Origin of the sequence: Citrobacter sp. C1 (assembly GCF_014596895.2) — a bacterium.
In the GTDB taxonomy this organism is placed as follows: Bacteria; Pseudomonadota; Gammaproteobacteria; order Enterobacterales; family Enterobacteriaceae; genus Citrobacter; species Citrobacter gillenii.
The window spans coordinates 3,099,685-3,215,027 of record NZ_CP115035.1; the positions used below are offsets into that span (position 1 = coordinate 3,099,685).

Consider the following 115,343-nt stretch of genomic DNA (forward strand, 5'->3'; position numbering starts at 1 on the left):
TATTACGGAAAGCATCTGGCCATCCCTCAATGTGCCCGCCGGGAAAACGTGCCCGTGCCGCCACCTCCGGGTTCATCAGCGAAGGATCGTCGGACAACAGCTGATTGGCCTTGTGGCGATGCCCAAGCCAAAGCTGCTGCGGTATTTCCTGATCCCAAGCTAATGAACTCAGGCTGCCGTTCACCTCGAGACTAAGACGGTTTTTGCGCCCGGCTGAAACTTGCGAAACGCTAAAGCTGCCTTTGCTGCCATCATCGAAGCGGAACAGCACAAAGCCCATATCTTCCGTGGTCACGTCGCGGGATTCGTACTGCATTTCTTCTTGCTGCGCCCCAAAGGTTGCCGACGTATTCAGGCTGGCTTTACGCGTGGGCCAGACGATCGACAAATCGGCCATCACTTCGACGATTTTCCGGCCGGTGACGAACTGAATGGTGTCGCACCAGTGCGAGCCGATATCCGCCACGGCGCGGGAAGCGCCTCCTTTTCCGGCATCAACGCGCCAGTTGTAATCAGTCTCTTCCAGCATCCAGTCCTGCAGATAGCTACCCTGCGCCGAGAACAACCGGCCCAGTTGCTGGTAACGCATCATGCTGGCGGCCTGCTGTACCATGGCGAACTGGCGATAAACAAAGCTGACGCCATGAACCACCCCCGCTTTTTCGGCAAGTTCGACCAGCTCACGGGCTTCCTCCATCGTCATGCACAGCGGCTTCTCAGAAAAGACATGCTTGCCGGCGCGCAGGATCTGCCGGTTAATTTCTGCGTGCAGATGGTTTGGCGTACAGTTGTGCACTGCATCCAACCCTCCATGTTGTAAAAATGCCGCGACGTCGCTGTATGCGTGAGGCACGTTGAGCTCAGCAGCGCGCGTTTCTGCTGCCGTCTGAGTGGAATCACAAATCGCAACGACCTGAATATTGCCAAGGCGACGCAAGGCTTCAATATGCGCCGGACCAATAAATCCGGTGCCAATAATGCCGACATTGATCATCTAAGCACCCCTGTCCAGACCAAGCTGCGCGCGTACGCTGGCGTGGTCGCCGTCCTGAGCGGCAAAGTCATCAAACGCACGATCGGCCACCGGAATAATGTGACGCTGGATAAATTCGGCCCCTTCGCGCGCGCCTGTTTCGCTGTCTTTTAAGCAGCATTCCCACTCCAGTACTGCCCAGCCGCCGTAATCGTACTGTGCCAGCTTGCTGAAAATACCTTTGAAATCGATCTGACCATCGCCCGGTGACCGGAAACGTCCGGCGCGATCAAGCCAGCGCTGATAACCGCCATACACTCCGCTGCGACCGTTTGGCAGATATTCCGCGTCCTTGACGTGGAAGGCCTTGATTCGTGAGTGGTAGATATCAATAAACTGCAGATAATCAATGTGCTGCAGATGCAGATGGCTGGGATCAAACAGGATATTGCAGCGCGGATGATTATTCACCCGCGCCAGAAAACGTTCAAAAGTCACGCCATCATGCAGGTCTTCGCCCGGATGAATTTCGTAGCAGACATCCACGCCGTGACTATCGAATTCATCCAGCACCGGCTGCCAGCGGCGCGCCAGTTCCTTAAACGCTTCCTCCAGTAGCGCAGGATTATGCGGCGGCCACGGATAGAGATACGGCCAGGCCAGTGAACCTGAGAATGTGGCATGGGCACTGAGCCCCAGCTTCGCCGAAGCCGCGGCGGCCAGCTTTACGGTGTTAATCGCCCAGGCGGTGCGTTTTGCATTGTCACCACGCACCTGTGCCGGGGCAAAGCTGTCAAATGCCAGGTCGTGCGCCGGATGCACCGCGATCAGCTGGCCTTCAAGATGGGTGGACAGTTCACTCACCACCAGACCGTAGCTGGCCAGCACCCCTGTCACCTCATCGCAATAGGTCTGGCTGGTTGCAGCGCGTTCAAGGTCGAAAATCGACGGGTGGTTACAGGGTATCTGCAGCGCCTTATAGCCCAGCGCGGATGCCCATTGTGCCAGCCCGTCCAGCGTATTAAAGGGCGTCTGTTGCCCGATAAACTGCGACAGAAAAATCCCGGGTCCTTTTAACGTTTTCACGTTTACCTCCAGTTAATTAAGCCGCTTCATCCCGATATTTAAAGGTGAAGAGGAAAAGTAAAGCGATCGCCGCCGCCGCAACGGCGGGGATCCACCAGAAAATTGCCCAGTTCTGCGCGGTGCCGTGGCCGGCAACCAGGCTGTTGTAAAGCACACCTGAGATTTGCGAGCCCAGCAGCATGCCAATGCCATAGGTGAACATCACGATCATGCTCTGCGCCTGGCCTTTCACCTTGTCGCCGGCAATGCGATCGGTATAGATAAAGCCCACGACAAAGAAGAAGTCATAGCAGACGCCGTGCAGCAAAATGCCGAGGTAGATCAGCGCGCGGCCTTCGTCACCCATACCCAACGCAAACAGCGCGTAACGGATAAACCAGGCGCACATTCCGGCCAGCAGCATGTATTTGACGCCGAGGCGTCGGAACAGCAGCGGGATCACCAGCATGAAGAAGATTTCGGACATCTGGCCAAACGACATCACGGTGCTGACGTTCTCTACGCCCGCGTCCACCAGCCATGAGGCCGTATAGGCGTAATAAGTGCCAAGCGGAATTGAAATCAGCGTGGCGCACAGCGAGAAGATAAAGAAGTGGCGGATTTTCAGCAGCGCGAAGGCATCGGCGCAGAACAGATCGCGTAGCTGAAATGGCAGACCTTTAGCCGGCGCCGGTGTATGCGGCAGCGTCAGGCTGTAAATAGCCAGCGCCACTGAGCAGACTGCCGCCAGAGAGAAGATGGTGGTGCTGGACGAAATGCCGGTGACGCCAATAAAGATGCCCGCCACTATCCAGCCGATGGTGCCGAACACCCGCACCACCGGGAAACTTTTGTCACTCCTGGCCAGGCTGTGAAACGCGATGTTGTTCGACAGCGCCAGCGTGGGCATAAAGCACAGCGTGTAACCGAACAGCAGTGCAATCAGCAGTGCGCCGTTCTCCGCCACCAGTGCAGCGGGAACAAACCACAGGATCACCGCACCCAGCATGTTCATCACCGCCATCACTTTTTGTGAAGGAAAGAAACGATCGACCAGCATTCCCAGCACGAAAGGAGACAGAATCGACGCGATGGGCCCCGCTGAAAACGCATCACCGATCAGCAGCGACATATTGTGCTGAGTCATCACCAGCCCGAGCGTGACCGACCAACTGCCCCAGATAAAGAACTGCATAAACATCATCAGCGACAGCCGGGGAACCAAAAGCCGATGCTGCGGAATGACGACGTCAAAACGTTGTGAAGTAGGCATAGGTAAACTTTCTCCAAGAAAGTAATCGATTACATTTCATCAAAACAAAATGTAATCGATTACAAAAAAACTAAATTTTAGATGGATCACATTTTTGAAGATCCATTTCAGTGCGGTTTCCGCCAAATCTGTTCAAACGGTGCTTGAAAGAGGGATAAGGATCGACTTCTCACGCCCGGGAACACCTACGGATAACGCTACGGTCGAGTCCTTCAACGGCAGGTTGCGGCAGGAATGCCTGAACGAGAACTGGTTCATGTCTCTGGAGGATGCACGGTGCAAAATCGAGGCCTAGCGCATACACTATAACCAGAGTCGTCCCCATTCTGCACTGGGCTGGATGACGCCGTCCGAATTTGCCAAAAAATCTGCCGGTTGCCAGAATATGCAGCCAGAATATGCAGCCAGAATGAAGCCGGTTATTCCTGATTATGAATGGATCATATACGGGTCAGGATCCGACATTACTAACTGAGCGTTGTATCTAATCCTGGGAGCAGGTCAATTAAATGATGTGAAAATAATTGTGGAATTATAATTAATTTTTGGACTAGCCGTTACCTCACAAACGGAAGAACATAATCAAAATACTCTAATCGAGCAGTCCGAAAAACTTTCCAGTACCTGGCATTAGCAGGTTCATCACGCTTGTTAGTATGAGTTAAAATAAGGCGTTTCTTTGCTCGCGAAACACCGACAAAAAACGCGCAGCGATTTTCTTCTTCTTTACCAAAGAAAGTCTCATTTTCTACAGCCATGATGACAACCGAATCAAACTCTAATCCTTTGCTTTTGTGAATGGTCAAAATGCGTACAGCCTGGTCATCAGTAAATCGTTTGAGTGCTAGCGGTAAATCAGATTCGATTTCCAGTAAATCTTTGATACGTGCTCTGGTATCGCGAATAACCTGTTTTAAACGCTCATGGGACTCATAATCTGACGATAATGCAACAAGCGTCTGGAAACCTACATGCTTTAAGAAAGCGCGGCCAAATTTCCACCATTCAGAAAAGGGAGTGTCCGTTTTTTTTGCATCAGACACCTCATTTCGATGCTTTCTTATCAGTTGATCAAGATCTTTTCGTGCGCTGGTCTGAACTTCTTCATCAGCAAAGGGAACCAGCTGATTCATCAGGCGAATCCATGCTTTAGGTTCACGCTGTCCATATAGACAAGACAGGTAATCAACGATTAGACGAGCCACGGGCTCGACCGTGATATCCTGCATTTGCTGCTCATTGCGGTAGGGAATTCCGCGTTGCTCTAGCTCTCTGAAGAGGTGGTCAGCATACAAATCTGGTTGCTTTGAAACTAGGACTGCAATTTCAGCCGGAGGTAGTTTCTCGGTGTTTATCCAGCCATTAATGAGGTCAGCCAGATAAATAGCTTCTGTTTGACTATCTGCAAATCCCCATGCAAAAACCTCCCCTTCGTCACCCTCAATTTGCTCATCAGGCATTACGGAGTCAGGATCTAACTTACGAATAATTTCGTTCTGAACACGCAGCAATGTTGGTTTTGAGCGAAAATTACGATACATGGTGAGCGGTACCGCATTAAAATCATTAATGAAAGACTTGAAAATACCGTCCAGAGCACCTGCCCAGCCCATAATTTTCTGCTTTGTGTCACCGACTGCAGTCAGCCGAATTTTGGTCCCCCGGAAAGCGAGTTTTACAAGGTCATATTGTATATTTGTGCAGTCCTGAAATTCATCAAGGAAAATATCACTATAAGTTTGCCGGATTGCATTTCGGGCTTTTTTTGAGGTTTGCAATATCTTAATAGCATAAGGAACCATATCGCCGTATTCTATTTCGTGACGAGATGGCTTGTTTTTTTTGTCTACAACGGCGTAACCAGCATCTATGGCATATTTTCCCGTGAGTATCGGTCTGAAGCGATCAATGATCCGCTTAGCAAATCCGTGGAAGGTGTAGCTGTCAAAGCGTGAAGCCAGACCCCGTCCACATCTACGTTCAACGCGCTCTTTGAGGTTTCTGCTGGCATCAACCTTAAATGAGATCGCCAGAATTTTTTTGGGGTATCTGCACGTTCCAGTTCGCAAAAGGAAGTCAGCACGCTGTGCAAGCATTTCCGTCTTACCAGCGCCTGGTCCGGCAGTTAATGCCAGGCAACGTTTGCGCGCTTTTGCTGCTCGTTTCGCATTAGGTTCCAGCGTCAATCCATCCGCGGGTTGCCATTCTTCTACAGTAATCATTCTGGCAGTTCCGTGAGTTTGGCAATACCCGCATCAGCCAGCCTGTCCAGTGAATCCGGCATGCTTTTAAGCAGATCTGAATCACTCAGGTGAGTTAACGCCTCAATATGAGCTGCGGGTTTACTGCCAAGCTTGAAGCGTTTGTGGTAGGTATTAAAAAGCGCTAATTCATCATCCCTGTACTGAGATGGATCGTAATGACTTTTTCCAAGAACAGCTTTTATAATTGCATTGTCGGGCTTCTCTTCCTCAACGTTATAGGCTTTTGGATAAGCAAGTAACATTGAAAAGTCTAAATCCATCGGGTAGGAGAAAAACACGCCGCGCTTTTCAAGCATGCCGAGATAATTTTCGAAGTCCCGAATTTTCTCCTCTTCATCATTCCATCTTGGAATTCCGTAGCGTTCAGGGAGTTTTTTACGCGGTTGATGTATGGACAACTGATCGTTTACGTACTTAATTCGGCCCCACCCTGCCCCATGACGGGCAACATCAAGATCAAGCAGTGTAAAATAGGGGATTTTTAATGCTGAAAGCAGACGCCAGAAATGGTTTACATGCCGCCCTCCCAATGGCGCAATCGTGATAGCGGACTCATCAACGGGTGCCCCCTTGGCCTGAAGCAAGCGTGGCAACACAATCTCTTCGCTATCACCTTCGCCAAGCACGACCAGCCGTGAAAAATAGATCTCCGGAAACGCCTGGACAGCTTCCCTCACAAACTTATGTGCCTCATCAGTTTCATCAGGCAATTTAATACAAGTGACCAGCGTCTCTCGTGACTCATTCAGTCGAAGATAACGTATTAACTCAGGTGCTACCCGGCGCAGCATTGTGGGCGCATGCGTCGCAATGAGAGCTTGCGCATCCAGGTTTTTTGTCATGACATTTAGGGAGCTAACAATGCGGCCCAAGTAATGTGGAGAAAGGCTGTTTTCTGGCTCCTCAAGGGCTACCAGAGTGAAGACTGGTGGACGTAATTTATCGGGATCAAACGATAAATCTTCTTCTGCAAGAACAGCCCTGCCAATAGCCTGAGACGATAAGACAAGAGAAAGGTAAAGCATGGACTTTTGGCCATCGCTCAGCCTTGAAAAATCGACAAATGAGCCGTCGTGACCTGGGGTAAATGAAACAGACAGATGCCTTAACAGCGATTCAATTTCTGATGCGACAAAAGTAATTTTAGGGTCAGCAAAAAATTTACCTTTATGCAGCGTTGCCCATGTTGCCTTTAAACTCTCACTTAAAGCATTCACCGAGGGGTTTGCCGCAAGGCTGTCACTTATTTTATCGGTCAGCCCTTTAATCGTTTCGCGCTCAGCATCCCAGCGAACAGCGCGAAGTAAACGCCCTAGTAATGCATTCGCACCGTAAGTAATATGGTCAGCGGGATCGCGTCTGGCAGGCAGATAGTGTACCTGGATATGATTACGTTCAGCGCGTGGAACCTGAGCGACATTCAGAGGCAAGTCATCTCCATCAACGTCCAGGACATATACCAAAGCGTCTTCAATATCTCCATCCAGCCCTATAGTCGCATTAAGGCGAAAACGCACGCGCGGAACCCCATCCGGCTCGTCCAGTCGCATATGACTAAAGTGAGGAGCTACGGTGCTGTTGTCCTCGTCATCTTCCAATTCGGGAAATAGAAAATTAGCCTCTATCCACAGCTGGCGCTCAAGCGGAACCTCCTCCTCATCAAAGGGAACGTGGAAATCTGAACGCTGGATCCGCCTTAACGCAGGGTCGAATGCAAAAAGTCGACACAAAGCCTGAAGCACTGCGGTTTTACCTGAACCATTAGGGCCAATGATATATGTTATATCTTCAAGGCTCAGTTCGGTTGATTCTTGTCCAAACGACTGAAAACCAGATAAACGAATCGTTTCAAGCTTCATGCGCCTCCCTACACAGATTAATTAAATTTATAAATCAATTATTTAATCTACTTACCCTCTAACAGCAACATTCTGTTAAACTCAGACAGAAATATGATAATTACAGAAATTTCTTATTCCTTATGCTTAATAAATTTTAATACCAGTTTTAATGAAAACATTAAAGTCATTTTTGTTAATCCAGTCATTAGGTAATCTCGCTCCCCGACAGCAGAGCTGACACTCGGGTTAGGGCAGAACGCAAATAGGCCGAAGCCGGGGGAACTGAGTGCTAAAATTAAGCAAAGCGACTCTTGCATAAGGTCGCCCGGGTGACAGATTTCTGCACGGCTTAAGGCCGGGAAACGAAGCAGTATGCAGAGATTTCAACCATGTAAAGCCCCGGATCGCGTCAGTGTTTTGGTTCAGTCCTTAGTAGCCACTTAATTCGCTACCAGGAAGTTAGCTGCATGCGAGTTATTTACCAGCAGACGCAAGCCACTAGCCACTAGCCCCGAAATGTCGGCTCTGGGTGGTCCAGCATCGCTTACCGACTTTACGGTTAGTGGAATCGGACTGACGACTCGAAAGTTCAGGGAATCTAGGGTGGCAGAGAAAAAAGGATGTGTAACCGAGTCCCTTCTACCAAGTTCAGGTGACCTGCTCCCTATGACTCAAGACACCTTGATGTAAGTATGCATTCCGAACTTCCGCTTCTAGCTCGTTGCCGTCTATCAGGTTAAATCGTGTTCTAACAGAGAACACTGCCAGATCAAGTCTGCTCTAATGCTTCTAAAAGGAATGAGCGGGCTCTTTGCCGCCCACCCCGCAGTCTGCGAATTTTCCTGACACTGTATGCCAGGAAAATTCGCAGTGGAATTATACACCCTAACACCACTGCTACTCCTCTCACCGCTATGTAAGGTTAAAGCCACATTTCTTTGCGGCTTCTTGCCCCTGCCCTCAGGCTTTATCCATTAAATAACTATGCGCTTTTGAGGCGGCGCTGACCGCTTTGAAAACATAGCGCTTGTCGTTTTTTAGCGCCTGGAGCCATGAGGCAATATAGTTTTCATGCTGCACCTCTCCGACAATCCCCAAATCCGCCATCAGAAAAGCACTTCCCAGCTCCGCCACTAATTCCTCCTCCGCATAATCTGCACTGCCGAATTTCCCTTTCATTTCACGGTTAAGGCGTTTTTTACCACCGCTCCAGTGAACCAGCTCATGCAGGCCGGTAGCATAGAAATTAGCTGCATCAGAAAACAGATGGCGCTCTGGTAGCCATACTTCATCAGTTGAGGGTTGGAAAAAGGCGTTTTGTCCTTTCTCAATGATGTTTGCGCCGCTTTTTCGGATAAGATTTTCAGCCTCCGGCAACGGGTCAAAGGTTGCATCCGGGCTGATGGTTTCAGTTGTCAGCGGAAGACCATCAATTTGCTGAACGTTAAACACGGTGAAGGTTTTCAGCATTGGTATCTGGACAATTTCGCCGTCTTCGCTTTCCTTCTCTAAGGTTGCATAGAAAATGGCTGTCGTGCCGTGCTCCCCTTTGCGCACTTGCCCGCCTTCCGCTTGCGCCTGTTTATAGGTCATCCAGCGTGAATCGTTGAATCCTTGCTCTGACGCACTGCCCCACAACAACATGATATTCATCCCACTGTAAGCAGTACCTGTCGCGTAATTTGTAGGTAATCCTGACATACCAGGTACGCGCTGCCACGGGCATGACCACGGCTTAACTCCTGCTTCAAGTGCAGAAATGATGTTGTCAGTGACAGTCTGATAAATATCGGTTTTGGTTTTGGAAAACTTCGTTTTTGAGGAGCCTGACTGCTCCAGCGGGGATACGCTGGTCGCCGATGCGGTGCTAGGGGCGCTAGTCTGGGTATGAAGGGAAATAGTCATGGTTTTTCTCCATCAGTGGTGTGATTTTCGTCTTCGTATCGCCTGACGGTTCGCTTTCCCGGCATCGTTCCAGCCAGCAAGGGCGCAGCATGCGTGCCATTTACCCTTGCGGGACGGGTTGTGTTGGGAAACGATTAACCGGAAACAGATACGGGGAACGAAAAGCACGCAGGAGAAAAAATCAGTCCTTCATAAACGGATGTAGCGCCCCCTTGCTTCGCTGAGGTGAAAAGGGTTGAGTGCTGATGTTTAGAACTCGAATTTAGCTGTGTCAGTTCAGACATCAGTTGGCTGTAATCGAGGTAATACACGCCAAGTCTGACATTCTTATTTAGCGGAGGCGGACGTCAGAGATTACTGGCTAGGCATAAAGCTCCCCCAAAGGCTATGCCTCTTGAAGAATAGTGAGATCTGCCCAGAAAACAGATAGGTTTGCCTGTAAGTGCAAAGGTCTTGTTCGATCTGCATCTATTTAGCTAATGGCTTTATGGATAAAATCAAATGGGCTAAATTTGGTCATGTTTTGGTTTTAACCCTCGCAATATAGAAGTATTATTTTAAGATTAATCTACTTCCCCTCCTTTCCCTCGCCATTCTTTCGGCGTATGCGAAAAATCATGTTTAAGGTTATTGCCCATGGAGTTATGGATATTTATAGCGGCGATTTACGTAATTTACTTATTGTTTTTCAAGAAGAAAAAGAATAAATCCGCAGGATCTTATGCCTCCAAAACCGTGAAAGCGCCACCTAAAGAATGGCTTGCTGATATCAAGAAAAAAGAGGCTGTTGTGAGAAACGATGACAGTGAAGATGATGTTCTGGCGAGCTTTACGTTGAGCGGCGATCGGAGTGTCGATTACAGAGCAGCAACGATTCAACGTCGGAGCCCTTCAAAAACGACGGGGACTTTGGCTCGATGGGTGCTACCTGGTGAGGTGACCATTGTAGGTGGTGTGGAGATCACCGGTGGTTACTTCTATTTAGGTCAGCGGATGAAGCCCACCGGGCAGAGCTTAAGCGAGTATTATGATGATGGCACTGAGGCATCATTAATTGACGACACGCTCAACATTTACCCAAAACATTATCTTTACGAAGATACTTCATTGGGATATTGGCCCAGTTATTCCTCGCTTTCACCTGATGCGCGCGGTGCGTATCTCAGTTGGCTGTCCAGCGACAGGCGTGACGCGTCATGCTCAGTAGGTTACGTTTTTATCTATCTGTATGGCCTAGAGAGAAAAGCACTGGTTGACAGCCGGGATGGTAATACACCTGACGCTGAGTTCCGCAATCTGTTTAATGAAGTCTGCCGGTTAAGATCGGTATTCATTGAGAATCGCTCCTTCCGGAATTACTCGTCCCAGTTACTTGAAGCAATGTCTATTCTGCGCCCGGACATTGGTCTGGTCGCAGATCTTGGCCAAGGTTCGAGTTTCAGCAATCTTATGCTGTTTAAGTTAGCTTTAGCAAAGGCTGTGGACGCTGGAGTTCCTGTATCAGCCGATCTGGCGCTGAGGTGGATAATAAATCATACAGAGTATGCGTTGCGAACTCCCGCCCGCCGCTGCGCGAATGAATTTGCTGCGCTTTTCAAACGGCGCTATACCCTCAAATACGGTGAGGGGATGGTTGTCAAACCTAATAAAACACGACTACGATTGGATTACACACCAGCAAGCCCCAGTCTGCGCGGCTTTCGTCTTCCTGTTCCAGACTTGCCTGATCCTAGTGCATTGAAGGGCCCAGTCCAGAAAATCATGACACTTGCAGAGATCTGTACAGATGAACTGGATGCTTACAGCCGCTACCTTGGCAGAAAAGGTACGTCAGAAAATGACACTGCTGCAATTATGTTGCTGCCAGTGGAAATCATTAACGAAAGCGCTGGAAAAGTTTTAAATACATTCAAACGCTGGGCTGATGAAGTGATCGCGAGTCGCAAGGGGTTAACCACCGCTGCTGACTTCTGGGTACACATGGGAGCCAATTGCCCGGCAAAAATTAATAAAAAAGAGGCCGACCTGATGCAAGCCTTTGCCCTGAAAATGGGCTATTGCCTGGCACCGGATCCGTTTTACCACCATGTGAAAGCAGAAGCTGACGGCGCGCTGGTTTTATTTGCCGCTAGTGAGGGTGCGCGCTTCTCACCATCTCCGGCATTTCTCTCAGCGGTAATGACACTAAGACTTGGGTCAATGGTAGCCTTAACCGACAATAGCCTTGATCAGGCCGAGCAGAAAGTGCTGGAAAATGCGATCGACCATAATTCTGGCTTTAACGAAAATGAAAAACGCTCCTTACATGCGTATTTAACGTGGCAGCTTCATACCCCGGCCAATATGACGGGAATGAAAAATAGAATAGCGCCGCTGAGTACGATGGAAAAATTAGCAGTAGGTAAGGTTATCGTCGGAGTAGCCTGCTCTGATGGGAGAATTGAGCCTGCCGAAATTAAACAGTTGGAAAAGATTTATTTGAGCCTGGGACTGGATCCATCAACTATTTCCGGCAACATCCATCAGCATTCGACGACAGAGGTAATCCCGCAATCGTCCGCATCAGCAAGTCTTGGGGCCACTGAATTCACGCTGGACGCCAACGTACTGGCCCACCATGAATCGGCTACAAACGATGTTCGTAAATTACTTAGCGCAATTTTTACCGAGGACGAGCCGGAATTTCGTGAGAGCGCTCCCGTAACCGGGGCGCAAGAGGGTGGCCTTGACAGTGCACATAAACAACTCTACCACAGCCTTCTGGAGAAGAAGCAATGGCCCCGGAAAGAGGCGACAGAACTTTGCGAAAATCTTAATTTGATGCTCAGCGGTGCGCTTGAGGTTATCAATGACTGGTCCTATGCAGTGGTTGATGCACCAGTAATGGACGATGCCGATGATGAGATCTGGGTAGACCTGGAAATTGCCAAAGAACTAGAGGGATAGTTGATGTCTGTGACACGCATAAGAGTTAAAGAACGGGATGCTATTATCCAATCACTGAAGTCTGGTGTAACGCCAAGAATAGGCATTCAGCACATCCAGGTGGGCCGGATGAATGAGATAACGGCCCTCCACAAGGATATTGAGCGGATAGCGGACGGCGGCGCAAGCTTCAGACTTATCATCGGTGAATACGGATCGGGCAAAACGTTCTTTCTGAGCGTGGTACGTTCTATTGCACTTGAAAAAAGGCTGGTAACAGTCAGTGCAGACCTTTCCCCCGACAGGCGCATTCACTCATCGGGAGGTCAGGCGCGCAATCTCTACTCAGAGCTTATGAAAAACATGTCCACCCGCAACAAACCTGATGGTAATGCGTTACTCAGTGTTGTGGAGCGGTTCGTCACGGAGGCGAGGAAGGAGGCTGATGCGGATGGCGCTCCAGTCTCGTCGGTTATTCACCAACGCCTGGCTGCTCTGTCAGACTTGGTGGGGGGATATGACTTTGCTAAAGTCATCGATGCCTTCTGGCGCGGACATGAACAGGATAACGAGACGTTAAAATCCAATGCCATTCGCTGGCTGCGGGGCGAATACACCACAAAAACCGATGCCCGCAACGATCTCGACGTCCGGACGATTATCTCAGATGCCTCGTTCTACGATTCACTGAAGCTGGTAAGCCTGTTTGTCCGTCAGGCAGGCTATGCCGGATTACTGGTCAACCTCGACGAGATGGTAAACCTTTATAAGCTGAACAACACTCAGGCGAGGACGGCGAACTATGAACAGATCCTGCGGATCCTGAATGACTGTCTGCAGGGTTCTGCAGAGAATATTGGTTTTGTTCTTGGAGGCACGCCAGAATTCCTGTTTGATCCGCGTAAAGGGCTTTACAGTTATGAGGCGCTGCAATCACGTCTGGCGGAAAATCGGTTCGCTCAGAAGGCAGGTGTGATTGACTACTCGTCACCCACGCTACATCTTGCCAGTCTCACCCCAGAGGAATTGTATATTTTACTGAAAAATCTTCGCCATGTTTATGCAGGCGGAGAGCCAGAGAAGTATCTGGTATCGGATGATGCACTTACCGGTTTTCTGCATCACTGCAGTAAAACCATAGGGGATGCTTACTTCCGTACCCCCCGAAATACCATCAAAGGTTTCCTGGACATGCTGGCCGTGCTTGAACAAAACAGCTCGATAAACTGGCAGACGCTAATCTCGGGTGTGGCAATTGAAGATGACAGGCCCAGCGATATGGATGACGACATTGCACAGGATGAAGATGATGATGACGGCCTGGCCAACTTCAAATTATGAGCAGCGCTTACGATAGTCTCGATCCCCGCGTTCGTAGGTGGGTTTATAAGCAGGGCTGGTCTGCATTAAGGCCCCTGCAAGAGAGCGCTATCCCGGCAGTTTTAGCCCGTGACCGGGACGTGCTAATTAGTGCAAGCACTGCAGCGGGTAAAACAGAGGCTTTCTTTCTGCCTGCCTGTTCAGCAATTGCAGGTATCACTAACGGGTTTGGTATTGTTTATATCAGCCCACTTAAGGCGCTGATTAACGACCAGTACCGTCGTCTTGAGAGCCTGGGCGAGGCGTTGGATATGCCGGTGACGCCCTGGCACGGTGATGTACCACAAAGCAAAAAGAAGAAAATCCGCACTAACCCGTCTGGCATCTTGCTTATTACACCGGAATCACTTGAGTCTTTGCTCATAAACTCATCTGGCTGGCTCAAACAGGCGTTCTCGCCAGTGGCCTACATTGTTATTGATGAGTTTCACGCTTTTATTGGTTCTGAACGCGGCATGCAACTACTCTCGCTGCTCAACAGAATTGATCATGTGCTGGGACGTCATGCGAATCCGGTTCCCCGCGTTGCATTGAGCGCTACGTTAGGAGAACTGGATAAGGTGCCTGAACTGTTGCGTCCGGATAAGCGATTGTCCTGCGAAACTGTGACAGACAATAATAGCTCGTCCACACTGCAGGTGCAGGTCAAAGGCTATCTCGAGCCAGTGACTAAAAAGGGAGAAGAACCTCAACGCTCAGCAGAAGAACAGGTCTGCGCTGACATCTTCAGACTCTGCCGTGGCGACTCCCATTTAGTCTTTGCAAACAGTCGAAAGCGCACTGAAAGCATTGCGGCGACGCTGAGCGACATGTGTGAGGAAAATGTTGTTCCAAATGAATTCTTTCCCCATCACGGATCCTTGTCCAGGGAATTACGCGAGACGCTTGAAGCCCGTCTACAGCAGGGGAATTTGCCCACAACAGCAATCTGTACTATGACGCTTGAGCTGGGTATTGATATAGGTAAGGTGCAGTCAGTTATACAGGTCACTCCTCCGCATTCCGTCTCCAGCTTGCGTCAGCGTATGGGCCGGTCAGGGCGACGCGATTCTCCATCAGTTCTGAGAATGCTGATCTCTGAACAAGAACTTACCGCAACCAGCAGCATTGTAGATCACTTGCGGCTGCAGCTTGTCCAGTCGATGGCGATGATCAGATTGATGATCTCTAAGCGATGGTTCGAACCGGCAGATACTCGCCAGATGCACTACTCCACACTGCTGCACCAGATTCTTGCGATCACCGCGCAATGGGGCGGAGTTCGAGCCGATCAACTTTGGACGCAATTATGTCAGACCGGTCCGTTCCGAAACATTGACGTAAATGATTTCAAAAATCTGCTTAAGCATATGGGGGCAAACAGCCTCCTCACACAACTTGCTAGTGGAGAAATGGTTATCGGGGCTGAGGGGGAGAAACTGACTAACCATTATACATTTTACGCGGTGTTCAATACTCCAGAAGAGTTCCGCATTGTCACAGGAAACCGCACCCTTGGCACAGTGCCTGTGGACTCCCCTCTTCTACCTGACCAGCATATAATCTTCGGTGGACGACGCTGGAAAGTGATAGAGCTCGAGGTGGAAAAAAAAGTTATCTATGTTGAGGCGACCAAAGGCGGCCAGCCTCCACAGTTTAGTGGTGGGGGTATGTCTGTACATGATGTTGTTCGCCAGGAGATGCTCGCTATCTACAAGGAACATGATTACCGCATAGCCATAGGTAGTAAGAGAGTCGATTATGCAGATGCCACCGCCAAAAGCCTTTTTGCAGAAGGGTGTAACAACTTTAACCGTTACAATCTGCAAAACTCCCATTTTATTTCCGACGGCCAGCGTAGTTACGTTCTCCCCTGGATGGGGGATAAAGTCGTTAATACGATAGCGGCCTTGCTCATGCGTAGCAGCTTCATAGCTAGTTCATTTGCCGGTGTTATAGAGATAGAACATGCAAGTTTATCCTCGATCCAATATGCGCTAAAAGAAATGCAGTTGTCGGGCTTGCCTTCAGCGTCTGAGCTCGCTGCAGATGTTCCAGAAAAATATCTGGATAAATATGACGATTATTTGCCGGAGTCCCTACTTACGAAAGGGTATGGAGCGAAGGCGTATGACATAGAAGGCACGCAGATCTGGCTACAGAACAATATGCTGTAATCTATTTTCATAATAAGGGCATAAAGAAATTATTTACACCCTAAATTATTCGCAGACTTTTTTTATTTGCCTGTGGATTTGCTAGGTTTTAGCTCCGGCGTATTACCGGGAGCACTCAACTGGTAGAAGGTCAAAACCTGTCTTTGGTATGCGTGAACAACATAATTTTGCGTCATTAGCACTTTTTTAAGAAGTGGTATCGCTCTAAGACATTGTTGTGATGGTAATGATAAATAAATTAGCCAATGGCAGGTTGAAAGGTTAATATTACTAATAACGTATCTTTAGGCTAACTACAAACTTAATGACTTTATAGCAGGTGCATAGTTAAATGTAATTTATTTTAAGTTGTTATGTAGAACTGCTATAGCTGATATAAAAGGAGAGTAAAGTTGCTAGAGTTTATCGTCTTAAATAAAAAATTAATCAGCTCAATGAAAAGTAAAAACACTGTTTACTTAACATTTTCTACTTGGAATGATTATTCTTATCGAACTCTATTTAATATGGATTACATGGATTCCAATGGTAAATTGCATGAGATTGGTCAGATTAAAATAGGATTCCGAAAACAAATTGTGGACATTCCAACTTTAGATAAAATGCAGAAAAAATTTGTAAAACTCGAACAAGACTTTTTTAGTCTTGCGGAAAGCCCCGAGTTTTACGAGAAACTTTACTCCATTGATAAAGAATTGTGCAAGGTAATATTAAAAAAATTAAACTGTGTCGTCCTGAGTAAAAAGGCTATGCAGATTGCAAAAAATGAGGATGTATTTAAAACATCCTTACTAAGGGATGTTAATATAAATACCATTCATGGCCAGTTTTTAAGGATTATAAATGGAGAGAGACTGCTTACCGAATTTGATTTTCAATTCGTTAGGAAAAATCATTTATTCTCCGATTTGAATATTGAGTTTAATGTCGAGCCCTATTCCTTGCCACCGAGTAATATACACGCAATTATCGGTAGAAATGGTCTTGGTAAGACTACTCTACTAAATGAGATGGTCGATTCTATTGTAGGAAAGGAAAAACCCAAAAATGCTTATTTCGAAGAGGCTTATGCAGGAAGGATAACAGATGGCTATTTTAGCACTGTTATTTCTGTATCTTTCAGTGCGTTTGATCCCTTTACGCCATTCAGTGAGCAAAGTGACCCCCTCCTTGGTACATGTTATTATTACATTGGCCTAAAAAAAAGTGATAGTTTTAAAGATGAGATTGGCAATCTTGAGGACATACGTAACCTCAGAAAGAAGTGTGCTACATCAGTTTACAACTGCTGTTCTGATGATTCAAAAAGAGATGCGTGGATAACTGCCATAAACAACTTAGAGTCCGATACGAATTTTCGAGATCTAAATTTAAAGGACATAGCCAATTTATCCGGTAATATATTAGTAAATGACTGCATAAATCGGATGGAAAAAATGAGTTCCGGTCATGCTATTGTTTTCATGATAATCAGTAGCCTTGTCGAGAAAGTGCAAGATAAAACATTGGTTTTATTCGATGAACCGGAAAGTCATTTGCACCCGCCACTTCTGTCAGCTTTTATACGCGCATTAAGTAATCTACTATCCAGAAGAAATGGAATCGCAATCATAGCAACTCATTCACCGGTTGTGGTACAAGAAGTTCCCAAAAACTGCTGTTGGGTCTTGACGCGTTTTGGGGATGAAATGATATATGATAGACCTTCAATAGAAACATTTGCTGAAAACGTTGGCACTTTAACTAAAGAGGTATTTAAATTAGAGATGGAGCAATCCGGCTTTCACAAACTTCTCAAAGAGCAAGTTGATGATGGGCTTTCTTTCGAAGATGTTATAATAAAATTCAAAAGAAAGATTGGCTTTGAAGGGCAGGCAATATTGATGAGCATGATTATGCTCAGGGACAAGACAGTCAACATCAAAAGTTCTGATGGAGGCGAAGATGAATAGAATTGCATACCCAAATATAAAATGTGCTGATGTTTTTAGTACATGCTTGCTGTCGGTAAGTAATAATAATCAAGATTATATAAACAGATTGCAAAACATTGCGAACACTGTATCTAGAGAATGGGTACTGTTTGATGCTCGCTGCGCTCCTAAAAACTTTCATTTACTTACGCCTTGTTCTGCCAGAAGACCTGAACAAATAATTGCAGAAAACGTCACAAAAAAAGATCTAAAGGATCTTTATACTCTTCACATGTTGAAGACAGATAGTGCGTCGAGGAAAGTTTACGATAAATTAAGAGCATGTTCGAAGGGACTTTGTCCATTGTGCGGAATACACGGTGTAGACTCACTAGATCATTATTTACCTAAAGCGCGCTATCCACTTTTATCTGTTAATCCAAAAAATCTTATACCTGCTTGTATGCACTGTAATGGGTCTAAGTCAGAAAGTATATGTGAAGTTGCCTCAGACCAAACACTTTACCCTTACAATGATGACCAAAAATTTTATCAAACAGATTGGATCTCTGCTAGTATAACAGCAAATTATGGTATTCTAACTTTCGATTTTCATGCCGATCCTCCTCAAGGATGGATGAAAGTTGAACGTGATCGTGTAACAAATCATTTTATAAAATTTGAACTGCGCCAGAAATACGTACTTAATGCAGCACAGTTTGTGTCAACAATAACTTCAGATATTAGAAGGTTACTGTTAAATGGTAATCATTTGACGGTGCAAGACCACTACGCAGATTTAGCCAGAAAACAAAAAAACAATTCTACCCTAAGAGTTGTTTATAATGCTATTGCTAAAGATGCAAATATTTGCGGCGGAAGATTTTAGTTCTAAAGTGCATTTTTAATTATGAAAACCATCAGCATGATGGCTGGTGGTTTTTCAATTTCAATATGGTGATATTTTTGTCAAACGTTATTAATTCCTCATAGCCATGATATTTAGTGCCATCATTATTTGGCTGTAATACATGAATAATTCTTTCATATTCTAGACCCAATTCGCTTTCAAGACTTTTCTTTATTCTCTTTACCCTGTCATAATCTGGTAAAGCATAACATTATCCTGATATGCTCCCCATAACCAACATGGTACGATGTTAACCACTTCCGCTTCTGGCACCGAGCCGGCTGCTGCAGCTGTGCTGGTAGGCTATGAGCCAAGAACGGACGCTCATAACATCCGTTAATGTTCGCGTTCAGAATAATGGGGGGCCAGTCCAGTAAAAAAGAAAAACTGCCTAGATATATAAGGGAAATTCATAACGAAAATTTAGAAAGTTATTTTCAAAAGAATTGATCTCCCGTTTATGAAATTGCTGGAGATTAGCTGGCACTTGGAATTAGTGCAGAACGCTCGTCAACCTCTGCATACTCGCCCGCAAACCATTCGTAATGTACTTTTGCAATAATTGAAGTTGGAGGTTCTTTGTTTTCAATAATAATAACTTGTATAGTTTCCGGTAATTGGGCCAATGAATTCCAGAATCCAGTTTCGACACCCGCAGATATTGGTTCGTCTGAGCCTGATACTTTTGCTGCCCCTTTCTTCTTATAGCTGGTTAACGGTGAGTCTATTACGACCAACCCGGGGTGCGGCCGTCCATTGTTAACACAGTACTTTAATAATCCAATGATAAAGGCCGAATAGAGAATCGCGCGGACTCCCTTGCCGTGTGACTGACGAGGCTGACCGTCAACGATGATATCGTACTCTTTCTCATCGAAGGCAACTCGAGGTTTAGAGCCCCATTTCCAGTCGGTTAAAACTGCTTCAACTTCAGTGCAAAGGCCAGTTAGTGATAGAGAAGAAAGCCCTTCCCATTCCAATTTTGGTTGGTTGTCTTGGGTAAGCGATTTTTGGATACCTAATTTGAGCTTATGTAATTCGCCCCATCTTTGAAAATCAATAATCTCGGCGTCTCTTTCGGATCGGTACTCAAGCAGTTTTTCGAGGCGCTCTAGTCTGCGAGCAAGCAGAGGTGTTAAGTTACGAGTGAGATCTCTCCGTAGATTCGCAAGCAAGTTCTGAGCATTGTCCTTCTCTTGCTCTAGTTCTTCTTTTCTTTGAACGAGATTAGCAATTGCTTTTTGGAGATCCACCAAGTACGCATGGATCTTTGCAGCTTCCGCTGTTGCAGAACGCCGAATTTTATCGCTATTCAACAGCGTCTGCGTTTTTTCGCTGTGATAATGTTCGAGAGTTATATTTTGCCCACAGAGAGAGCAAGGAACCTCTTGGAGTGATTCAAAGTAATGAGCTCCCTCCGCAAGAAAGTCTAACCGCTTCAGATCGGAGTGGTATCGCTCTCCGAGCAAGCTATATCTTATTTGGATTTCAGCGACACCCAGTAACTGAGATTCAGCTTTTAGACTCAGTGCTGTTGTTTCCTGTATTTCCTCGTGTAAGCGGGAAATATCGGTTGTTGCTTTTTTTACCTCTTCAGATAATGTTGCGATCACATCATCAAGCTCATTATCATATTCATGATCGAGCGGAGGAGTATCCGACCTGGCCCCAAAGCGTTCTTCAAGCGGTTGAATCATCTCTTGCACAATCTCAAACTTTGCTTGCAGCCGCGCTCTTACAATTTCAGTTTTTTCTTCAGCAACAATTCCATCATCATCTATGCCGGTGAGAATATACGAGAACATACGTTTTCGAGCAGTATCATCGTAACCGGAGCGACCAGTTACTGGCGAGAATTCATCGATGATGGATACTTCATCAATCAGAAATAGCGGGGCAAGCGTACGGATGGAGAGGCGTTGCGTTGCGCCACGTGCATTCTTACGCAGCTTAGCCTCCTTAATTCCTGCGAAAGGGAAAAGTATAGATGTAACATCAGGCCCTACGCTCTTGCCTTTGCGAACAGGTGCTATCGACTCTCCTTTTCCATCAATGCTGTGAATTGGAACATAATGAGCAGCTAGCTTTCCGCCATCCAGTGCACGAGTTAGCGTTAGCACCTTATTTTTGGAATTTTCTAACTCAACGAAAAGGTGTGTATAAGCAGCCGCCTCTTTAGGCTTTTTTTTAAGTTTTTCGGCACCAAGAATATAATCTAAACAGCTAATAAGGTAACTCTTTCCGGTATCAGACTCCCCCGCCAGAATGTTCGCGCCCTTATCGAAGTCCACATAAGCATCTTGAATGCCATTTCCACGTAGAAGTATTTTTCTTATCCGGAACATTTTCACAAATCCAATAAGTCTATTGCAGTCAATCGATCGAATTCAGAGCCCCATCGACCTACATTTTGTGTCATAAATGAAGCAAGTTCTTCATTTGAAAAGTGACAAAACTGTTTCGTTACCCACGTGGCACGTTCTGCAAGTTCACTTGCATAAGAAGACTCGAGGAGCTGCACAAATCTTCCAGTCAACTCGGAAGCCTGATATAGAATCCCATCAGGGGAAAAAAACACCTCGATCAATTCCCTCGATAACATGAGATTAAGCCCTGCTTGAATTGAACCACGTTTCACAAGTAGCTCAGCTCCCCTATGAGGAACAGCCGGATGAAGACTCTTCGGCCCATTTTGCACATCGCTGGTATGTACAAGAAGGTAGTCATAAGAAACTATTCTTTGTAGGTCCATAGCCATGTTACCAGCTGCGTTTAATATGAATAACACACGGAACCCATACTCCAGAGGGGAGTTGAAAGGTCTATCTTCGAAGTGTCTCTTTATTTCTAGTGTTTCAATCATGGTTTGCACCAATCAATCACCTTATTGTTGGCTAATTGATGGCACATCCCTTCACGGTCCTTACTTGTGACGTGAGCGGCAAGCGGATGTGCACCAAGCTGTAAAGTTTGAGCTGCCTTTACGGTACTTTTCAAACGGACCGATGGTGTCCCTTCGTTATCTGTGTATGTGTAGTACAACCCATTATTGAACTCATCCAGTAAGGTATTAAAGAATGTTTGATTAGCCATCTGATCTCTAGCAAGTTCCTTCAATCCTTCCGCACAATAAAAGGTAATCCGAGAACGTTCGAAAAGTTTTACGTGACTAATACTCTTTTCAAAATCAGCGAAGGTCCGAACTGGATTTGCTATATCATGGCTAATGACGGCGTACAATTGCTCAATATATGCGGTCTCTATAGGGTCAACTGCTGATGGCGGAGCCTCGGGCGGATCACGTTCAATTAGAGGTGCTCCAAAGACCGTGAGATGAAATGAGGTCTTTCTATGTTCTTCGAGTAATTCATGTGGTTGCTTTGCACGGAAAATGCTGAAATCAAATTTTTTAATATAGCTTTGGAGTTCTATTGTCAGGGGGATTTCATATTTTGATGTAATCGTTTTGGCATAAGACCTCCATCCTGAAAGAATCGCCTGCTTGAGTTTTCCTGGGTCGTCGAGAAGGTCTTGAAATGGCGACGTGACACCTTTGTGTGTAACAAAGTAGTATTCTTCAGGTACTGTGTAGTCACTAATAAAAGTATAATAAATGACTTTTGCAATTTCGACACCAGCCTTTGGAAGGCCTAAATTAGCATCATAATGTTTACATTGGTACAGGTGCCATCGCCGCGGTGAAATATTTGTTGGGTCAAGCCAAACAATTATGTCCCGTCCCTTATCCCCAGCACCACCACGCTGCTGAATTTCATTTACATATTGCTGCCTTGCAAGGTAATCAGATGCCCATTCGAGAGTGAAACGTTCAAATTCAGCGGCACTAAATTGCGACAGACGAACAAGAGGCGCGATAGGTAGTCCTACACCTAATCCAAGCAGCCGAGCATTAGCGCCTGGCCATGGTGTCGGTGCAGACAATCCGCTAAATGTAGTGCGAAGACCCTGTTTTATTTCCTCTGTCACTACACTCTCCATGCCGAAGTGATACATCAAGGTTTTTTTTAGTCAAGTTCATTTCAAAAAATTACCACACTGGTAAATGAATAGTAAGTACCTATCTCCTATTTTAGTAATGTCCGCTTCACGCCCTGAGCAGACAATCAGACTTCTTTGGACACAGTTCTCTTAGGATAGGATCTTGAATGTTCACTCTAGCTACGCTCACCCTTACAGGAAACACAATAGTAACGATCACCACATGTAGCGGAACGCTCAAACCAGCTTTATTTAACCCGCAACTATTGGTGGTCATTTTGGTGGTCTTGACAGCTTCGCAATTCAAGTTTAGCCTATTTATTAGCCATTTACTGGCAAAGGCGATCCCAGTCAGAGGAGCCAAATTCTTGTTTTCGTGCAGCTTCATTAATACCTGTATGGTTTTAATACAACAGCTTAGCGTGAAAACTTCTCCTGATGCATTTTGATTTTATCCTCCGCATCGGGAAAAATTGGTGGTCAAATCTGGGGTCCGGTTCGTTCTATTATGGAGTGACCCCATATGTCTCTTACCGACACCAAAATCCGCAATCTCAAACCATCTGATAAACCCTTTAAGATTTCTGACTCTCACGATCTGTATCTTCTGATTAAACCGGGCCGACTCACGTCACTGGTATCTCAAGTATCGTAGTGACGGCAAAGTGAAAAGAGAAAAAGCAGTGCGAAGAGATCCATGCGGCGATTGTGATCAGTGCTCACAATCGCCGGACCGCTTTTCGGCAGTCTCTCACGAGATTTAACAAGCAGACCCAGCCACCGCCACAGCCAGACAGCTCTATTCGAAAATGAAACGTTACCAGAAACGTTTTCTGAGTGCGGTTTCAATCTCGATATCAACGCAGTAGAACTGCAAAATCACCCACACGGCATCGACCAACGCCTCGGTCAACGCCGGATAATCATCATTAATGATGGTGTTGATTTGCTCGACGGATTCATCAAGATATTCCTGAATAATCTCTTCAAATTCCTCTTTGGTCGCTTGATTGCGAAAAAAGCTGAAGGTATCCAGTTTTTCAATTAACAGATCGAGTTGTTCTTCAATACCGTTTAACTGCGCAGGCGTGACGTCAGGATCACGGGCGATCAGTGTAAAAAAGCTCTGCACTTTGGCTTTAAGTTCGATAATCGTCGGAAGATGAAGTTTATCCGATGCCGCACTGCTGGCCTCAGGTCCGGTTTTTGTTACGAACGGCTGTGGTTCTCCTGCCCCGACGCCAGCTTTAACTTCGGTATGGGGTAAGGCTGGCTCGACTACTTCGCTTTCTTCTTCAGTTGGGAGTGACGTAACCTCTTGCGCCGTTTCGCCGTTGATATGTTGGCGTAGACGACGGTGGAAATAGCTCTCCGGCTCTGCAAAGACAAGCGCGTGTTCACGTTGTGCCTGGCTATACGGCACCATCTGGAGAAGTGCTTCAAATATCTCTTTATGATCCAATTCGATTGCCGCCACGAGTGGACTGTTACCACGGCAATTCTTTACGGCCAGGTCAGCACCATACTGCTGTAATAACTTCAGGATCCGCACAGCCGTGGATTCAAAACGGGGAAATTCATTTGAGACACCGCCGGTGACGGCGCACAGGGCCGGAGTGAAACCCTCACCATTCTTCACATGCGGGTTTGCCCCTTGCTCCAGGAGCAGTTCGACACAGGATTGAGCACCGTAGTAACAGGCGCACATCAATGGTGTAATTCGTTCATCGACTGAAAACTCTTCGAGTTTTGCGCCATGTTGTAACAGCAACTGAACGGTTTGACGCCGTATTGGGCCGGTTATTGCGTCTATAGAGTAGGTAGAAATCGCTTTATGTAATATCGGCGAGTTATCGAAACCACAATGGGTATGAATATCGCCCCCTTGGTTAATCAGCCATTCAAGGAGTTGACTGCGGCAAGAAATAGCAGCGGCTGAGACAAAGTTAGTATCGTAAATATTGGTCAGGTTTAAATCGAGTCCCTTAGGTAGCAAATACTCCATCACCTGAATGATCGTTTCTTGATCTTCTTTCCATGAACCACGCTGGGTGATAGTCAGTAAGGTCGGTTCTTCCACAGCACCAAATTTCTTATTGATATCGAGACCATACTGTAAAAAGAGATCGAGAAACTGGGGTAAAAACGTTCTGTTTTTTACCATGGGGAAGACCAGTAATCGTAAATTTGACCAAATCAACATCTCATAGGATTCACCTGTATTGACAAATTCACTATTGGGGTCAGCGCCATATTTAAGTAACAGCTCAAGAGCCTGATAGATGTAGTCACGTTGATCGGGGTCAGTATATTTGTCATTGTCCAGGTACTGGCTGATCAACGGTGCCTGGTAAGATTCTGGTGGCGTCATCTTATAGATGCGATTGATATCGACGGTCACCTTAAGCAGTTTCTCGACAATTCTCAAATCAAACTTAGATTTCAGTGCCGCATAGACCAGACTTTTGGCGCGTGAATCGGCTTTCAGTTGTGGCAAATTGTCGAGTAAATATTCGCAGAAGTCCTGTGCGTTGGCATAAACGCACAATTCCAACAAATTGGCGTCATCCCAAAAACTGCTATCATTGGCCATAATGTAGCGTTCTTTTTTAAAGTCAGGAAACCGTTTCACCAACGGCGCAAAGGTTTCAAGCCCCCAAAACTCACTCGCAAAAATAATATTTTCGATCAGCGCAGACGCTTCGATATCCAGCGCAATATCTTTATTTATGATATGTATAAAAAGGTCTTTACTTCTTTCAGAATATAATATCTCCAGCGGAAGATTAAATTCACCATTGGTCCAAAAACTCACAGGCTTATTGATATCTAAATGAGCGTCAAGCAGAAGGTCAATCATATCTCTGCGTTGATAATCCTGGTAGGTATACTGTGGCTCGGGGTGATAAAGGTAATTAAGCCAACAATTATTGTAGCGATTTTGATAATAAAGATCGGCACCTAAAGTGAGGTAAAACCTCACCAACGCCGTATTATTAAACTCAATAGCTGAATGAAAGGCGCTAAAACCATTGCACTCAATTTTCGCCCCTTTATCGAATAAGTATTGTACCAGGGAGATATCTGACTCGGGACTGCGTGAGAGAGGAACCAGAACGTTACAAGGGGAAATATCGGGATCAATAAAATTGATATCCCCTCCATTAGCAAGGTACGTTTCAATTTTTTGTATTTTTTTAGAGGTGGATAGTTTGCTGTCTAAGCAAATTTGCCGTAGCGTGAGTTTACTATCCTTAAAAATCCAGTTCAGCATAAAATTCCTTATCAGGGGCTAATAATCGCAGACGTTCACACACTTTAGTCAATCGTAATTCAGGTCAATCTCGTTGAATTTATTGTCGCGATTCTGAATAACGCGCATCAACCAACGCCATTAACAACGGTCCCGCCTTTTCCAGTTCTTTTAATCCATCCTTAATCCAGACCCCTTTCCCACGCCAGGCCAACCGCGCAGCATGATCAAACTGGTCATAGTCCACCGGATACACCAGCGCCGGAATATTCTTTTGCAAGCAATGCCACATTATTCCTGCACCACCATGGTGAATGACCGCATCATAGTGCGTTAGCCAGTCATCGTAGTTCACCCAGGATACACGGTAGACATTGTCCTGCCGCTGCGATTCCGCTGCACAATGATGCCCATCAGTGAAATGAAAAACCCACTCGGGCAACGTACTTGCCAGCGCGATAACGGCTTGCATTACCGCATCTTTATGCCAGTCCAGATGTGTACCGAGCGTCACCAGCACATGGCGTTTATTTACTTCAAAGGGCGGTGCAACGCCTTGCGATGGCGGCGTGTAGAGTAAAACTAACCGCAGCGGGCCAGCGACGCGGGAATTCGAATGTTTCTTCGCTTAGTGCCAGTATACGCAGCGGCGAGTAAGCACTTTCGCTGCCATCCTGCCGGTACAGGCGCGTGATACCGGTCTGGCGAATAACGTCGCGAAATAGCCAGAACACGGCCAGTTTGAACAGTCGCACCTTTTTACGCTGGAGCGCGTGCCACCCATGCTGAATCGCGTTCTGCGCGGGCATTAATCCGCCGCAATACGCAGGAGCGCCATCGGAGGTTTCCAGCACACAGGGTGACGGCAGACTACTCCACCAGGGGATATCCAACCTGCGACAAACTTCGCCGACAATGGGCAGTGTAAAGTCCGCTATCGCCAGATCCGGCGTACCTTCGCGCAGCCACAGATGTTCCAGTTCATCGGCAAAATTTTTCAATAACCCCACCACGTGGCGAAACTGCCGATACAGCCGCAGCGGATGGGAGCCAACCGCATATTTCGGATTCACCACCTCCAACAGCGGCGTATCGTAATCACCATGCAAAGACAGCCCCATCAGCCCCGCCGCCGCAACAGAAGTAGCCACGCCGTGCGTGCTAATAATCCGCACCTGATAGCGTTCAGACAGCGCCCGCCCCATCTCCAGCACCGGATGTAAATGACCGGAAAACGGCGGTGCCAGCAAATCAATGCGGGTGACACCCGTGGGGATCAGATCAAATAAACGCTGCATCTACGCCCCCTGTTTGCCTGTATCAGCAATAAACCGCCGACACAGCGCCGCCAGTTGCGGCTGTTCAAGATAATTCATATGGCTGCAGGCAATGCGTTGGTCTGCCTGGCGAAACCAGCAACGAGAAATCCAGTCCTGATCGCCTTGTACCAGCAAGTGATGGCAGTCCGGTCGGCGGCCCGCCACCGGTCCAAAAGCAAAAACACTGACGCGCGCCAACCACTCTGGCAGTAAGTGCAGTTGGTTAAACAGTTCCAGTCCGCAACTGCCGGAAAGCAACAACGTATGGCTTGCTGACGCCAGCATCTCCAGCGCCTGTTGTCGGTAGCGCAGGGCAAAGCTGACGTGCTGCGCGCCAAGGTATTCCCGCGCATTGTTGACACTGGCGCGCAGCAGGCCGGTTGCCAGCCATGGCACGGACTGTACGGTCCACGGAAAATTCACATCCACGTGCTGATGGTGGCCGACGACCTGCTGTATAAACGTTGCCTGTGCGGGACTGAGCGAGCAGTTATCCGCACGGCTACGGCCAGTAATAAAGGCAATCTGCAAATCCGGCTTTATCATAGCGACGTAAACCAATCATTGCTGAAAATACGATACCGCCGCGAGCGCCAGTAAATAGTGCGATTCACCAGCGCATTCAGCAAATGGAAAGGCTGAAGTAACTCAGAGAGCAACGACAATAATGGATGCGAGGGGATCTCCACCGCGACCGCACGCTGAACGTAACGCAGCGCCAGATGGTGTATTGCTAATACCCCCAGAAGCAGAGCCGTTTGGGTCGCCCCACCAAAGGCCAGAATCACCAGTGCCCACAGCAACAAAGGGTGTAGCCCCTGCAACAGAAAAATAGCCAGATTGATTGCCGCACTTTTTTCATGCATCAGTAGCGTGGCAAATAGGAACCAGCGATGCATTTGGCGGAAATAGCGTTTAGCATCGGCAACGCTGGTCTGCACGCGCACCGCCGCAGCAGACTGCACAATACGCACGCCATGGCGAGTTAACAGTTTCGCCATCGCCAGATCGTCCGTCAGATGACGTAACACCGGCGCAAAACCACCAACACTCGCCAGCGTTTTACCGTGAATGGCGTAACACATACCGTTCAGCGTCAGTGGCGGCGAAAACGGTAACAGCGGCAAATAGGTCAGGGCTGAGTTGTCGTTAACAAACTGCGCCAGCAAACGGGAAGGCAGGTTATCCGCCGCACGATACCAGGGAAGCGCTGTCACCAGCGTGCTCTCCGTCAGAGCATCCAGCATGTTGCACAATGACTCCGCGCTCAATACTGCATCATCGTCCAGCACCAGAATCACATCACGCGTTACCTGCACCCTCGCCTGTTCCAGCTTAAACAGCTTGGGATTAACGCCCTCTGGCGCCTGAGGAAAGGAGAGAACAGTAATATGCTGCTGGGGATAGCGTACTTGCAAACGCTGCGTGACCCGCGCAGCTTCCGCATCGTCATCGCCATCGCCATCGTCAATCAGCCAAAGAAATGCCGCACCACGCAACTGCCCCACCGTCGAGGCCAGTACACTTTCCAGTGCAGGCTCGCCGCTGAGGATGGGCTGCATGACCATGACCGTATGCAGATCGCCGCCACGCGGCAAACGCAACACCCCACCACCGCGCTGCAGTTGCTGCAATATGCGTGGAACGATGGTGTTATCGTGCGGACCAAACAAACCACGAGGGCGCAGTAGCACAAAGGTAGTGGCGGGGAAACGGGTGACGGCACCGCTAATTTCCTGCTCCGCCTGAAATTTGCTGTTGGCGTAATGGCTGGAAAAAGCGCGCGCACGGTAGCTTTCCGGCAGAACGTAATGATGCTGAAAATCAAAGTAGACCGCAGGGGTCGAAATATGGATAAAGCGCGGTATCTGGGCATGTCCGGCGGCCTGCGCCAACACGCGGGTTGCCAGCACATTGGCGAGGAAAAATTCCGCCTGTTTGCCCCAGGGCGAGGATTCGGCGGCGCAGTGCCACACCGCGTGACAGCCAGTCATTAACCGAATACAGTCATTTTGACGGGCTTGCGTCAGATCCAGCGGGATAAAATGCGCACCGACCTGCGCCAGTTGTAGCGCCTGTGCCGCCAGTCCCGCCTGGCTGTCGTGCAAAGAGGCGTGATAACGATGAACAATACCACAACGTTTTTCCACATAACCCACCGCTTTGCCGAATCTGCTATCCAGTTCGGCAGAGGTGACGCACGTTGACGGTAAGGCAATTCCTGTCGCGATAATCTTGCACTTTGTGACAGACGAGTCAGAGTGTGTTTTTTCCATAAAACCAACTGTTGTCTTATTCCATAGAACATTATTACTTAATCAATTCCAAATTACCCGGGCTGATTTTACTGACTCAAGCGCGGAAGAACCGGAGCGTACACGTAGTACGTGAGGATTCTGAGCACTGCCCAGGTTCGAAATGGCAAGCAAAATAGTCCTAATGGAATAGGCTCTAAGCAGGCTTTTTGCTTTATATCTGATAATCAATCATTACTTCATCATCTGGCTCCATCGCTTGTCGCTTGATCTCCTCCACGGATAACCCTGCATTGCATAACTCGATGAATCGCCAAACGTAATTACGTTGTAATTGACCGCGTTTCAAGCCAAGCCAGACAGTGTTGGCATCGAATAAATGCCGGGTATCAAGACGGGTGAGCGTCCCCTCTTCCTGTTCACCGCTGGATTGCTCCGCCACCAGCCCAATGCCCAGTCCCAGCGCCACATAGGTCTTGATCACATCAGAGTCCTGCGCGCTGAGGATAATATCTGGCAGTAATCCTTTGCGGGCAAATGCCTCATCAATACGTGAACGCCCAGTGATGCCCTGGCGGTAAGTAATAAGCGGCCAGCGAGCAATGGCCTCCAGCGTCAGCGGGGACGTCAGGACTAGCGGATGATCGTGAGGTACGAGCAGGCTGTGATGCCAACGAAACCATGGAAAAGCCACCAATAGGGGATCGCTGCTTAACCGCTCGCTGGCAATACCGATATCTGCCCCACCATTTTGCAATAGTGCGTCGATTTCCTGCGGCGTGCCCTGAATTAACTCCAGGCGAACTTCAGGGAAGAGTTCGCGAAACGCTTTAATCACCGCAGGCAGGCTATAACGTGCCTGCGTATGGGTAGTGGCAATCGTCAGCACTCCGGAAGTGTCATTGGTAAACAGATCGGCAAGTCGGCGAACATTGCTGGCTTCATTGAGAATACGTTCAGCGATAACCAGCAGGGCTTTACCCGGTTCGGTCATACCAAGTAGGCGTTTACCACGGCGGATAAATATTTCGATACCCAGTTCATCTTCAAGCTCGCGAATATGGCGGCTTACCCCCGATTGCGAGGTATAAAGGATATTCGCGACCTCCGTCAGGTTGTAATCCTGACGTGCCGCTTCACGGATGATTTTAAGTTGCTGGAAATTCACTCTACACTCCGGATACATCAGACATTACGCTATTGTTAAAGTCTGATGACCGGCATAACAAATAATAAAAACCTGCATCTTATTCCTGCACGGAATAAGGTTTAACTCACTAACTGCAGTTCACGGTTTTCCAGTGCCGGGCTACCGACAAGCGACAACAGGATCTCTTTCACCGCCTGAGCCTGAGGCGATAAACTCCCCCTGGCCGACACGTTCAACGATAACGGCAAACTCATCGATGGGGTGGTAATACGCGCCATCCAGCCATTTGCCGCATTGCAGAGTGAACGAGCAGCGGACTCCGGTAAAACAGTCACCCCCATGCCACTGGCAATCGCTGCGGTTAAGGTGGAAATAGACTCAATTTCCCCAATCACTTTGGCCGTTAAACGGCGTAATGAAAATGCTTCATCTACACGTAAACGCACCGCGCTGTAATCCCGGGGAAGAAACAGATTCATCTGGGCTACAGCGGCTAAATCAACACTTTGCCCTGGACAATCTCGTGTGCCGACAAGGAAAAGATCCTCTTTTAGCAATGGCTGGCTAGTAATACCTGCGATCGGAGAACGTTCGTAGAGTACGGCCATGTCGAGCTGACCACTGAGCAACTTTTCGTTTAGCGCCGCTCCACTGTTCTCATGCAGGTAGATCAACACCTCTGGCAGTTCGGCGCGCACGGTCTGTAATAACGGCATGGTGATAGATGACGCTGCCGTCCCGGGGGCAAGGCCAATAGACACCTGGCCGCTCAAGGTCTGTCCGATATTACTGACGGCAAGCTGCGCCTGCTCGCACTGCCGCAAAATCGTGCGGGCGTGGGTATAAAGCACCTTTCCAGCGTCAGTCGGTGTCACTCCGCGCTTAGTACGAATCAGCAACTGTTGATCCAGTTCGCCTTCCAGCGTAGCAACCTGTTGGCTCAACGCGGGTTGCGCAATATGCAACACTTCCGCTGCCTGGGTCAGGCTACCAATATCGACGATTTTTACGAAATATTTCAGCCGTCTGAAGTTCATTTTGCCTCCTGTCGGAATACCAGAACCCGTGCTGGCAGTCATGTTCATCAGGTTTGCAAAATGCTTGCCAGTTTCGAGTGAGTACGGGCCACAGCGCTCAGTGCCCGTAAAACAAGGCCTGGAGGTCAATGATAAATATTCTTTACCCTGGCAGCCGTCTTTTCCTCTGCCCCACCACATGCTGTGGCGCACCAGAATAGGGCAACAATCTAAAAAGCGGGAAAGATCGCCGCTTTGTTGATTTTGTCAGCAAACAAACTCGCAATTGCATTTACCCCTTTGACAACACCCGCGCCCCTCGCTAATATGCGCCTCGTTCACACGATTCCTCTGTAGTTCAGTCGGTAGAACGGCGGACTGTTAATCCGTATGTCACTGGTTCGAGTCCAGTCAGAGGAGCCAAATTCTTGTTTTCATGCCGCTTTGCGAATCTCTATGTGATTCAGATTCAATAAGTTAGCGTGAAAAGTCTTCCCGATGCATTTTCAGTTTTCCCTCCGCATCGGGAGAATTTGGTGGTCAGATTTGGGGTCAAGTTGGTTCGATGACGGAGTGACCCCCAAATGTCTCTTAACGACTCAAAAATCCGCAACTTAAAACCATCCGCTAAACCCTTCAAAGTTTCCGATTCTCACGGTCTGTACCTGCTGGTTAATCCAGGCGGTTCACGTCTCTGGTATCTCAAATATCGTATCAATAAAAAAGAATCCCGCCTCGGCTTAGGTGCCTATCCTGATGTCTCTCTGGCTGATGCTCGTCAACAGCGTGACGGTATCCGTAAGCTACTGGTGCAGAATATCAACCCAGCACAACAACGCTCCGCTGAAAGAGCCACTGCGTTGCCAGAAGAAACCTTCAAGTCTGTTGCACTGAGCTGGCATAAAAGCAACAGAGCATGGTCTGAGAATCATGCCGTCCGTCTGCTCGCCAGCATGAATAACCATATTTTTCCGATCATTGGGCATCTACCTGTCTCTGAACTAAAACCACGTCATTTTATCGACCTGCTGAAAGGGATTGAGAAAAAAGGTTTGCTGGAAGTGGCGGCACGAACCCGACAGCATATGTGCAACATCATGCGTCATGCCGTGCATCAGGAGTTGGTTGAACACAATCCGGCAGCAAATCTGGACGGCATTATCGCCCCTCCCGTTAAACGTCACTACCCTGCCCTTCCACTCGAACGACTACCGGAACTGTTGATCCGCATTGAGGACTACAAGCAAGGACGAGAATTAACCCGACTGGCAGTATCACTCACCCTGCACCTGTTCATCCGTTCCAGCGAGCTGCGTTTCGCCCGCTGGTCTGAGATCGATTTCAGAAACAAGATATGGACCATTCCAGCCACACGCGAAGCTATCCCCGGTGTCCGCTATTCCGGGCGTGGGGCGAAAATGCACACTCCACATATCGTTCCCCTCTCCCGTCAGTCCATCACTATTCTGAAACAGATACGGGACATATCCGGGCATCAGGAACTGATATTTCCCGGTGATCATGATCCGTATAAGCCGATGTGCGAAAACACCGTCAACAAGGCGCTGCGGCTGATGGGTTACGACACAAAAGATGAAATCTGCGGCCACGGATTCCGGGCAATGGCCTGTAGCGCGCTGATGGAATCTGGCCTGTGGTCACAGGATGCCGTTGAGCGTCAAATGAGCCATCAGGAGCGCAATAGCGTCCGAGCCGCTTACATCCATAGAGCGGAATATCTCGATGCTCGAAAGGCGATGATGCAATGGTGGTCGGATTATCTGGTTGCTTGTCGAGCGATGTATGTGCCGCCATATATTTGGAAAAAACAGGAGAAAAATAAAAAATAGTTAAACTGTTTCCCAATACTTGGTATCCAGAAAACCGAGTGGTATGAATTGCCAGATTCATCAGGATTATTGCCTGAAATGATTATTCATCCTCCAAAGTGGACATACTAGAGAATGACGAATGCTAAACTGCATAAAACTGGTCTACATCAGAGAACAATCGTGATTAATCATGAAGAACTACAGTTTTCAGCGAGTGCACCGTTGAGTACTCTGGCTCAGGTTATTGGGAGGATTGCTCAAACAGACGGCGATCACATCACCGCTATCCCGGCACTCACACTTCATCGCCGCAAGGCACGTACTGAGCCGTTACATTGTATTTACGGGCTGGGAATAGGCGTCGTCGCCCAAGGTAGTAAACAAGTCACATTAGGGGAAGAAGTCGTCGAATACGGCCCTGGAAAATCCATGCTAACGACTATCGACTTACCCGTCGTTGCACACGTTACGCAGGCCAGTCGGCGGGAACCGTTTCTCGGTTTGATGCTCACGATGGATGTTCGCTCAATTATACAGATTGCCTCTGAAATGGAATTGCCGAAACCGGAAAAAGGCCGCATTTGCCAGCCCATTACTATAGAAAAGCTAGACACTACATTGGTTGACACACTAATCCGACTGGTGAAACTGTTGGATGAGCCTGCCTTAGTACATCGATTGGCTCCGCTGATTCAGCAAGAAATTATTATTCGCTTGCTAACTGGCCCGCATAATGCGCAATTACGTCACTTGGTTGCTACTGGCTCCCCTGGTCATCAAATAGCGAGGTCTGTGGCGTGGCTTAAGCAAAACTTCACGCACCCGTTACGTATGGAGGACTTGGCCTCTAATGCCTATATGAGCCCATCCACCTTCCGGCAACATTTCCGTGCCATCACTGGTATGAGTCCGTTGCAGTACCAAAAACAGCTGCGCCTCCAGCAAGCACGCCAATTAATGCTCAACCAAAATTTCGATGCGGCCCGTGCAGGTGCACTTGTTGGATATGAGAGCGCATCACAATTTAATCGCGAGTACAGCCGTCTGTTTGGGGCTCCGCCGCAACGCGACATTAAACGTATGCGAATAAGTTGATTGGATTAACTCTCTCTTTAACTCTTCTGGCAGTTCAACTAATGAACCGCCAGAAGAGTTAAAGAAAAAGCTTTCCTTAGAAAAATCATGCAACGCTAGTTCAATTCAATTGTTATCGAGCACGCAGGATAAAACCAAAACATCCACACGAATCCAGGATGAGTTAAGCAATGTGGCTGCCAAACCAATCCGATATAAGCTGCGAATTACGACCGAAGTCGTTATATTCCTCGAAAAATTGGTCTGTGCCCTCAATCTAGAAGAGCTTTTTGCCCTTGGACGATAAGGTGTCGTAGACTTCCTACTCGTTGGACGGTTTCTTCAGAAAATCACGACGAACTTGAGCAACAACCATCAGAATAGTTACGGATTTTTCGTAATCCATTGGCGATTATGGCAGTAGCATGTTTGGCTGCTCCACCCTGTTGACCATCCATCCCACTACAGACCTTGGCAGATTCATTGGTGAGTTTGGCATAGTTGTTAATCGAGGATGCTGCGTATGTGGTGGAATCTGCGCAGCAATTCAGTACGGAGAAGCCAGGTTCGACCAGCATACTATGATGACCAAAAGGCTCGACTTCGGGAATCAGCGGCTTTGACGCAGTTTGAACATCTTTCAGGCGAGTAATGTCGAGCTTGATAGCCAGCAGATTATAATAGTTGCCAAGGGCCACCATCATTATTACCGCATCGCGGCCAGTGGCGATGCGGCTGACGATATCAACACCGAGCCCACAGCCCCTGCGCCGGTGATAAGCCAGACTTTCTATCTGTCATTTTTTGATCATCACTTAATGAAACGCCGTGGCTAAGACTGGAACGATGCTTTCAACCAACGGAATGATCTATTGCGAGGCCTGGAGCTTGAACCATCCAGGCGTTGCTTCGATCACAGCTAATAGTTTCTCAGGTACCACCATCTGCGAGATTTTTGACGGGTTCAGCGTAGTGACGATTCTCCCTTCAAGATTATTCTGCGCGAGTTCTACCCAATCTGGATTCATCACCAGCGACTGCCCGATAGCCACAAGATGTAGGCCAAGGTCAAGGGCCTCAACAGCCTGAGAAGGGTGCCGGATCTGTCCAGCGGCAATTACAGGCACTCGTCCGTCAACATGGTCGAGGAGCCAGACTGCCGTCGTCTTTTCCCCCGTGCTGTCAACAGGTACAGCTGCAAGTACGCTCGCCAATGAGACGTGAAGATAGTCAATGCTGCTGTCGATAAGTCGATCAATGAGAACGCAACTGTCATCGATACGCAGTCCACCTTCTCCTGACTCGTCGGGCGAAATGCGAAAGCCAAGGAGGAACGGCCTGTTAGCATGAGCTTCGATTACACGCCGTACTTCCTGTACAACCGCCAAGGGGAAGCGCATGCGGTTCTCCAGCGAACCACCCCACTCATCTGTCCGCTGATTGAACTTAGGCGAGAAGAAATTCTGGATCAGAAATCCATGTGCCCCATGCAATTCGATACCATCAAATCCTGCCTCTATCGCGCGACGTGTCGCATCACCAAACGCCCGAATGACATATTGGATTTCATCATGTGAGAGCGCTCGCGGTGTAAGCGCAGGCACACCGAAAGGTCCAGCATCGGTGCTCACCGCGCTGGCGGCGATAACATCACCGCCAGGCACCAACGCCGGTAGCGCTTTGCTCCCAGCATGAAACAATTGCAGCACCGCCGGGGCACCGCCACTTTTCGCCGCCTCCGCTAATCGGCGCAAGCTGGGAATGAATCGATCGTCGTAAGAGGCAAATTCATCGGTAAAACCGATACCGTTTGCCAGGACATGCGTACACCCAGTGATCACGAGACCAACACCGTTTACGCGTCGGCGATAGTAGGCAATCTCATCTTCGGATATCGTACCGTCCGCATTTCCGGCCCAGGTCGTCATAGGAGCCATAACTACGCGATTACGCACGACAATTTTGTTGGCGAAAGCGAGCGGCTCAAACATCTTTCGAAATAATGGGTTCATCTGAATACCTGTTGCTAACTGGTTGATCCAACGGCTGGGATTGATTCTTGACATGCCTACTAATGTGCGGCAAATCAAGTATTCCAAGATTTATAGCTATCTACCCATTTCATGGGTCAATATCTCACGGACGCTAATGTGAATAAGGTTTTTTATGTTTTGAGTATGTATGGATCCACAGGAATTGTATTGCCAGAACTACTGTAATAATTGCCTTATTTGACAACTAATCGTCGATAACGCACAAAGTAATACTGGGGCAATCTAGCCATATCTACGTGTTACAAAAACCACATATTGACGACAGGAGAAACTAGTCGCAACAAAACGGCCGTGTGATATAAAAGACTCACTGCCAACGGCCATAACCACTGAAAAATTCAGGGATCGAGCAATCGAGGATAATTACTCATTTGTACACTGATTTCCTGCAACAGCTCCTCGCGACTCTTTTGCCAATAAATACGACCGCGAAGTAAGAATATATGCCGGATAAAATGCCCACCATGAGCCACGACCCGCTCTTCGAATGCATCGGTTTCAGTTTGCTTGAACCTACTGTTACCCGTAGTGATAAGCACTACTTCTTTACCAGAGAAATCTGTCTGTTCCACATATGACCAAAGTGGCGTCGCCGGGCGGAACATCCATGTCGGTGAAATGAGAAAGATGCGGCGCACTCTGTGTAGGTCAATAGGCTCTACTACAATGCGTGGAAGCACTTTGTTGTTCGCATCCGAAATGGCCTTTTGCTGGCCGACCAAATCAAGGGCGTAGTCTGACTCTATCTTTGCAATAGGGGCATTAAACATGCGAGCCACCTCACGAGCAACGGCCTCAGAATGACCAGACCTTGAATAGTAGACGACAGCAACTTTTTGATTAGGCTCACCCACTGGCTCAAAGACAGGACTAGGAACATAGGTTCGATCCTTCAGTGTCATAACGCTAAAAGCTGCAATCCCAATGACTGCACCGGCAATGACCATGAGTGAGGCCCCAATCAATATGTTTTTTTTCCAGTTCACCTTGCCTACCTTCGATTTCAGCCATACCTCACGATTAACCTGACGGGACACCTAATAGAAAAACGCGTGTGGCAGACCTCTCAGCCAGTTTCGACATTTAGGTACTAGTCCCGAGAACACCGAATCACTACCTTGCCGAAATGCGATCCATTGCCAAGATGGGCAAACGCCGCTTTCGCGTCCTCGAAGTCAAATACGCGGTCGATGACCGGTTTGATGCCCGCCATATCTATAGACCGCACAACCTCTTGTAGCGCCTGGCGGCTTCCGACCGCTATGTGCCGTAACGTCGCACCGCTCATAAAGAGATCGAAAAAATCGATACCAACACCCTCTGGGCTCACGAAGCCAATAAGCGCGATTTCGCCACCCGGCCTAACCGCTTTCAGACTTTGTGCTATTGTGCCAGGCCCGCCAACTTCTACGACTCGATCAACCCCCAGCCCATTGGTCAACGCACGTACTCGCTCCCCCCACTGCGGTTCATCTTTGTAATTCACGACGTCATCCGCGCCGAGCGCTTGCAGCCGTAGCGCCTTTTCCTCACTGGAGGTCGTGGCAATAACGAAGGCACCGACCGCTTTAGCCAGCAAAAGAGCAAAGATGGAAACACCACCGGTCCCCTGAACGAGTACAGTGTCACCAGAACGAATGAGGGTACCCCCGCTAAGCGCACTCCATGCTGTCAATGCTGCGCAAGGCAGAGTGGACGCGTCTTCGTACGAAATACTGTCTGGTATACGGACGAGTGACTCCTGACTGACAACTTTATATTCAACCAGCCAACCATCAATCGCGCTGCCATAGTTGTACTGAAGAAGGTTGCCAGGCATCCCCCCCGCGTACCAACGTGGATGAAAGGTTCCCATGACCCTGTCACCCATCTCAAATTCATCAACTCCTGGTCCTATCGCCACCACTTCACCCGCTCCATCGCTTCCGGGTATTAACCCTTTCAAATGGGGGGCTGGGTACTGGTCGCGTAGCATCGCGATATCCCGAAAGTTCAGAGAAACGGCATAAACACGGATTAAGACCTCACCTTGCTTTGGCCTGGGGACGTCTTCTTCCCGCATATGCAAATCGTCGATACTGGTAAAATCATCAAGGCGATAAACTTTCATAATATTCTTGAGTCCTTATTCTTGAAATTACCCCACCTCAGCGTTCTTCGAGAGGGTGTCATTTGCTTTCGTCAACGACGCGCATCTGCATTTCATTCATCCGACCACCGTGCACATGGAACCTTGACATCGCACTGTCAATTTCCCGCAAGTCTGCTGGCGTCAATTGCACATTGACTGATGCCAGGTTCTCTTCAAGGTGGTTAAGCCTGCGAGTACCCGGAATTGGGACAATCCATGGTTTCTGTGCCAACAACCATGCGAGGGAAATTTGCGCAGGTGTAGCACCTTTCTCTGCTGCGAATTCTTTGAGGAAATTAATAATTGGCGCATTGGCCGCCAGGTTCTCAGCTGTGAAGCGATCGAATCCTGAACGAAGATCGGTTTTGGGGTCGAGCCGGGTATTTGCATTCATGGTGCCGGGAAGATAGCCCATACCCAGTGGCCCCCAACACACGAAGCCAATACCGAGTTGTTCGCATGTATCAAGTACCCCGTTCCGTTCGACGCTTCGTTCCATCAACGAGTATTCAGTTTGGATAGCTGTTACGGGTTGAACGGCGTGCGCTCTACGGATCGTAGTTGGACTTGCTTCCGAGAGGCCAAAGTGTAGAACCTTTCCTTCTTTGATCAAATCCTGGATCGCACCAGCCACATCTTCTATAGGGACTGTGGGATCAACCCGATGTTGGTAATAGAGGTCAATGCGGTCAGTCCGCAGTCTCTTGAGAGAACCTTCAACCACTTTCTTAATGTGTGCTGGTCGACTATTAAGTGCACCACCTGCATCCATGTCGAAGCCAAACTTGGTGGCGATCACGACTTGGTTACGAATAGGAGCAAGAGCCTCACCCACCAACTCTTCGTTGGTATAGGGGCCATAAACCTCAGCCGTATCGAAGAAAGTGACGCCTTTTTCGTGCGCAGTCCGGAGTACCTGAATGCCCTGGTTTCTATCTGCTGGTGGGCCGTAATTGGCACTGATGCTCATGCACCCAGAACCCAACGCCGAGACTTCCAGCTTTCCGAGCATGCGTTTCTGTAAAATCTGCCCTCTGTTTACTGAACCACTCACACCTTGTGTACCATTCGCCGATGAAGCCCATGAACGCGATCCAACAATCAATCCAGCCCCAACAATGGCGGTGTTGATCAACAAGTCGCGACGACTGAAACCTCGGTCCTTTGGAGAGTTTGATTCAACTGTTTTTTTGTGCTTTTCCATATCTAGCCCTTTTGGTAGACGGGTGCCATGGAATCAACGATCGGTAGCTACTGCTCTTTTGCCCAGCCAGATCGGTTTCCGAGAGGTGTAAATTCAACTCAAACAATTAACCCAGTCCAAACTATATGGCGCATATCCATCTTTAGTGTTATCCATTTTGTCGTTTTTATTGCCTATTTCAATTTATTTAAAGCGTACCTACTTTTTACATTAGCCAATAAAAAAAGTAGAAACAGAGGATGTCTGAATGTAATGCGTGTAATTAAAATTCAACAATGGGCTGTAGAGACAAGGTGGTTCATGGTTAGATTCAATGCACTAATCGTCTAAGATTAGCCCCTGGGGGGGGTAATACTGCTTCGCAAGATCAACAAGTTAAATATCTGGCGAAAGAGGCGATGACAATTACTGCCATTCAAAACATGGCTATAGTTAACTCAAAACAATAAATTCACCATCTTACATTATTCCAACACTGCAATATCGTGTCTTTTTATTTTAAATGCTCTCTGTCACTGACACCTGTTCCACAGCAATAAATATATCAATAACAGCATCAAAATCAGCAGAGGACATCATTGTAAAAAAGGAGATGTATCATGTCATATGATTCCACCACTTCATACTCAAAAAATCTAAACCCAGATTGGATAACCATCAAAGAAGCCATTGGGCTTATTAACAGCCTAAGTGGACGAAAACTGAAAGAAGGTGATATTTATCGACTTGCTTTGCAAGGAAAATTACGCCTTTCATTCTATTTTCAATCACCAGTATTTTTAAGAAAAATCAAGGCAACCAACCATAAACTAAAGTTAGTACCATTAGAAAGTGCATTCATTTCAAGATTATGCATGCTTGACAAAAATGCTTTCCTCAGCGGGAACTATCTACGTTTCAGCACAGAGGGAGAATTCATTTACTCTTTACATAGCGTCATTGATACAAATTTGCTGGGATATGAATTTATTCTTATACAACATCTACTTGCCCGATCTCTAAAAATACCACCACCAGTTACGGGGGCAAGTAATAATAATTATGGTATTACTGTTTCATTATTAGGAGAAACGTTTCAAGTTTTTGAAAAAATGACATGGCAGGAAAGAATAAAAAAACAAGTGAAACGACTTCCAGATGAGATATCAGACCATTACGAAAAAATGATTTTACATAACCAGGAAGATCAATACCATAAAGACTACTTCCCTATCTTTGAACTCCCGAGAGATGCCTGCTTTGTCATCAGACAAGCTGAAGTCAATACAATAATTAATATTCCAGTTGAAAGCAAATCCCCCCAACCCTCTTCAACACGGATATCCACACCATTATCCAGACTTTTCTGGTTAGCATGCAAAAATAATGAATCGATTCGTCCTTTGATTGATAAACCGTACAAATTGTTATCTATTTTTGAACAATGGGCATCGGCTGAAGGTATTACTGACAGATTCAGTGGTGAGACACTGAAAACAGCCCTTGAACGAGGTTCCCCCACTCATTCATCTTCGTCAGAATTAAAATGATATTCGACTATTGCACCTGAACCCGTATTAAGAATACTTAAACCCTTAATACGGGCTCATCAACTTTACCCTCTACCTTTCCCCGTGCTTTGCTGTTCTTTCCGGAAATGTTTCATTTTTGTATTGGAGTTAGTTATGACATCACATCAGTTATTACGCCTAAAACAAGTGGAAGTAAAAACCGGACTGAAACGCTCACAAATCTATCTATATATGAAAGACGGCACTTTTCCCCGATCAATAAAAATTGGTCCAGCTAGTGTGGCATGGCTCGAATCTGAGGTTGATGAATGGATTAACCTTAAATTAGCCAACCGTTTGTTGCGTTGAAGGGGAACAAAATAATGATCCCATCATTGAATTACGCCATATTAATAGATGCCCTTCATGCTCTAAAAGAAGGAAATTTCCGACACTGTGAAACACTCGGGTTCACGTTCGATGAAATGAATAATCTTAACCAACTGTCCCTTGACGAGTTGTTTATCATCAGTCGAGAATCAGCACATTTTATGACAATTACTGTCCATCATGACGCATTGAGCCTATTACTGGCGAGATCCCGTGGGGAGGTTCTGCATCAGCAGCAAATAAACCGCGCGATCCAGTTGGGCGGGTCGATTGCACTTATGAACATATATTTTGGTCTCACATCGAATGAAGTCAGCCTGCGCCGCCGTTTGCTTAATATATCCGTCCCTTTTGGCCGAACACCCGACCCGGATGAAGAGACGGATGCCGGGATCTGGCGACAATGGCAAAAATACCGAGTGGATAGGCTTGAATCATCTGATGCGCTGGAAGCGATGATGCTAGTCACCGAAAAATTGTCTGCTCAGCCCAATAGCCCCTCGCTTACTGTCGTCTGGAACCGTATCACACTTCATGAACGTAAAGCATCAGACAAGGAGACGTCGCATGCCAGATGAAATCGATCGCGATCAGGAATTTAATGAGCAACGTCTGGAAGAGATGATTGAACAGAACCGTTTCAAACCGGCTGCCACATCGTCACTGTTCCATTGTCGTTTCTGCGGTAAATCTATTCCTGAAGTACGGCGTCAGACACTACCTGGCGTGACAACCTGTATAGAATGCCAGACCATCCTTGAACGCCTAAGGAGTTAAAAATAATTAGTAGGGCGTGTGGGGAAATAATTATCCCTACACGTCTTTATATTTCTTTGTAAAGAAATTGCTTCCCAGTAAAAACCTTTCTTTATTTTCTCTCTCGGCGTCATTTTTATTTTTCTATTCATATTCCTTTCCTGAAATTGCACCCTGAACACACCAGTATTTGATGGTCCACCTGATGGGCGTTTATTCGTCCAAGGCGAGTAGTGCTCTTTAACAATGTGTTTCGGGCTGTCACGCAACCATAATTCAGGGTGCCGCTGAATGTTCTCGCTCACCCGTTAAAACCGGAATGCAGAATCGGGATGTGACCCGTTTATTTCATTCGTTGTCGTTCTGATGAGAGGATAATTCATGAGAAAACCCATCTACCACGTATTTGTTACCCAGGAAGGTCCGCCCGATCCGCAGGGCGAAAAAAACACCTACTGGACCAGGGTTGGCGTGGCATTTGCCCATAACGGCAAGCCCGGCCTGAATATTGTCCTGACACCCGGTATTGCAGTTTCCGGCAAACTGGTCCTGCTTGAGCCACGGGAGGATAGCAATCTGCCACAGAGTACGGAGCCCGACGAAACGGCGCTTTAACCCTTCTTTATTACTCCTTACTCCGCAGCGTGCCGGGTCAAGTGACTGTGCACGTTGCCTTCAATTCCGAGGCCATCATGCTTTCCACCACTGCCTTTCTGGCGGCGGCCATGCAGTGTGCCGCCAGCATTCATCCGTCCACTGCACTCGACGTGGCACGGGTGGAATCCGATTTTAACCCTTATGCCATCGCCGAAATTATCCCGAAGGCCACTCGCGCCCTCGGAGATAACAATGTTATCTCCCATCAGCCCGCCAGCCGGGACAAAGCTGAGCATATTATTCGCCGCCTTATGGCACAGGGACGCCGTTACTCTGTGGGACTGATGCAAATCACCAGCACCAATTTCCATCATTACGGCGTGACGGCCTCTGACCTGCTTGATCCCTGCACCAATTTGTCTGTTTTTGAACGCATTATCAGCGACTGCTACCAACGTGGCGGTTCTCTTAAAAGAGCGTTGAGCTGCTATTACTCCGGCAATTTCCGCACCGGACAAGAGCCTGAAGCGGCTTTTTCAGGGACCAGCTATCTGCAGCGGGTGGGTTATGTTTCGGCATCCCCCCGTTATGCCGTACCGGGCACCCGCGCGGATAAATCCACAACGCCGACTCCCCTCGAAGCCATCCCTGTTGATAAACCATCCCCTCCCCGTCTGATCTGGCCGGGGACCGTCGTCCGGGGCGTCCCCGCAAAACTCCGTCAGGAGAAAATCACCATCGCACAGACCTCAACGCCATCAGTGCGCCGGAGCCTCTCTCAATCAGCCCGTGAGGAACAAAAATAATGTCACGTTTCCGTAAGCTAAAGGTGGCTGTCAGCCTTCTATCTGCATGCTTGCTGACAGTTTTTTCTGCCCCCCCGGCGTTTGCCGATGGTTTCACTCGTGCAAATACCGTGATGGAAAAAGTCTCCACCGGCCTTCATGGTCTGGCGGCCATCACTATCACTGTGGCCGTGATCTGGGTGGGTTACAAGACGCTCTGGAAAGGCGAAAGCCTGTCCCAGTGTGCCTACATCATTATTGGCGGGATCCTGATTGGTGGAGGCAGTGAGATCGGCGCACTGCTGATGAGCTGAGAGGTCATTTATGGCAAAGCTGCTCAAAGCAATGAAACGCCCGGCGGCACTGTGGGGGGTGCCGATGGTGCCCCTGCTGGGTGTCACCGGTATCACCATCATCGTCGCTGTCTGGACTTCCGTCGCTTTCCTTGCCCTGCTCCCGGTTGAATTTCTGGTGATGAAATCCGTCACCCGGAATGAACCCATGCGGTTCAGCCTGATTGCCGTATGGCTCAGGGCAAGAGGAAAACCGGCAGCAAACCGGCTGTTTGGCGCAACAGTATTTATGCCCGTTGAGCATGATGCTGTTGATATCACGGAGTTTCTCAACGCCATGAAACTGAATCAGTGTGCCACGCTCAGGAAGTACATTCCGTATTCATCGCATATTCATCAGCATGTTGTTCGCTCACCACACAGTGATCTCTACTGCACCTGGGAACTGACGGGGACCCCGTTCGATTGCGAATCAGACGAAACCCTCAGTATTGACCGCAACCAGTTGCACGGACTCATCCGCTCATTCGAGGGGATGCCGGTCACCTTTTATATCCATAACGTGCGGGAGCCATTTACTGATTCGCTGCATAAGGCATCCGGCAACCCTTACGCCGATGAAATCAGCCGTCTGTATTATGCCTCGCTGGCGGCGGACCCATTTCGCCGTAACCGCCTATTCCTGACCGTCTGTTACCGTCCGTTTGTCAGCCTGGAAAAAGCCGGGCGCAGACGCATGAATGACGGCAAGAAACTGAAAGAGCTTGACTCTGCACTGCGGGAAATGCTGGAAATCAAAGGCTCGCTCGATACCGCACTGTCACGCTACGCCTCACGTCCTCTTGGCACTTTCACCGAAGGTCACGCGGTATTCTCCTCCCAGTTATCCTTTTATGAGTACCTGTTGACGCACCAGTGGCGCAGGGTACGCGTCACCCGCGCTCCGGCCTATTCGATGATGGGGTCGGCGGCGCTGTTCTTTTCTGGCGAGTCCGGGCAGATAAACCACGCCAGCGGTACACAATATTTCCGGGGGCTGGAGGTGAAGGAGTTCCCGGAGGAGACCGCGACAGGGATGATGGACTCGCTGCTGTACGCCCCCTGCGATTATATAATCACCCAGTCGTACACCTGCATGTCACGTGAAGAAGCCCGCAAGGCCATCAAACGTACCCGACGCCTGTTAATGAGTTCGGATGATGATGCGGTGTCACAGCGACTGGATCTGGATGTGGCGCTCGACCTGCTGACCTCGGGGAAAATCGCCTATGGAAAACACCATTTATCCATCATGGTGTTTTCCCGCTCGCTGGACAGCCTGGTGGCCGATACCAGTGAAATCAGCAATGCCCTGAACAACCTCGGCATTACACCGGTTCCCGCCGCGCTCTCTCTTTCAGCTGCGTATATGGCACAACTGCCCGGTAATTATCACCTGCGACCCCGCAAGGGCGAGCTGAGCAGCCAGAACTTTGTTGAGCTGGTCGCGCTGCACAATTTCTATCCCGGCAAGCGCGATAACGCGCCCTGGGGGGATGCGATGGCCTTACTGCGCACCCCGTCAGGGGATGGCTACTATCTGAACCTGCATAACACGCTGGCGGACAAGGACGAGTTCAACGAGAAGAACCCGGCCAGTACCTGCATTCTCGGCACCAACGGTTCGGGTAAAACCATGCTGATGACTTTCCTTGAAAACATGCAGCAGAAATACGGCTGTATGGACAGTTTTTCTCCCGATGCGAAAACCAAACGACTGACCACTGTTTATCTGGACAAGGATCGGGGCGCGGAAATGAATATCCGGGCGCTGGGAGGCCGTTACTATCGCATCACGCATGGCGACCCCACGGGTTGGAACCCGTTTTCACTGTTACCCACCAAACGCAATATCAGTTTCATCAGTCAGTTGATGAAACTGCTGTGTACGCGTAACGGCGCGACCATCACGCCCCGTGATGAACGCCGCCTGAATGACGCCGTCCAGGCGGTGATGAGTAATGAGCCACAGTACCGCATCCATGGGATCACCCGTTTACTGGAGAATCTGCCGGAGCCTGCCACCCGGGAGGCACAGGAGAACGGCCTGAGTATTCGCCTGTCGCAGTGGGCACAGGGCGGCGAGTTTGGCTGGGTGTTTGATAACGCATCGGATACCTTCGATATCAGCCACTGCGATAACTTTGGCATTGACGGCACGGAGTTTCTGGATGATGCCAATGTCTGTGCGCCGATCTCCTTTTACCTGCTGTATCGCATCACCACGCTGCTCGACGGACGACGACTGGTTATCTTCATGGATGAGTTCTGGAAATGGCTACGGGATCCGATCTTTAAGGATTTCGCCTATAACCGACTGAAAACCATCCGTAAGCTCAACGGGATGCTGGTTGTGGGCACCCAGTCCCCGGCGGAGATCATCAGGGATGAGATTGCGCCCGCCGTGATTGAGCAGTGCGGCACGCAGATCCTGGCAGCCAACCCCAGTGCCGACCGGGCCCACTATGTTGACGGGATGAAGTTTGAACCGGAAGTGTTCGATGTGGTGAAAAATCTGGATCCGCAGGCCCGCCAGTATGTGGTCGTCAAAAATCAGTTCAGGCGTGGCGACACAAAACGTTTTGCTGCACGCGTGACACTCGACCTCTCCGGTGTCGGCAGATACACCCGAGTGATGAGCGGCAGCGCCGACAACCTCGAAATCTTTGATTCCCTGTACCGTGAAGGGATGGAGCCCCATGACTGGCTGGAACCCTACCTGGCTCAGGCACTCTGATAACCCTAAGGAGATCCATGATGAAAAGGCGTTTTCATGCCCTTATTTTCGCGTGCGTCATTGTCAGCCCGCTGGCGCACGCTGGTATTCCTGTCCTTGTTGATGCTGACCCACTGCGTGAGCTCGAATGGCTAAAAGAAGCGCAGCGCTGGATGCAGACCGCGCAACATTATCAGAGCCAGATCCAGGCGTATAAAAATCAGTTAGCGACGGCCACCGGCGTCCGGGATATTGCAGATTTTGTAGATCAGGCGAAGAGTCTGAAATCAGATCTGGAAAAACTGCGCAAGCCGGGTCAGACACTCAATGATCTGCTACTTTCCGGCGGCACCTCAGGACAGTTCGATGCGCTGTACGCGAAGTACCGGGTTTTTGATACCTGCAATGCCGAACAGTCAGGACGCTATGCTGATACCTGCAAACAGCTGGTCATTAATAAGGCGATCCAGCTTGAGCAGACTGACGAGATCCAGGATCAGGTCAGCCAGACACTGGGCGAGATTAACGGCCTCTCGAACCGTATCGCACTGTCCAAAGACTCAAAGGAGTCTCAGGACCTTGCCAACAGTATTCAGCTAAAATCAGTGATGCTGAACACGCTCACTAGCCAGTGGGAAATGAGCGTGAAGGCAGCAGAAAAGCGCGAAAAAGTCCTGGAGGATGTGCGTATTAAACAGTGGAATCAGCAACAGTTAACTGCGCCAACCCCTGATTTAAACGGCTAAAGGAGTCTCACATGCGTTTATTAACCTTTTCTTTCCTGTCCTTATTACTCATCATCAGTGGTTGCAAAGAAGAAGCCAAAACCACTCAGTGGTACAAAGATCATCCCGATGAGCTAAAAGCAGTGTATGAAAAATGCCAGAAAACCGGCGATGCCTCAGATAACTGTAAAAACGCCAATGAAGCCCATTATCAAATTCAGCAGTTAAATGCCCCCACTCCCGACCTGAACTCATAGTGAGGTTAATATGCCCGGTGGTGTATTTATCGGTGTTGAAAAACACCTGATAGGAGGAGTTACTGACGCCACAAAGGGACTGATGATGTCATACTCCTCCATGATGGTGGGGCTGGCGGCAACGTCAGCCACGCTCTATATCATGTGGCGTGGATACCAGACCCTGGCAGGTAAGTTGTCCACACCAATGGAGGATGTCACGTGGGACATCATGAGAATGGCAATCATCCTGTCCTTTGTGGCAAATGTCAGCGGTTATCTTGATGGGGTCATTGATGCCATTAATGGCCTGAAGGAGGGATTTTCCGGCAGCGATAATATCTGGCAGTTACTGGATAGCTTATGGGGTAAAGCGAAGGTATTGGGTAAAACGTTACACGACATGGATAACTCAACCTATGTAAAAGATGAGGGTATGACGGCTCAATTTTATGTCTGGCTCGGCATATTCGTTTTAATGATTATCACCGCCTTTATTTCAATGATCGCGGAAGTCATGGTTTTACTGCTGAGTATTACAGCTCCCGTATTTATCTTTTGTCTGCTGTATGGCTTTTTACGCCCCATGTTTAACAACTGGCTGCAAAATGTGTTCGCCGCCATCTTAACGGTTCTGTTTTCTGCGTTGTCGCTGCGCATTGTCGTCAATTATTTAAACTCGCGGTTAGAAATTGCAACACAACTGTCTGCACAATCCAACATTGTGGAGCTAGGCGCACAGGTCTGCCTGGCCGGTGTCTGCGCAGCAATACTGGTCTACCTCTCCGCAAAACTGGCCAGCGCGCTGGCCGGGGCCAGTGCAACCGTATCCATGCAGGGGCTGGCAGCGGTGGGTATCGGCGCGGCGGCGTTTGGTGCCGGGAAGCTGGCAGCAGGAGCCGGGAAGCAGACTTCCCGTACCCTTCAGGACAACATCCAGGGCTGGAGGGATGCCAGTACGGGTAAAGCCGGTAGCGGTCCGGGATACAGCGCAGCTCAGGCGCGTAAGAACGCGATTGAACAGATGATCGCCCGCAACGAAGCCCGGAGACTGGCGCGTTCAAGAGAAACGGCCGTTCAGAAATTCCATCGTTAAACCTGTCATCCCTGCTGAAATACTCCCGTTAATCCCTCCGACGAAAACATAACCCTGTTTTCATCTCACTAAGGAAACACCCCATGAAACGCTTGATTGCGCTGGTTTTGCTGTGCGCGCTTTTCGGCTGCACGCAGTCTTCCCATCCCCCAGCTTTTGGTGGTCAGGGCATCCCGGTGAACACCCCTAAGATAATTACGGAGTTAAACAGTCATGAGTGAACAGACCCTGATTGCGGATTCCCGCACCTTTGAACAGCAGATGATTGAGCGGGACAAACGTGCCACAAAAGCCGGGCTTATGGTGGGCGGCGCGGGCCTGCTCATCGCCGTACTAGCGCTTATCGCGGTGGTACTGATGTTGCCGCTGAAACAGACGGTCGTGGAACTGTACACCGTGGATAATCATACCGGACGGGTGGAGCACGTCACCCGTGTGTCGGAAACCAGTCTGACGGCGGAGGCGGCTTATCAGAAGGCGATGACGTCCAGTTACGTCAGGCTGCGTGAACGGTACGTTTACCCTTCCCTGCAGGACGATTACGCCACGGTACAGGTTTATAACAGTCCTCAGGTCAACGATGACTATCTGGCGCTGTATGCCGGAAAAAACGCCCCGGACAAGGTGTACCAGAATGGGACAAATACCGTACGGATAGACATTCTGTCAAACCAGATCACCTCAGGCACGGATCCCGATAAAGTTGCCACCCTCCGTTACAAAAAGACCATTCGCCGCCTCGCAGACAACAGCACCCGCACCGAATACTGGGATGCCCGCCTGACATTTCACTCCGACCCCGGCAGAGAAATGAGCGATACGGAACGGGAGGTTAACCCGTTCGGTTTTATCGTGACCAGCTGGCAGGCAGACCGTGAAATTCGGGGAGGTGAATAATGAAAAGCATCATTCTTATCCCGCTGGCGCTGATGATGTGTGGCACGGCATGGTGCGCAGCCATCCCGCAGGCCAGCCGCTATGATGCCCGCATTCAGCAGGTTGTCTATAACCCGCTGAACGTTACCGTCGTCAATACCCGTCCCGGTTTCATGACCACACTGGTCTTTGACAGCGACGAGGCGGTTATCAGCGCCAGACCCGGTTTTGAGGAAGCGTGGGAAGCCACACCGGACGCTAACCGGGTCAACGTCCGCCCGGTGGCGCTCGTTCAGGGCGCGCCCGGCGCGGACGGTAATACCACGCAGGTGGTTATCCCACCCAGCAGCCGCGACTGGCATACCAACCTGCTGGTCGTCACCACCCGTCGGCTGTACAACGTCGAGCTGAACGTCATCGATGATAAGTCACCGCAGCAGCCCGCTTTCCAGGTGAGTTACCGCTATCCGGGCGATGACAGGGAGAAGGCCAGCCGTGAGACAGCGGTCAGAGCGCTGGAACGGGAGCAAAAACAGCAGCAGACTGACATTCAGCAGGCCCTGAATGCCGCGCAGACGCCACGCAACTGGGACTACCTCAAATATCCGGGGCGCGACAGCACCCGTATCGTGCCGGATTTCGCGTATGACGATGGTCGCTTTACGTTCGTGGGCTTCTCCCCGGCCAAATCTATTCCCTCCGTGACAAAAGCGCTGAACGGCCAGGAGCATGTGGTTAACAGCAGTATCCGCAGAAAAGGCAACTTCACCGTACTGGTTATTCAGGAGGTCACGCCCCGTCTGGTCCTGCGTTCGGGTAACGCCGTGGTCGGCCTGGAAAATCGCGGTTTCGGCAGAGTCCAGACCGCTGATGGTGCCACGGTTTCCCCGCAGGTTGAGCGGGTGGAAAAGCCCGCAACCCACTGACAACTGAGGAGTCATGCAGATGAACGATGAACACCCACATCCGGTGCCTGATGGTGCAGAGCCTTCTCCTTCGCAACAGGATGACGATATTGCCGCTCTGGAGCGCGAAGCCCGTGCAAGGCGGGAAGCGACGCTTCTCACCGCGCAGGACGATGAAGAGAACGACCCGCTACAACCCGCCGTCAATAAACTGAAAAAGCGCAGGCGCGGGAAAGCCACTGCGTTTCTGGCGATCGCCGCCGTTGCGCTGATTGCGCTGGCATGGACGGGCAACTGGGTATATCGCAATCTACTCTGGCAACCCGGTGAAGAGAAGCGGCAGGATGCTACGCCACAGCCTAACCGCAGCGATTACCGACAGCGTACCGATCTGGGTACGCAAGATACCGGAGTCGAATCATCTGAACCGGCTGAAAACACCCCGCGCATGACGAGAGCCCCGGAGCCTGAGATGCCACCTCAACTTGATAAAGCCCATTTTCTGGTTCGGCGTGATGGTTCAGCCGCTGCGGCTCAAAACCCGGTCCGGACTAGGCAGCAGGAGATGACGCTGGCAACCTCTGACGGGCAACCGTCAGAAACGTCATCCACTGCTCGGCAAAACACCATCGCGCCACAACCGGAACTATCTCCTGCAGCGGTCCGGCGAATTCCTTACAACCCGGACCTGTACGTCCCGGAAAATACCGCTATTCCCTGTTCGCTGGATTATCGCTTTGTCTCGGACCGGGCAGGGAAAATCCGCTGCACGATCGCCGAAGATATCTGGAGTGCCAGCGGTAATACCAAACTGATTGAAAAAGGAACCACGGCTTCAGGCGTTTATCAGACTGGTGCAGAGACAGGAATGACGCAAGGACAGGGACGCGCCTTTCTCATCATCACAAAACTGCGTACCCGCCAGCCCCCTTATCTTGATATTCCGCTAATCGACACTCGCGCAGCTGGGGAGCTCGGCGAGGCTGGCGTTGACGGTTGGATCGACACGCATTTCAGGGAGCGATTCGGCGGCGCATTACTGGTCGGTATGATCCCTGATATTGGGGCATGGGCATCCAACAGCGCCGGTCAGAAAGATCGTAATACGGACTATACCGAAAACAGTCGTCAGGCGATGGCAGATATGGCGCGAACCACGCTGGAAAACAGCATCAATATCCCGCCGACCCTCTACAAAAATCAGAGCGAGATCATCAACCTGATCACCGGACAGGATATTGATTTCTCCGGCATCTATACGTTGAGGATGAAGAGTGAATAACCGAAAGTTTCTGTTTGGCGTCACCGCGACAGACGTCATCGTAAGGGACGATTACAACAATGTCGTAGTCAACGACGTAATGTCACACCTTAGCGGAATCAGGAGAATAGTCATGACATGTTATCGTGCCGGGGGCGCATTGACAGAGCTCATCATTGACTTTGGGGAAAGACAAACGTTCTGCCTCACCATCGGTGAAGGTCCTCTGGATATACCGCCTTTTACCTCGGACGATATCCGGTTGACACATAAGCAGATATCGCTGCCTGACGTCACCGATACTATCATTCTTGTGACGACATTAGCCCGCTATGCCGGACTATCACCATCCTTCTCCGTTGATGGAGAATCATCTTCCTTGCTGGAGTTCAGCTCATAGTAAATCGCCAGTTGACGCAGCTTTGATATTTCAAGATTGATAACGGATTTTCCTGCGCTGTTTTCCCGTTCAGAAACAACCGGATTGAGAAGAAATACACGGAAATATCTGACGTTCTCTGTATCCAAAATTTCATCGATATAATGACCAAACCGGCCTTTTGCCATCAGATCTTTACTGACATACAAGCGAACAGGTTTACCCTCATGTTTATCAAAGAAATTAATAAGAAAACCCCGCCCATACCGATGCATCAGGGTCCCACCGCCATAGATGACGCCCGCGTACGGGTTAGCCAATCCCTTCTGGATATGCGTTATATATTCATGAAGATAGACCTGACTGTGATGCATGATCCTGAGTCTCAACGCCCTGAACTCATCCTGAGGCAGCGATTCTTTCGCTTCCTGCCATGTGTCGATAAGACGCTGAAGCTGGTTAGTTCGCGTATAGCGGCTCCAGCGGGGCTCTTCACCTGTACCGGGCTTATCATCATCCCCGTCAGGTTTTTTTACATGTGCAGGAGTAGCAAGCTTTGCGGGATCGGCTGGCTCGCCATCAGGCTCATCAATTGAAGGATCAAAGCAGTTGATATAGTCCGTCAGCTTTTGCTTTGCTTTTCTTTCCGTGAAATCAGCGTCTGATTCGTCCGGACGTCTGTCCTGATCGGCATCTTCGGTGAACGCGACCCATTCACATCCGAACTTGTGAGGATGGGGTGAACGGAAGTGTGCGGCTTTGAATTTTTCACCATCTTCAGCTTTGACGTGATAGTTAACGCCACTGATGGTGACATTACAGTTACGATCGCTACAGGAAAAAGTGAACCGCTTTCTTTCTTCCGGCTTTCTGGAAAAAAATTCCGTTCGCGCTTCATCAATGGACAAGCAGCGCCCCAGTTCATGGCAATAAGCGAACAGTACCTTCGTCTTCGACATGCTCCCTCCACACATTTATCCGATTCAAGGATATCACATGACAAACATCTCTCTCGACCGCTATAAGCAGCGATTTTTTGGCGATTTTCTGGCGCTTACCGGACTGACTGAGATCGCCGTTAATCGTCCGGGTGAGCTTTTCACCAAAATTAACGGCATTTGGGAACAGCACTCCGTTCCGCTGGATTATGAGGGCTGCTACAACTTTGCCAGATGCCTGGCGAAGCATCACGGCGACAATATCGAAGATATCAAGCCGGGGCTGTCAGCCACGCTGGAATCCGGCGAACGTTGTCAGGTTATTGTGCCCCCGGCCTGCGAACGTAACACGGTGTCCATCACCCTGCGTAAACCCTCACAGGTGCAAATTCCGCATCAGGACTATATTGCCGCCGGGTTTTATAACAGAGTGATGGGCACGGAAAAAACGCAGACGCACGATCAGGAATTACTGGCCTTATATGACGCAAAAGACATTCCGCGCTTTATGGAGAAATGTGTGGAATACGGCAAAACCATTGCGGTGGCCGGGGAAACCAGTACCGGTAAAACCACCTATATGAAGATGCTGATTAGTTATATCCCCCACCATCTGCGCATTACGACCATTGAAGACAATCCGGAAATCACCCTATTTATCCATAAAAACTACGTCCACCTTTTTTATCCGTCGGAATCGGCAGATGAAAAGGGGTCAATTGTGACGCCCGCCAGCCTGCTGCGCTGGAATTACCGTATGAATCCCGACCGCATACTATTAACCGAAGTGCGTGGCGGTGAGGCCTGGGATTTTCTCAAGATAACCGGCTCAGGCCATGAAGGCAGTATGACCTCTATCCATGCCGGTTCAGCAATGGAAGCGGTAGACGGGTTTATTACCCGCTGTTATGAAAACCCGCAATGCGCCCGACTCCCTTACACCTTTATGTTACGCAAGGTACTGGACAGTCTGGACGTTATCGTGAGTATCGACCTGGACGGTAATGTGCGCCGGATGAATGATATTTATTTCCGGCCACTCCACCGCAGCGCCTTTTTTGAGGAGATGAAAGCATGATGAAGGTTATCACTATGCTGCTATTTTCGCTGGTACTTTCCGGCTGTTCTTCACCCCCGCCACCGATGCCTGTTGAATGGGATAAACCGGGCCAGTCAGTCAATACCGGTTTACCGCAATGGCGAAACAACCCGGTTATCATTCCTTCTCCGGTGGTTAAAGATAAATGGTTATTATCCATTCACGCACGGAATTTTAATGAGACACGCTGGACGCCCGCCGTATTTTACGCGGTCGCCCACTCTGGGCGTATTTTTGTTGCTGCACCATCAGGCGCAGAATTCTTTACTGCAAAAAACTGGTTGCGTCGGTATGGCGCAAAAGGCGTTATTGAATATCAGCCTGTATATAACTGTCTGACATGCAGAGACACCCGCATTTATTTCTCGCATTTAATCTTCCCCCTCACATCCTGAAATTCACCTCACCGTAAGGACGTCATCATGAAATATTCCGCTATTGCGGCAGCAGTGCTGTGCATTGCTGCCGGGACGCCTGTTTATTCTTTCGCTGCTGACCCGTGCGAAGTGGTGCTTTGTATGTACGGTAAAGCAACCGGAAACAATGGAGGAAGTGAATGTCGTTCAGCGGAACGTGCTTTCTTTAATATCGTCAAAAAGAATAAACACGGTTTTTTACCCAATCACACGCTCAATGCCAGAAAAGCTTTCCTGGGGGAATGCGCCAGTGCTGACCCGAAGGCGGTGAATAAAATCCTGTCCAGGTTTGGCAGCGTCAGAAGCTAATACAACATTGTCATTATCTTAGTATGTTTCCCTGCATGGAGAAAAAAAGATGGATAAAGAAGACCTGTTTATTTCCAACATTCACTCAACGCATCACGACAGAATATCTGTCACATGTATCTATGATACTCTGTCAAAAAGAGCACATCAGGGACACGCGGTATAGCCCAGTTGCCTGGTTACGCTCAGAAATGCCTAAAGATAATCTATTTAATTGTCCTCTCATGACATCAGGAGTACTTTGACCCTGATGAATTTTATGTCTGGTGATTATATCAACCACATCAACCTGAAAATTCAGCCAAATGGGATAGAGGGAAGTGGAGCGTTGCATCACGACGAAATTCATCGAGCAAATATTCAACTGTAACTTTGACTCGAGGGGCTATTAATACCCGGTGTGGATATTGAATGACCATCTCATAGCTGCCAGGATCATGTTGGTCAGACAATACGGTCTTCAACAATCCCGCCTTTAAATAGCTGAGAGCATGATGCACTCCAACCTGCGCAATTCCAAGGTTAAGTAGTGCTGCCTGAACCTGTGCTTCTGGTGCGGAAATAGTTAATACAGCTGATTCAGTCTCCAGTGTGATCAGACTGCCATCAAATGCTTTGAAACCCCATGGTGAGACCCTTCCACCAAGAAAACGTCTGGCAATAAGGCGGTGCCGTTTGAGATCTTCTGGGGTTTTAGGAACACCATTTTCGGCAAGGTAAGCCGGCGAAGCAACCAATACCATACTCAGGCGGCAAACTGGACGAGACACTAATGATGAATCAACTATTCGCCCCCCTCGTATCGCAAGATCGTAACCATCTCTGACAATATCAGCCATTCTGTCGTCAAAATCGGTCTCAACGGTTAAGCCAGGATAGCGCGCTTGCAAACCGGGCAACGCAGGTAAAAGTTGATCGCGTCCGAACGCAGCGCTGGTCGCTATTCGGACATGTCCCTGAATATCTGATTTTTGAGTTACTACGGAATCAGCTGCGCTATCAAGCGTATCAATTGCGATGCGAACCTGTTTCAGAAAAGAAGTCCCTTCCTCTGTAAGGCTTATCTTCCTTGTTGTCCGATTCATTAATCGTATTCCAAGCGCAAGCTCAAGCCCGGCAATGTTCTTACTTATCGCAGCTGCGCTGATACCCATGTTTCGCGCAGCTGCAGCAAAACTTCCGGCATCGGCAGCTTCAATAAACGAAACAATTGCCCTGACACGTTGTGAAAGCTCCATCTTCACCACCATTTAATCTGCGATAGCATGCATTGGTAACATAGGGTTATCAGTTAATCAACCATAGGTGGCATTAAGGTTATCAATAATGTGGTGCATACTGTTTTCCATCCAAAGAACAGTATCGAGGTAAAACATGAATTTATCCGCTCCGGCTTACTTTATTTTCAATGTCATCATTCACGATGAGGTGGCACTCAAACCTTATCTGGAAAACGTTGAAGCCAGTTATAAAGCCTTTGGTGGCAAACGAATTGTTATGGGGGCAAAATGTGAAGCTCTGGAAGGTACTCCTCCAGCGGGCCAAATGGTCATTCTGGCATTTAGTAGCCTCAAGCAGGCTCACGCTTGGTATGATTCACCAGCCTATCAGGCCATTATTCCTTTCCGATTACCGGCCGCCACAACGCAAACATGGCTTGTTGAAGGCGTCCCCCCCTCTCCGAACTTCAGTGAATAAAGAGAATTAAATGAAAACACTCGTCATTGTGTCGCACCCCAACTATGGACTGTCACGTGTGGTAAAAGCGCTACAAGCTACAGCGGAGACACTCTCTGACACTTTGGTAAGGAATCTTGAAACTCTCTATGGTAACAACCCTGAAGCAATTGATGTTGCAGCCGAACAAGCCGCCTGTGAAGGCGTTGATCGCATTGTATTTGTCTATCCCACACACTGGTTCAATCTTACCCCAATGCTCAAGGCTTACCTTAATGTAACCTGGAGCTATGGCTGGGCTTTCGGTCCAGGAGGTAAAGCGCTTAAAAACAAGGAATTAATGGTGGTAACCTCTGCCGGTGCCAGTGAGTTTACCTATTCACATGATGGGTTGATTAAGAGCACGATGGCAGAAGTATTAACACCAGTGAAAGCAAGCGCATTGTACATCGGTATGAAATTTGTAGATCCACTCACGTTTTTCGAAGTGATGGATCTATCTGAACATGATATTTCTGATTTTCAAAAAACATTCGCAAATAAAGTTAAATCCTGATTGATATGGCTGCAGGAATCATAAAATGAATCCATCTGATCTAATTACGTAAAACACTCGCAAAGTTAATTCCACAATTCAAACGTTCATTTAGAGAGGATGTGAAAAATGAATACTATTGCTGAAAAAGTTGTTGTGATTACTGGCGCGTCCAGTGGACTGGGTGAGGCTACTGCTCGTCTTCTTGCTGCTCGCGGAGCTAAACTTATATTAGGGGCTCGTCGTTTAGACAAACTGGAAAAACTGGCCAGTGAAATAACGGCAGCAGGCGGTGAAGCATTGGCTGTAACAACAGATGTCGCTAAACACGATGATGTGGTTAATCTCATACAATCTGCGTTAAAAAAATATGGGAAGGTTGATGTACTGGTCAACAATGCGGGGGTTATGCCTATGGCCGCAATGTCCAAGTTAAAAGTAGATGAATGGGATCTAATGATAGATATCAATATTAAAGGTGTACTCTACGGAATCGCAGCTGTATTGCCTAATATGTTGAATGAAAAAAACGGGCACATTATTAACTTATCATCCGTTGCCGGACTACGTGTTTCCGCAGGTGTAGGTACCGTTTACAGCGCAACAAAGTTTGCAGTAAAAGCCATCAGTGAAGGGCTGCGTGCTGAAGTTGGAAGCTCTGGAATCAGAGTGACGACACTTTATCCTGGGGCCGTTGCCAGTGAACTGGTCAATGGCAGCAGTGATGCAGAAGCCAGTTCTGCAATGAAATCCTTTTATGAGAATTATGAAATATCTGCTGATTCAGTCGCAAAAGCAATTGTTTTTGCAGTAGAACAACCCGATGATGTATCTATTAATGAAATAACGCTTCGCCCCACCTCGCAGGAATTCTGAAGATAGTTGTTAATCCTGATTATTATCCTTATGTCTATCCTGAGTCTTGGTTACAAAGAACATTGACATGAAAACAAATCTTATTGCATGACTTATTTTATTTTTTAATATTTTTTAGAATCCTGTTCATAATTCTGTGTACTGCCATCATATTAAAGGTGATCGCTCAGACGGTCACCGAACTCGATAATAAAGCGACTCATCACCAGCCGCAAGTTCCGGATCGGCATGCTCCGTTTATTTTAAGCATCCTTTATCGCCAGATAAATAATTTTCTGAAAGTAGCACTCCCAATCAAAGCCCTGCCACCAGTAGTGACAGGAAGAGCTTTTTTGTTGGTGGAACTGCATAACCAAAAACTCATCACATCCGATATTGAGTTATTTAACGTCAAACATTTCTTTTCTCGCTAGCATTCCCCAACGACGTATTTCAATCGGGGAAAAATACAGCCCTGCGTACACGCCAAGAGCAATGAATTTAGGCTTTATAATTTCTGCGTTCTGCAGGAATTATAAAGTGGCGTAAGGCGAGTAAATTCAATTTCAAAGAAATTGCTAATTTGCGTCACCGAACCCATCTGCAAACAGACGCGCCTACGCGGATTTTGCAGACCGGGGGGAGCCGAATAAATTTCGCCGCCCCAGCGAGCGAAAAGCTATCGCCCACGATAGCGGTTTATTTGGGGGGCTTGCCCCGCACACCGTCGCAGCTAAGTCTCCGGCCAAAAGCCGGTAGCGTGGCGCGACCAACCCCTTTAAAGGTCAGCTTCCCTTTTATTCACGCTGCGAGGAACGAGCAAAGGGAATAAAAAGGCGAAAGCGACCGTCTTAAAGGGGTTGGTCGCGCGTAGCGTGCGACGGTGTGCCGCAGTTGACCCTGGGGGTTTTGGCGCGGCGTTCAGCCACGACATTACCCTCATGTGACATGTAGGGAGAGCGTCCAGCCCGAGCGTAATGTCACACGCCGTTGCCCGTCATTCGAGCGTTTCAGAGGACTGACGACCATGCGTCGGCTGTTTTCTGAAAGCGCGGATAACGGGCATGAGCGTCGGAGACGTTCAGTGCTTTTCATCCGTTTATGGGCGTCCTCAATAGGCGTCACGTGTGGGCGTGAGGTTTAACGTCCATCGGTGACGCCCATGTGATGCGCCCGTCACACCGAAATCAGACCGGAGATCACTGCAATGGGAACTCATCTGATGCAAAGGCTGAGTGCCTTTTCGGATGCCTTTTCTTATTTTCTGCTGTGGCTGCAATACAACCCGGTAATATTGTCCATATTTGCCGGGATGACGCTGCCATTCATCTTTCATCTGCCACGTGAAGAAAGAAAAAATGCCCCCTTCTGGTTAAAATCGGTGGCGGGTTTATCCACCTTCTTTTTCATATTCGGCACCCTGTCACCGCTGACCATTCAGGGGCTGAGTTTTTTCTTTAAAGTACTCGACAATAAAATACTGCTCAGATTATCACTCTGGATACTGACTATCGGGTTTACGCTTGCAGGTCTGGCTTTTCATATTGCAGCCCGCAGACTGCTGGCCGGAGAAATTGACCGTCTGAAACACCGGATGATTAAAAAAAGCAAACTGGAAAGAAATGTCAGAACAGATGTTCGTGAAGTCAGGGACATGTTACCTGACAGCATTGCGTATAATCCGCTGGATTATATTGACCTGAATAAAGGTATTTTTATCGGGCTGGATAAAGACGACCAGCCGCAATATATCACCGCCGAAGAATTTCAAACTCAGCACGCCGACCTTATCGGTACCACGGGGTCTGGTAAAGGCGTCAGTGCCTGTGTGCTGCTTTATCAGGCAATACTTTCAGGTGAAGGCGTATTTGTCGAAGATCCTAAAAATGATGAGTGGGCACCACATGTACTGCGGGAAGCCTGTCTGAAAGCGGGGAAAAATTTTGTTCTTATTAACCTGAATGACCTCAATTTTCAGCTTGATTTACTGGCTGATATTTCTCATGAACAACTGGAGGAACTGTTTAATGCCGGTTTCAGCCTGGGTAAAAAAGGCGAAGGTGCTGATTTTTACCGTATCGCCGATCGCCGTGCAGCGAGAAACACGGCAGCTATTTATGAAAAGGGCATGACGTTACGCGACTTATTTAACACTGACTTTGTGAAATCTCTCAGTGAAGATGTGCCTGCTTTTTATGGCGAGCTTGAGGAAATCGCATTAGTCAATTCCATTAACGCCCGGAACGGATTTTCCTTAAAGACTATTTTCGATGAAGGCGGATGCTGTTACATCATCGGCTCGATGCGAAACCAGAAAATCATATCGGCTCAGCGAATGATTTTAACCCGTCTGATTCAGATAGCCGAAACACGTGATCGCATACAAGGCAAACCTCGTCCTGTTGCTATTTTCCTTGATGAACTTAAGTATCACCTTTCCCGCCCTGCACTTGAGGGACTTGGCGCAGCGCGGGATAAAGGTGTGCATATCATCATGGCCCACCAGTCGGTAAAAGATTTGTATGACTGCCCGGCAGATCTGGAGGGTGATGCTGTGGCCGGTTCGGTGATTGAGAACTGCAAGTTTATGCTGGTTTATCGCCTTCGCGATCCGGACACTGCCGACTGGGTGGCAAGGATGACTGGCTCTATTCTGGTAGACGATGAAATGAGGAAAGTTAAAACGGATATATCTCTGACTGAAAAGGTAGAAACAGACAGGATGATCCGCCAGGCTGAGAGATATTATATAGACAGCAACATGTTGCTTAACCTCCCCCACTTTGTTGGTTTTGTTTTCACCCAGAATGATCTGGCGAAGGCAACCAAACTATTCCATATACCGGCGAAAAAGCAATATATCGACCTGCTTTCGTTTGAACATAAACAAAGACTGCATACCGAAAAAGAAAGCCAGATCCACAAACCCTCCATTAACCTGTGAGGTTATCAATGCTTATTCATAACGTTGCTGAAAGAAATGAAGCCGCAAAACGGAGAATGCGGACATTGCTGTATTTCCTCAAGGAAGAAACGTTTTCTGATTTCCGCACCTTAAAAAGAGTTGTCGGCTATAAAGGAAAATATAACCATGCGATGTATAACCTGCTGAATAAAGCGGTTGCAATGGGTCTCCTGAATAAACATGAGTATCCGGTATTGACCGGGAAAAAATCATTGTGGGGGATCACCATGCAAGGACTGGCAATGGTGGTTAGCGCTAATGACAAGGTATTTCCCGCCTATTTTGAGCCGGGAAAACTCAGACACTGGACGCTGGAGCACCGCCTGTTAAACCAGCGGGTCAGGATCGCACTAGAGGAAAAAGGCGGTACGGGCTGGCTTAACGGCGATCGGGGAGAGTTTATAGCGCGATATAGAGGTGTCCAACACCGACCGGACGGCATTATTACCTTAAGCAGCGGTGCCATCGTTGCGGTGGAAACAGAGCGAACGATGAAAACACGCGCCCGTTACATCAGCATCATTAACAGTCATCTGGCCGCCAGCGACGCCGGACGCTGGCATTATGCGATGTATGTGATGCCGGATGATAAAACTAAAGAATCGCTGGTCAGGCTGTTTGGCAGCATCAGGACGGTGATAAGGAACAACATTCCCGTCCCGTTTGATGCGAAGAACCGCGAGATGTTTCTGTTCCGCACCCTTGATGAACTGGAATATAGCGTCAGTGATATGCAGGAGGCCCCCTCTTCATCAGTTGGTGGCGATAACGGGAGGGAACACCATGCATGACATTTTGACTCATGGCGACTGCCTTGACGTTCTGCGCAGTATGCCGGACAACTCTGTGGACAGCATCGTGACTGACCCGCCCTATGGTATTAAATTCATGGGTAAGACATGGGACTATGATGTTCCTTCACAAGCCATCTGGGAAGAATGTCTACGCGTACTCAAACCTGGTGGTCATCTGCTGTCCTTCGCGGGCTCACGCACTCAACACCGGATGGCAATGCGTATTGAGGATGCGGGCTTTGAAATACGTGACATGATTGTATTTCTCTACGAGACCAGTAATGCTGCTCAGGCCCTCATTGAAAGTATGTCACCGGACCAGCTCAAATTGCTGGACGCGGCATTTGGGCGTGATGGAATAATGGGCTGGGTATACGGTTCGGGCTTTCCTAAATCTCACCACGCGTTAAAACCGGCACTGGAACCGATTACCCTTGCCCGCAAGCCATGCATGGGATCGACAGCATCCAACGTAGGCGTGTATGGCACTGGCGTTTTAAACATCAGCGAATGCAGGATCCCTCTGGCAGAAGGAGAATCACCCTATGATTATCCAAATGGACCGGGTGGTTCCGATCCCAACCACATGTGGCGAGGAAGAAATAAAGGTGATGGCGGTATCGCAAGGCAAGGAAACCTGGATGGTCGCTGGCCTGCCAATCTTATCCATGATGGCAGTGATACAGTACTTGCCAAGTTCCGGGATACTCCTCAACAGCTAGAAATTAGTAGCGCAAGTAGGTTCTTTTATTGTGCGAAAGCCAGCAAAAAAGACCGTGGTGAGGGTAACAATCATATGTGTGTAAAACCCACCGAACTGATGCGATACCTTTGCCGCTTGGTTACCCCCTATGGCGGCACTGTACTTGATCCCTTTATGGGAAGTGGAAGCACCGGTAAAGCCGCAGCGATGGAAGGCTTCTGTTTTATCGGTATTGAGCGCGAAGCGGATTATGTGAAAATTGCCCGCAGGCGTATTGCGGCAGTACGAAGTACCATAGTTCGTACTGGCGATGCAGGGAGACGCATTGATAAATAAAGTGTCAGTTCCACTGGATTTTAAACAGTAGTAGGGATACCTAGATATTCTTTACACATATTTCAACATTGCCCTACAGCACAAAATTGAAGTTAAGTTAAATGCCGCCAAAGGGGTGAACGGGCTCTTTGCCGCCCGCCCCCGCAGCCTGCGAATTTTCCTGGCATCCAATGCCACGAAGATTCGCAGGGGGAATTATACATCCTGAAACCACCATTACCCTGCCCACTGCACTATAAGGTTAAAGCCACATTCCTTTACCGCTTATTTCTTCTGCCCTCAAGCTTTGCCCATCAAATAACGATACAATTTACATCCCACACAGGCAGCCTTGAAAATATATAGCCTACCTCCTCTGAATCTTATATTCTTGCCGAGAAGAATTGATATTTTTATTGATGGTTCTAAATTCGATCATCATGGTCACCAATGAAGAAGGAATAAATTAACAATACAACTACAGGCCTTATTTTTTACGTTCTGTATCGACCTTATCGTTTTCATTGATGCTCAGAAGCGGGGGCTTCAATTCTTCAACTGATTCGGTATTATTATTTTCACTTGCGAAAGATTTTTTAAAATCCCGAAGACTCTCCCCTAAGTCACCTCCCAAACTTCTAAGCCTTTTGGTACCAAAAAGCATAATTACGATACCTGCGATGATAATCAGCTTCCAGATACTAATTCCGGCCATAAAAACCTCTTTTAAACGATCTGATTCAGGTCCTGATTTTTCAAAATAGCTATTTATTATTTATTTCCCACAGATGTTTAATTACCTTTAGTAATGATCACCCAGCCATCAGTTGAGGCAACTCTAAGCTTTTTCACAGCTGTATACTCGGGTGAGTTATAGAAACGTTCCGCGTACTCAATACTCGGGAACTCTGCTATTGCAAATAATGAATGCGGACGACCTTCTTTCGCTTTTACACTTTCATTAAATACTGTCACCTTCCCATTATACTTTTGTACCAATGGACCTGCCACGTCCTTATATTTTTGATATATCGTGGGATCTTTAATATCATAATTTGCAATCACGTAGGCATGAGATGTTACTTCAACACTATGTGCTGGTGCTGCAGATGTGAAAATCAATGTGCACGCGGTCAGTACGACCAAGAGGTTCTTTTTAAACACTTAAAACTCCAATAGTATTGGTGATGGAATTATCAAAACATAAAATCACGCCGAAAATCAATGACTCAATTAAACTTGTGAGATTTTCTCTTAAGAACATTTTTTTTGACCAACGTTGACCATACCCTTATCCGAGACACACCATGCGGTAATTAACGGTATCACTTACGAGCTATGGTCGACGAAACCCATTTGCATTTTGATAATATACCCACCATATATGGTGAGTTTAAATATTGTCACGTCGATTTCACCCATTTCAGATGGGGTAAAATGGAACCTCAGTGCACCAAGACTCTCATGAAAATAGTCCATATTGCTTAGTTCCGGAATAATTATAATCCATGATTTTCGCGTGAATCATCAAATCAGCTAAATTTTTGTCGTTTTGGCATTTTTTCTTGCTAATCACACGTAAATAATAAAAAGTTGGTTTTCTATCAATTGCCAAGTGTAACGCATTCAAAAGGTGAAAATAAATCAATTTTCGGTTCGAGGTGCATTTAATCCCTTATTGAATCTGTAAGATACTTCATGCCGAATGGGAGTAAATATATGTACAGGGCCGATTAGTATCGCCCCGCACATACTTTACGATGGTCATCATTTATAAACCAATGCAACACCATGCAACTTATTCTTACCTCCAGCAAAAATTATTTTGTAAGAATCCCCGCCAGCTTGCACTGCTTTTTCTGACAACTTGTTTTCCAGTTCGGTGAGCGTTGTAACTCCGCTAACAGATACGACTCCAATTCGATTTAACCCTTCAAAATCGTTCACTTTATTAGCGGCAAAAGCACTTGTTGTTACTGTAGAAAGCATTAATGCCATCATTGATATCTTAATCATTATCGTTACCTGCCTTATTTAAGTAAGCCGGACAGAAGTAATCCCGGTAATAAATATATTACTCCCTGACACCTGACCTCAGCATGACGTCACGATAACATTTTTGTCAGAATAGATACTAACGGGGAAAAAATCATTTCCCTGGGAAAAAATTATAGAGAGTTGGTTCCTACTTCCCTGACACTCATCTACCTTTCCTAACCGGAATTTTTAGCAATAATTAGGTCTGACATAACTGCACATCTTCAGTTCGACTGAAGTTAAGCACATCACTAAGATATAGAGAATGCTTTACGCAAAGCCACTAATTTGGCGTTATTAAAAGTTTTTACAACTTGCGCATCTGGTGAACTCAAATCGAAGCCATGAAACCCTCCGGGTACGACCAATAACTCTGCTGGAACACCGGCGTCTATCAATCTGCCTGCATACCTGATGTTTTCCTCAACAAAAAGATCGACCGAGCCTACACAAATATACGCTGGAGGCAGACGGGTGAAATCATCAGTTCGTGCAGGAACTGCAGCGCGAGGAACTGCCGCAGTACCCGGTTGAACGCCGAGAAAAGAAGCCCAACCAAATCTGTTTGCCGCCGGAGTCCAGATGATACGACCGATGTGAGAGGGTACATTACCGACACTTCCAGTCCGATCATCGAGCATTGGATAGACGAGTAGCTGAAATGCTAATGGATACTCTCCACGATCGCGGGCTTTTATGGCGAGCAGCGCAGCATGACCCCCACCCGCACTTTCGCCCATTACGGCTACTCTACGGGTATCAACACCCAGCACATCTGCATTTTCGAACACCCACTTCAGCGCAGCATAGTTATCTTCAACGGAACCCGCGTAGGTAACCTCCGGTGCCAGTCTGTATTCTACTGAAACTATCACACAATCGAGAGCAATCGACATCGCCTGCAATCGATGCACATCTTGTGCAACTGTACCGAGAACAAATCCCCCCCCATGAGTGTGTAATATCGCCGGTCGGCGAGTACCAGGTTTATCGTTGATGACATAAACCACCACTCCAGGCTGACCGCCAGTTCCCGGCACAATACGTTTAGTGACCTTGACGGATGGATCCTGAGCTGGTGATAATTTATCCAGAGATGCCCTAATTTGCCCCAGCGTTGACGCCGACATTTTTGATAAGGTTTCTGTCAGTGGCATAAGTTCCTTCGCTGCGGCTCTCAGTTCTGGATCGACATGGCTCATAAAATCCGCCTTACCGACTGCAGAAACCATCTCAGCAGCAAAGCCTCGTGAAGCTGCGGTTACCAGTATCGTACTCAGAGTCCCAAGAACTAATTTACGACGTGTCAGCTCTATCATATTACTCACCTTCAGTTCGGAACGGCCTCGTTGGCAAGCCGTCAGTTAATTCGATTTCAAACTTTCACTTTCATATAATCAAAGAAATAATCTGATACGCAGCAATTCCAATACAATCTATTACAGATGAGCCAGGTACTGTTTTAGGCGATCCATATCATTATTCACCTGCGGGGACTGTATTACATCGTAAGACCCAAAAATCGGAAGAACATCAACACCGCAGAATTTATAAACGGCTGTTGTCGAATGAAACACGTCGTCAACGGATAAACCTGAATGCAGCTTTTGATTTTTGTCATCAAACGCCTGTTTTGGACTATTCATTGTCAAAGACAGCATGTATTTCTTGCCCTGTAATTTGCCTCCCGAACCGTACTGTCGGCCAGGGTCACTGGCGTCCCTTCCATCTCCTGATATAAAACTTTGCTGGAGCATCCCGGCAGTAAAAATTTCATCAACATATTTTTTGTAGATCCAGGGCATTCCGAACCAAAAGACCGGCGACTGGGTTATGATGATATCTGCCCAAAGATGTTTTTTGACTTCCTCGTCAACATTATATCCTTGCTCTATGTTTGTTTCCTTGACCTCATAACCTTTATTCAGCATTTCATCTTTAATTAAAGTAGCCAATGAGCGATTAAGTGTTCCCTCGCTTATGCCCGGATATTTTTGGTGCGCATTGATAATGAGAATTCTCTTTGCGTTAACAGGAACGGAACCAATGGCTCCACCTGCTGCGCTCCCAGGCGCTAAAACTGCCGCCGTCATAACCAAACCAACCTTAATAAATTCCCGGCGATCCAACCCTGCAACATCATTAGCTTCATTTTTCTCAATGGGTGATTTAGTCATGCGAAATGCTCCAGTAAAGAATGACTTAAGCGCAGTATGCAGGCATGAAACCTTATCTCCTGAGGGAATAGATGTATGTCATGCCTGACGAACCATGTAAACGACACCACCAGCTGTATCCTCTTTCGTCAATAACCCAACGACCTCAGTGAGGCGAGCGGGACTATATGTATTAGATCACTGCTATTTTCCCGGCTACCTGGATTTTTCCTTCAGGAAGGTAAAGGAAAAAAACCTCACTGTTCAAATGACTAATATGTCTCTTTATATCGAATTATAACTTGCCTGATCTGAGGAATTTATTGCCTGATTAAACAACTTTGATTTTCGTGGCAGCCACACAGTATCGTAAGATGGTAGACTTTAAAAAAGTGATGGCTTAGTTTTTGAATGAGAGTCCGTTATAAAAACTTAATATAAAACGAGATATCATCCTCTTTTATTTAATTACGTAAACCCAGTTAATAGAATGACTGTTTTTATTATGAACAACAGTTCCTGAATAATGGAGGTCATCATGAGATTATTGTTGGTTGAAGATGAAGAGAAAACCTCTTCGTACATTAGCCGTGCTCTCTGTGAAATGAGCTATACTGTTGATGTTGCAGCCGATGGGAAACAAGGCCTCTATCTTGCCGTTGAGTATGACTATGATGCTATTATTTTAGATGTGATGCTTCCTGTTCTTGATGGATACGGTGTTTTAGAAGGACTTCGCGCCATTAAAAAAACCCCAGTACTAATGCTTTCAGCGCGCAGCTCCGTAGATGAGCGAGTCAAAGGGTTGCGTCGTGGTGCTGATGACTATTTGCCGAAACCTTTTTCCCTGATTGAACTGGTTGCCAGGATTCAAGTTTTAGTACGGCGTCGCGTAAACGAAAATGGTGATACTGCCCAGTTTGATATTGACGACCTTCATATAGATCTTTTAGCACGCAGGGTAGTACGTGGCGATGATCGCATTGATCTGACCGCTAAAGAATTTGCGCTTTTAAGTTTATTGGCTCGTCACCATGGAGAAATCCTTTCAAAAATGATGATCGCCGAACAGGTATGGGACATGAATTTTGATAGCGATGCCAATGTGGTTGAAGTTGCCATAAAAAGGCTGAGAACTAAGATTGATACCCCTTATACCGTTAAACTTCTTCACACCGTTCGCGGAATGGGCTATGTGTTAGAGAAACGTACTTATCGCAATTGAGATCAAGGTTTAAAATCCGATGAAACATTCTATTTCGAGCCGTTTAGCGCTAATGTTTGTTTTACTAATGGCGATAATATTATCTACTCTTGCATTTTTTCAAAGAGCTTCACTTTCTTCTTTACTTGAAAATCAAATGCATAATGAATTGCTTTTTCGAAATTCGCTTGTAGCTCCGTATATTGAGACTCAGGGATCACAGGCGAACTGGTATTTAATTCAGGAAAAACTTAAGACACTCAGTGATAATGAAGGGCATAAGGTTAAATACTCGATAATAAGCGAAGATAGTCATTACCTAATTGGAGGTGGATTACTGGCTAGTTTAAGACGTGAACATTTAAAGGACGGTTTTTCAACTATTCCAGGCGATGAGAAACATTGCCCGCTTTATTTATATGTTGAAACATTGAAGTCTCTTGGCGATCGTCCAGAGATTCGTTTTGTCGTCGCAATCGATTCAACACCTTACTTCAGCACACTGAGCGAATTTTCCCGCGCACTTATTTTGATCTCATTAGCGGGATTGATTTTGGTGGCAATTTTGAGTTATGCCATGTCGCGCATCGGCATGAGTCCCGTCCGTGATCTGAGCAGGCAGGCAAACTATCTGATACCCGGGAATGTAGGTCAGCGGCTTAATTCATCGGCGCTTCCCTTAGAGTTGCAGTCTCTTGCTTATGCTTTCAATGGCGTACTAGAACGTCAGGAAATCGCCTGGCAGCAATTAGAGAGTTTCAACGCCGATGTTGCACATGAGTTGCGGACACCACTCACCAACCTGATTGGCCAGACGCAACTTGCTCTTGCACGTGAACGTAGTGTTGATGAATTAGAGGAACTACTGGAATCTAACCTTGAAGAACTTGATCGAATGACGTCAATTGTAAATGATATGTTGTTTCTTTCGCACGCGCAGGCAGGGAAAGGTGCGGCTGAGCTGAGTAATACATCTCTTCGGGAAGAGGCTCTGAAAACGGCTGAGTATGTAGAACCGTCATTCCATGATCGCGAACTTAAGCTGGATATTGTAGGTAACGTGCAAACCATTGTCGATCGCCGGCTTTTTCATCGCGCCCTGGCCAACCTGCTTGAAAATAGTGCTCGTCACGCGACCGCCTCCACGACTGTTACTGTGAGTATTTTTGCCCAGTATGGCTTTGCTCATGTCGCTGTCATGAATGTCGGTGATACGATTGCCACCAGGCATCTTACTCGTCTCTTCGAACGTTTCTATCGGGTTGATGCTTCACGTAAAGACAGTGATATGCACCATGGCCTTGGACTTGCGATTGTTAAAGCAATTGCGATTATGCACGGGGGGGAGGTATTCGCCAGAAGTGAGCAGGGCATTAACACCTTTGGTTTCACTCTTAGAGTTTCGCCAAAGGATAATTTACCATCATTAAAAAATACGCCGGAGATAGAATAATCCGCAATACACAGCCGGAATCATTCTGACTTAGAAGAAAAAATTCGATAACAGATGGAAAGTATTCGGTTCCCGGACAGCAGAGTCAATGGTTCACCCCCTACTTCCGGTCACACTTGGCTAATTTATGCGATATTGTCCATTATTATTTTGTCAGCCAGAATATCTGTATGCATTACATTACAGAATGAGTCAAATCGAAATGTCTTCTGGGCGAGGTTTGGAAGAATGATATTTCCTATACGCCAATGGAGGTATGTTATATTTCCTCGAGAAAATTCGGGTAAAGGACTGTTGTGAATCAAATCCATATTTATATGATATGAAAGAAATATCATCATTTGTATTACTTAAATCCCATGCAGCTAACTCAAGCTTACGGCCCCTGATATAATTAGCAAGAGTACTCTGAGTTACCTGATAAAAAACCCGTTGAAAATGCCACTTTGAATAACCGGACTTTTCTGCCACATCATTTATTTTTAACGGTTCGAAGATATTAATATCGATCCATGTCAATATATCTGCAATAATCTCGGCGTGAATGACTTCATTTCTTTTAGCCATAGCCCTTGACTCCCCAATTTTAATTACCGCCAGAAAAAGGGTTAAATATGTGAGTAACGCAGTATTCCCCAAAATAAAAAACAGAATGTAAATCAGAAAACGCCTGACATTATAAACATCACAATCGAAATTAATTCATTATTTATAAATAACTATCATACAACACAATACATTACCCCGATGCAATAATCTTGTAAAAATCGGCTACTTCCCTTTCTGTCAAAATATATTTCCGAGAGGGGAAAGAGTCATGGCCCCTTTGAGAATACTAAGTCGATACAGAATTTCCCTTCGCAGAAACGTTTCTACTCTACGGCATAAAACTGGCCCTCCCCTACAAATATTAAAGCGCCGAAGCCAATTTAGTAAGGCTCATTAGATACAGCTGTTCATAAATATATTGGGATATTGAAATTACTGAATTAAATATTTCTATTTTTAAATACTGAAACCTATCTATCAGACTTTTGTTCTTTCTACACTATATGTACCCATGGTGTCACCACCATGAGTACCAGACTGAATTAGCAGGAAAACGTTGAATTGAATTTACGTTAGAAGGTGTCGCCAAGTTTGTCAGACAGCATCAATATGGCTTGAAAACCAGTCGAGCACGAGCTGAGGATTTCTGCCAAAATAGTTGTAGCCCTCAAAACGTTGATCAGTACCCTCGATCCAAAACATCTTCTTGTCACTGGATGACATAAGATCATAGATTTCCTGCACACTCGATACCTTTGTCGTAAAATCACGGCGAACTTGTGCTACGAGAGTTGGAACTGTAACAGATTTTGCATATTCCATCGGAAAGACTTGCACAAGATGGTAACCGGTTTGTTTGTAAAACGCAGCGTCAAGCCTTTCGTATCCATCTGTAATATTTAGATTTTCTACCGCCTTTGCCACAAAAACTGCAGGTAATGAAGGTTGCAGGGCAATCATTGCTTTAATGTGTTTAAACTCCTCGGGGTGTTTGTGCATTCCCACAATTGTTGAGTTAGCTCCGAGGCACCTGCTGTAGAGAGCTGTCTTCATGTCCTTGGTATCAGACCGGGACTTAGCGTAGCGAAGCGATCCAATCACATCACGATATTCGAGCACGCCATGGCCAACAATCCCCCCGCTGCCTGAACCGCTACGCCCGTGGTTACGCATATCGTAGGTGATAATGTTGTAGCCAGCGTCATGTAATATCTTGTATTCAGGTAGAAAATTTACTTCAAAGCCGCCAAAGTTTTTCCACGGATCCATGTGCCCAGGGTAACCATATCGGTTGCATGGCATAGGATGATTCATAATAAGCAGTTTGTCCGAATTGGCAGGAATGAACCACCCTTCAATCGTTACTCCATCTATCGCAGGGAAGAAAATTTCCTCATATTCCATACCATATTCATTCGGCCACCTTAGAATCGGCGTACGAGTTGAATGAGCCATGAGATCTGCCATGCTATTGATGAATGCCTCGTTTTTCTCGTCGGCCGTACTAACCGCATTTTTGTCCGTTATTTGTTGACTTCCAGCGGCGATCACACTTGACGATGCAATCGCCAGGAGAGGGAGAGCGGCTAATGATGCACTTGACTTTAAAAGAGAGCGTCGACTGTATGCCGAGCCACCTTCTTTCCTGAGGGTAATATCATTCTTATTACTCATTACAGGCTCCTATTACTCATTATTTGCTAATAGTCTAATTAGACTAAACCCTTAGATAATGCACCAACATACATCGACCACTCTAAATTAATCTAAAGCCGTCTGTTTTATCTCACCACAATTTATTATTGTACTCCCACTACCTGTCCTCAACATTACGCATAGATAACATTTTTGACAGTTTATAATTAAATCTAAAACACTTCTCACGTATGTCAACCCATACACCCAATAGACAATAATCAACTAAAAAAAAAGGTAAAATGTATAGGGAAATGGTTAACCATGAATACTAACAATGAGGTGTAAATTATAAGATGAGTAGGACAACCATATCATATAAGCACCGAAGGAATTCATCTAAAAGACAAAATACTCATTCAACTCATTGAGCGTAACAACTTGACATTGAGAACTCGAATGAAGCGAAGGGTCCTGCAAACAGAATGCTAACTCAAGGTATTATCAATACGTTTTATTTACGCTAATCCTGCCGTGGATTATATGAAGACTTCTTATTATCAAGTATCCATAAAAAATTAACTTCGAGATATTCAACCATATAAAAACAATATACTTAGAAGTATGAAGATAAAAATTCAATAATTATAAGGCGCAGTAGCCCTAACCGATTATATATAGCTTTTATTATCAATGCGTGCGATTTGAGTTAAGTCTAAATTTATTTATCAATCTGTGCTGACAAATAAAGCATACATTTACACCATGCTTTCAAAAGTGATAAACCTAATATGCGATGTAATTATTGCATTGCACAGAAAAAAATAAAAGGACCTGCAGTAAAGGTCACGAACTTTATTTATACAAATCTCAGAAAATAAGCAGTGGCTATATATAAAAACATTGAGGGTTATTATGATTAAGCATAAACTAATGTCTTTAGCGATGTCATCTGTATTTCTTGCTGGCGCTGCACACGCAGCGGAAGTTTACAATAAAGACGGCAGCAAACTGAATATCACCGGTTTGATTTCCGGCGAGCGTTATTTCTCGCAGGATCCGGGCATGGATGGTGACCAGACATACGTTCGTCTGGGTTTTCGTGGTGAAACACAAATCTCTGACAAACTAACTGGTTATGGTCAGTGGCAGTCACAGTTTGATGCCAACAATCCAGAAAGCCAGAGTTCCACACCAAGAACGCGTTATGGATTCGCTGGCCTGAAGTTCGGCGATTACGGCTCACTCGATTACGGTCGTAACCGTGGTGTGCTTTATGATTCCCTGGGTTTTACCGATATGCAGCCTGAGTTTGACGCCATGACCTACGGCTCAGACCAGTTCATGTTCAGCCGCGCAAACGGTGTCGCGACTTACCGTGTAAGCGGTTTCTACGGCCTGATCGATGGTCTGGATATTGCGATTCAGTATCAGGGTAAAAATGACGGCGGCGGTGAACCGGGCGTCCGCAGTGTACTGCGCCAGAATGGTGATGGCTATGGCATGTCTGCCACCTATGAAATCGGCGCCGGCGTCAGTGTTGTGGGTGCAATGAGCAGCGCGAACCGTACCATCGAACAAAATAGCCGTACGTCCGGCATTATGGGTAATGGCAATCGCGCTGAAGCCTATTCGGGTGCGGTTAAGTATGATGCGAACGGCGTTTATTTAGCTGCGATGTATACCCAGTCTTATAATGCTTCACGCTTCGGTTCAATTTCTGATGACAGTGCCTACGGTTACGCCAACAAATCTCAAATAATAGAATTGTATGCCAGTTACCAGTTTGATTTCGGCCTGCAACCGTTTGTTGCTTATAACGTGAACAAAGGTAAAAATCTGGGTCGTTCTGCTTCCGGTCAAAATTACGGAGACCAGGATTTGATCAAGTTTGTCGACTTCGGTGCAACTTATTACTTCAACAAAAACATCAATGTATTTGTTGATTACATGATAAACCTGGTTGATGAAAATAGCTTTACACGTGAAGCCGGTATTAGTACCGATGACGTCACTGCGGTCGGTGTTGTTTACCAGTTCTGATTTTTCTGAGAAGTGTAATTACAGGCGACCTCGGTCGCCTTTTTTACGTCTTATGAAAATGTGCCCTACCGGTTCCCTCCCCCAGTGAGCGGTACGCTGATAAGGTGTTTCTCTTTCTGAATGGGATGACCATGCAAAACGTTACACCCATCGGTATCGACCTCTGCAAAAATTCGTTCTATAACACGGTTGCTTATGCGGCTCTACTAAGATTATGCCTACCTCATTGAGCAGACTGAGGAGGTTGAACTGGAATTGAAAGCAAATATGGCATGAAGACGATACCGCACGGCGGTTACTAACTGGTGAACTTAAATTGTTTGTTCATTCGTTTGTTGGCACGTAAAGATAATCCTTTCAGCAACTACTTGTTGCCAGTCAAAAGTGTATGGATGCTAAGCATGTTGTCTAAATTTTCATTTAACAGAACCGATACTCATTATAGTAATATTATCCGCATGGTTTTTTGAATTAGGGTAATCAATGCGTCGAAAAAATATCAAAGATTATCAGGCATTTATTGCCGTAGCTCGCGAGCAAAGCTTTACTAAAGCCGCAGCTCAGCTTGGCGTATCCCAGTCAGCGCTGAGCTATACCGTGCGCACTCTTGAGGCACAACTGGGTCTACGGTTGCTCACCCGCACAACCCGGAGCGTTTCCGTAACAGAGGCCGGTGAACATTTACTGGGTCGTATCGGCCCGCATTTTGATGAAATTGAGAATGAAATCGCCGCACTCAGTGGGATGCGAGATAAACCCGCTGGAATCGTACGGATTACTGCCGTCGAGCATGCCGCAGAAACCATTCTTTGGCCGAAACTGAAAGTGTTACTTCGAGACTATCCGGATATTGATATTGAAATCATCAGTGAGTACGGCTTGAAGGATATTGTTGCTGAACGATACGACGCGGGAGTTCGGTTGGGTGAGCAGGTTGATAAAGACATGATCTCGGTTCCAATTGCACCAAACTTCAACTTTGCCGTAGTTGGGTCACCTTCCTATTTCGCAGATAATAAAATTCCAGTTATCCCACGTGACTTAAGTGACCATAGTTGTATTAAGTTACGACTTCCGACTCATGGGGGCTTCTATACGTGGGAATTCTATAAGCAGGGAACTGAGCTTAAAATCCGTATCGAAGGAAGAGGGACATTTAGCAGCGTACATATGATGCGGCAGGCCGCACTGGATGGACTGGGTCTTGCCTATCTGCCAAAAGACATGGTGGACACAGCGCTTGAAAAGGGTCAGTTGGTACAGGTTCTCGCCGATTGGTCTCCTCCACGCACAGCTTATCATCTCTACTACCCAAGCCGCCGCCAGCATTCACCCGCATTTGCCCTTGTACTGGAAGCTCTGCGTTATCGCGTCTAACTTCCCCCTCTCAAACCCAGCGAGCTGACACTCAGTTCACTGGGTTTGATTAAGAAAATACCCTTCTAAGCCCAATCAAAATTAAGCCCCTAATTTCTTAATGCAAAAGGAATTAAGATTAAAGCTGAATTTCCCTCTTTAAGTGCCCTTAACATCTTCAAGTGAAGGAAGGATTATTAATGAATAAGCAAGCAGGTGGACTCAGTCGCCGTAACTTCATCCTTACAGCTTCAGTAGCCTCTGCCGGGTTATTGATGGCGGGCAATGCATCAGCCACACTTGATCCTACACCACGGATATCCGGGGCAAGCACGCAGGTGGACGGAATTACCGTCCGGAGTGTCATGTTCAAAAACAATGAAATCATGATGTCAGGCAATCTCTATCTTCCTAAAGCATTTAGCGAAGACAGAAAATTTGCTGCAATCGTTGTGATACATCCTGGGGGGGGAGTTAAGGAACAGACTGCGGGACTTTATGCACTCAAACTGGCTGCTGAAGGGTTCGTAACGTTGGCCTTTGATGCTTCCCATCAAGGTGCCAGCGGTGGTTTACCTCGGTTTGTTGATGATCCAATGAAACGCGTCGTCGATTTTTACAGCGCTATCGATTATCTGACCACGCTACCTTACGTTGACAGCGATCGCATCGGTGCATTGGGAGTTTGTGCCGGCAGCGGAATAACTGTTAAAGCCTCAATGACCGAACGCCGAATCAAGGCGCTTGCAACGGTAAGTGCAGTAGATGTGGGTGCTGCGACCCGTAAAGGCTGGGAGGGAAAAACGGCTGAGTCTGAACTCATCCCTACTCTGGAGGCTGTCGCTAAGCAGCGTTCGTCAGAAGCCGCGGGTGGCGCGCCAGTCTATGTCAACTACGTACCCAAGCTCGGCGATACGACTGCGCCTCGTGATCTTCAGGAAGCAGCTGACTACTATCTTACGGCCCGGGGAAGATACCCAACTTCGACTAATCAGATGCTGATGACAAGTATCAGCACGCTCGCATCCTTTACCGGCTTTGAAGGAGCAGATGTTTACATTACTCAGCCACTCCTGATGATAGCCGGTAGCAAGGCTGGGTCTTTATGGCACAGCGAACAACTTAACGCCCTCGCCGCGTCGACGAAAAAGGAACTGTTTATCATCCCCGGCGCGACTCACATGGACCTGTACGATGGAGCGGGTGCAACGGCAGCAGCCAAAAAACTTGTTCCCTTCTTTAAGAGTCAGCTAGCAAGCAGTTGATCCCGCGTTCACTGACTTGTTGCTGTCTTTTTTTACTCATTTTCGGAGTAATATGACCATGAAATATCGCAAACTTGGTAACTCGGGTCTCTCTGTCTCAAATTTGACCCTTGGAACCATGGGATTTGGCACAGAAACACCTGAAAATGAAGCATTCGCTATCCTTGATGAGTTCGTTGATGTGGGCGGTAACATGATTGATACTGCCGATGTCTACGGTGGCGGTGCATCAGAAACGCTACTTGGACGTTGGCGTGCAAGTCGCCCGGACAAGACGAGCCGTCTGGTGGTCGCAACAAAGGCCCGATTCGGAACAGGCCAGGATGTCAATGATGCAGGCTCATCTCGTGCCCACCTTAACCGAGCTCTGAACACGTCGCTAGATCGTCTAGGTGTCGAAACGATTGATCTTTATCAGATGCATGGATGGGATCCTCTGACTCCCGTCGAAGAAACCCTCTCTTTTCTCGATGCGGCTGTACGTGCGGGAAAAATTCACTATATCGGGCTTTCCAACTTTACCGGCTGGCAACTCCAACTAGTGCTTTCAACAGCAAAAGCAATGGGACTACAAGTACCTATCACACTTCAGCAACAATACAGCCTGTTGTGCCGTGAGATTGAATACGAGCTTGTTCCTGCTGCTGTATATAACGAGATAGGGCTATTGCCTTGGTCACCTTTAGCGGGAGGTTTTTTGAGCGGAAAATATAATCGCCAAACGGAACCTCAATCAGGCATGAGATATACCAATAGCAATCCAATGTTCAAGTATATTGGGCAAAAATTTGCTCAGTCGGAAAGAAATTGGGCCACACTTGATACAGTGCGACTGATTGCTGACCAAATAGGTGCAACACCGAGTCAGGTAGCTCTGAGCTGGGTCAATAGCAGGCCAGCAGTTTCTTCAACAATCATCGGCGCTCGCACAATTGAGCAGCTCCACGATAATCTCACCGCCGCAGAGCTTCAGCTTTCTCCTGAATTAACCAGTCAGTTAGATACCGTGAGTGCGCCTGCACCGGATGATTATCCCTATGGCCGATTTGGATCACTTCAACGCGACCGATATGTCGACTCCAGTGCTCAAGCTCTTCGAGAGTTATAACGCAAGTATACCGTCACTTGGACCTTCGACAGTCATGAAGGCTCATTTAACAAATCCTGAATCAGTGTATTTTTAAATTGCTAATAATCTGAGTAGAGCCTGGCTTTAATTTTTCTTTTAAACGGAGGTTAAGCTTCTGAGGCTCTTAATTATGAAGGTTGATGAAATGAACAAAAAAGTACTTCTTGAACAATATTCTCTCGGTAAAGGTATCACTCTACGAAACCGTATCGTCATGGCTCCGATGACAACCTGGTCTGGCAATGACGACGGTACGGTTTCTGACGAAGAGGAAACCTATTACCGCTTACGCGTGAAAGATATCGGGTTAGTGATTACCGGTTGCACACACGTACAGGAAAATGGCATCGGATTTACAGGTGAATTTGCTGCCTATGATGACAAATTTATCCCAAGCTTACAGCGTCTTGCGTCTGCAGCCAAAAGTGGTGGTGCACCAGCAATCTTACAGATCTTTCATGCTGGTGTTAAAACCAGTCCCGAACTCGTATCTGATATCGTCGCAGCAAGCCCTGTAGCTGGAGATGCTGGTCCATCAGCTCCTTCCGTTATACCGCGTGAACTTGCTGATCATGAAATCGAGGCGATTGTAAAAGCTTTTGGTGATGCAACCCGCCGCGCTATAGAAGCAGGTTTTGACGGTGTAGAGCTCCACGGCGCCCATGGTTTCTTACTTCAGAATTTCTTCTCACCTCATTTCAATCAGCGAAACGATCGCTGGGGGGGTTCTCTTACAAACCGTATGCGATTTCCCCTTGCCGTCATCAAGGAAGTTCGCAAGATTATTGCCGAACATGCCATTGCACCTTTCCTGTTAGGTTACCGAATAACATTAGATGAATCGCATCTTGAAGATGGTTTACGTATCGGAGAATCATTAAAACTTGTTGATAACCTAATTATTGGTGGTATCGATTACTTGCATGTGTCACTGGGAAATGCGTTAGAAGCACGGCCAGTGGACGCCCCGAATGGCCCCACAATCATCGAAATCATGCGAGATCACCTTGCAGACCGCATCCCATTCATTGCAGCGGGTCAAATCAAGACACCAGATCATGCTGCAGCTGCTATAGAGGCAGGACTTTCTCTTGCTGCCGTCGGACAGGGACTAGTGTTGAATCCTGACTGGGTTCAATTTGTGAGTGATGAGGCTAGAGGTTCGATCGCTCTCGATATATCTGCTTCAGATGTAAAGCAGCTCGCAATCCCTCATAAGCTTTGGGATGTTATTGATACCACGACGGGATGGTTTAACGTCCGCCATACTGAGTAATAAACTTAAACAGGAATGCCCAGGAGTGCTTATTATCCGGGCATTTAATCCATATGAGTTATATGACCAAGGCTCTTTAACATTTTGAAATGAAACTGCAAAGTGTAAGTTTTGAATATATTTTTTAAGATATTTATACATATTCACTTGCAGACTTGTCAATATTGCACAGCAAACCAATAAAATGGTCGCCACCTCGAATGTGAAAGGAAAATCGTGTGCCCATATTAGTATAGAAAACCTAGTCACTCGGTTGGTTTTCCAGTAGCGATGAAACAGGCACTTCTAAAATCACAAGGACACGAGGGTGATTGTGTTCTGCTAGAACTTCATCCGACATTACAAGTGAATACCTAGGGTATCGGTTGTATATGGGATATTCACGTACCTGAGCAATTGAATGAACTTAGCATTAATAGATGAGAATGAAATATAATTGACTTTATCCACTGTAATTCTAATTAAATCAGCACACAGCGATAACCAATCGCTGTGTACCGCATTAGTGTAATTACGGTAAATAGTGGCGACACCGCAATGATAATTTTTCCACCATATTACTCATCAAGGCCAAGAGATGATGATAATTCCCTATATGCATCAGCTTGCGCAAGAAGCACTCTGGCTTTAGTTTCTAATGTTTCAACCGCATCAGCACCGGCAGCGAAGCGCACGGGAGGACTGTCCAGTCCCGCCAGATGTATTATAGCTTCAGCCAGTTTATGGGGATCACCACCCTGTGTACCATCCATACTGCGCCAGGCTGACTTATTTTCCCGTGTTTGTTCCGCATAATCATCAACAGTAAGCGCAGCATATGTAGTTGAATCATCAGTAAGAAGTTCAGTTCGGAAGAAGCCTGGCACCACAATCATTGTCTGGATCCCGAATCTTTCTACTTCCATCGCTAATGATTCCATCCATCCTTCGACACCGAATTTGGCAGCTGCATATGCAGAACAGAATGCATATCCCGTGATCCCGGCAGAGGAGGAGATGGTAACTATCAATCCCCTTTTCTCTCGGCGCATTAAAGGCAACACTGCCCGGGTAACATTCATTGGCCCCAGAAGCAGTGTTTCAATTTGACTGCCAACCTGACTAGGACTTAATTCCTCAAAGAAACCCGCATAAAAATTTCCAGCATTATTTACCAGTACATCAATTGTACCGAATTTAGCCACAGCTGCTGCGACAGCAGCTTCTGCATCTTTACTGTCGGTGATATCGAGTTGTAAAGTCAAAAGTGCGTCGTTCTTACCAAGGGCAAGGGCTACTTTCGCCGGATCACGTCCCGTCGCGACCACATTATGACCTGCGGCCAACGCTGCTTTTGCAATATCCAAACCCAGACCACGACCTGCACCGGTAATTAACCATACTTGTTTATCTTTCATCGATTGTTTCTCATATTGTGTTGAACAATTTTTTACATATATTCAGTCTTACATTGCCTGGACAGTCGGTCTGATCAAAATTTCGCTTAGGCTGGTACGCTTAGGTCTGTTCAATGCAAAAGCAATAACATCGGCAATGTCTTCTGGCGGAATTGCCCAGCCCAGTGACTCAATGGCGGTTTTTTTACTCTCCTCATGAGTAATGTGCGTTGTTAACTCAGTGGCGACAGCTCCAGGCTCGATCACCATTACCCTGACCGTGGGTTGCAACTCTAATCGCAAGGATTCTGACCAGCCATTCATACCCCATTTTGTCGCCGCGTAACCAGCATATCCTGCACCTGAGACGCGACCGGCAACCGACGAAATATTTATCAAATCACCGCCACCGTTAGCCTTGAGTTGTTCCAGAAACACTTCAGTTACCGTCATTGCTCCAAGAAGATTTGTTTCGATCATTTGGCGATATTCATTGCGTTGTGCCTGGCCGAAAGGACCTGTCAGCATAACGCCGGCATTATTAATGAGCACGTCAATATCACCCCAATGTCTTTTTATTGTTTCAGCTGCAGAGACTATTGAATCACGATCCGTGACGTCTGCTTTAATTGCAATCGCATCATCACCCAACGCTTTAGCTAGCAACTTAATTTTATCAATTCTTCGGGCAAGGAGTGCCACTCTGTATCCTTCCCAAATAAGGGATTTCGCAATGGCTTCACCTATACCAGAAGATGCACCTGTAATAACAACGATGCGTTTTACTTTTTCCGAAAGATTCATATTCACTCCTTAAATTATGATGCCATTGTTTTCAAGTTTGATTAAAGAAGTCAATTAAAGGCACTTGTAGAACGCAATAGAAAACATTTGACCTTTCACGACAACCTTGAACACCTTAAATATCATGCCACTATGCATATAAATAAGAGCATATATTTCGACATAATGATTGCCTAAAGTGATTTAAATTCACCCGTACTAAAGAAGTACCCACAATGTTGATGAATTTAACAATAAATGACAGAATTAGAGGTTAAGATGCAATACAATTCCAGTAGTTCCTTTCTTGTCACTCTTTCTGATTCAATAGGTAAACTGGCACACACAGAAGGTGATTTCGCAACCCTGATACCGGAATTGACAGTCTTTCGGCGTAACCGCCCCACTTCCCCGGTTCATTGTATCTATCAAATGGCATTAGGGGTCGTTACACAGGGCGAGAAGGAAGTTATGTTAGCAGGGAAAGTAACTCGTTATCACGCGGGAGAAACACTGCTTTCCACTATCGATTTACCTATTGTAACTCATGTGTTGCAAGCCAGCGATGAGCTACCGTTTCTGGGGCTATCGTTAACATTAGATCCAGTGCTGATAAGCCAAATTTCAGCATCTATGAGTCCTTCACAACCTGTGAAAAATGACTTTCCACGCCCCCTCACCGTTGAGCCATTGGATGAGGGTCTGGCGGATGCGTTGTTAAAATTAGTAAACTTAAATTCAGAACCCCATCTCGTCACTCATATTGCACCGTTAATAAAACAAGAAATTATTATTCGTTTACTGTCAGGTCCCTATGGTAGCCAACTTAAAAATTTTGCTAAAGCAGGTTCGCCCAGCCAACAAATATCTAAAGTAGTAAGGTGGATAAAAGTTAATTTCGCTCAATCATTAAGTATGAATGAATTAGCTGCAAGTGCTTATATGAGCCCCTCTTCGTTTCGGCAACATTTTAGAGGCGTTACAGGAATGAGCCCGCTTCAGTTTCAGAAAAAGCTTCGCCTCCAGGAAGCTCGTCACCAGATGTTAAGTAACAACCTCGATGCAGTAAGTGCTGCTCTATTTGTTGGTTATGAAAGTGCTTCACAGTTTAGTCGTGAATACAGCCGCGAGTTTGGAGAATCACCTCATCGGGATATAAAGAATCTACGTGCAAGTTGATGTCATTTTTTGCTTGAAATTCAGGTTTCCAATAATTGACATTCCCCGTTGAGTACATGCGTATTTCAATGCCCCTGTATGCCGCTCTGCTCAGTGCTCGCTATGGCTGCGGGCCGCCTGCTACGCGACATAACGGGAGACGGCGGCAATCTCGCCAAAGGGGGGGCTGTAAGTATCCAGGCAAAATGGACGATCGCCTGTTTGATCGAGTTTGTCAGGCGTAATATCTAACTCGGATGCATTTTCATTTCTGCGGTACAGGCTCATAAAACTGAAACGAGCATGGCGTTTAACGATACATACACCATGCCCGAAAAATGATTTTTTAGCTTCAGTTACCGTTCAACCCCAACAATTTTCTGAGATGAGAAGCATCGGTATTGGCACGAAAACCGGGGCCACCATCTTCAAAACCTTGTGAACTTTTGAGGTCTCCGGTAATGACAGGCTCACTGCCTGCATCCCGAACCAGTTGTGCTGCAGTTGCCAGTGCCTGCTCGTCATCGCTTGCGATACCAACACCTAATTTATCTGCAGTACGACTGGCTGAAGCAGCAATTCTGCCAGCATCTACCGAGTTAAACGCTCTGACCAAGCGAGTACCGGGTAAATATTTTAAGGATGTGGCTCCCACGCCGTTACGCTTTGCCTCCTGGGTAAGGACATTATTTGAATCAGCAGTTGGGTTTGTTGCATCCAGAACTACCTTTCCTCTGATTGCATTTCCGAGATCTTTTCCTAATGCAGGCAGTGCGTCATAAGGCACGGCGAACAATACGACCGTACCAAACTCCGCCGCTTGCAGAGGCGTTCCCACTGAAGCTTTAGGCCCCAGTTCGGCAACCGTCGACTTTAACTCTTCAGGATGACGTGACGAAAACATTACTTCATGACCTGCGGCCACCCACAGCTTTGCAACCGTACCACCCAGCCAGCCGGCCCCGATTACACCTATGCGCATAGGGGCAGGTGAAATCTGCTCTGTAGCTGCTGACACGCTTGCAGAGGACAAAACACCCGACAGACACAGACAACCCAAAATATTAAGAATACTTTTTCGCGTAATTTTCATATTGCACCTCAGGACTGGAAACGGGAATGATCCGTTTTACTGGTTATGGAAATGAGTTGTAGTCTGCTTTGCTGATGACCCAAATATAGGCTGATGCAGAGCCATATTACTGAAAGAGGAATTGAAAGAAGGGCTATCCCGGTTATACCCAGCCCCAGAGAGCTCAACGCAAGCCAACTCCAGCTCCCGATCTGATCGCCACCGCGATAAACAACCGTATCAATGAAATTCTTTGATTTGTAACGTTCTTCACGACTGACCACGGTGAAAAGAACTTCTCGTGTTGGCCGCGTGAGGCCGAAGTTGATGACACGTCGCAGCACCTGAATAACAACAAATGTCGCTATTCCGGGTGAAGCTGCCAGCGCACCAAAACTCAATATGCTTACGGTGGGTAAAATGCTTAACGTGAGCAACACGCCCAGACGCCCGAGAATGCTGGCTGTCAGAAAAATCTGTACAAAAAGCGTAAGAGTATTAACCCAGAAATCAACAGTTGCAAAGAAAGCAATGCGCTCAGCACTGCCAGAGAAACTGGCCTCAGCAAGAGAAGCCTGATGAAAGTAAAGAAAGGTTGAGCTCATGCTGTAAAGCAGCATAAAGCTGGCAATACACAATAAATAGGGTGACCGGAGAGTATGTGTCACCCCTGAAAAAATGCCGCCGCCCACGGGCACATGATACTCTTCACCCTCAGTTTTCGAATGAAAACTTGAAGACGTACTGGCCAGTTTTCGTGATGCAAAAACAGTGATTTCCAGGAGAACAATGGCTAGACCGAATAAGAAGTTTCTGCCTGTCAATTCTACTGCACTAAATGTTATCAAGGACCCAGAAATCCCCCCCAGGGTGGCGCCCGTCGAAAGCAGTCCGAACAGCCTTTTACCCTGTTCGCTGTTGAACACATCCACAACAAATGACCAGAAAACCGATACAACAAACAGGTTGAAAACTGACATCCAGATGAAGAATGCCCGACCAGCCCAGACCTGCTGTTCCGAAGAGGTCAGAGAAAGGACCAACATAAAAATTAAAAGATGGAGCATGAAAAACCGGTATGTTATGCGAATAAAGGTTTCTCGTTGCCATTTTCGTACTGCCCATGAAAACAATGGATTAAAAGCTAGCATGGCAATTAATGTGGCAGAAAAAAGCCAGGGTAAATTCTTTATTCCGCTGGCAACGCCCAATTCATCTCTTACCGGACGTAAAAGATAGTACGCAAGGAAAAGAGAAAATATGTATAACCATGACCATAAAACAGCGGCAACCTCATTACCTTTTACATGAAAGCATTTTTTAAAAATAATAGATAATTTGTTCTTCTTTAAAAGAAGAAGAACTGATTCATACTTCATATCGGGCCCTGTATTGTTAACCGACAAACTGAAATAGTGCTGTAGTTAGCCTAATTTTATTTAGTTAAACTCTGTTTTTTATACCATCACTCTCTAAAGCAAATCCACAGGCATCGCTTTTCTTTACATAATTTTTATTACATGCGTTTTATTTGTTATTTTAGGCAATAAATAAATTAAATTAAGCAACAACCCTAACTTTTCATTTGCTAAAATAAAACGCAGTCTTTTATATGGGACGTTTCTGACATGCAGTTTAAATTCACACATATACACTGGGTGTTTTATCACTAAAGTTCACAAATACGCAGTGGCCAAAATTATTTGATAAAAATTAGTTTTGAAGGTCCATGCTGACCGAATTAAAGAGGAGCCGGTATGGCTGAGGAATTTGATACCAAAGAAAACTGCGGCGACACTCATCGCGCCTGGACTTGGCACGGCAGCCCTGAACCGCAGGCGCTTAAGTGTGAATATACTGATATCCCGGTGCCTGAGTCCGATGAAGTTTTGGTGAGAAACGCCATCATCGGACTGAATCCGGTGGACTGGAAAGTGCTGACTCCCGGACTGACTGACTGGAAAGAGGGACATGTTCCGGGCGTTGACGGTGCCGGAACCGTGATTGCTGTCGGCAACAAGGTTGATGAGCGCTGGCTGGGTTGCCGCGTAGTTTATCATCAGAATCTGGGTAAGCCGGGTAGCTTTGCTGAACATACCCCCGTTGCTGCCCGGGCGCTGATGCGCGTACCTGATGCGATGACATTTGACATTGCTGCCAGCGTCCCCTGTCCGGCTCTTACCGCCTGGCTTGCCATCGAAAAGTTACCGGCCAGTAAGGGAGCCCGTTTGCTAATCAGCGGTGCCGGCGGGGCTGTGGGGCACTATCTTGTTCAGTTCGCTCTGTCCCGAGGATTTATCGTTACCGCTATGTGCAATACGCGCCATTGGCTGCGTCTTGAGTCTCTGGGAGTACAGTTCTGCACTGAAGGGCCCCTACCTGCAGAACAGACGTGGACTCGGGAGCATACCGCTGAATTTTTCGCTGTTATCGACTCGGTGAATAAGGAACATGCCGCCCGTCTGACGCCAGTACTTAAAGCTAATGGGCACATCGTCAGTATTCAAGGGCGAGTGGTCGAATGGCCCTGTCCTCCGTTTGGCAGAACATTATCGATGCATGAAGTGGCGCTGGGTGCGCTTCACTGGTTTGGTGACAACGACGAATGGCGAACGCTCACTGAAGTCGGTGAGAAAATACTCAGAGACCTGACAAACGGACGCCTGGTGGCGGAAAAAACAGTCTCTGCCGGTTTTGAAGAGCTTCCCCGCTTGCTCAATGAGCTTCGCCATCGTCAGTTCAGTGGAAAACCTCTTATCCTTATTAACTGAATCAGTACTTTGCAATTATTATGTCAAAAGCATTTACGCCAATTACCCTAGAAGGTGTCACCCTGCGTAAACCGGAAGGCGCTATCTATCAGCTTCAGTTGTTCTGCGGTATCTTCGCCCAAGTAGCTCAGCGATCCATCGCAGCCCGGACAATATGAATCTGCGGGCAACAACCTTTTATCGTCGCGGGGAAGTAATTCAGAGTGCGAATCTAATGCCGCGGGCGTTGAACCTCCGGGTCGTCCACCCGGTCGGTGAGGACACCACCCTCCATCTGTAGTCGGTCCAGTTCGGTTTCCATCTTTTCGATACGGCGGGATGTTTTTCCGAAACGGCTGCCGAAGATCATCTGGCGGAGCCATCGGATTGAAAGCCAACATGGCAATGTATGCCGAGGAAAAAGCCAGGGTAGGGAATACCGTTTAAGAAAACTTAAACGGTATTTTTTAATGTCGCTTGACCTATCTCAGACTCAGATTTTATCCATCAAATAACGATGCGCCTTGGATGCCGTACTGGCGGCCTTGAAAATATAGCGTTTATCATTTTTCAGTGCTTTCAGCCAGGAAGCAATATAGCTTTCGTGCTGGACCTCTCCGACAATTCCCAGATCCGCCATCAGGAACGCGCTTCCCAGCTCGGCGATCAGCTCCTCAAAAGCATAATCCTCACTGCCAAATTTCCCTTTCATTTCACGGTTAAGTCGTTTTTTACCACCACTCCAGTGAACCAACTCATGCAGGCCGGTAGCGTAGAAATTAGCTGCATCAGAAAACAGATGGCGCTCTGGTAGCCAGACTTCATCAGTTGAGGGGCTGAAAAAGGCGTTTTGTCCTTTCTCAATGATGTTTGCGCCGCTCTTCTGGAACAGATTTTCAGCCTCCGGCAACGGGTCAAAGGTTGCTTCTGGGCTGACTATTTCAGTTGTCAACGTAAGGCCATCAATTTGTTCAACATTGAACACATTGAAGGTTTTCAGCATCGGTATCTGGACGATTTCGCCATCTTCGTTTTCCTTCTCTAAGGCTGTATAGAAAATGGCTGTCGTGCCGTGCTCGCCTTTGCGAACCAATCCACCTACTGCCTGTGCTTGTTTGTAGGTCATCCAGCGTGAATCACCAAAGCCCTGTTTTGACGCGCTGCACCACAACAGCATGATATTCATTCCGCTATACGCGATACCGGTTGCGAAATTGGAAGGCAACCCAGACATGCCCGGCACTCGCCGCCACGGGCAGGACCAGGGCTTAACACCTGCTTCAAGTGCAAAAATGATGTTGTCAGTAACGTTCTGATAAATATCGGTTTTGGTTTTAGAAAATTTCGTTTTTGAGGAGCCTGACTGCTCCAGCGGGGATACGTTGGTCGCCACTGCGGTGTTAGGGGCGCTAGTCTGGGTATGCAGGGGAATCGTCATGGTTTTTTCTCCGTCAGTAGTGTGATTTTCGTCTTCGAATCGCCTGACGGTTCGCTTTCCCGACATCGTTCCGGCCTGCAAGGGCGCAGCATGCGTGTCATTTACCCTTGCGGGACGGGTTGTGTTGGGAAACGATTAGCCGGAAGCTGATACGGGGAACGGAAAACGCGCGGGAGAAAAAACTAACCCTGTATAGTCGGACGTAGCGCCCCTTAGGCCGCAGCGGTGAAACGGTTTTTGGAGTTATAGCGGTTTAATGAATTTAGGAATAATGTAATGTTGTCAGAGCGAACTAAAACTGGTCATAGATTTACAGTTTTCCAGCACAATTTTTCTTTATTGCATCAGACACAATTACAATCGCAGGGATCGTCACTGAATGAATGGCAGCCAAAACCCCATAGCCTCGCGACGGACTTTGCCCATTAACAACTATTTTTAAAGTCTACATGAGAACAACGACAGAATGGCTACCGTATTATTGGCAACAAATGAACTAACTCATCAATTCATTTGATAACTTGTACTAAGGGAGGAGGTAGAATGAAGCTTGAGGCAATTCGATTATCTGGTTTCCAGTCTTTTGGCAAAGTACCAACCGAATTGAGCTTGGAAGATGTTACTTATCTCATTGGTCCTAATGGATCAGGTAAAACAGCAGTACTTCAGGCTTTATGTCGACTTTTTGCGTTTGATCCAACATTGCGTCGTGTCCAACGATCAGATTTCCATGTCCCTTTTGATGAAGGTGAAGCTCCTCCTGAGAGACAGTTGTGGATTGAAGCTGACTTCCTGTTTCACGAGCTTGCTGAGGATGAGGATAACAGTACCGTGGCTCCTCATTTTGGTCATATGCGACTTGATGAGCCAGAAGGTATTCCACGTGTGCGTTTTCGCCTCACTGCAACTATGGGAATGGATTGGGATATTGAAGAAAACTTAGTATATGTTTTGGATGTTAATGCTGATAATTCACCTCAAACCACAGCTCAAGTAACACGAGCAGAGCGTAACAATATCCAAATTCACTATTTGCCAGCCAGACGAGATCCGGCAGACCATATTGCTTACGGTGCGAACGCATTACTCGGACGTTTGCTTCGTGCTGTACGTTGGGATGATGAACGTAATGCGATTAGGGGATTAACCAACCAGATAAGCGAGAGCCTAGAAGCTAACCCCTCCATCAATGCTTTCAGTGAAAGTTTGAAATTAACCTGGGCAACCCTACACAAAGGCAAATTTTTCTCTGATCCTAAAATTACATTTGTGGCTTCGGAGATTGAAGCATTGCTACGACATTTATCGGTTTCATTTACTCCCGGCCATGATGGCTCGCTTGTCGATTTTTCTCGGTTGAGTGATGGTCAAAAATCGATGCTTTACCTTTCTCTTGTTCTGTCATCTCAAGCGATCGGTAGAGCTGTGCTCGCAGAGGAAGATGTTACATTTGATCCCGACAAGTTGCGCCCTCCGATTTTTACGCTGGTCGCAGTAGAAGAACCGGAGAATAGCCTTTCTCCTCATTACTTGGGACGTATTGTCAGTGCCTTGAATACCATGGCAAAGAATATTGATGCGCAAGCCTTAATTGCTACTCATGCACCATCAATGTTGCGAAGAGTTGATCCTATGTTTATACGTTACCTACGACTTACTGAGGAAAGAAAAACACGAATTACGTGTATCAAATTGCCACCTAAAGCTGATGAAGCACATAAATTTGTGAGAGAGGCTGTACAAGCATTCCCTGAGATTTATTTCTCACGCTTGGTTGTACTTGGCGAAGGAGATAGTGAAGAAATCGTACTGCCGCGTTTGCTCCAGGTTAAAGGTACTCCTGTTGATGAATCAGCCATTACGGTAGCACCGTTAGGTGGTAGGCATGTAAATCATTTCTGGCGGTTGCTTTCCGCACTGCAGATTCCCTATCTGACTTTGCTTGATCTGGATGTAGGTCGGTATGGTGCAGGATGGGGGCGAATTAAATACGTTAACGATCAGCTTGCTGCATTTGAGCCGGAGAAAATACTTCCTACAGAATGGAAAATTACAAAATGGAATGATGAAACTACGCCAATAAGAACTCACCATTTTTTTAATAAAGGCACGCAAGACATTTTTGAAGCGCTTGAAAAAAGATCTGTGTTTTTTTCCTTTCCCATGGATTTGGACTTTTCCATGTTACTAGCTTATCCCGAAGCTTATGGAGTTGAAGAAGATGAGCCGGACGAGTCAACAATAAAAGCAGTACTTGGCAAAAGCTATAACAATGTTTCTCAATATAGTGCAGATGAACAGAGCTTGTTCGCTACTTACCATCAACGTTTTAAATTAGGTAGTAAGCCAGCCGCACACATTGATGCTTTAGCGAAACTAAGCGACAAAGAATTAATTGCGAATATGCCAGAGTCGCTGAATAGACTAGTTGATGCCCTTATTGCCAAACTTGGAGAATTACCTGAATGATTCCTATTGAAGCATGGCAACCCGCCGATGGATTAACACTGGAACCAAATGCAAAACGAGCAGCAAAAGCCCGTAAACGTTGTTTAGCTCTTACCGCGGGTCCTGGCGCTGGTAAAACTGAAATGCTTGCACAGCGGGCAGATTTCCTATTACGGACAGGTACATGTCGGTATCCGAAGCGGATTCTCGCTATCTCTTTCAAAGTTGATGCAAGTAGAAATTTAAAAGAGCGTGTCGAACGGCGCTGTGGTGCAGACCTTGCCTCCCGTTTCGACAGCTATACTTTCCATGCATTTGCCAAGCGAATTATCGATCGTTTTAGACCAGTGCTGAAAGGAAGAGATGCATTGGATTCCGGCTATACGATCGTTGAAAAGAAAATCGGTATATCTAGCACCCAAATAGAGTTTAGTGATCTTGTTCCATTGGCTATCAAGATATTGCAAAACTCAAGAATTGCCCGTAATGCAATTCGTCAGGCTTACAGCGATATTTTTCTTGATGAGTTTCAGGATTGTACAAATTTGCAGTATGAATTAGTTAAGCTTGCTTTTCTAGGGACTAAAATCCGCCTCACTGCTGTAGGCGATACTAAGCAAAAAATCATGGGTTGGGCGGGAGCGATGGATGGGATTTTTCAAACATTTACTAATGATTTTAATGCCGTACCACTAAACATGTACCGTAATTTCCGATCAAAACCGCAATTACTAAAAGTTCAGAACGAAATAATTCGGGAGCTTGATCCGACCTCTGCCATGCCAGATGAACAACTGAATGGTGACGAAGGTGAGATTCATGTCGAGAGTTTCGGAAACAGCCAAGAAGAAGCCATTTATTTGGCGAATATTATTAATAACTGGATCAGTAAAGAACAATTACCACCAGCCGAGGTTGCTGTCTTAGTTTCTAAACAGTTAGATCTCTATGCTGACCATCTAATGATGGAGTTGGAATTACGTGGTATCCCATATCGAAATGAACAGCAAATGCAGGATATAACTGTCGAGCCAGCTGCACGTTTAATCGTAGATTATCTTTCATGCCTCTATGGAAAGCGTGAACCCAAGGCTTGGATCCGTTTGATGAATCAGTTGATTCCTTTTGCCGATGAAGAAGTACAGTCCAGTGCGCGAAAGGACCTTGATCGTTTGTTAAAAAAACAGCGCAAAGAAGCAGCTAGTGCTGAACAGCTTGATTCACCTTTTTCTTGTTGGTGGATGTTTGTGAAGGCGTTTTTAAAGCATATTGGCTCAGATACGATCGTAGCCTTATCACCTGATTACGAATCTCACAAACGCCTACAGGAAGTTTTTCGTGATACCAAAGCACGTATTGAAGAATTGCTTAAAATTGAATCTGATTTGCCGCAAGCGCTCGGGCGATTTACGGATGACCAAGCAGTCCGGATTCTGACCATTCACAAAAGCAAAGGACTAGAGTTCGATTCTGTAATTATAATGGCGGTTGAAAACGAGATTTTCTTTGGTAACCAAGATGAGAATCGGTGTGCATTTTTCGTTGGTGTTTCACGTGCGAAAAGACGATTGATATTAACTCATGCAGACGAGCGACAACGTCCTGCTAACGCCAAACGTTGGAATGTCAATCGTACTGCTCAATCCGAATATATTGGTTATGTTACACCGTATAAAAATATTAATTTCTAGTAGAGGCTAATTATTTTTTGAGATGGTATAGTAATACTTAATCGAATAATTTATGCACCTTATAGTAAAGGTCATGAATTATTACTTAGCGCTACCCTAAGAATTCGAGCAGCGTTAAGTCAGTTTAATATGGCACACAGCAAGTCATTTTCAATACAAAATATTGAATATTAAATTTATTTAATCATCTTCACCATGATCTCTCACAGACAATTGAATATTTTTGTATTCAGCCCGTAGAGAATCATATTTCGTGCTATTCAATAACTTATCAGGACTTAACTTAATAACATTAGCATTATTTTTAAATTCATTTAATGCATCATTCTCCATTGCACATAGTATTATCTGATAATCCTGAGGGACACTATGCATTAGTTCTTTGATGACTGTTTCATAACGGTGTCCCGCCTGCTCTTGCTGGTTAGGCGTATCAATGACGAATGGAGGCACTATGCACGTGTTAGCACCATGTATTTGTTGCAGTACAGAGAGTTGATAAGCGAGCAATCCCCTAGCAGCCTCAGCAGCACCACCACCGAGCAACTGTTTGTAATCAATAGGTGATTTCACTTTGCTAAGATTTATTCCTGTTGAACCAAGCGCTTCAATGTTTCCCAACAGTTTTAACATAAAGGAAGAATTCAGTTCTTCCTTGTCTTTGGTTGAAAGAAGTTTCCTCTGGTCTTTTCTTAGCCCCGTAATAGAACTGTTGGCTTTGCTGATTTTTAGATCTTCATTCTCAATTTTAACTTGAATGTTTCTTGAGACATTTTCAGTGGATATAGTATCTATTACTTGCGCAATTAGCCCTTTTTCACTTGCATTGTCATCAGTGATATACTTCTTATTAATTCTTTCTATTTCATAAGTCGCAAACAGAGCATCCTCATTTAATTCAGCTAATGATAATTTAAGCTCTGATATTTTAGATGCTATTGAATTTGCCTCATCAAGAAGCGAATCCTTTTCTGAAAGAAGTAGCGCTCGGTTAGGCAGTGAGTTATCGTGAAGAGTGCCACACAATGGACACTCTAAATTATCCGTAGGTATGGATTCTACTGCAAATTTATAATCTTCTTCGAGCTCGTTTGCAGAACTGGTGGCTAACTCATACTGTCTTTCGAGATCATAGATATTCGAGGTAATCGTTGCCTGAGCATCATAAAGCTTCGTTTGATAATCGATTAACTCGCGAAGTTCAGTGTTTATTTCTTCTTGAATTCTGCTGAAATCTTCATTATCCAAAGCTATGGGGAGATCAACCGAATTATCAACTATGACTTCAACTGCGCTTTGAAATTTCTCTATTTTGACTGCAGATTCCTTTTTGACATCACTGTATTCACAAATGCTTTCTTCAATATCAAAATGCTCTGGCTTCAGATAACCAGTAAAGTATTTGATTAACGGTTTTTTCCAGTTTGAATATTGGCCTAAGTTTTCAAATGAATCCCAAGGTGAACTCCAACTTTTTATCTGATCGATATAGAAAGGTAAAAAATAATATGCGGGCGGAGGAGTCTCTAAGTTTCCATCACTACGATTAGGAAGCTTCATTTTAAAGTTAACAAGATCTGATAAGTCTTTTGAAAAATCACCAGTAATATGTGTATATCTTCTGGTTTCACCACCGATAGCACCCAAAATTATTGAATGACTCCCTCGGCAAGAAAAATACTGTTTGTTGTTTATAGTGAAATATAAGATCGATTTAATGTCATTTGATTTCCATTCTTCATCGATAACAGGATCGCATCCTAGAGACCATAGTAAGCTTTTGGCTAGAGTGGATTTGCCAATACTGTTATCTTCTCCGGTAATTAGATTCAATCTCTTCGGGAACGTAAACTGATTCGCAAGTCTTTTCGAATCTGATATCAGAACCAATCGTTGAAATGTCAAGCTTCTCATTTTTCTTGTTCCTTAAGTTACGAATTAACAATTTGTAATGATCTTTTTTGCTTCTTATATTATTCATGCATCACCTTTAAAAAGCAGTAAATTATCTCGCAAAGTATATCGTCATGTTCAGGAATTTGGCTTTCAATGCCCAGTTCTTTAGCTTTCACAATAACTGACTCAATGTAATCGTTGGTTTCTGTAAAATCTTCTTCTGGTACGCTAATAAGCGCCTGTTGAGCTATCCTCATTATATTCATATCAAAAGCTGAAACGTGACCGACTCGACGTAAGAAAAGTTGTTTGATTTTTTTATTAATCTTTCGATAAGTTAAAGTGTTCCATTTCATATCGTTTCTAGCTAAATACGCGAAGTCTTTCTCAAACTCATCAAATTTTGGGCTTGTAGTGTTAACTGCTATGACATCTTTTACCTTATGAGATGTAAGAGACTTATCCTCTACCATTTTCTCCCACATAGTAAAGTCGTAAGTATTTTGTCCTTTGCGATGAATTTCATCGATGATTGCCCTATAAATATTGACGGCATTACAATGACTATTTGGGAATATTTCATTTACTAATTCAGCAAATCTGCCGATGACAAATTCCTCTTGATTCTCTAGTTTTATTTTTGGGACGATGAATTTTAGGTTTTCTGGAAGAATATCTATCCCAAGCTCGGCCTTTAACTTCCCAATTAATCCCGATAGACAATTTACGCTAAGATCACCTGAAGTTAAAATATCTAGCTTTAACTTATTATCTTTTTGATCAAATGAGAAACCACTTGAGGATACAAGACCTATTTCCGTAATACGTGTTTCATAATTAGTGCCTATGCATGAGTTTAATAGCTTACCTAGAATGGAACTTTTAGGCCCCTTAGCACCTTTTTCTCGTTTGGTTAAGGCGTCAGGAGTGAAAGGATTTCCAGTGTTCTTTACTTGAAATAATTCAAATTTTGCCGAACTTCCATACAATGAGTCTGCTATAACAACATCCTCATGATATTCAATTAATAATGCATAGTCAGAATTAGATTTATGCTTTTCAATTATTCTGCATAGAGCCCAATGATATTGAAAATCATATTTCCCGAATGTGGTTGCCCCTGAAGTGTCTCTTTGAGCATGACCTAAAATATTATTTTCCATTGATAAGTCCATCCTTCTAATGGAGATGAGTCGAATCACTATTAATTTTTATTACTAATTTAATTTAGGAAGGACAATAAGTCTATCAAATCGTGCTCTTAGCCCGCTCCACGGCAGTTCTGTAAGTGAATGACCCAAGCCTAAAATCAGTGCAGTGCTAAAGCAGAGATCTTTGTTTATTAGCCATTATTAACATACTATGGCGTTCTCAAACAACCGCTTCTGTCACCAACCGGATCACGAACATATCAAAACTGTCTTTACCTCATTCGATTATGCTTTGCGATACGTGACATCCCGAGGCACTATCTGCCAGCTTCCGATGTACAAAACTCTTGAAGCCTGCCGGATCTAACGTGAAGCCCCCACAGGCAAGCTAATTCCTAACGATAAGGCCGACTACGATAACATCCCTACTTACGCCAACAAACGTTAGGCCATGATATTGGTGCGGGGTACCTAATATTGACATCACGCAGCGGTATTCGGTCAATCTATGAGATAGCTTTCGTCCATCTCTGGGTCAACTTCAAATCTCTCAGTTTCAAAATATATAAGACCTACTTCTTTTGGAAGGGCATCTAGTTTGTCGAGTACGGCATTAATTCGAGCGCATTGGTCAGCATTGATATAGAAGCGATGGTCGTTTAACCAATTCCGAGAATCATGATAGTTGTCGAGCGTTGCCGCCTCCAGTGTTACGACACATTGTTCTATTCTTGAACGACTGCACAGTCGCTTGATTGGAGGAATGATATCGACCGTTCGATCATCCGACACGACGATCGCAAGCCTTCGAGTGCTGCTCGTTTGTACGTAACGCACGCCGGAATTATATCGAGATCCCCTTGATGGCGTACACTCATCGGTCGCTTCACCGTCGAGAATAATCCCGATAGCATGGCAAAGACCAGCAGGATCAAGCAGTATTGTGCCATCGATACCACTGACACTTCGAAGGAGTGATTCAGTGAGCCTAGTTGGCACGATGCTAGTACCTTGCTTGCAAAGTCGATTCGCCTCGCAGGCCGCATCTTCCGCAACGACAATCATGCTCCCATGCTCCTGACTGGTTTGGGTCATCAGAAGGTTCCACAAGTGCAATCCACTATCTTGTGACGACAACGGAAATAGCCTCGCGTAATTTGCCAGGAATGCAGCCTTGTCAAAAGGCTCCTGTGGAAGTTTGGGCACAGCATATTGACTGAGAAGCAGTGCTTGGTTACCACAGTACAACTGCCAGTGATAATGATCTATAAAATCTACCGTGAACGCATCTTGTTCACTGGGATCGTGCGACTCTTTCAGTCTCCCAAGTCCATAGATGTACTGACTATTTGCGATAATGCCGACACCTGATGCCGCCATCTGCAAGACTTTCCGAACCCATCGTGGCTCACGAAAGGGAACTGGCTCAACAAACTTCGCGAGGAACTCAACTGCCTCGTTATCTGGATCGACGAGAATGAGCTGACCTATGCCTTTCGCCCCCTCGTACATAAGAGAGGAGACAAGGTTCAAAGCATCGAAAAGATCAGTATGAATGTATCTTCGTTCGATCGAGAGGCCTGCGGTGTGCAGAAAGTCTTTTGCAGCAATCCGTATTATTTCCTCGTCATCTCTCATGCTGCCATGGGTAAATCGTCCTGGATCAGGGTTATGCAATTCCTCGGTAGCCTCACGAAGAACCGCATACATCGCTGCATGTATCAGACTGCGAAATCCATGTCCTTGTTGGCTTTCATCAACAAACTTGGAGAGCAAAGGAGGGAATTTCTCGAAAGTGTCGTTTGGAATCTGTATGACTGGGGTGACATAGTAGTCGTCTATTCGCCTAGACTCTCCGCAAAATGACGTTACGTTATGCTCGGTATCAAAAGCTTCAAGTGCCTTACTAACCGATGTTCGCACTGAGTCGCGACGCATCCACTCTGGCTTGTCACGCATGCTTGGCTCATCGCCAAAAATCATGCTCTGTAACCGATGACTCTTGTAAATCGATTCAACTGAATCCAGCAATCCTTCAAATAAAGGTAGATACCACTTACCATCTTCTGGCTCTACGCATACCGGATTCGCCTTTTTACTGCTGGGGCGGCGAGCACCAACAAGCAGCACTTCTGCATCAGCCGGTGCTCCCAATTTTTTCAGTACATTACGTGCCAGAATCTGGATGTGAATTCTGTAGCTGTCCTGATATCCCCACATAAAAAGGTTAATGATGCTACCTGCCACGTCAATTCCTCCTACTTGCTGTTTTCCGTGCCCTAGGACAGCAGTTTTATTGACTCACTTCACCATTCATTCCACATTTTGATTGCTGCGTCGATAAACGCTTCCGCATCTGCTCTCTCCCATGAAGTATGTGTCCCCTCCCAAAGCAAGTAATACTGCTCATTGGCGCATAGCAGTTTGTCCTTATCTGCTTCTGTCTGAATCCAATTCATGGCATTGACAAAGCAATCGGTATAACTGGTATCAAACTTTTCGTTTGGCACGTTATAGAGCAACCCTTCCAGGTAATAGGAGGGTGCAAGTCCTGACTTCAATTTTCCGTCATCAATGAGTTTACTTCGAAGATTCTTCAGTACGCGAACCATGGGCTTTAGCCATTTATTACTGTCCTGATGTTTTAGGGTAAGATTTTCGGAATGCTGCTTGGGGTAATTGGCAATCCGTTCACCAGCGCCATTAAAAAAACAGATACCCTCATCGTATTGTGAGTCGTAATCCCCCTTAAATTTCCAATAACGACGAAACTGCATTGATGTAATAACGTCAGCTTTGCGCCTACCTCCATTTGCCGCTATAACTATGGCCTTATCTCCCACCTTAACATCAGCCCCAAAGCGCTCTGTGAGGGCCTTAAGCACATCTTGCTTGAATTGATTATATGAATAGGTTGCGGGAACAAATGCGCGGTCGTACGCTTCTTTGTCTTCTGGTGAAAGCTGTGTGAGGTCACTGTAGTAGACATCATCAAGACATATGACTACATCAACATCACTTTCAGCATAGATGTTAGTATCGTTTCCATAGGAGCCCTGCAGGAACACTTTGAAATTCTTTCCATGATACTCAGTGTTTGCGCTCTCTAATGCATTCTTTATAGTGTTATAAGTTGAGGCAGATTGTGCAATAGATCCTTGATGGGACCATTTAACGAGCTGTGATTCAGGTATTCCCATATTATTTCGCCTCTCTCATATCAGAAATTCCCTTAATTGCGCCTCACGAACTCCAAAAGACTCTCTACCGCGCTGTCTAAGGATATTCAGTTTATCTAAGTTGTACTCAAGTAAATCTGTCGCCATTTCAGGCCGTTCGAATGTGTCACTGATCCGAATCGTCGGAATGTCTTTGAAAAGAATGTCGCGTAGCTGATCCATCGATTGTGTGTTGATCTCTAGAGTTTTTTGAAGCAACTGGACAGCGAGCCATTTCTTAGCAATCCGCAAAAGAAACCCTGGTTTAGGTTCTGGATAGATACCAACACCGACATTTATAACCCGGATATCCCGGTGATCTTTTTTCAGAGCGACAGTAGCGTCGGCGATCGCAAACAAAGTTGGATTGTTTGCACAGTAGCCTCCATCTATCAACTCAACCTTATCGCCTGCTGCGGTAACTATCACTTTCCTTTCGAAGAACGGATAGGCCGAGCAAGACGCCTGCACCGCGTCAGCGATGCTGACCCCGAATCCTGGACTGAAGGTTCCCTTACGACCATGGGCCTGCACAACGCTACCTTTGAAGATCATTGGTCTTTCGGTCATCCATCGAGTTGCGACGATGCCAATACCCGTCAGAACATCTTCGAATGTCTTATCTTGAAAGACTTCCTTAGCCAAATCCTGGAGCGCCAGTGTTCTTGCCGCAGCCGACCGGCTGGACATAACTCGTGGTACATGTTCGGTGTACAGTGCGTGTATTTGATCTACTTCGTATCCTAGAGCAATGAGCGCAGCAATAATCGCACCGGTGCTAGTACCAAATACAAGATCAAACCTCTTATATAACGGGCACCCAAGCATAGCCTCGATTTCCTTGAGGACACCCAGCGTATAAAAGCCCTTTGCACCGCCACCATCAAGTGCGAGAACACGGCATATATTGTCGTTGCTGTACTCGGTGAGCAGTGATGACGGTGAAACAGAATAAAACATTCTTTTTGCACTCCTTGTTCTCTACGATGATGTCCAACTTGTACCGAACACTTTATAAAAGCTGGTTGACTTCAAGTAGTCCGACACCTGCATAAACCAACAGCATGAGCGGATGAATCTCCATAAAATCGCATAGTAGGCTAACTTGTTCAGAGTAGGGCTTTTAAGGTCGCGTTCCATCGAACGGCTAGAAACGTCAAAAAATGCCGCTTGACTAAGGCCACTGTCTCACTGATCCGTTGCAGAGCATTGGGCTACGATAGTTTAAGCGTCGTCATTCTGTACTTTACCGAACACCCAGAGTTGAGGACCCATTACACAGTAGGACCTAAACCTATAGTATTCATTGATCTATTTTGACGCATTTGCCACTTTAATGAAATCCACAACTGCGGCTTTGCTCAAAAGCGGAGAGTCTGACCAGTATTTACCGCTTTCCGCGCATCAGTTGTTGTGCCCAGACGGTTCTGCGAATAGGTGACTTTCATATCCACCCCATCCAGGGAACACCATAGTAACGATCACCATATCCGAGGTTCACTCAACCCAGCTTTATATAACCCGCAACTATTGGTGGTCATTCTGGTGGTCTTGACAACAAGAACTTTCAGGTTTAGCTTATTTATTAGCCAGTTACTGGCAAAGGCGATCCCAGTCAGAGGAGCCAAATTTAAGAAGCCTGCTTAGGAAACTAAGCAGGCTTTTTGTTTTTCTACTTTCTCTTTCGTCCTATTTGTCATCTTACTCCGTTGTAACAGATAAAATCGTTTTCTCTTCCCGCCTGTCGCGGTAGTCTCATCACAGTCGCTAATATATCGACTGCAATGTGCGTAACCTTATTCCAATACTAATAACAAAAAATCAGTACAGACAGGATAGCTATGGATTCCACCCTCATCTCCGCGAGTCCTCAGGAGGACTCCTCTTTACATCATCGCGATCGCGCTCGACGTGCCGCACTGGGCAGCTTCGCCGGTGCCGTGGTCGATTGGTATGATTTTCTTCTGTATGGCATCACCGCCGCGTTAGTCTTTAACCGCGAGTTTTTCCCGCAAGTCAGCCCGGCGATGGGCACGCTCGCGGCCTTTGCCACCTTTGGTGTCGGATTTTTATTCCGCCCATTAGGCGGAGTTATCTTCGGTCACTTCGGCGATCGTCTTGGCCGCAAACGTATGCTGATGCTTACCGTCTGGGTGATGGGTATTGCCACGGCGTTGATTGGCATCATCCCCTCTTTTGACACTATCGGTTGGTGGGCTCCAGTACTGCTGGTAACACTACGCGCCATTCAGGGTTTTGCCGTCGGCGGCGAATGGGGCGGCGCGGCGTTACTCTCTGTCGAAAGCGCGCCAAAAAATAAAAAAGCCTTCTACAGCAGCGGCGTGCAGGTGGGTTATGGCGTTGGCCTATTGCTCTCGACCGGATTGGTTTCGCTGATCAGTTCGCAAACAACCGATGAGCAGTTCCTGAGTTGGGGCTGGCGCATCCCATTCCTGTTCAGCATCGTGCTGGTACTTGGTGCATTATGGATGCGTAACCGCATGGATGAATCAGCTGAGTTCGAGCAGCAAAAACAGGAACCTCTGCCCGAGAAAAAGCGGCTGCCGGTCGTTGAGGCGTTAATCCGCCATCCGGGCGCATTTTTAAAGATAATCGCCCTGCGCCTGTGTGAGCTGCTGACCATGTATATCGTCACCGCGTTTGCACTCAACTATTCCACGCAAAATCTGGGTCTACCGCGCGAGCTATTTCTGAATATCGGTCTGTTAGTTGGTGGGTTGAGCTGTCTGACCATCCCCTGTTTCGCCTGGCTTGCTGACCGCTTCGGCCGCCGACGGGTCTACATTACCGGCGCTCTGGTCGGCACGCTCTGTGCCTTTCCGTTCTTTATGGCCCTTGAGGCACAGTCTATCTTTTGGATTGTATTCTTCGCCATTATGCTGGCAAACATCGCCCACGACATGGTGGTCTGCGTGCAACAACCAATGTTTACCGGGTTGTTTGGCGCCAGTTACCGTTACAGCGGTGCTGGCGTTGGCTATCAGGTAGCCAGCGTCGTTGGCGGCGGCTTTACCCCGTTTATTGCCGCGGCACTGGTGACCTTCTCGGGCGGAAACTGGCACAGCGTAGCCATATACCTGATGGCGGGGTGTCTTATTTCTGCCGCGACCGCAATTCTGATGAAAGATAAACCGCACGGCTAAGCCGTTCTGCGAGGGCCGTTCGGCCTTCGCAGATTCTTCCTTAACGTCTGACTTTTGTTTCACATTCCTGTGACATACTATCGGGAGAGCAGCACATCTGTGGAACAAGGAGACAGACATGAACAATAAGGGCTCCAGCCTGACCCCGGCTCAGGCACTGGATAAACTGAACGCATTGTATGAGCAATCGGTTAAGGCTCTGCGTAGCGCCATTGGCAAGTACATTGAAACCGGGACGCTTCCTGACATCATCGCCCGAGATAAAGGTCTTTTTGTTTACCCTTCACTTTCTGTGACCTGGGATGGCAGCGCAACGAATCCTCCAAAAACACGCGCCTATGGCCGTTTTACCCATGCTGGCTGCTATACCACGACCATTACTCGCCCGTCTCTGTTCCGACCTTATCTTGAAGAACAGCTCACCCTGCTGTACCAGGATTACGATGCGCATATCTCTGTCGAACCGTCCCAGCACGAGATCCCCTACCCCTACGTGATAGACGGTTCTGAGTTGACGCTCGACCGCTCCATGAGCGCCGGATTAACGCGCCATTTCCCCACTACCGAACTGTCGCAGATTGGCGATGAAACCGCGGATGGAACATTTCACCCGGCAGAATTTTCTCCCCTGTCGCACTTCGACGCCCGACGCGTTGATTTTTCACTTGCACGCCTGCGCCATTACACCGGCACACCGGTAGAACATTTTCAGCCTTTCGTACTGTTCACCAACTACACTCGCTATGTCGATGAGTTTGTGCGCTGGGGCTGTAGCCAGATCCTCGACCCGGACAGTCCGTATATTGCGCTGTCATGCGCAGGTGGAATTTGGATTACCGCAGAAACTGAGGCACCGGAAGAGGCTATTTCCGATCTTGCCTGGAAGAAGCACCAGATGCCCGCCTGGCATTTAATCACCGCCGACGGTCAGGGGATCACACTGGTGAATATCGGCGTTGGCCCGTCAAACGCCAAAACCATTTGCGATCACCTGGCGGTCCTGCGTCCTGACGTCTGGCTAATGATTGGGCACTGTGGCGGCCTGCGTGAGAGCCAGGCCATAGGTGATTACGTTCTCGCCCACGCCTACCTACGCGACGACCACGTGCTGGATGCCGTACTGCCGCCAGATATTCCGATTCCGAGCATCGCCGAAGTCCAGCGCGCGCTGTATGACGCGACCAAAGAGGTCAGCGGCATGCCCGGTGAAGAGGTCAAACAGCGACTGCGTACCGGCACCGTCGTCACCACTGACGACCGTAACTGGGAGCTACGCTATTCTGCCTCTGCGCTGCGTTTTAACCTCAGTCGTGCCGTCGCTATCGATATGGAGAGCGCCACGATTGCCGCGCAGGGTTACCGTTTCCGCGTACCTTACGGCACCCTGCTTTGCGTCTCCGATAAACCGCTGCACGGTGAGATTAAACTGCCAGGCCAGGCCAACCGTTTTTATGAAGGTGCAATTTCCGAGCATCTGCAAATCGGTATTCGGGCAATCGATCGGCTTCGCGCCGAAGGCGATCGCCTGCATTCCCGCAAACTACGTACGTTCAACGAACCGCCGTTCCGTTAAGGCCTGAAGGTAACTATGCATAACTCAACGCCCCTTTCCGCCCTGCGCAATCTCCTGTTAGCACAGGGACTGGATGGTATGATTGTTCCACGCGCCGACGCTCATCAGAGTGAGGATTGCACACCACACGACAATAAACTGGCCTGGCTTACCGGCTTTAGCGGCTCAGCTGGTCTGGCACTGGTGCTTCGCGATCGCGCATTGATGTTTGTCGATGGACGTTACCAGGTCCAGGTCCGTAACGAAGTCTCCCTGGACGATTTCGAGATTCATCATTTACACGACGAGCCGCTAGCCGATTATTTGCAGACGCATGTGCCAGCAGGTACCCGCATTGGCTTTGAGCCTCTGCTGATGGTCAACAGCCAGTTTGAGGCGCTTTCGGCCACTCATTGCGAACTGGTCGCGCTGGAAACCGACCCCTTCGATACAGTTTGGCTCGACCGTCCTGCTGCCCCCTGCGGCATCATCCGCGAAATGCCCATTGAGATCAGCGGCGAAAGCAGTGCGCAGAAACGCGCACGGATCGTCGAGCAACTTGCTCAGCATCAGGCTGACTTTCTGGCAATCACCCTGCCCGATAACATCGCCTGGCTGCTCAATGTGCGCGGTTCAGATCTCAATATGGTTCCGGTGCCTTTTTCGTTTGCCTTGCTGCATCGCAGTGGTGAACTGGAGTGGTTTGTGGATGCCAACAAAACGCAGCAGTTACCCGAAGCGCTACTGAACGCATTAACGATTTCGCCACAAGAGGATTTTCTGTCTCGCTGCCAGCAACTTGCCCACGGGAAACGCTTCCTGGTCGATAAAGACTATGCACCGGTTGCACTGCGATTCGCCATTGAACAGCACGGTGGCGAACTCCTCTGGGCACCCGATCCCATAACGCTTATCAAAGCACATAAAAATGACACAGAACTGGCGGGTTATCGCGAATGTCATGAGCAGGATGGTGCCGCTTGGGTGAACTTCCTCGCCTGGCTGGCGCATGAAGTCCCCTTACGTGAGGCTGCGGGTAATCCGGTAACCGAACTGGAAGCCCAGGAAAAACAGTTGGCGTTTCGCCAGCAGCAGCCTGGGTTTATTGAGCAAAGTTTTGGTACGATCTCAGCATCAGCCAGCAATGCGGCAATGTGTCATTATCATTCCAGCGAAAAAACCAATACCCCCATCACCTCTCAGGCGATGTATTTAAATGATTCTGGTGGTCAGTATCAGAACGGCACTACGGATACAACGCGCACCCTCGCCTTTGGCCCGCAGGATCCACAGCGTCGACTGCATTACACTGCAGTGCTGAAAGGCTTTTTATCGCTGATCACGTTGCAATTCCCGAGCGGTACTCAGGGGCATCAACTGGATGCGTTTAGCCGTCGGGCACTTTGGGCGCTGGGCCTGGATTACGATCATGGCACCGGCCACGGTGTCGGGCATCAGTTGTTGATCCACGAGCAGCCGCACCGCATTGCAAAGAAAGTGAACCCCTGGCCTCTGGTTGCGGGCAACATTATTACCATCGAACCAGGATATTATCTGGCCGGACAATACGGTATCCGTATTGAGAATCAGGTGGAAATTATCGACAGTCGCCCTGGCTTTTGCCGCTTCTCCACGTTGACGCTAGTGCCCATTGATTTGAATCTGGTTGAGTTGCATCTGCTGAGCGAGAGCGAAAAGCAGTGGATTGATGATTACCATCAGCAAGTCAGAGAAACCTTGTCACCGCGCGTAAACAGTGATGCTCGTCCATGGCTATTTGCTGCCACCGCGCCGATTCGTGTTCAGGCCAATTAATGCATTAAAAAAGGCAGCCCGCAGGCTGCCTTAGTTCTCCCCAACATCTTACGGCTTAACTGTTACGGATGTATTCATCCATTTCAGTTTTCAGGTTATCGGACTTGGTGCCGAAAATAGCCTGAACACCAGAACCCGCAACCACCACGCCTGCTGCACCCAGTTTCTTCAGGCCAGCCTGATCCACTTTGGCGACGTCAGCCACGCTGACACGCAGACGCGTAATGCACGCATCGAGGTTAGTGATGTTTTCTTTTCCGCCGAACGCAGCAACCAGGGCCGGAGCCATTTCACCCGTTGCGCCCGCTTTGCTGTCTTCAGTCGCGTCTTCACGACCCGGTGTTTTCAGGTCCAGCGCTTTGATCAGCACACGGAAGATGGTGTAGTAGGCGATAGCATAGCCAGCACCGACAATTGGGAACAGCCACAGTTTGCTGCTGTTACCGGACAGAACGATAAAGTCGATCAGACCATGAGAGAACGACGTACCGTCACGCATACCCAGCAGGATACAGATCGGGAATGCCAGGCCTGCCAGAATCGCGTGGATGATGTACAGGATCGGCGCCACGAACATGAAGGAGAACTCGATCGGCTCGGTAATACCGGTCAGGAACGAGGTCAGCGCCGCGGAGATCATGATACCGCCCACTTTCGCGCGGTTTTCTGGTTTTGCAGAATGCCAGATAGCAATAGCGGCAGCCGGCAGACCGTACATTTTGAACAGGAAGCCACCAGACAGCATGCCCGCAGTCGGGTCACCCGCCATATAGCGAGGGATATCGCCGTGGAACACCTGGCCCGCAGCGTTGGTGTATTCGCCAATCTGCATCTGGAATGGAACGTTCCAGATATGGTGCAGACCAAACGGTACCAGGCAGCGTTCAATGAAGCCGTAGATACCGAACGCCACAACCGGGTTCTGGTATGCAGCCCATTGGGAGAATGTCTGGATAGCAGTACCGATCGGCGGCCAAATAAAGGACAGGACCACACCCGTAAAGATGGCAGCCAGACCAGAAATAATTGGAACGAAGCGCTTACCGGCAAAGAAGCCAAGATACTCAGGCAGTTTGATACGGTAGAAACGGTTGAACATATACGCTGCTATCGCACCGGAGATAATCCCCCCGAGAACACCCGTATCAGCAAGGTGTTTAGCTGCGATCTCTTCAGCAGGTAAATGCAGAACCAGCGGCGCAACCACAGCCATGGTCTTGACCATGATGCCGTAGGCAACCACTGAAGCCAGTGCGGAAACACCGTCATTGTTGGTGAAGCCTAACGCGACACCGATGGCAAAAATCAACGGCATGTTTGCAAAAACAGAACCGCCTGCTTCTGCCATAACGTGCGATACAACGGCTGGCAGCCAGCTGAAGTTAGCGGAACCGACACCCAGCAGGATACCTGCGATCGGGAGTACGGATACCGGCAGCATCAGCGATTTACCGACCTTTTGCAGGTTAGCAAATGCATTCTTAAACATAATTAGGAGTGCTCCTGAGTATTTGTGCTTATACACTTCATCCTTCAAACCGCCTCAGCGTTGGCTGCGCTCGTTCATCCCAGTTACTTACTTAAGTAAGCTCCTGCAATTCACTCACTTGCCGCCTTGATGCTGCTTGAATGATTTTGCGTATTCTACGTTCTCACGCATTGGCGAGGGGGGAGAACCTCGCCGTGAACAGGGCATCTAAGTACCCTTTATTTATTACACAGAGTAAAATAATTCAGCTTATTTTTGTTTGACGGCTATCACAATTCAGCTGTGGATAGCCGTAAAATTCGCACAATCCGATAAAATGAGTATCTGAATGTGTCTAACTGGTTATTCACCGCCCATTTTATGGCGGTGAACTTTACTCGGTTTACTTATTAATTACGAGCTTTAAAAAAACTCAATTAACGGATAGATTGCAGGCGAGAAGCGTTGATGTGAAACAGGCGGGCAAAGTTATCAGTGGTGATTTTCGCCAGTTCTTCAACGGCAACACCTTTCAATACGGCCATATACTCTGCGACATCACGAACCATGGCGGGCTGGTTCTCTTTACCACGATGCGGTACCGGCGCAAGATACGGAGAGTCAGTCTCAACTAACAAGCGATCCAAAGGAACATAGCGTGCGGCGTCGCGTAACTGTTCGGCGTTACGGAACGTGACGATGCCGGAAAAAGAGATATAGAATCCGAGATCCAGCAATTTGCCCGCAGTTTCCCTGTCCTCTGTAAAACAGTGTAGTACGCCGCCACAATCCGTCACGTTTTCTTCTCGCAGAATCGATAGCGTATCGGCTCGCGCATCACGGGTATGGACGATCACTGGTTTTTGCAGTTCGCGGCCAATCTGAATGTGATGAATGAACGACTCCTGCTGACGCACTTTGGTTTCCGGGGTGTAGAAATAGTCCAGCCCGGTTTCCCCCATCGCCACCACGCCGTCTTCCGCGGCAAAGCGACGCAGGTCTTCTACATCATAGGTTTCATCCTGATTTAACGGATGTACACCGCAGGAGAACACCACATTATCGCGCTCGCCAACCAGGTCGCGCATATTGCGGTATCCGGGTAAGGTGGTCGCTACGGCAAGACAAAACTTCACATCACGCGCTGCCGCTTTCGCCAGCACGTCATCCACGTCCTTATGCAGAGATTGATAATCCAGGCCATCAAGATGGCAGTGTGAGTCGACTAAAAACATAATGTCTCTCTCAAAGATGGGGAACAGGCAGTACGGTGCCTGGTTGCAGGTAATGCTCAATACGCAGGATAAGATCGGTTAATACCAGTTCACGATTGACGCCCGTCACGTTGAGCAGTTGCTGACGGCAGTAGCACACATCACCCAGCATCGCCTGAATCTGCGCCACGGAGAACAGTTCAGCAATGGATGAAATCAACGCCAGTGCATCAGGGTTAGTTAAATGGGCAGCACCATACGGACGTTTGAGCGCATCCGTAAAGAGCGTTGCCAGCCAGTGTAAGCGGGCTGCAGCTTGTTCATGGTTGAGCGCCGCCAGCAGCTGATACCAGTCGCCGGAATGCAAGGTGTTCGCCAGTGCCGCGCAAAAATCGCTACGGTGCGCCCAGCTTTCTGCCTGAAGCAACATTAGTGCCGCCCCAGGAGACCCGGCGCTCAGGCGTAGTGCGCTAAGAAGTGCATCCTGCGGGGCAGTCACTTCGCGGGCCAACCAGGAAACCGCATACGATTCCTCCGGGGGAGCAAGGTGATGCAATCGACAACGGCTGCGTAATGTGGCAAGTAAGCGTGCCGGCTCGGTAGTAGCCAGGAAAAACCACGTTTGCGCCGGCGGCTCTTCTAACGTCTTTAGCAGGGCATTGGCTGCCGCATCCGTTAACTGGGCAGCATCGGGGATCCACACCACTTTGGCACCGCCCAGACGCGAATGTTCGTACAGCTTTTCAGTGACTTCACGTACCGCGTCAACACCCAGCGTGTTCTTTCCTTTTTCCGGCAGCAGAGAATAATAGTCAGGATGCGTTCCTGCCTGCATCAACTGGCAACCACGGCAATGTCCACAGCTTTTATGCCCTTCCGGCTGCTGGCACATCAGATAGCGGCTAAGGGCGTAAATCAGCGCGTCGTCACCCATACCGGGTAACGCCTGAATCAGTAACGCATGGTGACCGCGACCCGCCTGGTAACTGGCGACAAGTTTTTCAAAATCGGGTCGTAACCATGGATACCATTTCATGCGCCCTGCTCCTGTACCCAGTGGGTAATGGTGCTACGGATATCATTCATGACAGCTTCAAGCGGCTGCGTGGCATCTATGGTACGGATACTGGGATCTATCGCCGCCAGTTCCAGATAGCGGGCACGGGTGCGATTAAAGAAGTCAAAAGACTCCTGTTCAATGCGGTCCAGCTCACCACGAGCACGGGCACGCTTTAAACCCACTTCAGGCGTCACATCCAGATAGAGCGTCAGGTCCGGGCGAAAATCACCGAGTACCGCATCACGCAGAGTGGCCAACATCGTTTGGTCGATGCCACGGCCACCGCCTTGATAGGCCTGGGTCGACAGATCGTGACGGTCGCCAATCACCCAGGCACCTTTTGCCAACGCAGGCTTAATGACGGTTTCGACCAGCTGAACACGTGCGGCGTAGAACATCAGCACTTCCGCTTTATCGGTAATCACTTCGTCACCGACCGACTTGATGTCCAGCACCAGGCTTCTTAATTTCTCTGCCAGCTGGGTCCCACCTGGCTCGCGGGTAAACACCATGTCGCGGATACCGAGTTGCTCAAGTGTCTCCACCACTACATCCCGCGCGGTAGTTTTTCCGGCGCCTTCCAGGCCCTCGATGACGATATAATTACTGCCCATTTTTTTCCTTAAGCACTTTCAGATAATCCTGCACAGATCGGTTGTGGCTGGCAAGATTGGTATTAAACGTGTGACCACCTTTACCGTCAGCCACGAAATAGAGATACGGTGTTTTTGCCGGATGCGCGGCGGCCTGCAATGAGGCTTCGCCCGGCATAGCAATCGGGCCTGGCGGCAGCCCGGTAATGGTGTAGGTGTTATACGCAGTCGGCGTTTCCAGGTCGGCGCGCGACAATTTACCATTATACCGTGTGCCTATCCCGTAAATCACGGTCGGATCGGTCTGTAAGCGCATGCCAATACGTAAACGGTTTATAAACACCGAGGCCACCTGATCGCGCTCGCTGGCGACAGCGGTTTCTTTTTCAATAATAGAGGCCATGGTCACCAGCTGATTTTTGTCGGTATACGGTAGACCTTCGGCACGCCCTTCCCAGGCAGTATCAACAGCTTTGACCATTTTCTGGTGTGCACGCTTCAGCAGCGCCACATCCGAGGTGTTGGCGGTATACATCCAGGTATCCGGCCAGAACCAGCCTTCCACCCATTCCGGGTTCTCCAGCTTCAGCGCCTCGGCAACGGTAGCGTAGTTGTCGTCGCTCAATGTGTGCTTGATATAGGGCGCATCGCGCAGCTGTTTAAGGTAATCACTCAGGCGCATGCCCTCAACCAGACGTAATGGGAACTGTGCTTCTTTTCCGCTTTCCAGCAGTTGCAACATTTCCCGTACAGTCATATCAGGCGTCAACCGGTAGGTCCCGGCTTTAAAATGCGAAAGGTCGGGTTCAATACGCAGTAACCACTGGAATACGCGTGGACGATTAATCACCTTATCTGCATACAGCTGCTCACCCAGAGCCAGACGACCCGTGCCCGCTTTCAGCGTAAAAATCGTTTCATCTTTAATCAATAATTTACTGTCCGCCAGATGGCGAACTTTCCACATTCCCACACCCGTGGCAATGCCCAGCACAACCAGCAATAAAACAACAACGCGTAACAATTTTTTCATGACTAATTTGGGTGCTCACAAAGTGGGGCTAAAAAATCGAATAACAAACGTGAAGACAACATCCTGTCACCACAGGCACGCACGGGAACCACCGGCATTAATGCATTACAGACAACCATCTCATCCGCCTGCATCACGTCCTCTTCCCGCGCATACACGTCGACAATCTTGAACGGTGATTGTGCCAGCATCCGCATACAGAATTGTCGCATAATGCCGTTCACGCCAGCCTGATCCAGTCGAGGGGTATAAACGACATCGTCTTTACGCCAGAACACATTAGCCGCACAGCATTCCGTAACCCATCCCTCACTGTCAAGAACCAGCGCTTCATCGGCGTCTGTCTGCTCAAGATGAGAACGAATCAGCACCTGCTCCAGTCGGTTCAAGTGTTTAATTCCGGCAAGCATCGGATTGCGCCCCAGACGCACAGGACTTACAGCCAGAACAATCCCATCGTTCTGCCAACGAGCGTAATGTGTGGGAAAGGCAGAAGTAGAGAGAATACGCGTAGGCGAATGACAGTTCGCGCCACTATAGCCCCTGCCCCCGCTACCACGACTGATGATCACTTTCAGTACACCACGTGTATGCCCGACCGCCAGCATTTGCATTTCATCTTGCAGTTCTGACCACTTATCGAAGGGGATCAGCAATTTTTTGCATGCGTCGTCTAAACGCTGGAGATGCGCCGAAAGAAAACACACATTACCATCGACAATTCGCGCAGTGGTAAAACATCCGTCACCAAACTGCGTCGCACGATCGCTTGCAACCAACGTGCCCTGCTCACGGCCATTAATTAAGAACATGGTGGCTCCTTATTCGTGGTCAGCTAGTTTGGCAGGATGCCAAAGCCAGGACAAGGTCGAAAAATCGAATAAAAAAAGGCCCGCAAGCGGACCTTTTTTATGACGCCAGGTAAGTTACCTGCGGGACTTAGATCTTTTTAAAGATCACCGAACCGTTAGTACCACCAAAGCCGAAGGAGTTACAAAGAGCATATTCCATGCCGCTGACCTGACGTGCTTCGTGCGGAACAAAGTCCAGGTCACAACCTTCATCCGGGTTATCCAGGTTGATGGTTGGTGGAACCGCCTGATCGCGCAGCGCCAGAATAGAGAAAATAGACTCTACCGCGCCCGCCGCACCCAACAGGTGTCCGGTCATGGATTTGGTCGAACTGACCATCACGCTACGTGCCGCATCACCAAAGACAGATTTCACTGCCTGAGTTTCCGCTTTATCGCCTGCTGGTGTAGACGTGCCATGTGCGTTGACATAGGCAATCTGACCGGGTTCGATAGCCGCGTCACGTAATGCGTTGACCATCGCCAGTGCAGCACCCGCGCCGTTTTCCGGCGGCGAAGTCATATGGTAAGCATCGCTGCTCATCCCAAAACCGACCACTTCAGCGTAAATTTTTGCACCACGCGCTTTTGCATGCTCGTACTCTTCCAGTACCACCATACCAGCGCCGTCGCCCAGCACAAAACCGTCACGCTCTTTGTCCCACGGACGGCTTGCCGCTTGCGGGTTATCATTACGCGTAGACAGCGCACGTGCTGCGCCAAAACCACCCACACCCAGCGGTGTACTGGCTTTTTCAGCACCACCCGCAACCATCGCGTCTGCGTCGCCGTATGCAATGATACGCGCGGCATGACCGATGTTATGCACGCCTGAAGTGCAGGCGGTAGCGATGGAGATGCTTGGCCCTTGCAGGCCGTACATGATGGTCAAGTGACCGGCCACCATGTTAACAATCGTCGACGGAACGAAGAATGGACTGATCTTACGTGGTCCACCGTTTACCAGCGAGGTATGGTTTTCTTCGATAAGACCGAGACCACCAATACCGGAGCCAATAGCGGCGCCAACACGGTGAGCGTTCTCTTCCGTAATTTCGAGACCAGAATCCTGCATGGCCTGAACGCCAGCGACAATTCCATATTGAATGAAGGCATCCATCTTGCGCTGTTCTTTGCGCGAGATAATGTCATCACAGTTAAAATCCTTTACTAAGCCAGCAAATTTCGTTGCATAGGCGCTAGTATCGAAATGGTCGATCAGGCTGATGCCACTCTGACCGGCAAGGAGAGCTTTCCAGGTAGACTCTACGGTATTGCCGACAGGAGACAACATGCCCAGTCCGGTCACAACTACACGACGCTTAGACACGGTTGTCCTCCAGGGAGGGAAAATAATTCAAGTGGGATAAAAAGATAAAACTCAGGCGGTCGAATGACCGCCTGGAGATGTTCACTTACGCCTGGTGACCGTTGATGTAATCAATGGCAGCCTGAACGGTAGTGATTTTCTCAGCTTCTTCGTCCGGAATCTCAGTATCAAACTCTTCTTCCAGAGCCATTACCAGCTCAACGGTGTCAAGAGAATCTGCGCCCAGGTCTTCAACGAAGGAAGCATTGTTGGTTACTTCTTCCTGCTTAACGCCCAGCTGTTCGCCGATAATTTTCTTAACGCGTTCTTCGATAGTGCTCATACTCTTAAATTTCCTATCAAAACTCGCTTTCGCGATGGTTTTCGTAGTGTATAAAATGTTGAAAAATTTGCAACTAAATCCCGGCAGGTCTTACCACGATTTTGCGTTATTTTGAGGGCATTCACCCTAATAACGCAAATTTTTTTATCTCGTGGTTAAACCATGTACATCCCGCCGTTGACATGCAAAGTCTCACCTGTGATGTAACTTGCTTCGTCAGAAGCTAAAAATGCAACCGCATTGGCGATTTCATTTGGGGAGCCAAGGCGCCCCGCAGGAACTGCCGCCAGCGTACCCGCACGCTGCTCATCAGTCAGCGCACGCGTCATGTCCGTTTCAATAAAGCCCGGAGCAACAACGTTTACAGTAATGCCACGAGACGCAACTTCACGCGCCAGTGATTTACTGAAGCCGATCAAACCCGCTTTCGCCGCAGCGTAGTTGGCCTGACCCGCATTTCCCATGGTACCAACCACAGAACCAATAGTGATAATACGACCATGACGCTTTTTCATCATAGCGCGCATTACCGCTTTTGACAGACGGAAAACAGATGACAGGTTGGTTTCAATGATATCGTTCCACTCGTCATCTTTCATGCGCATTAACAGGTTATCACGAGTAATCCCGGCATTATTAACCAGAATATCGACTTCCCCAAATTCTGCGCGAATATTTCCCAGAACAGATTCGATAGATGCAGGATCGGTCACATTCAACACCAGACCTTTACCATTTGCACCTAAGTAATCGCTAATGGCCTGCGCACCGCTTTCGCTGGTTGCAGTGCCGATCACTTTCGCGCCACGGGCAACGAGTGTTTCAGCAATTGCGCGGCCAATGCCACGGCTTGCACCGGTAACCAGCGCGATTTTTCCTTCAAAACTCATGGTTTTCCTCTTTTATTGCGCAAGCGCCGCAGTCAGCGCCGCCGGCTCATTCAATGCCGAAGCAGTCAGGGTATCAACAATACGTTTTGTCAGACCCGTGAGGACTTTACCCGGCCCCACTTCATACAGATGCTCTACGCCCTGGGACGCCATAAACTCGACGGTTTTGGTCCACTGAACCGGGCTGTACAGTTGGCGAACCAGCGCATCGCGTATCGCGTCTGCGTGGGTTTCGCACTTCACATCGACATTGTTCACAACCGGAACGGTCGGTGCGGTAAAAGTAATCTTCTGCAGTTCAACGGCCAGTTTTTCTGCTGCTGGTTTCATCAACGCGCAGTGAGACGGCACGCTAACCGGCAGCGGCAGAGCACGTTTCGCACCTGCGGCTTTACATGCTGCACCTGCACGCTCTACGGCTTCTTTATGCCCGGCAATCACCACCTGGCCCGGTGAGTTAAAGTTAACCGGTGATACAACCTGACCTTCTGCTGACTCTTCACAGGCTTTCGCGATGGACGCATCGTCCAGGCCGATGATAGCAGACATGCCGCCCGTACCTTCCGGCACCGCTTCCTGCATGAATTTGCCACGCAGTTCAACCAGGCGTACGGCATCAGCAAAGTTGATGACACCCGCGCATACCAACGCGGAGTATTCACCCAGGCTATGCCCGGCCATCAGCGCAGGCGTTGCACCACCCTGCTGCTGCCACACGCGGTACAATGCAACAGAGGCCGTTAACAGCGCTGGCTGCGTTTGCCAGGTTTTATTCAGTTCTTCTGCTGGTCCCTGCTGGGTAAGTGCCCACAGATCATAGCCCAGCGCAGCTGAAGCTTCAGCAAAAGTTTCTTCAACAATGGGGTAGGCTGCAGCCATTTCAGACAACATCCCAACGGTTTGAGATCCCTGACCCGGGAACACAAATGCAAATTGCGTCATGTTAAAATCCTTATACTAGAAACGAACCAGCGCCGAGCCCCAGGTGAATCCACCCCCGAAGGCCTCAAGCAATATCAGCTGACCGGCTTTAATTCGCCCGTCGCGGACGGCTTCGTCCAACGCACATGGAACGGAAGCGGCTGACGTATTGCCATGTCTGTCCAGCGTAACCACGACATTATCCATCGACATGCCCAGCTTTTTCGCCGTCGCGCTGATAATGCGCAAGTTTGCCTGGTGCGGTACCAACCAGTCCAGGGCAGAACGGTCGAGATTATTCGCTGCCAGCGTTTCATCAACGATGTGTGCAAGCTCGGTAACCGCTACTTTAAAGACTTCGTTACCCGCCATGGTCAGATGAATCGGGTTCTCCGGATTCACACGATCGGCATTCGGCAGTGTCAACAGTTCGCCATAGCGACCATCAGCATGCAAATGAGTGGAGAGAATGCCTGGCTCTTCTGAGGCACTCAGTACCACCGCGCCAGCACCATCACCAAAAATAATGATCGTCCCGCGATCGGTCGGATCACAAGTACGCGCCAGCACATCAGACCCGATCACCAGCGCGTGCTTCACTGCGCCGGACTTAACGTACAGGTCAGCCACGCTCAGGGCATAAGTAAAACCGGCGCAGGCAGCCGCGACGTCAAACGCCGGGCAGCCTTTAATTTCCAGCATACTTTGGATCTGGCACGCCGCACTCGGAAAAGCGTGCGTTGATGATGTGGTCGCAACCACAATCAGACCAATTTGATCTTTATCGATGCCAGCCATTTCAAGTGCGCGGTTTGCGGCGGCAAAGCCCATCGTCGCAACGGTTTCATTGGGCGCGGCAATATGGCGTTCACGGATACCTGTACGAGTGACAATCCACTCATCAGATGTCTCGACCATTTTTTCCAAATCGGCGTTAGTACGCACTTGTTCAGGCAGATAGCTGCCAGTACCAATAATCTTCGTATACATGTACGCTCAGTCAC

94 protein-coding genes, 1 tRNA gene and 8 pseudogenes (1 of these 103 running past the window's edge) are annotated in these 115,343 nt (G+C 47.6%); 50 read left to right on the forward strand and 53 right to left on the reverse strand.

The window, feature by feature from the left end:
* The 3 genes in view from IB214_RS15130 to IB214_RS15140 are tightly spaced (at most 16 nt apart) and all read right to left on the reverse strand, a layout consistent with a single transcriptional unit that may run on beyond the window.
* Nucleotides 1-994: the 5' portion of a Gfo/Idh/MocA family oxidoreductase gene (locus tag IB214_RS15130; protein WP_117341840.1), read on the reverse strand. It extends 155 nt beyond the left edge of the window; the window shows 994 of its 1,149 coding nt (coding positions 1-994); it begins with the start codon at nt 992-994; its stop codon lies off the left edge, out of view.
* Nucleotides 995-2,059, reverse strand: coding sequence for a sugar phosphate isomerase/epimerase (locus IB214_RS15135; protein ID WP_117341839.1), 1,065 nt, complete (start codon nt 2,057-2,059; stop codon nt 995-997). It lies immediately after the preceding gene.
* Nucleotides 2,060-2,075: 16 nt separating this feature from the next.
* Nucleotides 2,076-3,311 (reverse strand): MFS transporter, encoded by a 1,236-nt coding sequence (locus IB214_RS15140; protein ID WP_117341838.1) that lies wholly within the window; start codon nt 3,309-3,311, stop codon nt 2,076-2,078.
* Between the two features lie 148 nt (nt 3,312-3,459).
* Between IB214_RS15140 and IB214_RS15145 the strand changes: the two are divergent.
* Nucleotides 3,460-3,786, forward strand: a pseudogene (locus tag IB214_RS15145) (transposase); the annotation flags it as partial.
* An 82-nt stretch (nt 3,787-3,868) separates the two neighbouring features.
* Here IB214_RS15145 and IB214_RS15150 read toward each other — a convergent pair.
* The 3 genes from IB214_RS15150 to IB214_RS15160 all read right to left on the reverse strand — a co-directional run bounded on the left by IB214_RS15150 (nt 3,869) and on the right by IB214_RS15160 (nt 9,321).
* Nucleotides 3,869-5,533, reverse strand: a complete 1,665-nt coding sequence (locus tag IB214_RS15150; protein WP_117341837.1) for an ATP-dependent helicase — start codon at nt 5,531-5,533, stop codon at nt 3,869-3,871.
* Nucleotides 5,530-7,434: an AAA family ATPase gene (locus IB214_RS15155; protein WP_117341836.1), complete on the reverse strand. Its 1,905-nt coding sequence runs from the start codon at nt 7,432-7,434 to the stop codon at nt 5,530-5,532. The genes IB214_RS15150 and IB214_RS15155 overlap by 4 nt, the downstream gene beginning before the upstream one ends.
* A gap of 942 nt (nt 7,435-8,376) precedes the next feature.
* Nucleotides 8,377-9,321 (reverse strand): zincin-like metallopeptidase domain-containing protein, encoded by a 945-nt coding sequence (locus IB214_RS15160; protein WP_117341835.1) that lies wholly within the window; start codon nt 9,319-9,321, stop codon nt 8,377-8,379.
* A gap of 636 nt (nt 9,322-9,957) precedes the next feature.
* On the opposite strand from IB214_RS15160, the gene IB214_RS15165 reads away from it, so the two are divergent.
* From IB214_RS15165 to IB214_RS15185, 5 genes are all read left to right on the forward strand, one after another.
* The gene (locus IB214_RS15165; RefSeq protein WP_117341834.1) at nt 9,958-12,267 is read left to right on the forward strand and encodes a TerB N-terminal domain-containing protein; all 2,310 of its coding nucleotides are present in this window, start codon (nt 9,958-9,960) and stop codon (nt 12,265-12,267) included.
* A 3-nt stretch (nt 12,268-12,270) separates the two neighbouring features.
* Nucleotides 12,271-13,587: an ATP-binding protein gene (locus tag IB214_RS15170; protein WP_117341833.1), complete on the forward strand. Its 1,317-nt coding sequence runs from the start codon at nt 12,271-12,273 to the stop codon at nt 13,585-13,587.
* Nucleotides 13,584-15,782 (forward strand): DEAD/DEAH box helicase, encoded by a 2,199-nt coding sequence (locus tag IB214_RS15175; RefSeq protein ID WP_117341832.1) that lies wholly within the window; start codon nt 13,584-13,586, stop codon nt 15,780-15,782. The genes IB214_RS15170 and IB214_RS15175 overlap by 4 nt, the downstream gene beginning before the upstream one ends.
* Before the next feature lie 392 nt (nt 15,783-16,174).
* On the forward strand, nt 16,175-17,734 hold the full coding sequence (locus IB214_RS15180; protein ID WP_117341831.1) for an AAA family ATPase: 1,560 nt from the start codon (nt 16,175-16,177) through the stop codon (nt 17,732-17,734).
* Complete coding sequence (locus IB214_RS15185) at nt 17,727-18,584, forward strand: hypothetical protein (RefSeq protein WP_135953031.1); 858 nt, start codon at nt 17,727-17,729, stop codon at nt 18,582-18,584. The genes IB214_RS15180 and IB214_RS15185 overlap by 8 nt, the downstream gene beginning before the upstream one ends.
* Before the next feature lie 497 nt (nt 18,585-19,081).
* Here the strand turns inward: IB214_RS15185 and IB214_RS15190 are convergent, their stop codons facing one another.
* From IB214_RS15190 to IB214_RS15200, 3 genes are read right to left on the reverse strand one after another with little or no spacing between them, the layout of a single operon-like run.
* Entirely contained in the window at nt 19,082-20,950 is a 1,869-nt protein-coding gene (locus IB214_RS15190; RefSeq protein WP_117341830.1) for an AAA family ATPase, read from the reverse strand.
* Nucleotides 20,951-20,952: 2 nt separating this feature from the next.
* A complete protein-coding gene (locus IB214_RS15195) occupies nt 20,953-21,468 on the reverse strand; it encodes an ABC-three component system middle component 2 (protein ID WP_117341829.1) in 516 nt (171 codons plus the stop codon).
* Nucleotides 21,465-22,592 carry an ABC-three component system protein gene (locus IB214_RS15200; protein ID WP_244207854.1) on the reverse strand — a complete coding sequence of 376 codons (1,128 nt, stop codon included), beginning with the start codon at nt 22,590-22,592 and terminating at the stop codon, nt 21,465-21,467. The genes IB214_RS15195 and IB214_RS15200 overlap by 4 nt, the downstream gene beginning before the upstream one ends.
* A gap of 227 nt (nt 22,593-22,819) precedes the next feature.
* Here IB214_RS15200 and IB214_RS15205 point away from each other — a divergent pair, with 227 nt between their 5' ends.
* Nucleotides 22,820-23,053: a hypothetical protein gene (locus IB214_RS15205; RefSeq protein WP_244207857.1), complete on the forward strand. Its 234-nt coding sequence runs from the start codon at nt 22,820-22,822 to the stop codon at nt 23,051-23,053.
* Between the two features lie 74 nt (nt 23,054-23,127).
* A pseudogene (locus tag IB214_RS15210) lies at nt 23,128-23,269 on the forward strand (Arm DNA-binding domain-containing protein); the annotation flags it as partial.
* Nucleotides 23,270-23,421: 152 nt separating this feature from the next.
* Here the strand turns inward: IB214_RS15210 and IB214_RS15215 are convergent.
* From IB214_RS15215 to nac, 7 genes and pseudogenes are all read right to left on the reverse strand, one after another.
* A complete protein-coding gene (locus tag IB214_RS15215) occupies nt 23,422-25,878 on the reverse strand; it encodes an ankyrin repeat domain-containing protein (protein ID WP_117341828.1) in 2,457 nt (818 codons plus the stop codon).
* Between the two features lie 79 nt (nt 25,879-25,957).
* A pseudogene (locus IB214_RS15220) lies at nt 25,958-27,155 on the reverse strand (nucleotide disphospho-sugar-binding domain-containing protein).
* Complete coding sequence (locus tag IB214_RS15225; RefSeq protein ID WP_117341827.1) at nt 27,156-27,722, reverse strand: hypothetical protein; 567 nt, start codon at nt 27,720-27,722, stop codon at nt 27,156-27,158.
* A pseudogene (locus IB214_RS15230) lies at nt 27,719-28,741 on the reverse strand (glycosyltransferase); the annotation flags it as partial. The gene IB214_RS15225 and the pseudogene IB214_RS15230, both read right to left, overlap by 4 nt.
* A gap of 90 nt (nt 28,742-28,831) precedes the next feature.
* A pseudogene (locus IB214_RS15235) lies at nt 28,832-29,452 on the reverse strand (NAD-dependent epimerase/dehydratase family protein); the annotation flags it as partial.
* Between the two features lie 193 nt (nt 29,453-29,645).
* Complete coding sequence (cbl, locus tag IB214_RS15240; RefSeq protein ID WP_115258849.1) at nt 29,646-30,599, reverse strand: HTH-type transcriptional regulator Cbl; 954 nt, start codon at nt 30,597-30,599, stop codon at nt 29,646-29,648.
* A 101-nt stretch (nt 30,600-30,700) separates the two neighbouring features.
* On the reverse strand, nt 30,701-31,618 hold the full coding sequence (gene nac, locus IB214_RS15245; protein WP_115258850.1) for a nitrogen assimilation transcriptional regulator NAC: 918 nt from the start codon (nt 31,616-31,618) through the stop codon (nt 30,701-30,703).
* A gap of 326 nt (nt 31,619-31,944) precedes the next feature.
* Between nac and IB214_RS15250 the strand changes: the two genes are divergently transcribed.
* From IB214_RS15250 to IB214_RS15260, 3 genes are all read left to right on the forward strand, one after another.
* A tRNA-Asn gene (locus tag IB214_RS15250) sits at nt 31,945-32,020 on the forward strand.
* A gap of 161 nt (nt 32,021-32,181) precedes the next feature.
* Nucleotides 32,182-33,447 carry an integrase arm-type DNA-binding domain-containing protein gene (locus IB214_RS15255; RefSeq protein WP_117341826.1) on the forward strand — a complete coding sequence of 422 codons (1,266 nt, stop codon included), beginning with the start codon at nt 32,182-32,184 and terminating at the stop codon, nt 33,445-33,447.
* Between the two features lie 114 nt (nt 33,448-33,561).
* The gene (locus IB214_RS15260; RefSeq protein WP_117341825.1) at nt 33,562-34,524 is read left to right on the forward strand and encodes an AraC family transcriptional regulator; all 963 of its coding nucleotides are present in this window, start codon (nt 33,562-33,564) and stop codon (nt 34,522-34,524) included.
* Between the two features lie 329 nt (nt 34,525-34,853).
* On the opposite strand, the gene IB214_RS15265 is transcribed toward IB214_RS15260, so the two are convergent.
* From IB214_RS15265 to IB214_RS15285, 5 genes are all read right to left on the reverse strand, one after another.
* Nucleotides 34,854-35,207, reverse strand: coding sequence for a hypothetical protein (locus tag IB214_RS15265; RefSeq protein ID WP_135953030.1), 354 nt, complete (start codon nt 35,205-35,207; stop codon nt 34,854-34,856).
* Between the two features lie 165 nt (nt 35,208-35,372).
* Nucleotides 35,373-36,515, reverse strand: coding sequence for an NADH-dependent flavin oxidoreductase (locus IB214_RS15270; protein ID WP_117341823.1), 1,143 nt, complete (start codon nt 36,513-36,515; stop codon nt 35,373-35,375).
* 380 nt (nt 36,516-36,895) lie between these two features.
* Nucleotides 36,896-37,543, reverse strand: coding sequence for a flavodoxin/nitric oxide synthase (locus tag IB214_RS15275; RefSeq protein WP_117341822.1), 648 nt, complete (start codon nt 37,541-37,543; stop codon nt 36,896-36,898).
* 104 nt (nt 37,544-37,647) lie between these two features.
* Nucleotides 37,648-38,667: an NAD(P)-dependent alcohol dehydrogenase gene (locus IB214_RS15280; RefSeq protein WP_117341821.1), complete on the reverse strand. Its 1,020-nt coding sequence runs from the start codon at nt 38,665-38,667 to the stop codon at nt 37,648-37,650.
* Nucleotides 38,668-38,725: 58 nt separating this feature from the next.
* Nucleotides 38,726-39,700 (reverse strand): aldo/keto reductase, encoded by a 975-nt coding sequence (locus IB214_RS15285; RefSeq protein WP_223240213.1) that lies wholly within the window; start codon nt 39,698-39,700, stop codon nt 38,726-38,728.
* A gap of 791 nt (nt 39,701-40,491) precedes the next feature.
* Between IB214_RS15285 and IB214_RS15290 the strand changes: the two genes are divergently transcribed.
* From IB214_RS15290 to virB10, 15 genes are all read left to right on the forward strand, one after another.
* Nucleotides 40,492-41,421 (forward strand): hypothetical protein, encoded by a 930-nt coding sequence (locus tag IB214_RS15290; RefSeq protein WP_117341819.1) that lies wholly within the window; start codon nt 40,492-40,494, stop codon nt 41,419-41,421.
* 135 nt (nt 41,422-41,556) lie between these two features.
* Nucleotides 41,557-41,751, forward strand: coding sequence for an AlpA family transcriptional regulator (locus IB214_RS15295; protein WP_117341818.1), 195 nt, complete (start codon nt 41,557-41,559; stop codon nt 41,749-41,751).
* 14 nt (nt 41,752-41,765) lie between these two features.
* Nucleotides 41,766-42,350 (forward strand): DUF2857 domain-containing protein, encoded by a 585-nt coding sequence (locus IB214_RS15300; protein ID WP_164496609.1) that lies wholly within the window; start codon nt 41,766-41,768, stop codon nt 42,348-42,350.
* Entirely contained in the window at nt 42,340-42,549 is a 210-nt protein-coding gene (locus IB214_RS15305; protein WP_117341817.1) for a TraR/DksA family transcriptional regulator, read from the forward strand. The genes IB214_RS15300 and IB214_RS15305 overlap by 11 nt, the downstream gene beginning before the upstream one ends.
* A 360-nt stretch (nt 42,550-42,909) precedes the next feature.
* Complete coding sequence (locus IB214_RS15310) at nt 42,910-43,143, forward strand: hypothetical protein (RefSeq protein WP_117341816.1); 234 nt, start codon at nt 42,910-42,912, stop codon at nt 43,141-43,143.
* A gap of 77 nt (nt 43,144-43,220) precedes the next feature.
* Entirely contained in the window at nt 43,221-43,931 is a 711-nt protein-coding gene (locus tag IB214_RS15315; protein ID WP_117341815.1) for a lytic transglycosylase domain-containing protein, read from the forward strand.
* Nucleotides 43,931-44,224, forward strand: coding sequence for a TrbC/VirB2 family protein (locus IB214_RS15320; protein WP_117341814.1), 294 nt, complete (start codon nt 43,931-43,933; stop codon nt 44,222-44,224). Before IB214_RS15315 ends, IB214_RS15320 begins: the two co-directional genes overlap by 1 nt.
* A 10-nt stretch (nt 44,225-44,234) precedes the next feature.
* A complete protein-coding gene (locus IB214_RS15325) occupies nt 44,235-46,979 on the forward strand; it encodes a VirB3 family type IV secretion system protein (protein ID WP_117341813.1) in 2,745 nt (914 codons plus the stop codon).
* A gap of 20 nt (nt 46,980-46,999) precedes the next feature.
* Nucleotides 47,000-47,704 carry a type IV secretion system protein gene (locus IB214_RS15330; RefSeq protein WP_117341812.1) on the forward strand — a complete coding sequence of 235 codons (705 nt, stop codon included), beginning with the start codon at nt 47,000-47,002 and terminating at the stop codon, nt 47,702-47,704.
* A gap of 11 nt (nt 47,705-47,715) precedes the next feature.
* Complete coding sequence (locus IB214_RS15335) at nt 47,716-47,940, forward strand: EexN family lipoprotein (protein WP_117341811.1); 225 nt, start codon at nt 47,716-47,718, stop codon at nt 47,938-47,940.
* 10 nt (nt 47,941-47,950) lie between these two features.
* Entirely contained in the window at nt 47,951-49,015 is a 1,065-nt protein-coding gene (locus IB214_RS15340; RefSeq protein ID WP_117341810.1) for a type IV secretion system protein, read from the forward strand.
* A gap of 83 nt (nt 49,016-49,098) precedes the next feature.
* Nucleotides 49,099-49,236, forward strand: coding sequence for a hypothetical protein (locus tag IB214_RS15345; protein WP_164496608.1), 138 nt, complete (start codon nt 49,099-49,101; stop codon nt 49,234-49,236).
* Nucleotides 49,229-49,912, forward strand: a complete 684-nt coding sequence (locus IB214_RS15350; protein ID WP_117341809.1) for a type IV secretion system protein — start codon at nt 49,229-49,231, stop codon at nt 49,910-49,912. The genes IB214_RS15345 and IB214_RS15350 overlap by 8 nt, the downstream gene beginning before the upstream one ends.
* Nucleotides 49,912-50,817, forward strand: coding sequence for a P-type conjugative transfer protein VirB9 (gene virB9 / locus IB214_RS15355; RefSeq protein WP_117341808.1), 906 nt, complete (start codon nt 49,912-49,914; stop codon nt 50,815-50,817). The genes IB214_RS15350 and virB9 overlap by 1 nt, the downstream gene beginning before the upstream one ends.
* Before the next feature lie 19 nt (nt 50,818-50,836).
* On the forward strand, nt 50,837-52,078 hold the full coding sequence (gene virB10, locus IB214_RS15360) for a VirB10/TraB/TrbI family type IV secretion system protein (RefSeq protein ID WP_117341807.1): 1,242 nt from the start codon (nt 50,837-50,839) through the stop codon (nt 52,076-52,078).
* A gap of 309 nt (nt 52,079-52,387) precedes the next feature.
* Here the strand turns inward: virB10 and IB214_RS15365 are convergent, their stop codons facing one another.
* The gene (locus tag IB214_RS15365) at nt 52,388-53,395 is read right to left on the reverse strand and encodes a hypothetical protein (RefSeq protein ID WP_117341805.1); all 1,008 of its coding nucleotides are present in this window, start codon (nt 53,393-53,395) and stop codon (nt 52,388-52,390) included.
* A 37-nt stretch (nt 53,396-53,432) separates the two neighbouring features.
* On the opposite strand from IB214_RS15365, the gene virB11 reads away from it, so the two are divergent.
* The 4 genes and pseudogenes from virB11 to IB214_RS15385 form a co-directional block, all read left to right on the forward strand.
* The gene (gene virB11 / locus IB214_RS15370) at nt 53,433-54,452 is read left to right on the forward strand and encodes a P-type DNA transfer ATPase VirB11 (protein ID WP_117341804.1); all 1,020 of its coding nucleotides are present in this window, start codon (nt 53,433-53,435) and stop codon (nt 54,450-54,452) included.
* Nucleotides 54,449-54,868: a cag pathogenicity island Cag12 family protein gene (locus IB214_RS15375; protein ID WP_117341803.1), complete on the forward strand. Its 420-nt coding sequence runs from the start codon at nt 54,449-54,451 to the stop codon at nt 54,866-54,868. The genes virB11 and IB214_RS15375 overlap by 4 nt, the downstream gene beginning before the upstream one ends.
* Before the next feature lie 27 nt (nt 54,869-54,895).
* A complete protein-coding gene (locus IB214_RS15380) occupies nt 54,896-55,198 on the forward strand; it encodes a TrbM/KikA/MpfK family conjugal transfer protein (RefSeq protein ID WP_117341802.1) in 303 nt (100 codons plus the stop codon).
* A 49-nt stretch (nt 55,199-55,247) separates the two neighbouring features.
* Nucleotides 55,248-55,352, forward strand: a pseudogene (locus IB214_RS15385) (dpoa decarboxylase); the annotation flags it as partial.
* Between the two features lie 130 nt (nt 55,353-55,482).
* Here the strand turns inward: IB214_RS15385 and IB214_RS15390 are convergent.
* The gene (locus IB214_RS15390) at nt 55,483-56,436 is read right to left on the reverse strand and encodes a LysR family transcriptional regulator (protein WP_117341801.1); all 954 of its coding nucleotides are present in this window, start codon (nt 56,434-56,436) and stop codon (nt 55,483-55,485) included.
* A gap of 136 nt (nt 56,437-56,572) precedes the next feature.
* Here IB214_RS15390 and IB214_RS15395 point away from each other — a divergent pair, with 136 nt between their 5' ends.
* The 3 genes from IB214_RS15395 (at nt 56,573) to IB214_RS15405 (ending at nt 58,286) form a co-directional block, all read left to right on the forward strand.
* Nucleotides 56,573-56,896 carry a DUF1330 domain-containing protein gene (locus tag IB214_RS15395; protein ID WP_117341800.1) on the forward strand — a complete coding sequence of 108 codons (324 nt, stop codon included), beginning with the start codon at nt 56,573-56,575 and terminating at the stop codon, nt 56,894-56,896.
* A gap of 10 nt (nt 56,897-56,906) precedes the next feature.
* Nucleotides 56,907-57,431: an NAD(P)H-dependent oxidoreductase gene (locus IB214_RS15400; RefSeq protein ID WP_117341799.1), complete on the forward strand. Its 525-nt coding sequence runs from the start codon at nt 56,907-56,909 to the stop codon at nt 57,429-57,431.
* A gap of 108 nt (nt 57,432-57,539) precedes the next feature.
* On the forward strand, nt 57,540-58,286 hold the full coding sequence (locus IB214_RS15405) for an SDR family oxidoreductase (RefSeq protein ID WP_117341798.1): 747 nt from the start codon (nt 57,540-57,542) through the stop codon (nt 58,284-58,286).
* Nucleotides 58,287-58,438: 152 nt separating this feature from the next.
* Here the strand turns inward: IB214_RS15405 and IB214_RS15410 are convergent.
* Nucleotides 58,439-58,564 (reverse strand): annotated as a pseudogene (locus IB214_RS15410) (IS256 family transposase); the annotation flags it as partial.
* A 908-nt stretch (nt 58,565-59,472) separates the two neighbouring features.
* Here IB214_RS15410 and IB214_RS15415 point away from each other — a divergent pair.
* Genes IB214_RS15415 through IB214_RS15425 form a run of 3 tightly spaced genes read left to right on the forward strand, consistent with a single transcriptional unit; the run spans nt 59,473 to nt 63,063 of the window.
* Nucleotides 59,473-61,209 (forward strand): type IV secretory system conjugative DNA transfer family protein, encoded by a 1,737-nt coding sequence (locus tag IB214_RS15415; RefSeq protein ID WP_117341796.1) that lies wholly within the window; start codon nt 59,473-59,475, stop codon nt 61,207-61,209.
* An 8-nt stretch (nt 61,210-61,217) separates the two neighbouring features.
* The gene (mobC, locus tag IB214_RS15420; protein ID WP_117341795.1) at nt 61,218-62,021 is read left to right on the forward strand and encodes a MobC family replication-relaxation protein; all 804 of its coding nucleotides are present in this window, start codon (nt 61,218-61,220) and stop codon (nt 62,019-62,021) included.
* Entirely contained in the window at nt 62,014-63,063 is a 1,050-nt protein-coding gene (locus IB214_RS15425; RefSeq protein ID WP_117341794.1) for a site-specific DNA-methyltransferase, read from the forward strand. Before mobC ends, IB214_RS15425 begins: the two co-directional genes overlap by 8 nt.
* Nucleotides 63,064-63,529: 466 nt before the next feature.
* Here IB214_RS15425 and tatA read toward each other — a convergent pair whose 3' ends face one another.
* From tatA to IB214_RS15450, 5 genes are all read right to left on the reverse strand, one after another.
* Entirely contained in the window at nt 63,530-63,757 is a 228-nt protein-coding gene (gene tatA, locus IB214_RS15430) for a twin-arginine translocase TatA/TatE family subunit (protein WP_117341793.1), read from the reverse strand.
* 77 nt (nt 63,758-63,834) lie between these two features.
* Entirely contained in the window at nt 63,835-64,206 is a 372-nt protein-coding gene (locus IB214_RS15435; protein ID WP_244207852.1) for a DUF1330 domain-containing protein, read from the reverse strand.
* Between the two features lie 603 nt (nt 64,207-64,809).
* Entirely contained in the window at nt 64,810-65,058 is a 249-nt protein-coding gene (locus tag IB214_RS15440; protein WP_117341792.1) for a YdgH/BhsA/McbA-like domain containing protein, read from the reverse strand.
* A 272-nt stretch (nt 65,059-65,330) separates the two neighbouring features.
* Nucleotides 65,331-66,398 carry an alpha/beta hydrolase gene (locus IB214_RS15445; RefSeq protein WP_117341791.1) on the reverse strand — a complete coding sequence of 356 codons (1,068 nt, stop codon included), beginning with the start codon at nt 66,396-66,398 and terminating at the stop codon, nt 65,331-65,333.
* A gap of 120 nt (nt 66,399-66,518) precedes the next feature.
* Nucleotides 66,519-67,256, reverse strand: a complete 738-nt coding sequence (locus IB214_RS15450; RefSeq protein WP_117341790.1) for an NAD(P)H-dependent oxidoreductase — start codon at nt 67,254-67,256, stop codon at nt 66,519-66,521.
* A gap of 517 nt (nt 67,257-67,773) precedes the next feature.
* On the opposite strand from IB214_RS15450, the gene IB214_RS15455 reads away from it, so the two are divergent.
* Nucleotides 67,774-68,460 (forward strand): heavy metal response regulator transcription factor, encoded by a 687-nt coding sequence (locus IB214_RS15455; RefSeq protein ID WP_117341789.1) that lies wholly within the window; start codon nt 67,774-67,776, stop codon nt 68,458-68,460.
* A 19-nt stretch (nt 68,461-68,479) separates the two neighbouring features.
* Nucleotides 68,480-69,892 (forward strand): heavy metal sensor histidine kinase, encoded by a 1,413-nt coding sequence (locus IB214_RS15460; RefSeq protein ID WP_117341788.1) that lies wholly within the window; start codon nt 68,480-68,482, stop codon nt 69,890-69,892.
* Nucleotides 69,893-70,084: 192 nt separating this feature from the next.
* On the opposite strand, the gene IB214_RS15465 is transcribed toward IB214_RS15460, so the two are convergent.
* Both IB214_RS15465 and IB214_RS15470 read right to left on the reverse strand, forming a co-directional pair.
* Nucleotides 70,085-70,459: a helix-turn-helix domain-containing protein gene (locus IB214_RS15465; protein ID WP_117341974.1), complete on the reverse strand. Its 375-nt coding sequence runs from the start codon at nt 70,457-70,459 to the stop codon at nt 70,085-70,087.
* Between the two features lie 576 nt (nt 70,460-71,035).
* Nucleotides 71,036-72,115 carry an alpha/beta hydrolase gene (locus IB214_RS15470; RefSeq protein WP_117341787.1) on the reverse strand — a complete coding sequence of 360 codons (1,080 nt, stop codon included), beginning with the start codon at nt 72,113-72,115 and terminating at the stop codon, nt 71,036-71,038.
* A gap of 879 nt (nt 72,116-72,994) precedes the next feature.
* Here IB214_RS15470 and ompC point away from each other — a divergent pair.
* The 5 genes from ompC (at nt 72,995) to IB214_RS15495 (ending at nt 79,145) form a co-directional block, all read left to right on the forward strand.
* Entirely contained in the window at nt 72,995-74,119 is a 1,125-nt protein-coding gene (ompC, locus tag IB214_RS15475; RefSeq protein WP_117341972.1) for a porin OmpC, read from the forward strand.
* 483 nt (nt 74,120-74,602) lie between these two features.
* Entirely contained in the window at nt 74,603-75,496 is an 894-nt protein-coding gene (locus IB214_RS15480) for a LysR family transcriptional regulator (RefSeq protein WP_117341786.1), read from the forward strand.
* A 179-nt stretch (nt 75,497-75,675) separates the two neighbouring features.
* Nucleotides 75,676-76,740 (forward strand): alpha/beta hydrolase, encoded by a 1,065-nt coding sequence (locus IB214_RS15485; protein WP_223240187.1) that lies wholly within the window; start codon nt 75,676-75,678, stop codon nt 76,738-76,740.
* A 58-nt stretch (nt 76,741-76,798) separates the two neighbouring features.
* Complete coding sequence (locus IB214_RS15490) at nt 76,799-77,848, forward strand: aldo/keto reductase (protein ID WP_117341970.1); 1,050 nt, start codon at nt 76,799-76,801, stop codon at nt 77,846-77,848.
* A 151-nt stretch (nt 77,849-77,999) separates the two neighbouring features.
* Nucleotides 78,000-79,145 carry an NADH-dependent flavin oxidoreductase gene (locus tag IB214_RS15495; protein WP_223240185.1) on the forward strand — a complete coding sequence of 382 codons (1,146 nt, stop codon included), beginning with the start codon at nt 78,000-78,002 and terminating at the stop codon, nt 79,143-79,145.
* Nucleotides 79,146-79,702: 557 nt separating this feature from the next.
* On the opposite strand, the gene IB214_RS15500 is transcribed toward IB214_RS15495, so the two are convergent.
* Together IB214_RS15500 and IB214_RS15505 are read right to left on the reverse strand one after the other, a co-directional pair.
* Nucleotides 79,703-80,542: an SDR family oxidoreductase gene (locus tag IB214_RS15500; protein WP_117341785.1), complete on the reverse strand. Its 840-nt coding sequence runs from the start codon at nt 80,540-80,542 to the stop codon at nt 79,703-79,705.
* A gap of 48 nt (nt 80,543-80,590) precedes the next feature.
* A complete protein-coding gene (locus IB214_RS15505) occupies nt 80,591-81,325 on the reverse strand; it encodes an SDR family oxidoreductase (RefSeq protein WP_117341784.1) in 735 nt (244 codons plus the stop codon).
* A 237-nt stretch (nt 81,326-81,562) separates the two neighbouring features.
* Here IB214_RS15505 and IB214_RS15510 point away from each other — a divergent pair, with 237 nt between their 5' ends.
* Nucleotides 81,563-82,483, forward strand: a complete 921-nt coding sequence (locus IB214_RS15510) for an AraC family transcriptional regulator (RefSeq protein WP_223240184.1) — start codon at nt 81,563-81,565, stop codon at nt 82,481-82,483.
* Between the two features lie 331 nt (nt 82,484-82,814).
* Here the strand turns inward: IB214_RS15510 and IB214_RS15515 are convergent, their stop codons facing one another.
* Nucleotides 82,815-83,555 (reverse strand): NADPH-dependent F420 reductase, encoded by a 741-nt coding sequence (locus IB214_RS15515; protein WP_164496607.1) that lies wholly within the window; start codon nt 83,553-83,555, stop codon nt 82,815-82,817.
* Nucleotides 83,556-83,563: 8 nt separating this feature from the next.
* Nucleotides 83,564-84,913 carry an MFS transporter gene (locus IB214_RS15520; protein ID WP_208642056.1) on the reverse strand — a complete coding sequence of 450 codons (1,350 nt, stop codon included), beginning with the start codon at nt 84,911-84,913 and terminating at the stop codon, nt 83,564-83,566.
* A gap of 378 nt (nt 84,914-85,291) precedes the next feature.
* On the opposite strand from IB214_RS15520, the gene IB214_RS15525 reads away from it, so the two are divergent.
* A complete protein-coding gene (locus IB214_RS15525; RefSeq protein WP_117341782.1) occupies nt 85,292-86,305 on the forward strand; it encodes a zinc-binding dehydrogenase in 1,014 nt (337 codons plus the stop codon).
* A 71-nt stretch (nt 86,306-86,376) separates the two neighbouring features.
* On the opposite strand, the pseudogene IB214_RS15530 reads toward IB214_RS15525, so the two are convergent.
* Nucleotides 86,377-86,663, reverse strand: a pseudogene (locus IB214_RS15530) (IS66 family transposase); the annotation flags it as partial.
* Nucleotides 86,664-86,777: 114 nt separating this feature from the next.
* Complete coding sequence (locus IB214_RS15535; RefSeq protein WP_117341781.1) at nt 86,778-87,722, reverse strand: zincin-like metallopeptidase domain-containing protein; 945 nt, start codon at nt 87,720-87,722, stop codon at nt 86,778-86,780.
* Between the two features lie 543 nt (nt 87,723-88,265).
* Here IB214_RS15535 and IB214_RS15540 point away from each other — a divergent pair.
* Together IB214_RS15540 and IB214_RS15545 are read left to right on the forward strand one after the other, a co-directional pair.
* Entirely contained in the window at nt 88,266-90,191 is a 1,926-nt protein-coding gene (locus tag IB214_RS15540; protein WP_117341780.1) for an AAA family ATPase, read from the forward strand.
* Nucleotides 90,188-91,861: an ATP-dependent helicase gene (locus tag IB214_RS15545; RefSeq protein ID WP_117341779.1), complete on the forward strand. Its 1,674-nt coding sequence runs from the start codon at nt 90,188-90,190 to the stop codon at nt 91,859-91,861. The genes IB214_RS15540 and IB214_RS15545 overlap by 4 nt, the downstream gene beginning before the upstream one ends.
* Before the next feature lie 180 nt (nt 91,862-92,041).
* On the opposite strand, the gene IB214_RS15550 is transcribed toward IB214_RS15545, so the two are convergent.
* The 5 genes from IB214_RS15550 to IB214_RS15570 form a co-directional block, all read right to left on the reverse strand.
* A complete protein-coding gene (locus IB214_RS15550) occupies nt 92,042-93,775 on the reverse strand; it encodes a hypothetical protein (RefSeq protein WP_117341778.1) in 1,734 nt (577 codons plus the stop codon).
* 59 nt (nt 93,776-93,834) lie between these two features.
* On the reverse strand, nt 93,835-94,920 hold the full coding sequence (locus tag IB214_RS15555) for a DUF4297 domain-containing protein (RefSeq protein WP_117341777.1): 1,086 nt from the start codon (nt 94,918-94,920) through the stop codon (nt 93,835-93,837).
* Nucleotides 94,921-95,409: 489 nt separating this feature from the next.
* Nucleotides 95,410-97,155 carry a hypothetical protein gene (locus IB214_RS15560; protein WP_117341776.1) on the reverse strand — a complete coding sequence of 582 codons (1,746 nt, stop codon included), beginning with the start codon at nt 97,153-97,155 and terminating at the stop codon, nt 95,410-95,412.
* Between the two features lie 59 nt (nt 97,156-97,214).
* Nucleotides 97,215-98,108, reverse strand: coding sequence for a nucleotidyltransferase (locus IB214_RS15565; protein WP_117341775.1), 894 nt, complete (start codon nt 98,106-98,108; stop codon nt 97,215-97,217).
* Nucleotides 98,109-98,123: 15 nt separating this feature from the next.
* Nucleotides 98,124-99,086, reverse strand: coding sequence for a patatin-like phospholipase family protein (locus IB214_RS15570; RefSeq protein WP_117341774.1), 963 nt, complete (start codon nt 99,084-99,086; stop codon nt 98,124-98,126).
* 881 nt (nt 99,087-99,967) lie between these two features.
* On the opposite strand from IB214_RS15570, the gene shiA reads away from it, so the two are divergent.
* The 3 genes from shiA to IB214_RS15585 all read left to right on the forward strand — a co-directional run bounded on the left by shiA (nt 99,968) and on the right by IB214_RS15585 (nt 104,657).
* Nucleotides 99,968-101,290 carry a shikimate transporter gene (gene shiA, locus IB214_RS15575; protein WP_096757535.1) on the forward strand — a complete coding sequence of 441 codons (1,323 nt, stop codon included), beginning with the start codon at nt 99,968-99,970 and terminating at the stop codon, nt 101,288-101,290.
* A 118-nt stretch (nt 101,291-101,408) separates the two neighbouring features.
* A complete protein-coding gene (locus IB214_RS15580; protein ID WP_117341772.1) occupies nt 101,409-102,863 on the forward strand; it encodes an AMP nucleosidase in 1,455 nt (484 codons plus the stop codon).
* Between the two features lie 15 nt (nt 102,864-102,878).
* On the forward strand, nt 102,879-104,657 hold the full coding sequence (locus IB214_RS15585; RefSeq protein WP_117341771.1) for an aminopeptidase P family protein: 1,779 nt from the start codon (nt 102,879-102,881) through the stop codon (nt 104,655-104,657).
* Nucleotides 104,658-104,712: 55 nt separating this feature from the next.
* Here IB214_RS15585 and ptsG read toward each other — a convergent pair whose 3' ends face one another.
* From ptsG to fabH, 11 genes are all read right to left on the reverse strand, one after another.
* Nucleotides 104,713-106,146 carry a PTS glucose transporter subunit IIBC gene (gene ptsG / locus IB214_RS15590; RefSeq protein ID WP_096757538.1) on the reverse strand — a complete coding sequence of 478 codons (1,434 nt, stop codon included), beginning with the start codon at nt 106,144-106,146 and terminating at the stop codon, nt 104,713-104,715.
* Between the two features lie 416 nt (nt 106,147-106,562).
* Nucleotides 106,563-107,360 carry a metal-dependent hydrolase gene (locus IB214_RS15595; protein WP_117341770.1) on the reverse strand — a complete coding sequence of 266 codons (798 nt, stop codon included), beginning with the start codon at nt 107,358-107,360 and terminating at the stop codon, nt 106,563-106,565.
* A gap of 10 nt (nt 107,361-107,370) precedes the next feature.
* Entirely contained in the window at nt 107,371-108,375 is a 1,005-nt protein-coding gene (gene holB, locus IB214_RS15600; protein WP_117341769.1) for a DNA polymerase III subunit delta', read from the reverse strand.
* Entirely contained in the window at nt 108,372-109,013 is a 642-nt protein-coding gene (tmk, locus tag IB214_RS15605) for a dTMP kinase (protein WP_115258856.1), read from the reverse strand. The genes holB and tmk overlap by 4 nt, the downstream gene beginning before the upstream one ends.
* Complete coding sequence (gene yceG / locus IB214_RS15610; RefSeq protein ID WP_117341768.1) at nt 109,003-110,025, reverse strand: cell division protein YceG; 1,023 nt, start codon at nt 110,023-110,025, stop codon at nt 109,003-109,005. The genes tmk and yceG overlap by 11 nt, the downstream gene beginning before the upstream one ends.
* Before the next feature lie 2 nt (nt 110,026-110,027).
* Nucleotides 110,028-110,837, reverse strand: a complete 810-nt coding sequence (pabC, locus tag IB214_RS15615; protein WP_096757543.1) for an aminodeoxychorismate lyase — start codon at nt 110,835-110,837, stop codon at nt 110,028-110,030.
* A gap of 127 nt (nt 110,838-110,964) precedes the next feature.
* The gene (fabF, locus tag IB214_RS15620) at nt 110,965-112,206 is read right to left on the reverse strand and encodes a beta-ketoacyl-ACP synthase II (RefSeq protein ID WP_115258859.1); all 1,242 of its coding nucleotides are present in this window, start codon (nt 112,204-112,206) and stop codon (nt 110,965-110,967) included.
* 85 nt (nt 112,207-112,291) lie between these two features.
* Entirely contained in the window at nt 112,292-112,528 is a 237-nt protein-coding gene (gene acpP, locus IB214_RS15625; RefSeq protein WP_000103754.1) for an acyl carrier protein, read from the reverse strand.
* Nucleotides 112,529-112,683: 155 nt separating this feature from the next.
* Nucleotides 112,684-113,418, reverse strand: a complete 735-nt coding sequence (fabG, locus tag IB214_RS15630; RefSeq protein ID WP_096757545.1) for a 3-oxoacyl-ACP reductase FabG — start codon at nt 113,416-113,418, stop codon at nt 112,684-112,686.
* A gap of 12 nt (nt 113,419-113,430) precedes the next feature.
* A complete protein-coding gene (gene fabD, locus IB214_RS15635) occupies nt 113,431-114,360 on the reverse strand; it encodes an ACP S-malonyltransferase (RefSeq protein ID WP_117341767.1) in 930 nt (309 codons plus the stop codon).
* 15 nt (nt 114,361-114,375) lie between these two features.
* Nucleotides 114,376-115,329 (reverse strand): beta-ketoacyl-ACP synthase III, encoded by a 954-nt coding sequence (gene fabH, locus IB214_RS15640; protein ID WP_096757547.1) that lies wholly within the window; start codon nt 115,327-115,329, stop codon nt 114,376-114,378.
* Between the last annotated feature and the right edge of the window lie 14 nt (nt 115,330-115,343).

Bases quoted from the DNA above. Each gene is read 5' to 3' on its own strand.
- IB214_RS15140 (WP_117341838.1), bottom strand. From the start codon at position 3,311: ATGCCTACTTCACAACGTTTTGACGTCGTCATTCCGCAGCATCGGCTT.
- IB214_RS15150 (WP_117341837.1), bottom strand. From the start codon at position 5,533: ATGATTACTGTAGAAGAATGGCAACCCGCGGATGGATTGACGCTGGAA.
- IB214_RS15155 (WP_117341836.1), bottom strand. From the start codon at position 7,434: ATGAAGCTTGAAACGATTCGTTTATCTGGTTTTCAGTCGTTTGGACAA.
- IB214_RS15160 (WP_117341835.1), bottom strand. From the start codon at position 9,321: ATGACTATTTCCCTTCATACCCAGACTAGCGCCCCTAGCACCGCATCG.
- IB214_RS15165 (WP_117341834.1), top strand. From the start codon at position 9,958: ATGGAGTTATGGATATTTATAGCGGCGATTTACGTAATTTACTTATTG.
- IB214_RS15170 (WP_117341833.1), top strand. From the start codon at position 12,271: ATGTCTGTGACACGCATAAGAGTTAAAGAACGGGATGCTATTATCCAA.
- IB214_RS15175 (WP_117341832.1), top strand. From the start codon at position 13,584: ATGAGCAGCGCTTACGATAGTCTCGATCCCCGCGTTCGTAGGTGGGTT.
- IB214_RS15185 (WP_135953031.1), top strand. From the start codon at position 17,727: ATGAATAGAATTGCATACCCAAATATAAAATGTGCTGATGTTTTTAGT.
- IB214_RS15190 (WP_117341830.1), bottom strand. From the start codon at position 20,950: ATGTTCCGGATAAGAAAAATACTTCTACGTGGAAATGGCATTCAAGAT.
- IB214_RS15195 (WP_117341829.1), bottom strand. From the start codon at position 21,468: ATGATTGAAACACTAGAAATAAAGAGACACTTCGAAGATAGACCTTTC.
- IB214_RS15215 (WP_117341828.1), bottom strand. From the start codon at position 25,878: ATGCTGAACTGGATTTTTAAGGATAGTAAACTCACGCTACGGCAAATT.
- IB214_RS15225 (WP_117341827.1), bottom strand. From the start codon at position 27,722: ATGATAAAGCCGGATTTGCAGATTGCCTTTATTACTGGCCGTAGCCGT.
- nac (WP_115258850.1), bottom strand. From the start codon at position 31,618: ATGAACTTCAGACGGCTGAAATATTTCGTAAAAATCGTCGATATTGGT.
- IB214_RS15255 (WP_117341826.1), top strand. From the start codon at position 32,182: ATGTCTCTTAACGACTCAAAAATCCGCAACTTAAAACCATCCGCTAAA.
- IB214_RS15260 (WP_117341825.1), top strand. From the start codon at position 33,562: ATGACGAATGCTAAACTGCATAAAACTGGTCTACATCAGAGAACAATC.
- IB214_RS15265 (WP_135953030.1), bottom strand. From the start codon at position 35,207: ATGATGGTGGCCCTTGGCAACTATTATAATCTGCTGGCTATCAAGCTC.
- IB214_RS15270 (WP_117341823.1), bottom strand. From the start codon at position 36,515: ATGAACCCATTATTTCGAAAGATGTTTGAGCCGCTCGCTTTCGCCAAC.
- IB214_RS15280 (WP_117341821.1), bottom strand. From the start codon at position 38,667: ATGAAAGTTTATCGCCTTGATGATTTTACCAGTATCGACGATTTGCAT.
- IB214_RS15285 (WP_223240213.1), bottom strand. From the start codon at position 39,700: ATGCTCGGAAAGCTGGAAGTCTCGGCGTTGGGTTCTGGGTGCATGAGC.
- IB214_RS15290 (WP_117341819.1), top strand. From the start codon at position 40,492: ATGTCATATGATTCCACCACTTCATACTCAAAAAATCTAAACCCAGAT.
- IB214_RS15295 (WP_117341818.1), top strand. From the start codon at position 41,557: ATGACATCACATCAGTTATTACGCCTAAAACAAGTGGAAGTAAAAACC.
- IB214_RS15300 (WP_164496609.1), top strand. From the start codon at position 41,766: ATGATCCCATCATTGAATTACGCCATATTAATAGATGCCCTTCATGCT.
- IB214_RS15305 (WP_117341817.1), top strand. From the start codon at position 42,340: ATGCCAGATGAAATCGATCGCGATCAGGAATTTAATGAGCAACGTCTG.
- IB214_RS15310 (WP_117341816.1), top strand. From the start codon at position 42,910: ATGAGAAAACCCATCTACCACGTATTTGTTACCCAGGAAGGTCCGCCC.
- IB214_RS15315 (WP_117341815.1), top strand. From the start codon at position 43,221: ATGCTTTCCACCACTGCCTTTCTGGCGGCGGCCATGCAGTGTGCCGCC.
- IB214_RS15320 (WP_117341814.1), top strand. From the start codon at position 43,931: ATGTCACGTTTCCGTAAGCTAAAGGTGGCTGTCAGCCTTCTATCTGCA.
- IB214_RS15325 (WP_117341813.1), top strand. From the start codon at position 44,235: ATGGCAAAGCTGCTCAAAGCAATGAAACGCCCGGCGGCACTGTGGGGG.
- IB214_RS15330 (WP_117341812.1), top strand. From the start codon at position 47,000: ATGAAAAGGCGTTTTCATGCCCTTATTTTCGCGTGCGTCATTGTCAGC.
- IB214_RS15335 (WP_117341811.1), top strand. From the start codon at position 47,716: ATGCGTTTATTAACCTTTTCTTTCCTGTCCTTATTACTCATCATCAGT.
- IB214_RS15340 (WP_117341810.1), top strand. From the start codon at position 47,951: ATGCCCGGTGGTGTATTTATCGGTGTTGAAAAACACCTGATAGGAGGA.
- IB214_RS15345 (WP_164496608.1), top strand. From the start codon at position 49,099: ATGAAACGCTTGATTGCGCTGGTTTTGCTGTGCGCGCTTTTCGGCTGC.
- IB214_RS15350 (WP_117341809.1), top strand. From the start codon at position 49,229: ATGAGTGAACAGACCCTGATTGCGGATTCCCGCACCTTTGAACAGCAG.
- virB9 (WP_117341808.1), top strand. From the start codon at position 49,912: ATGAAAAGCATCATTCTTATCCCGCTGGCGCTGATGATGTGTGGCACG.
- virB10 (WP_117341807.1), top strand. From the start codon at position 50,837: ATGAACGATGAACACCCACATCCGGTGCCTGATGGTGCAGAGCCTTCT.
- IB214_RS15365 (WP_117341805.1), bottom strand. From the start codon at position 53,395: ATGTCGAAGACGAAGGTACTGTTCGCTTATTGCCATGAACTGGGGCGC.
- virB11 (WP_117341804.1), top strand. From the start codon at position 53,433: ATGACAAACATCTCTCTCGACCGCTATAAGCAGCGATTTTTTGGCGAT.
- IB214_RS15375 (WP_117341803.1), top strand. From the start codon at position 54,449: ATGATGAAGGTTATCACTATGCTGCTATTTTCGCTGGTACTTTCCGGC.
- IB214_RS15380 (WP_117341802.1), top strand. From the start codon at position 54,896: ATGAAATATTCCGCTATTGCGGCAGCAGTGCTGTGCATTGCTGCCGGG.
- IB214_RS15390 (WP_117341801.1), bottom strand. From the start codon at position 56,436: ATGGAGCTTTCACAACGTGTCAGGGCAATTGTTTCGTTTATTGAAGCT.
- IB214_RS15395 (WP_117341800.1), top strand. From the start codon at position 56,573: ATGAATTTATCCGCTCCGGCTTACTTTATTTTCAATGTCATCATTCAC.
- IB214_RS15400 (WP_117341799.1), top strand. From the start codon at position 56,907: ATGAAAACACTCGTCATTGTGTCGCACCCCAACTATGGACTGTCACGT.
- IB214_RS15405 (WP_117341798.1), top strand. From the start codon at position 57,540: ATGAATACTATTGCTGAAAAAGTTGTTGTGATTACTGGCGCGTCCAGT.
- IB214_RS15415 (WP_117341796.1), top strand. From the start codon at position 59,473: ATGGGAACTCATCTGATGCAAAGGCTGAGTGCCTTTTCGGATGCCTTT.
- mobC (WP_117341795.1), top strand. From the start codon at position 61,218: ATGCTTATTCATAACGTTGCTGAAAGAAATGAAGCCGCAAAACGGAGA.
- IB214_RS15425 (WP_117341794.1), top strand. From the start codon at position 62,014: ATGCATGACATTTTGACTCATGGCGACTGCCTTGACGTTCTGCGCAGT.
- tatA (WP_117341793.1), bottom strand. From the start codon at position 63,757: ATGGCCGGAATTAGTATCTGGAAGCTGATTATCATCGCAGGTATCGTA.
- IB214_RS15440 (WP_117341792.1), bottom strand. From the start codon at position 65,058: ATGATTAAGATATCAATGATGGCATTAATGCTTTCTACAGTAACAACA.
- IB214_RS15445 (WP_117341791.1), bottom strand. From the start codon at position 66,398: ATGATAGAGCTGACACGTCGTAAATTAGTTCTTGGGACTCTGAGTACG.
- IB214_RS15450 (WP_117341790.1), bottom strand. From the start codon at position 67,256: ATGACTAAATCACCCATTGAGAAAAATGAAGCTAATGATGTTGCAGGG.
- IB214_RS15455 (WP_117341789.1), top strand. From the start codon at position 67,774: ATGAGATTATTGTTGGTTGAAGATGAAGAGAAAACCTCTTCGTACATT.
- IB214_RS15460 (WP_117341788.1), top strand. From the start codon at position 68,480: ATGAAACATTCTATTTCGAGCCGTTTAGCGCTAATGTTTGTTTTACTA.
- IB214_RS15465 (WP_117341974.1), bottom strand. From the start codon at position 70,459: ATGGCTAAAAGAAATGAAGTCATTCACGCCGAGATTATTGCAGATATA.
- IB214_RS15470 (WP_117341787.1), bottom strand. From the start codon at position 72,115: ATGAGTAATAAGAATGATATTACCCTCAGGAAAGAAGGTGGCTCGGCA.
- IB214_RS15480 (WP_117341786.1), top strand. From the start codon at position 74,603: ATGCGTCGAAAAAATATCAAAGATTATCAGGCATTTATTGCCGTAGCT.
- IB214_RS15485 (WP_223240187.1), top strand. From the start codon at position 75,676: ATGAATAAGCAAGCAGGTGGACTCAGTCGCCGTAACTTCATCCTTACA.
- IB214_RS15490 (WP_117341970.1), top strand. From the start codon at position 76,799: ATGAAATATCGCAAACTTGGTAACTCGGGTCTCTCTGTCTCAAATTTG.
- IB214_RS15495 (WP_223240185.1), top strand. From the start codon at position 78,000: ATGAAGGTTGATGAAATGAACAAAAAAGTACTTCTTGAACAATATTCT.
- IB214_RS15500 (WP_117341785.1), bottom strand. From the start codon at position 80,542: ATGAAAGATAAACAAGTATGGTTAATTACCGGTGCAGGTCGTGGTCTG.
- IB214_RS15505 (WP_117341784.1), bottom strand. From the start codon at position 81,325: ATGAATCTTTCGGAAAAAGTAAAACGCATCGTTGTTATTACAGGTGCA.
- IB214_RS15510 (WP_223240184.1), top strand. From the start codon at position 81,563: ATGACAGAATTAGAGGTTAAGATGCAATACAATTCCAGTAGTTCCTTT.
- IB214_RS15515 (WP_164496607.1), bottom strand. From the start codon at position 83,555: ATGAAAATTACGCGAAAAAGTATTCTTAATATTTTGGGTTGTCTGTGT.
- IB214_RS15520 (WP_208642056.1), bottom strand. From the start codon at position 84,913: ATGAAGTATGAATCAGTTCTTCTTCTTTTAAAGAAGAACAAATTATCT.
- IB214_RS15525 (WP_117341782.1), top strand. From the start codon at position 85,292: ATGGCTGAGGAATTTGATACCAAAGAAAACTGCGGCGACACTCATCGC.
- IB214_RS15535 (WP_117341781.1), bottom strand. From the start codon at position 87,722: ATGACGATTCCCCTGCATACCCAGACTAGCGCCCCTAACACCGCAGTG.
- IB214_RS15540 (WP_117341780.1), top strand. From the start codon at position 88,266: ATGAAGCTTGAGGCAATTCGATTATCTGGTTTCCAGTCTTTTGGCAAA.
- IB214_RS15545 (WP_117341779.1), top strand. From the start codon at position 90,188: ATGATTCCTATTGAAGCATGGCAACCCGCCGATGGATTAACACTGGAA.
- IB214_RS15550 (WP_117341778.1), bottom strand. From the start codon at position 93,775: ATGAGAAGCTTGACATTTCAACGATTGGTTCTGATATCAGATTCGAAA.
- IB214_RS15555 (WP_117341777.1), bottom strand. From the start codon at position 94,920: ATGGAAAATAATATTTTAGGTCATGCTCAAAGAGACACTTCAGGGGCA.
- IB214_RS15565 (WP_117341775.1), bottom strand. From the start codon at position 98,108: ATGGGAATACCTGAATCACAGCTCGTTAAATGGTCCCATCAAGGATCT.
- IB214_RS15570 (WP_117341774.1), bottom strand. From the start codon at position 99,086: ATGTTTTATTCTGTTTCACCGTCATCACTGCTCACCGAGTACAGCAAC.
- shiA (WP_096757535.1), top strand. From the start codon at position 99,968: ATGGATTCCACCCTCATCTCCGCGAGTCCTCAGGAGGACTCCTCTTTA.
- IB214_RS15580 (WP_117341772.1), top strand. From the start codon at position 101,409: ATGAACAATAAGGGCTCCAGCCTGACCCCGGCTCAGGCACTGGATAAA.
- IB214_RS15585 (WP_117341771.1), top strand. From the start codon at position 102,879: ATGCATAACTCAACGCCCCTTTCCGCCCTGCGCAATCTCCTGTTAGCA.
- ptsG (WP_096757538.1), bottom strand. From the start codon at position 106,146: ATGTTTAAGAATGCATTTGCTAACCTGCAAAAGGTCGGTAAATCGCTG.
- IB214_RS15595 (WP_117341770.1), bottom strand. From the start codon at position 107,360: ATGTTTTTAGTCGACTCACACTGCCATCTTGATGGCCTGGATTATCAA.
- holB (WP_117341769.1), bottom strand. From the start codon at position 108,375: ATGAAATGGTATCCATGGTTACGACCCGATTTTGAAAAACTTGTCGCC.
- tmk (WP_115258856.1), bottom strand. From the start codon at position 109,013: ATGGGCAGTAATTATATCGTCATCGAGGGCCTGGAAGGCGCCGGAAAA.
- yceG (WP_117341768.1), bottom strand. From the start codon at position 110,025: ATGAAAAAATTGTTACGCGTTGTTGTTTTATTGCTGGTTGTGCTGGGC.
- pabC (WP_096757543.1), bottom strand. From the start codon at position 110,837: ATGTTCTTAATTAATGGCCGTGAGCAGGGCACGTTGGTTGCAAGCGAT.
- acpP (WP_000103754.1), bottom strand. From the start codon at position 112,528: ATGAGCACTATCGAAGAACGCGTTAAGAAAATTATCGGCGAACAGCTG.
- fabG (WP_096757545.1), bottom strand. From the start codon at position 113,418: ATGAGTTTTGAAGGAAAAATCGCGCTGGTTACCGGTGCAAGCCGTGGC.
- fabD (WP_117341767.1), bottom strand. From the start codon at position 114,360: ATGACGCAATTTGCATTTGTGTTCCCGGGTCAGGGATCTCAAACCGTT.
- fabH (WP_096757547.1), bottom strand. From the start codon at position 115,329: ATGTATACGAAGATTATTGGTACTGGCAGCTATCTGCCTGAACAAGTG.